The following is a 114609-nucleotide window of genomic DNA, read 5'->3' on the forward strand; positions in this document are numbered from 1 at the left end:
GGCGCCGGTGCACGGTTTCCGCAACTAGTCAGCGGACGAAAGTCTGCATCGCCCTCCCAATAATCACGTAAACCAACAAGTGCTGGCCTCTACACACCACAGGGTCAGCACTTGTTGTCTATTCACCCCGACTCACTCCGATTAGCTGCAGGTAATCTTCACTTCGAATGGCTTCGTTTCCCCAGTGGTTGGATTACTCCCATTAGACAAAAGGCCTTCACCCGACATCGTGTAGGTGTCGCCTTCCTTCGATGCCGTGGCGGAACCCATCGGGCTGCTCTCGGCGTATGCCAGCGTGTTACCCTCCCCATCTACCATTCCGAGAGCCTTGACCGTTAGGTTTTCATCAGTACTAAGCACGGCGGTAATGCCGGCTGTACCAGCCCCTTCGGGTGCTACGGTCAGGTTCATCGAACCAGCTGCCTCTTGGCATAGGATAGTTTCGTTTTCTACCTCGATCGCCTTTCCATCGACAGTGGCTTCATAGCTGCCGCCTGTTGAACCGGACTGATCGTCTGATCCTGCAGTGGACTCTGCGTCGGAGTCAGTGCTATCGGCAGACTCTGAGGTTGCGGCGGAATCTACGTTGGTGTCTTCGGAAGTTTGCTCTCCTCCAGCTGCAGCTTGGGTGGTATCAACTGCTGATTTCTCGCTGACGTCACTGTCAGATTGTGAACACGCGGCGAGCGTTGTCAACGCGATAGCCGCTACAAGAGACGTAATAGACTTGGCTATTTTCATTGGCTTTCCCTTCTTTGAGTTTGGCCACTCATGCGTGACGCAGGTAACACAAACACTAGTGAAGGTTCGTTTAGCGGGGCGCAGACATGCTCCCCCACGCAGGGGTAATCATTCTCAATGGTGTTGATCAATGAAGAGTGACGCCCCCTACGACTAGTCCACTCCACTGACCGCTTGACCCTCACACAATGTGAGGGTTTAGTTTGGTTCTATGAAGATCTCAGACGTTGCCGCGGTCGCTGGTTGCTCAGTGCGATCCGTGCGCCATTTGCACGAGACAGGTGCGGTTCCCGAACCAGCACGCACCAGCGGAAACTATCGCGATTACTCGATCTCTGATCTCGCCGCAGTTGTTCGTGCGCGAGCGCTGATCGACGCCGGCGTTGCCGTCGCTGATGTCTCCTCTCCCGACGCCATCGAGCGCTCGTTCGCCATTGTGGACGAAAGAATCGCTCGTCTGCAGCGACAACGTGAGAAGCTGCGTGCTTTAGCCGCAGCACCTCATGGAACCCCCAACGATATTCGAGAGTCCTTGAGCGAAGTTATCGAAGACCCAGCAATGCTGCAGCTGGAATTGGACTCCTGGGATCTCATGGCGCTTACCGGCGTCGCTACATCAGCGACCTGGGAACAGCTTCGAAAGAACCTCGCTGACGACGATTGCCGTGCAGTTCTCCGCAGAGTTGAAACCTTGTGGCGAGAGCTTGGCTCGCTGTCCCCGCGTGATCGTCGGGTTGCGCTTATCGTCGAGACGCTGCGCAACATGGGCGAACACGGGTTGATGCGAGGAATCTACCCAACGCTGCTGCCTGGCAACGCTTCGCTGACCGTGACTGATGCGCCGACGACTGGTGCGCAAGGTGCAGCACTCGAGGCTTTGGCTGGAGACTCACGTGACTAGCGTCTGGCGATGTGTAGAAAAGCATCCTGGATTTCGCCTTGCCAAGTATGAATTGGGCCTCTACCGGGATCTGTGGCGCTGGATACGAGGACAAACGCTGCTTCCAGTTGGCGCCGTGGCACTTCCCCACCCTCCTGGAAGGCTCCAAATGCTTGGCTTCATTACTGCGATATTGCTGGTTGAAATGGTAGTTGTTCACCTTCTTTTGCCTGCGGGCGTTCTGCGAATTGTGGCATTGCTGTTGTCGCTGTGGGCCATCATCTTTGTGTGGGGCCTGATTGCCGCTGAACGCATTCGCCCCAGTTATGTCACCGAGAATCTCACGGTATTGCGGCGCGGGAAAACAATCTTCGTTGAGGTACCGATGTCTCTAGTCCGCAGCACACAGGCGGAACGCACCTTCGAATCAGCGGTTGTCCTTAGCAACGACGAGCTCATAGTAGGCGGCCCAGCCGGGACCGATACTCTCCTGCTCCTCAGCAAGCCTGTCCAGGCATCACCAGATCGCTACCCATGGCAGCGCGCTCGCTCGATGGAGGTTACGAAGGTGCGCTTTTATGGTGCTGCTTCTCGGTAGTCGCTAGCGTTGCGTAGTTGCTGCTCAAGCTCCGAAATCATTGGCAAGGCCAGCTCCGCGCGTTCGGCATCAATTCCCCACTTCTCCGGTGCACTGCGGACCATGTGGGCTGTGGCCTTGAGAAAGCGGGCGAAGTTTTCCACGACGGCGCGGTTGTTGTTGCGCACGCCTTCGGTAAGCACGGTATTGCTTAGCCTTTCGATCCAGATTTCGAGGATGTGAGTCGAGGTGCTTTTGCCAATTGTGGTGCAGGCAGCACGCGCAAGCCGCAAGCCCTCATCGTCATGCCACACTCCTCCGGGGGCGCGAAGGCGGCACGAGATGATCGCTGCGCCTTCGACGGCTGGGATCATCCCCTTGCGAACACAGGTTTCTACATAGTCAGCGCCGTAACCAACGGCCATGATAGGGCCGATGTCTTTAACAATGCCGCGTGTGTCATCCTCCGTGACATACCACGCGCGGAAGGTGAGGTAGTCCTCGTAGTGGAAGTGGCCTGCCTCCGCCAGCGCGTTGAGCAACCGAGCGGACAAAGCCTTCGTCCACACCTTGTCTGTACGCAAGTAGCCGCTGAGGCGTTCACGAATCTGATCAAGATGGTCATCCCACTGACCAGACTCAATGCCCTCTTTCAATTCGGTATAGGCCCAGTCCACGCGGACCTCAGGTCGTTTGCTCACTAATCCGGTGAGCAACGGTTCAATAACGGAATCGAGGTTATTGGCGGTGTTCATGACTTCTTCCTCTCCTGCGGCAGCATGCCGGGGTCTGACCACTTCTAGACCCTGTGCGTGGGAAGCGGAAGGACCCAAGAGAAGAGTCTTGAGCGGTGTGTGGTTGTGGCCCCGATTCTAGCGCACTATAGGTTTTCTGGAAGACCAAGAAGAGATGCTGCGCGCAGAAACTCTCGATGGGCGCTGTCAACATCGACGGCGGTGACCAACGCAGCATTAGCGGGCCGACCCCAGTGACCGCGCAGGTCCGCCACGCTCGTTCCGCGCAACCACTCCGGTTCACTGACTACCCGTACGGTGGTCGAGGTGGAAAAGAACGGGACCTTCTGCAACGCCACCATGCAGGTGAGCAGATCATGTATCTGAGCCTGATAACCCGAGCCGTGCGCCTCGTGGAACTCGAAGTAGAAGCGCATGATCTCCGGTAGAACGTCCGCCACTGGGTGCTGCGCGAGCGCTTCACGCAGCCGTTCCAGCTGCGTCGGGCCGAGGAGCATCGTCTCAGTGACGTTGAGTGGGCACAGCGTGGTGGGCTTCGAGGTGGATTCGAAGAAGTCGCGCGCAGCATGCGGGTCGACCCAGAAGTTCCACTCCGCCGTTGGCGTGGTGTTGCCGGGATAGCTCACAGCACCACCCATGATGGTGACACCGGAGAAGCAGGCGTAGTCGGCAGCGTGCTCCGCAGCAAAGTGCGCGGCATTGGTCAATGGTCCGGTTACGATGAGGCGCGCGTTGCGGCCTGCGGCTTCGGTCCAGATGCTGGTCCACTCGTCAGGCTCAGCAGGAGTATGCTCCTCCGGCACGCTCAGGTACCCAAGGCCGCTTGGGCCGTGGGTTTCCGGAGTGGTTACCAGCTCCACCTGGCTGGGCTCCGGAAGCCCCGCCGCGACGGGCACCTCATCCAGGCCACACAGTTGCAGGATGTAGGCAGCATTGCGGGTGGTCTGATCAATCCCAACGTTTCCAGCGGTGGTAGTAACACCGGCCAGTTCGATCTCTCCGGCGCGGTGAAGCGCGGCGAGGTAGATCAACGCTAGGGCATCGTCGATACCGGGGTCGCAATCAAGGAGAACAGGCTGGGCAGTCATGCCCGAAATTCTATTAGGCCAATTCCACGATCTCCATGTACTCGTCGTTCCACAAATCCTCATCGCCATCGGGCATGATGATGACGCGCTCCGGCTTGAGTGCCTTGACCGCACCTGGGTCGTGAGTAACCAAGACCACGGCACCTGTGTAGGTGCCTAGGGCATCGAGCACCTGCTCGCGGGACTGGGGGTCTAGGTTGTTCGTGGGCTCGTCGAGAAGCAGCACGTTGGCGCGTGAGGACACCAGCGTTGCCAGCGACAGTCGGGTTTTCTCACCACCGGAGAGCGTTCCGGCAGGCTGTTCCAACTTGTCACCGGAGAACATGAAGGCGCCCAGCAGTCCGCGCAAATCCTGCTGGCCGGCATCGGGGCATGCCTCGATCGTGTTTTCCCACACGGTCTTGTCTGGATCGATATTGTCGTGCTCCTGGGCAAAGTATCCGATGCGCAGGCCATGGCCGGAGACGATGCCGCCTTCGCCGTCGGTGCGTTCCACGCCCGCCAGCAGCTTGAGCAGGGTCGTCTTGCCGGCACCGTTGTAGCCCAGCACGACCACGCGGGACCCCTTGTCGATGGCCAAATCGACGCCAGCGAAGACCTCCAGCGAGCCATACATCTTTGTCAGGCCCTTGGCGTTCATCGGAGTCTTGCCGCAGGGAGCAGGTTCGGGGAACTTGATGTGGGCAACCTTATCGGCCACGCGGACGTCATCAAGCTCGTTCATCATGCGCTCTGCACGGTGCAGCATCTGCTTGGCGGCGGCGGCCTTCGTGGCCTTCGCTCCTAGCTTGGCGGCTTGCTTGTGCAGGGCTGCGGCCTTCTTCTCCGCGTTGGCGCGCTCGCGGCGGCGACGAGCTTCATCGGTGGCGCGGGCATCAAGGTACTTCTTAAAGCCCATGTTGTAGACGTCTGCTTCGGCGCGAACGGCATCGAGGAACCAAACCTTGTTGCACACGGCCTCGAGCAGATCGACGTCGTGCGAAATCATCACAAGGCCACCCTCGTGCTTGGACAGGAAGCCACGCAGCCAGGTAATCGAGTCCGCGTCGAGGTGGTTAGTGGGCTCGTCGAGAAGCAGCGTTGTCTGGGACTTGCCTGACCCAGCCGAAGCTGCGAAAAGAATTTGCGCCAGCTCCACGCGGCGGCGCTGACCGCCGGACAGAGTCTTGAGCTGCTGGTCGAGCACACGCTGCGGCAGCCCCAAGTTGTCGCAGATCTGCGCGCATTCGGAGTCCGCCTCATAGCCACCTAAGGTGTGGTATTCCTCTTCCAGGCGGGAGAACTTACGAATGGCCCTGTCGCGGAATTTATCGTCCGTAGCGGTTTCCATCAACTCTTGTTGCTTGGCCATGCGGCGCTTGATCTCATCCAAACCGCGCGCAGAGAGCACGCGCTCACGCGCAGTCTGCTCAATATTGCCTTCTCGAGAATCCTGCGGCAGGTAACCAATCGGACCTGAGCGCGTTACCGAGCCGCCATAGGGCTCGGTCTCCCCCGCCAGGATGCGCATCGTCGTCGTCTTGCCCGCGCCGTTGCGCCCGACCAGGCCGATGCGATCCCCCGGCTGCACGCGAAGGTGCTGGCCGGGGGCGTCGAGAAGCGTGCGTGCGCCCACGCGCACCTCGAAATCATTGGTCACAATCACGTCGAAACAGTCTAGCAACCAGGGTAGTTAAACCCGAACCAGCGGCAAGGACGCTTCAGCTTGTATCTGGGAATCCAGAGTGAAGAGCACCTTGGAAAACCTGGTTCCTGTTCGGCGCGTTTCACTTATGCATGAAGTTCGATGTGACTAGATTGGCGTCATGAGCACATCAGACACATCGAGATCTCCATTAATCCTCGCGATTACCGCATGTCCGACCGGAATCGCCCACACCTACATGGCCGCTGAGAACCTGGAGGCTGCTGCCGCTGAACTGGGTTACCGCATCAAGATTGAGACACATGGTTCAATTGGCGTCGAAGGCACCTTTAGCTCTCAGGACATCGAGGAAGCCGATGCCATCGTGATCGGTGCCGACACCGTCATTGCAAAGGACCGCTTTCGCGGAAAGCGCCTAGCAGCGACTGGTGTCGATGAAGCGATTAAGCATCCAAAGGAACTCCTCACTCGCGCTCTGTCAGCGGCGAAGTGGGAAGAAAAGACTTCGGGCGAAGAGCCGCAAGAAGCTCAGCGTAATGAAAACTCCAGCAGTACCACGGGGTTCCGTGCGGTGGGTCAGACTCTCTACAAGGCGCTAATGAATGGTGTCTCCCACATGATTCCGTTCGTGGTCACCGGTGGTCTCCTCATCGCGGTAGCACTCTCAATCGGAGGAACACCCACGCCCGAGGGCCTGGCTATCCCCGAAGACTCCTTCTGGAACACCCTGAATGAGCTTGGCGGCCTAGCCTTTTCTCTCATGGTGCCGATCCTTTCCGGTTATATCGCGGTCGGCATTGCGGACCGCCCCGGTTTAGCGCCGGGACTCATCACTGGTCTTATCGCTACGACCGGCTCGCTTTACGGCTCTGAAGCTGGAGCGGGCTTCCTAGGCGGCATCGTCACAGGCATCCTGTCAGGCTACATAGCCCTGGGAATCAAAAAGATTCCCGTTAATAAGTACATCGCCCCGATTTGGCCGATCATCGTTATTCCGATCTTCACCACACTCATCGTGGGGCTAATCTTTATCTACTTTGTCGGTGCGCCAGTAGCCGGCGCCTTTGAAGCCATGACCGAGTACCTCGCCGGGATGGAAGGCTCCTCTGTCATTGTCCTCGGTCTCGTCATTGGCGCGATGATCGCTTTCGACATGGGCGGTCCCTTTAATAAAACTGCCTTCCTGTTCGGCGGGGGCATGATTGCAGCCGGCAATGCGGCTCCGATGGGCATGGCGGCTACCGCCATCGCTGTACCGCCCCTGGCGGTGGGTGTTGCGACCCTCGTACGCCGTGCTTGGTTCAATAAGGCGGAGAAGGACGCCGGTATCGCCGCGCTCTTCATGGGGTTCTTTGGCATCACTGAAGGCGCTATCCCTCTTGCGGCGGCACGCCCGCTGCAGGTCATCCCAGCCAACGTCATCGGTGGTGCGGTAGCAGGCGCCCTGGCAGGTGCATTCGGGGTCAAGGACCATGTCATGCATGGTGGCCCCATCGTTGCTGTGCTCGGGGCTGTCGACAACGTCGTGGGCTTCTTCATCGCACTGCTTATTGGTGTCGTTGTCTGTGCTTCCGTCATGCTTCTGTTGATCGGACTTACCCAAAATAGAAAGGCCCAGAGTAAGAATGAGAGCTCTGGTGAACGGGGTGAAGCGGGCATAGCTAAGGAGGATGTGTCAGAAGCACCGGTCCAGGAAGAACCTTTGCTTTCTGCCGACACGGTGAGCCTTGACCAAGACCTTGGCACGAATCGCAAGGAAACGATCGATTCGCTAGTCCAGCTTGTCTCCCCTCGGCTTTCTGATCCTTCCGCAGTTATCACTACGGCCCTAGAGCGGGAAGCGAAGCATTCGACCGGTGTGGGGCATGGTGTGGCTATCCCACATGCTCGTTCCGCGGGAGTGACAGTGCCGACTTTGGCCTTTGCTCGTCTTCCCGAGGGGATTACGTGGGCAGAGGGCGAGGAACCAACGACGTTGGTCTTCCTCATTGCAGTGCCTGAGGACGCCGGCAAGCAGCACCTCAAGCTGCTTTCCAAGCTGGCGCGGGCAATCATGAAGGATGATTTCCGTACTCGCCTACAATCCGCCGCATCCAAGGATGAAGCGGTGGACATCATCTCCTCGGCTTTGGATCCGGCGTCCTCACCCGCTTCGTCATAGCAGTGAGTACTCAAGCTCTTAAAGCTACTTAAAATACCGCGCATTATGGAAAAAGAAACCGCCAGCCCGAGTGCGCAAGGTCATGTTGTGAAGACCTTAGGCGCCTCGGGCTGACGGTAATGGGGACTTGCAGCCGAAACTAGACGGCGAAGCCGAGGGCCTGGAGCATCTCGCGGCCCTCCTCGGTAATCATGTTCGGGCCCCACGGCGGCATCCAGACCCAGTTGAGCTGGACTGCCTCGGCGAGCTTGTTGCCTACGATGACATCCTCGATCTGTTCGCCGATGACATCGGTGAGAGGACAGGCCGGGGAGGTCAGCGTCATGTTAATGACGCAGGTGTTCTTGCCGTCAATATCGTCGAGCCAGACGTCATAGACCAAGCCCAGATCAACGATGTTGATTCCAAGCTCTGGGTCGATGACATCACGAAGGTACTCGGTGATATCGAAGGTCTTCGCAATCTGCTCTTCGGTCTGTTCAGGCTTGACAGCAGCGCCATCGAAGGAGGCATTCTGGTCCTGGTAAGGATCGGTGCTGCCACCGGTGGTTTCAGTGTTATCAGCCATCTACTTCTCCAATTCGTTCAACGCTTCCACGGTGGCGGCTTGGAAAGCCTTCCACCCGAGGAGAGCGCACTTAACACGGGCGGGGAACTTGGCTACGCCGGCGAAGGCGATGCCGTCCCCGATGATCTCGTCGTCACCTTCCACTTCGCCGCGGGAGGTCACCATCCTCTCGAATTCGGCCAGCTTGGCGTTTGCCTCCTCGAGGGGGATGCCGACGATTTCCTCCGCCATAACAGAGGTCGAGGCCTGCGAAATGGAGCATCCCTCGGCGTCGTAGGACACGTCCTCGACGGTTGTGCCGTCGGGGGAAAGCTTCACGCGGAGGGTGAGTTCATCACCGCAGGAAGGGTTGACGTGGTGAACTTCTGCCTGGCCTTCGCGCAGGCCAGAGAATTTCGGGTTCTTGTAGTGGTCCAGGATGACGTCCTGGTACATGGAATCTAGGTTCATTCGCTCACTCCAAAGAAGGTGCGGGCAGCCCGCACCGCCTCTATGAGGGCGTCGACCTCGTCCTCAGTGTTGTACAGGTAAAAGCTAGCGCGTGCGGTCGAATTAGCCTGGCACGCGCGGTGCAGCGGCCACGCACAGTGGTGGCCGGTGCGGATGGATACGCCATGAGAGTCAAGAACCTGGCCTAGGTCATGCGGATGGATCCCATCCACGATGAAGGAGACCGCTCCTCCGCGATCCTCGGTGTTTTCAGGCCCGATGATACGCACGCCGGGGATCTCGGCAAGCTTCTGCAAGGCCAGTGCAGTGAGTTTCTGCTCGTGGGCGTGGATGGCCTCCATGCCCACCTCGCTCAAGAACTTCACTGCTGCACCAAGGCCCACAACCTGGCTGGTCATTTGGGTTCCGGCCTCGAAGCGGGTGGGTGGCGCGGCAAACGTCGAGCCTTCCATCTTGACTACTTCGATCATGGAACCGCCGGTGAGGAAAGGCGGCAGCTGCGCCAGCAGCTCTTGCTTACCGTAGAGCACGCCCACGCCGGTCGGCCCGCACATCTTGTGCCCAGAGAACGCGGCAAAATCCACATCAAGTTCGTGGAAATCCACCGGCATGTGCGGCACCGACTGGCAGGCGTCGAGAACCACCATGGCACCTACGGCACGGGCACGACGTACCAACTCTGCGACGGGAGCCACGGCCCCGGTCACGTTGGACTGGTGGGTAAAAGCCACGACCTTCACGGAGTCATCGAGCTCAAGCGAATCGAGATCAATGCGGCCGTCCTCGGTCATGGAGTACCACTTCAGCGTCGCGCCGGTGCGCTGGCACAGCTCTTGCCACGGCACCAAGTTCGCGTGGTGCTCCAGTTCGGTGACCACGACGGTATCGCCCTCACCGACATAAAGCTCGCCGGCGCGCTCATCACTGAGCACGTAGGCAACCTCATTGAGCGCTTCAGTGGCGTTCTTGGTGAAGGCAATCTCATCGCGGTCGGCACCAACGAAGGCGGCGATGGCCTGGCGAGCGGACTCGTACGCGTCATCGGCCTCCTCCGCCAGCTGGTAGGAACCGCGGTGCACCGGAGCGTTGGTGCCGAGCACGAACTCCTCCTCGGCCTTCCATACCGGCAGGGGACGTTGCGAGGTCGCTCCCGAATCCAGGTACACCAAAGGTTTACCGTCGCGCACCGTGCGCGAGAGGATAGGGAATTGTTCCCGAATCGCATTAACGTCTAGTTCAGGCATAGGTCCTTGTGCTCGGTTCTTTTTCTCTAGCGTGTCGTGGTGTTACCGGGGTCGGCGGTACAGCCTACTTGAGGAACTGCTCGTAGCCGTCTGCCTCAAGCTGGTCAGCCAGCTCGGCGCCGCCGGTCTTGATGATCTGTCCGTCGGCGAAGACGTGAACGAAGTCCGGGACAACGTAGTTGAGGATGCGCTTGTAGTGCGTGATGAGGAGGATGCCGCCGTTGGTCTCCTCCTGATAGCTGTTGATGCCATCGGAGACGACGCGCAGGGCGTCGACGTCCAGGCCGGAGTCGGTCTCGTCCATGACGGCGAACTTCGGTTTGAGGATGTCGAGCTGCATGACCTCGTGGCGCTTCTTCTCACCACCGGAGAAGCCCTCGTTCACGGAGCGGTGTGCAAAGGACTTATCGATGGCCAGCTTCTCGCGGGCCTCGGTGAGCTCCTTGTTCCACTCGCGCAGCTTCGGAGCCTCGCCACGGATAGCGGTCACGGCGGAGCGCATGAACTGCGACATCTTCACGCCCGGCACCTCAGTCGGGTACTGCATGGCCAGGAAAAGACCAGCGCGGGCGCGCTCGTCGACTTCCATCTCGAGGATGTTCTCGCCGTCGAGAAGCACCTCGCCCTCGGTCACCTCATACTTGGGGTGACCGGCGATAACGTAGGACAGGGTGGACTTGCCGGAGCCGTTGGGGCCCATGACGGCGTGGGTCTCACCGGAATTGATGGTGAGGTTGACACCCTTGAGGATCGGCGTGGGCTCACCGTCCTCCTCGTGTGGGAGCACCTGCGCGTGGAGATTCTTGATTTCCAGAGTAGACATTGAGTTGGTACCTGCTTTCGGGAAGTTTTAAGCGTTGATCTTGGCGAGCTCGTCGACGACGCGGGATTCCAGATCCTCGCGCAGGGACTCGACCGGGATGCGGGAGATGACTTCGGAGAAGAAGCCGCGGATGATGAGGCGGCGTGCCTCGGCGGCAGGAATACCGCGGGACATGAGGTAGAACAGCTCAAGGTCATCGAAGCGGCCCACCGTTGCGGCGTGGCCAGCACCGACGATCTCACCGGTCTGGATCTCCAGGTTCGGGATGGCGTCAGCGCGCGCACCCTCGGTGAGGATCAAGTTGTTGTTCGTCTCATAGGTGTCCGTGTTGTTCGCATTCTTGCGGATGAGCACGTCACCGACCCAGCAGGTGCGGGCCTCCGGGGTGCGGGAGGCGGAGCCGGCCTCGGCCTTCTGCGCAGCAGTAGCACCCTGCAGAGCGCCCTTGTAGAAGACGCGAGAGCGGCAGTTCGGCACGTCGTGGTCCACCAGCAGGCGGTTCTCGAAGTACTGGCCGGCATCAGCAAAGTAGACGCCGAGCAGCTCGGCATCGCCACCGGGGCCATCGAAAACTACGCGCGGAACAAGGCGCACAATCTCGCCGCCAAAGATGGCGGTGTTGTGGCGCAGTACGGCGTCGCGGCCCACCTTCGCAATCTGATGGGACAGGTGCACTGCATCGTCTTCCCAGTCGGCGTCGACGACGACGGTGACCTGGGAGCCGTCGCCCAGCACGAACTCCACGTTGTCTGCGTGGGTACCGGAACCGACGTACTTAAGAACGATGGTGACCTCCGCGTGATTGCCCACGTGGATGGAGGTCGCACCAAAGGAGGTCACGCCCTCACCAGCGCCGGTGATGGTGATCTCCACCGGCTTATCCAGTCGTGCATCGGCGTCAACGCTGACGATCTGCGCCTCCGGCATGGAGCACCAGGCCTGAGCTGCAACGCGGTCAGCAGGTGCACCGGCGGTGCCCAGGCGGTCGTCGTCAGGCGCCACGGTCTCGGCCGTTACGCCTTCCGGGGCCACCACGTCAATCTTCTGGGCGGTTGCCGGCGCGAACTCACCATTGTGCAGCCCGCGAAGGTTACGCAAGGAGATGAAACGCCAGACCTCGTCGCGGCCGTGCGGGACCGGGAAGTCCTCGACATCGAAGGAGGTGAACTGGTCTCCCTTAGTGACGTCAGCCGGATTAAATTCGTTGGAAGCTACCACTTAGCCCACCGATCCTTCCATCTGCAGCTCGATAAGACGGTTCAGCTCCAGCGCGTATTCCATCGGGAGCTCCTTAGCAATCGGCTCGACGAAGCCGCGCACAATCATCGCCATGGCCTCTTCCTCAGCGATACCGCGGGACATGAGGTAGAACAGCTGCTCCTCAGAGACCTGGGAGACCGTTGCCTCGTGGCCGAGGGTGACGTGATCATTGCGGATGTCGTTGTACGGATACGTGTCCGACCTCGAGTCATTGTCCACAAGCAAGGCATCACACTCGACGTTGGCAGCGGAGTTCGTAGCGTTAGCGTTGACCTGCACCAAGCCGCGGTAGGCCGCGCGGCCGCCGTTGCGGGCCACGGACTTCGAGACGATGTTGGAGGAGGTGTTCGGCGCCATGTGGATCATCTTGGAGCCGGTGTCCTGGACCTGGTTATCGCCAGCAAAGGCCAGGGAGAGTACCTCACCCTTGGCGTGCTCGCCGGTAAGCCAGCAGGACGGGTACTTCATAGTGACCTTGGAGCCGATGTTGCCATCGACCCATTCCATGGTGCCGCCCTCTTCGACCTTGGCGCGCTGGGTCACCAGGTTGTAGACGTTGGTGGACCAGTTCTGAATGGTGGTGTAGCGGCAGCGGCCGCCCTTCTTCACGATGATCTCGATGACACCGGTGTGCAGCGAATCCGAGTTGTAGATCGGCGCGGTGCACCCCTCGATGTAGTGAACGTAGGCGCCCTCCTCCACGATGATGAGGGTGCGCTCGAACTGGCCCATGTTCTCGGTGTTAATGCGGAAGTAGGCCTGCAGCGGAATATCCACGTGGACGCCCTTCGGAACGTACACGAAGGAACCACCGGACCAGCAGGCGTTATTCAGCGCGGAGAACTTGTTGTCGCCGGCCGGAATCACGGTGCCGAAGTATTCCTGGAGGATCTCCGGGTACTCGCGCACCGCGGTGTCGGTATCAACGAAGATAACGCCCTGGGCCTCCAGGTCCTCGCGGATCTTGTGGTAAACCACCTCGGACTCGTACTGCGCGGCAACACCGGAGACCAGACGCTTCTTCTCAGCATCCGGGATACCCAGCTTGTCGTAGGTCTCCTTAATGTCGTCCGGCAGGTCATCCCAGGTTTGGGCCTGCTTCTCGGTGGAGCGGACAAAGTACTTAATGTTGTCGAAGTCGATTCCGGACAGATCTGGGCCCCAGGTCGGAACTGGCTTCTTGTTGAAGACGCGCAGAGCCTTCAGACGGGACTCGAGCATCCACTCCGGCTCGTTCTTCTTCCGAGAAATATCGCGGACGACGTCCTCACTCAAACCGCGGTGTGCTGCCTGGCCGGCTTCGTCGGAATCGTGCCAGCCGTACTCATAGCCGCCGATAGAGGAGATGATCTCGTCATCGCTCATCTTGGTTTCAAGGCCTGGTGCCGGTTGTGCCTGTGTCAAAGCCCGCTCCTTTCTAGTTCGATTAGTTCTTCCCCGGCTCCGCCGCGGAAGGCGGGACTGGGGTTAAGGGGATATTCGTGGTGCAGATTCCATGACCATCCGCAATGGAGGCCAAGGGCTGCACATGTTTGCCTAATAGCGCGGAGAAGACTTCCTGTTCAGCTTCACACAACTCCGGATGCTCGGCCGCCACGTGGGCGACCGGGCAATGGTGCTGGCAAATCTGTACTCCGTTGCCCACCGACGTCACCGTGGCCGCGTAGCCATGCGCGTCGAGCACTTCGGCCAGCTGACGCGCCACCTCCGGAACGGATTCCTGATCTTCTACCAGGGGCTTCACGTCCTCCACGAGGCGCTCGAAGCGAGCCTTGGCGAAGCGACGAACCGCCTCCGGCCCGCCCGCTTCACGCAGTGCGGTGAGCGCTTCCGCCGCCAGCTGATCGTAGGCGTGCCCAAATTGGGCGCGGCCCTGATCCGTGAGGCGGAAATGCTTGGCGGGGCGACCACGGCCCACCGACTGCCCAGGGCGGGCTGATGGGCGGCGATGCACCACCTCGGTGAGTCCTTCCTCCACCAAAATGTCTAAGTGCCGACGGATGCCGGCTGCAGAGAGACCGAGACGTTCACCCAGATACGACGCCGTTACCGGGCCGTCTTTTAGGAGCAACAACATGACGTGTCGGCGGGTGTCGCCCTCAGTCGAGCGAGTCTCCCTAGGTAGCTCCTTCGTCACGGTGTACACCTCCTTGAATGAAACACTCTCTCTTTAGACAACACTAGTGTTCCTTAATTCATTCCCGATTTCCACTCTTTCATTCGTGTCGCGGGCAGCTCGTCCTCTCTCAGCACCGAGCGACTAAGGTAGACACTCATGAATATGGAGCGCGATTACACCCGATCGGGGCGATTGCACCGCGTCTTTTGGGGCGTGCGCGATGAACTCCCCCGCATGGGCCTGCCCGGATCCCGTTCCGCGCTCTTGCACCAAGATTTTCCAGATTCTTCCGACGGTGCAGAGGGCGCCGCGCTTGGCGACGTCCACCGCCACACCATCGCCCAGCTGCGCACGCTCTTTAGCCTCCGGTGGCTCGGCACCATTGGTGCGCTACTCATTGCGCTCGGCGGATTGGGCGCCGGTGCGCTTCCGGTGGTGGGCAACCCCTATGAGTCTCTGCCTTTTGGCTCGCTCATGACGCGGATGCTGCAGTCAGCCTCCGCCATCGTGTTCATCGGGGTCGGTTTCATGGTCACGGCGTGGATTTGCATGGCACCGCTGGTGGGCGCGCCCCTGCGCCTACAGAAGCCGGCCAAGGTTCGGCGCTTTAGCCACTCGCCCCGGGTGGTCACGCAGAGCCAGATGTGGCGCACCTGGCTAGGGTGGGTTCTCCCGCTTTTGGTGACCGCTCCCCTGTTCACGCAGGACATTTACTCCTACCTCGCTAACGGCTCCATCGTGCTCCAAGGCCTCGATCCCTATTCGGCGGGGCCGGTGGAGCTACTAGGCGCCGATAACGACCTGGCCCGCTCCGTCCCGTTCATCTGGGCGAACTCACCTTCCCCTTATGGCCCTGTGGCGCTAGGTGTAGCGGCGGTGGTCAGTTGGCTGACCAACGACTCCATTATCTGGGGTGTTGTCCTGCACCGGGTACTGTCCCTCGTCGGTATCATCGCCGCCGGTTGGGCCATCGCGCGGCTTGCTACGCGCTGCCGAGTATCCCCGGAGGCAGCGCTGTGGCTGGGCATCCTTAACCCTTTGACCATCCTCCACCTCGTCGGAGGCATCCACAATGAATCCTTCATGCTGGGGCTAGCTCTCGTCGGTGTGGAGCTGGGGTTGCGGGCGGTTAACGATTCCCACGAGGCCCGCTGGCGAGCATGGTCGCTGTTTATCGCATCTGGCGTCCTGATCTCGTGTGCCGGAATGGTCAAGGTGACTGGCTTTATCGGCCTCGGGTTCGTTGGCATGGCGGCGGCACGCAGGCTCGTCGACAAGCACGGCGTGTCCGGCGTGCGGGCAGTGCTGGGCGCCGGGGCAGCGCAGCTTCTCCTGCTTGCCACCTCCATCGCCGCAGTGACGGTACTCACGGGGATCGACATTGGTTGGGTCTTTGGCCAGGGCGGCGCGGCCACCATCCGGTCGTGGCTGTCTGCGACGACCTCCGTAGGCGTCGGCGCCGGCTTCCTTGGGATGCTGTTGGGATTGGGTGATCACACCGAGGCCATCCTCACCGTGACCCGGACTGTGGGCGTCATCATTGCCGCGGGCTTTATGATCCGCATGCTCTTTGCCACCTACCGCGGTGCCATCCACCCTGTGGGCGGCTTGGGGGTATCGACCTTCGTGCTCGTGGTGTTCTTTCCTGTCGTCCAACCCTGGTACATCCTGTGGGCGGTGCTGCCGCTGGCGGCCTGGGCCAACCGGCGCTTCTTCCGCATGGCGGTGATCATCTATTCCGGGTTCATGAGTTTCATCGTGCTTCCCCGCGGCCTCGGCCTTCCCCCAGGGACAGTCTTCGTCATTTACCTCGCCGCCTTGGTGACATTCCTCGTCCTCGCCGGCGTGGGGTGGGTTGCTTTGCGCAGGGCGGGCGTACGTGTCCTAAACTAGCGATTCGTGACTACATCAGCTCTTGTCTTAGATAACGTCATGAAGACCTATGGCGACGTCAACGCAGTGAATGGGCTGAGTTTCCGCGCCAATTACGGCGAGATCCTGTGCTTGCTGGGCCCTAACGGCGCAGGCAAGACCACCACCATCGAAATGTGTGAGGGTTTCAAGAAGCCTACGTCGGGCCGCATCGAGGTGCTGGGTCTTAACCCCGCGCGCAATCCCGATGCTGTGCGCTCCCGCATCGGCATCATGCTGCAGGGCGGCGGCTCCTATTCCGGAATCAAAGTCAAGGAGATGCTTGAGCTTAGCGCCTCCTATAACGAGAATCCCTTGGACCCGGAGTGGCTGCTGGACACGCTCGGACTGCGCGGGGTGGCGAAGAGCAGCTACCGCCGCCTGTCCGGCGGGCAACAACAACGTCTTTCCCTAGCCCTAGCGATCATCGGGCGCCCAGAGTTGGTCTTTCTCGATGAACCCACCGCAGGAATGGATGCCCAGTCGCGCCTTGCCGTGTGGGACCTCATCCGCGCCCTCCGAGCCGATGGCGTAACCGTCATCCTCACCACGCACCTCATGGATGAAGCGGAAGCGCTCAGCGACCGCGTCGTCATTATTGACCACGGCCAACTCGTGGCGAGCGGCACCGCAGCATCGCTGACGGACTCGGCCGATGTTCCACAGGTGAATTTCGATACCGCCACACCGGTGGACCTCGAGGCGCTGCGGGACGCCGGCATCGCGGCGGAAGCTCTCCGCCCCCTGCATTACCGTCTCACCTCGGAGCCCAGCCCCGCCGGCATCGCGGCGCTGGCTTCATGCTTGGCCGCGCAAAACGTCATCCTCCGCAACCTGCACACCTCACACCGGAATCTCGAAGAAGTCTTCCTCGATCTCACGGGCCGCGACATGCGCAGCTAGAACTGCCCCTCGGCCCTTCACCCCGATTCTTTCATCATGTTGTTTGAACAAGGAGAAGCTCCATGAGCACCTTCGCACCCGGCACTTTTAGCCCGCACCCGCAGCGCGTGGGTGTAGCGGCCATGGCACGTGCCCAAGGGGCTATCGAATCCAAGCTCATGCTGCGTCACGGCGAGCAGCAGCTGCTGAGCATCATCATCCCAGTGGCCATCTTGATCGGCGCTGCGACACTGCAAGACAGCACTGGCCACGGCGTGGAGGAAATCTTCCCCATGGTGCTGGCCGTTGCGGCGACCTCCTCCGGTTTCACGGGTCAGGCCATCTCCTTGGCTTTCGACCGTCGCTATGGTGCGCTGAAACGCACAGGCGCTTCAGGCGTTCCTGCCTGGGCCATTGTGGTGGGAAAGATTCTCGCCGTGCTGTCGATGGTGGTGCTCCAGGTCCTCGTGCTGGGGACGATCGCCGCCTTCCTGGGGCTGCGCATCACCGCTGGGGGCGCGGCCATCGGCGTGCTCACCCTCGCCTTGGGTGTGGCCACGTTTACGGCCTTAGGCCTACTGCTCGGCGGCACGCTGAGTTCGGAGGTGGTCTTGGCGGTGGCCAACCTCATTTGGTTTATCCTTCTCGGCACCGTCGGATGGGTCATGTTTTCCCAGGGGCTCGGTGATAACGGGGTGTTGACCCTCGTACCCACCGTGGCAATGGCCGCCGGACTCGATACCGCCCTTAACGGGTCCTTCCCGGGCTTTGAGCTCCTTGTACTCGTCGGTTGGTCAGCGGTGGCGTCGTTTGCCGCAGTGCGTTGGTTCCGCTTCGAGGGCTAAAAGTGATTCTTCTCCCTTGCGTGGTGTGACCCACCCGTCGATATTGGTTCCCGGATGGGGCCGGGCGGTAGGCTGAATAGCCGTGAGTACCGCCAATATTTCCTCTCCTCAACATTCCACCGCGCCCGCTGCGCCGACCACCGGTCCCTCGGTGAAGACGCAGCGCATCGTCGCGCTCATCCTCCTGCTCTGCCAGGGTGGCATTACAGTATCGGGTTCCATCGTGCGCGTAACCGGCTCCGGCCTTGGTTGCGTCACCTGGCCTAACTGCCACCCTGGTTCCTTGGTTCCCATCCAGGGCGCGGCTCCCATGCTCCACCAGGCCATTGAGTTCGGCAACCGCCTGCTGACTTTTGTTGTGGCGGCGGCGGCCATCGCCAGCATTGTGGTGGTCCACAAGGCGCAGCGCCGCAAGGAGCTCAAGGTCTATGCCTGGGCAGGGCTCGCAGGTATTTTCGTGCAGGCACTCATCGGCGCCCTGTCGGTGGTGCTGAAGCTTTCCTGGTGGAGTGTGGCAATTCACTTCCTCCCATCTATGGTCCTGGTGTGGATCGCGGCCATGCTGTTCTCCCGCATCAACGAACCCGATGACGGAACCCCTACTCGCCTCTTCCCCGCCGCCGTGCGCACCCTAGCGGTGGTGGCCACAGTAGCCCTGTCCATCGTTCTGCTGACCGGTACCTTTGTGACTGGCTCAGGTACCCACTCCGGTGATGCCGGTGTGGGTATGGAGGGACGCCTCGGCGTGGACACCTATGGCATGGCCATCATTCACGCGGTCTGCATGTACGTCTACTTAGCGCTGACACTCATCGTGGTCTTCCTCCTGCACCGCACCGGCGCCCCCAAGGTGGCCAAGAAAGCCGGCTGGGTGCTCATTGCGTGCATCGTCATCCAGTGGGCTATCGGTGTCACCCAGTTCTATCTCCACATCCCCCGCTGGACCGTCCCCTTCCACGTGGGCATGTCCTCAGTGGTCACGGCCTTCACCGCCTTGCTGTGGGCGCATGGCTTGCGCCGCGTCGGAAACGAGGATGGCACTACTGCCAGCACTGCCCAGCGCGGTGACGAGAACGTTCCCGCCGCCCAAGGCTAAGCAGAGTCAGCGGAGCCAGTAAAGCCACTACAACAGGTACTCGTAGCGCCGCCGTTCTCACCAGGAAGTGAGGATGGCGGTGCTTTTTGCTGCGCGGGTGCCTGTGCTTCGTTTAGCCTAGACACCATGCATGCTATTCAGGTGACCACGACCGGAGGGCCCGAGGTCCTCACCTACGCCGAGGTAGAATCCCCCACGCCGACGAAGGAGCAGTTGCTTGTCGACGTCTCCGTGGCCGGTGTCAACTACATCGACACCTACTACCGCGAAGGCATCTACAACGCCTCCGTGCCTTTCATCATCGGTCTCGAAGGAACCGGACGCGTTGTGCACGACCCCCAGGGAGAAATCGCCCCGGGCACGATGGTGGCCTGGGATCACGCTTTCGGCTCCTATGCGGAGCAGGTCTGCGTGCCGCGCGACCGCGTGGTGGCCGTCCCCGACGAGATTCCCTCCGCCGTCGCCGGTTCGATGCTCCTGCAGGGCATGACGGCGCACTACCTCACCCACGGTGTGTATCAGCTAGGGGAAGGAGCATCCTGTCTGATCACTGCCGGTGCAGGCGGCGTGGGCTTGATCCTCACCCAGATGGCGAAGTCCCTGGGCGCCACCGTCTATTCCGTGGTCTCCACGGATGAGAAGGAAGAGCTGGCCTATGGCGCGGGCGCAGACCACGTGTTCCGCTACAGCAGCGGCTTGGCCGAGCAGGTGCGTCGTCACAACGGTGGGCGCGGCGTGGACGTGGTCTACGACGGCGTCGGCAAAGCCACCTTCGGTGAATCCCTTGAGGTTGTACGACCACGCGGCACGGTAGCGCTCTTCGGTGCCGCGTCGGGCCCCGTCCCGCCGATGGACCCGCAGCTGCTGAACAAGCACGGCTCCATCTTCCTCACCCGCCCCTCACTCGGCGCCTGGACCTCCCAGGAAGGCGAGTTCCAGATGCGCGCCCAGGCAGTGGTGCAGGCGGTCATCGATGGCGACCTCGACTTCCGCATCTCCGCGGAGTATCCGCTCGCCGAAGCTGCTCAGGCCCACCGCGACCTCCAAGAGCGCAAGACCACAGGCTCGATCGTCCTCCGGGTACGCGAAGACTAGCTCGCTAGAACAGCGCGGCCGACCATCCCAGCATGCGCCCGATGGGCTCCCAGCCCACGACGGCGTCGATGGACAGGCCGATAAAGAGAACCGACAGGTAGTTGTTGGAGTAAATAAACAGGCGCATGGGCTTGACCTTTGCGCCCTTCTTTACCCCTTGGTGCAGACGAATCGCCATCCAAAGGAAGACCGCGCCGGAAGACACCGCGGCCACCAAGTAGATCCACGAGGCCGCAGGGATGATAAGGAAGGTCACGATAACCGTGCCGATCGTGTACCACACGATTTGGCGGGTCACCTCTACTTCCCCGGCAACGACGGGCAGCATCGGCACCCCAGCCTTGCGGTAGTCCTCCTTGTACTTCATCGCCAGCGCCCACGTGTGGGGCGGGGTCCAGAAGAAGATAATGAGGAACAGCACCACGGCCTGCCACCAACGGTCCGGCTCCCCTGCCGGTGCATTATCACGAATGACGGCCCAACCCACCATGGCGGGCATACAGCCAGCGAGGCCACCCCAGACGATGTTCTGGGAGTTCCGCATCTTGAGGAACTTCGTGTAGACGATGACATAAAAGAAGTTGGTCAAGAGCACGAAGAACGCGGCCAACCACGAGTTAGCTAACACACCCAGCCAAAAGACGGATAGCGCCAACATGATCCACGCGAAGATCGCGGCATTGCGCCGCGAGATGGTCTTGCGCACTAGCGGCCGGGCACGGGTGCGCTGCATCTTCTGGTCGATCTCATAATCGACGACGTTATTGAACGTGTGGGCAGCCGCGGCACCCATCCATCCACCGAAGATGGTGGAGACGATGAGCCAGAAGTTGGAGGACACTGCCTCGAATCCACGCTGCGCCTGGAGCATAGCCGGAATTGCCGCCACGAGGAGGAGCTCAATGATCCTCGGTTTCGTTAGCGCAAAATAGGCCTTGATGGTCTCCAAGGAACAATCCTCCGTATATCCGGCACGTGGGTGTATGGCTTATGGGTCTGACGTACTGGTCGGCTGCCCGCGCCAAAAAGTTCCCGAGAACTTCGTGGCGAATCCCCCAAGCGTTCTTCGGGGATAGTCGCCGCCCACTGGCTGGCAGCGGGGCAACAGCGTCAACCATGCCAGACTACCGCCCGAAACCTGGTTTATATAATCCCCCGCCGAAGATCGAAAAACCTTTACACTGATTAACGGTATATCTGTTTCCAGAAGCGAAGTGAGGTTTTCGCCGTGTCGAACGAAAAGTTGTCCCCGGAACTGCAGGCTATGGTTGAGCGCCGTTATCCTTCGGACTGGAGTGACCTCGATACTCGCGCCGTGGATACCGTGCGCGTCCTAGCTGCCGACGCCGTCCAGAATTGCGGCTCCGGCCATCCCGGTACCGCCATGTCCCTGGCACCGCTGGCCTACACGCTCTACCAGCGCGTGCTTAACCACGATCCGGCCGATGTTCACTGGGCAGGGCGCGACCGCTTCGTACTCTCCGTTGGACACTCTTCCCTGACGCAGTACATCCAGCTCTTCCTCGGCGGTTTCGGTCTCGAGATGGAGGATCTCAAGTCGCTGCGCACCTGGGGCTCGAAGACTCCGGGCCACCCCGAGGTTCACCACACCGATGGCGTCGAGATCACCACCGGTCCCCTGGGCCAAGGCTTGGCGTCCGCGGTCGGCATGGCAATGGCCGCACGCAAAGAGCGCGGCCTGTTCGATGCCTCGGCCCCGGCCGGCGAATCCCCCTTCGATCACTTCGTTTACGTCATCGCCTCCGACGGTGACTTGCAAGAGGGTGTCACCGCTGAGGCTTCTTCCTTGGCGGGCACCCAGAAGCTGGGCAATCTCATCGTCTTCTGGGATGACAACCGCATCTCCATTGAGGACGACACCAACATTGCCTTCAACGAGGACGTGGCTAAGCGTTACGAGGCCTATGGCTGGCACGTGCAGACCGTGGAGTCCGGCGAAGATGTCGAAGCCATCGAAGCAGCTGCCGCCGCGGCACGCGCCGAAACCTCCCGCCCCTCCTTCATCCGAGTTAAGACCGTGATTGGTTACCCGGCACCGAACAAGATGAACACCGGTGGCGTCCACGGTGCAGCTCTTGGCGAGGATGAGGTAGCCGCCACCAAGGAGGTCCTCGGCTTCGATCCGGCGCAGTCCTTCCACATCGACGAGGAAGTCCTCGCACACACCCGCGAGCTGACCACTCGCGGTGCCGCGAAGCACGCAGAGTGGCAGGAAAAGTTTGACGCGTGGGCAGCTGCCAACCCGGAGGAGAAGAAGCTCTTCGACCGCCTCCAGGCTCGCGAGCTGCCGGCTGACTTCGCCGCAGAACTTCCGACATGGGAAGCGGGCGAGTCCTTGGCCACGCGCAAGGCTTCCGAGGCCGCCATCCAAGCACTGGCAGCCTCCCTGCCGGAGATGTGGGGCGGCTCCGCCGATCTGGCAGGCTCCAACAACACGGTGATCAAGGGCGCAGATTCCTTCGGCCCAGAGTCCATCACCACCGATACTTGGACTGCCACCCCCTACGGCCGCAACCTGCACTTCGGCATCCGCGAACACGCCATGTCCGCAGTCATGAACGGCATTGCACTGCACGGCAATACCCGCGTCTACGGTGGTACCTTCCTCATCTTCTCTGAGTACCAGTACCCGGCTGTCCGCCTCGGCGCGCTCATGTCCACCGATACCTACTACGTCTGGACGCACGATTCCATCGGGCTGGGCGAAGACGGCCCGACCCACCAGCCAGTGGAAACGCTCGCTGCCCTGCGCGCCATCCCCAACCTCTCCGTCATCCGCCCGGCAGATGCCAACGAGACCGCCCAGGCGTGGGCGGCGGCCCTTGAGTACAAGGCCGCTCCGAAGGGCCTCGCTCTGTCCCGCCAGAACCTGCCTGTACTCGAAGGAACCAAGGAGAAGGCTGCCGAAGGTGTGCGCCGCGGCGCCTACGTCCTCGTTGAGGCATCGAAGGAAACCCCGGACGTGATTCTTATCGCCACCGGCTCCGAGGTACAGCTCGCCGTGGAGGCCGCCAAGCAACTCGAGGCGGACGGTACCGCGACCCGCGTGGTGTCCGCGCCGTGCCTAGAGTGGTTCGACGAGCAGGACGCTTCCTACCGCGAGTCCGTCCTCCCCTCCTCGGTGCGCGCGCGTGTTTCCGTCGAGGCCGGTATCTCCATGCCGTGGCACAAGTACACCGGTTTCTTCGGCCGCACCGTGTCCTTGGAGCACTTCGGCGCTTCCGCACCTGCAGCGGAACTCTTTGAGAAGTTCGGCTTCACTGCCGAGGCCGTCGCTGACGCCGCCCGCGAGTCCCTCACCGCTGCTCAGGCAGGCTAACCCCCTACTGCTGTCCATTACGAAAGGACCCTGCACACACCATGACACATATTGATGAGCTGGCCCGTCTCGGTACCTCGACGTGGCTCGATGATCTTTCCCGCGAGCGCTTGGATTCCGGCAACCTCCGCGAACTCCTCGACACCAAGTCCATCGTGGGTGTCACCACGAACCCGGCAATCTTTGCTGCCGCAATGTCCTCCGGCACCTCCTACGATGCCGACATCGCAGCGCTGAAAGAAAAGTCCGCTACCGCGGACGACGCGGTGTACTTGCTCGCCATAGACGATGTCCGCAATGCCTGCGATCTCTTCACCGAGATCTATGAATCAACCGATGGCCGGGATGGGCGGGTGTCCATCGAGGTTGATCCACGAATCTCTGCGGATGCGGAGGCAACCTTGGCACAGGCCCGCGAGCTGTGGGCCAAGGTTAACCGCCCCAACCTCATGATCAAGATCCCGGCAACCGACGGTTCCTTGCCCGCCATCTCCGATGCTCTGGCAGAAGGTATTTCCGTCAACGTCACCCTGATCTTCTCTGTGGAGCGCTACGCACAGGTGATTGCCGCCTACAAGGAGGGAATTCAGCGCGCCGCCGAAGCAGGTAAGGATGTCTCCACTATTCACTCCGTGGCCTCCTTCTTTGTCTCCCGCTTGGACACCGAAGTCGACAAGCGCCTCGAGTTGAACGGCTCTGATGAAGCCCTCGCGCTGCGTGGAAAGGCCGGCGTGGCCAACGCCCAACGCGCCTATGCGCTTTTCCTGAAGGAGTTCAAGGACAACGGTAGCGACTTGCCTTCCGGCGCCCACCCGCAGCGGCCGCTGTGGGCGTCGACGGGAGTCAAAAACCCTGACTACCCTGCCACCTTGTACGTTTCCGAGCTCGCTGGGCCGGAGACCGTCAACACGATGCCCGAGAAAACCATTGATGCGGTTCTTGCGCAGGGGAACCTGCACGGCGATACGCTGACTGAAGCTTCTGACGACGCAGAGAAGGTATGGGCACAGCTGGAGGCTGTCGGCATCGACTTCGCCGATGTTTTCACCGTGCTCGAGCAGGAGGGCGTCGACAAGTTCGTCGATGCATGGGAGGAACTGCTTGCCTCGATGACAGACCGCCTCTCCTAAAAGAGCATGAGGTTTTAAGTGCTCACCATCGGCGCGCGCCACCAACGGCCATGCAACTGTGGCCGGCGGGGCGCGTGTCGCTATGCTGAGCTGTTGGACTTATCTCACACAGACCGAAAGGACACTTAGTGAGCACTACCAGCGCGTGGGTCAACCCGTTGCGCGACGCGAAGGACAAACGCCTGCCACGTATCGCCGGGCCATCCGGCATGGTGATTTTCGGCGTCACGGGTGACTTGGCGCGCAAGAAGCTCCTCCCTGCCATCTACGACCTAGCCAACCGAGGGCTGCTGCCCGCCGGCTTCACGCTGGTGGGCTACGGCCGCCGCGACTGGGACAAGCAAGCCTTTTGCGACTACGTCCGCGAGGCCGCCGAGGCGGGTGCCCGAACGACCTTCAGTGAGCATGTGTGGGAGCACCTCGCCAAAGGAATCGAGTTTGTCCAAGGCAACTTCGACGACGCTGGCTTTGATAGGCTCTCCGCCCGGTTGTCTGAGCTCAACGCTTCCCGCGGCACCGGTGGAAACTGGGCCTATTATCTTTCGGTTCCGCCAGAGTTCTTCTCCGATATTTGCCACCAGCTAGAGCGCGTCGGCATGGCGGACAGCACGGAAAGCTCCTGGCGCCGCGTCATCATTGAAAAACCTTTCGGCCACGATCAGGCTTCCGCGCGCCAGCTCAATGAGATCGTCAATGCCGTCTTCCCGGAGTCTTCGGTGTTCCGCATCGATCATTACCTGGGCAAGGAAACAGTGCAGAACATCATGGCGCTGCGCTTCGCCAACCAGATCTTCGAGCCGATGTGGAACGCGCACTACATCGATCACGTGCAGATCACGATGGCCGAAGACATCGGATTGGGCGGACGTGCCGGCTATTACGACGGCATCGGCGCTGCGCGCGACGTCATCCAGAATCACCTCCTGCAGCTACTAGCCCTCGTCGCCATGGAGGAACCCTCCTCCTTCGACCCAGAGGCGCTCCAGGCGGAAAAGATCAAGGTGCTGCGCGCTACCAATGCGGTGCACCCGCTTAACAAGACCACCGCCCGCGGCCAGTACTCCGCCGGCTGGCAGGGCTCAGAGTATGTCAAGGGCCTGCGGGAGGAGGAAGGATTCGATCCGGAATCCACGACGGAGACCTATGCCGCGTGCACCCTCGAGGTTAATTCCCGTCGCTGGGCGGGCGTTCCTTTCTACCTGCGTACCGGCAAGCGGCTGGGCCGCCGCGTAACCGAGATTGCACTGGTGTTTAAGACCGCCCCGCACCAGCCTTTTGATCAGGGCCAAGCCGATGCGCTGGGCCAAAATGCCGTGGTGATCCGCGTCCAACCTGATGAAGGCGTCACCATGCGCTTTGGTTCCAAGGTTCCGGGCTCCACCATGGAGGTGCGTGACGTCAACATGGACTTCGCCTATGCCGAGGCCTTTACGGAAGAATCGCCGGAAGCCTATGAGCGCCTGATTCTCGACGCCCTCTTGGACGAGTCCTCCCTCTTCCCCACCAACGAGGAAGTGGAGCTGTCGTGGTCCATCCTCGACCCCATCATTGAGTACTGGTCCAGTATCGGACAGCCGGAGCAATACCGCGCTGGCACGTGGGGGCCGGAGTCCGCTAATAGAATGCTGCGCCGCCGGGGTCATTCCTGGCGCCGTCCGTAGGTCCTTAGGAGGAATGGCCTTATGATTATCCCCTTGCCCGATACGACGACGCGCAAGATCTCTAAGAAGCTTGTAGAGATGCAGGAGCACTACACGCTCACGACCGGCCGGGTCCTCACGCTCATCGTCATGACCGAAGAGGGCGATGACCTGGACAACCTGCTCGCATCGGTGCGCGATGCCTCCCACGAGCACCCTTCCCGTGTCATCGTCATCGCTACTGGAAATCTCGACGAGGACACTCGGCTCGACGCCGAGTTGCGCGTCGGTGGCGAAGCGGGTGCCTCGGAGATCGTCGTCATGCACCTGCATGGCGCCCTCGCGGATCAGGCAGAAGCGGTGGTAACTCCCCTGCTTCTTCCAGATACGCCAATCGTGGCGTGGTGGCCTACGGCATGCCCGCCGTCCCCGTCCTCTGTTCCGATCGGTGCGCTGGCCCAGCGCCGTATTACCAACGTTGCCTTCGGCAGTGGCGTCGATCAGTATGACCTCCACGTGCTCTCCTCTGGCTATAAGCCCGGAGATTCCGACATGTCGTGGGGTGCCATCACCCTCTGGCGCGGTATCGTCGCTTCGGCCCTCGACAGGTTCCCGCACGAGCCGATCACCTCTGTGAAGATCTCCGGTGCCGAGCACCACGCCGCCGTCGACTTTGCTGCCGGCTGGCTTCTCGACGCCCTCTCCGTCCCCGTTACCCGTACCGTGTCGGACTGCGCGGAGGGTACCTTCCCGATTACCTCGGTGGTTTTCCAACGTCCCACTGCCGATGTTAGCGTCGCTGTCGTTGACCCTGCGACAGTGGAGGTCAGTGTTCCGGGCTCCCCGGAATCACTCGTTAGCCTCGCGGTGCGTTCCGAAGCAGAAGTGCTCTCGGAAGAACTCCGCCATCTCGATGCGGATAAGACATACGCTCACGCTCTCCGCGCCTTAGCCCGCGTGGACTACAGTGTGTAGGCATAATCATTTCATCGTTTCCTAGTCTCATCATTCAGAAGGATCTTTCTGCACCATGGTCACGCTTCGCCGCGTTAGCGACATCGACGAGCTCATATCCTCCGCCGCACTCGCCTTTATTGAGACGGTTGCGGCGATTCAAGCCCCAGGCGGCGGCCTCCACAAGGATGGTGTCGCCCGCGTCGTGCTCACCGGTGGCGGAGCAGGAATAGGTATGTTGCGCGAGCTGGCGCGGCTTCACGACGCCGCACAACAGCAAGGCAGCGACTACCCAGCATTGGCGGTGGACTGGACGCGCATCCATGTTTTCTTTGGCGATGAGCGCAACGTGCCGGTGAGCGATCCGGACTCTAACGAGGGCCAAGCCCGTGAGGCTCTCTTGGCACACGTGGATATCCCGGAGCGCCACATTCACGGCTATGACCTGGGAGCCGTATCCATGGAGCACGCAGCACAAGCCTATGAGGGCGAGATCCGTGACTTTGCGCCGGAAGGCTTCGATATTCACCTGCTGGGCATGGGTCACGAAGGCCACATTAACTCCCTGTTCCCGCATTCAGAAGCAGTCTATGAAGACACCGACTATGCTTTCGCGGTCCACGACTCCCCCAAGCCGCCTTCTGAGCGCGTGACGTTGACTTACCCGGCCATCAACCGCTCCCAGCGCATTTGGTTCCTGGTTTCTGGTGAGGAGAAGGCCGAGGCTGTCTGCCACCTCGTGGCTGGCGCTGCGGCTGAGGACTGGCCGGCCGCAGGTGCTCAGGGCACTGAGGAAACGCTGCTGTTCTTAAGCGAGGATGCCGCGCAGCGTCTCTAACAACAGCTCCCCGGCGGCTTCTCTAGGGCTCCGACGAAAACTACAACGCCGCGTCCTTCACCTTTGTTGGAGAAGGGACGCGGCGTTTGGCGTATGTGTGCGGCGGGACCTTTTAGCTATAAGCCTGCAGCAGGTTCAGAGCCACGATGCAGGCAAGCCAGATAACCACCATGACCACGGTGTAGCGGTCAAGGTTCTTCTCTACCACGGTGGAACCAGAGAGGTTGGACTGTACGCCGCCGCCGAAAAGGCTCGACAGGCCACCACCTTTACCTTTGTGCAGCAGCACGAAGATAGTCATCAAGATTGCGGCAATCACGAGGAGGATTTCCAGTGCCAAGATCATGAAGTAGTTCCTTGTTTACGCGTATGTACAGTGAGTATGACGCGCGTTAGTGAATCACCGTGGTGAGCCACCGTCACGCGTGGGAAAAGGGCGCGAAGTCAGCGCGCGCAATAATCCTCGATGATACACCACGTGGCGGGCCAGAAACTATTCCGACCCGCCACGGCAGGATGCGGGGAGATTAGGCGCCCTGGGCGGCGTTAGCCGCCAGCTTTGCGAACTCTTCGCCCTTGAGGGAGGCGCCGCCGACGAGACCACCGTCAACGTCGGGCTTGCCCACGATCTCCGCGATAGAGTCCACCTTGACGGAGCCGCCGTAGAGGATGCGGATGCCTTCGGCAACCTCGTCGCCGCCGAGCTCGCGGACGAGCTGACGAATAGCTGCGCACACTTCCTGCGCATCCTCGGCAGAAGCAACCTTGCCGGTGCCGATAGCCCAGACAGGTTCATAAGCGATGACGGTCTTTGCCAGATCCTCAGCGGACAGGCCCTCCAGGGAGTTGCGGGTCTGGGTCACCACGTAATCGATGTGAGTGCCCTTCTCGCGGACATCCAGGGGCTCGCCGACGCACACGATGGGGCTGATGCCGTTGGCCAACGCTGCGGCAGCCTTTTCTGCGACGAGCTTATCGGTTTCGCCGTGGTACTCGCGGCGCTCGGAGTGGCCCACTACTGCCCAGGAGCAGCCCAGGGCGGAGAGCATCTTGCCGGATACCTCACCGGTGTAGGCGCCGGACTCGTGCTTGGAGATGTCCTGCGCGCCGTAGGTGAACTGCAGGTCGTCGCCGTCGACAAGCGTCTGGACCGTGCGGATGTCGGTGAACGGGACCATGAAAGCCACGTCGACCTTTTCGTAGTATTCCTTCGGCAAGGAGAAAGCGAACTTCTGGAGGGAGCCGATAGCTTCCTTGTGGTCGAGGTTCATCTTCCAGTTACCAGCGATAAGCGGGGTACGTGCCATGATTACCTTTCTCGAAGTCAGACTGTGTTGGGAGGATGGTTGATTAGGATTCCAGGACCTTGACGCCCGGCAGCTCCTTGCCTTCCAGGAACTCCAGGGAAGCACCACCACCGGTGGAGATGTGGGAGAAGCCGTCCTCGTCGAGGCCGAGCAGTCGGACGGAAGCTGCGGAGTCACCGCCACCCACGACGGTGAAGGAACCATTCTTGGCCGTGGCATCGATGATGGACTGCGCCACACCTGCGGTGCCCTTGGAGAAGGCTTCCATCTCGAAGACACCCATCGGGCCGTTCCAGAAGACGGTCTTGGAGGAAGCGATGACCTCATCGAACTTCTTCACCGATTCCGGTCCGATATCGAGGGACATCCATCCCTCCGGGATACCGTCGAGGCCCACAACCTTATTTTCTGCATCGGCATTGAACTCGGTGGCAGCGACGAGGTCGACCGGCAGGACGATCTTGTCGCCGAAGCGCTCCAGCAGCTCCTTGCAATTGTCGATCTGGTCTTCCTGCAGCAGGGAGTTCTGGACGTTGTAGCCCTGTGCTGCCAGGAGGGTGTAGCACATTCCGCCGCCGATGATGACGTTGTCGGCCTTACCGGCAAGCGCCTCAATCACACCAAGCTTGTCGGATACCTTGGCGCCGCCAAGAACGACAACGTACGGGTGCTCTGGCTTCTCTGCTACCGCCGCCAGGGTTTCCACTTCCTTCTGCACGAGCTTGCCGGCGTAAGCAGGCAGGCGCTTAGCCACGTCGTACACGGACGCCTGTGCGCGGTGAACGACACCGAAACCATCGGAGACGAAAGCACCGTTGTCTGCAGCCAGAGCGACGAGTTCGTCAGCGAAGGCGCCGCGCTCTGCCTCGTCCTTCGAGGTCTCGCGTGGATCGAAGCGGACATTCTCCAGCAACAGGACATCGCCCTCGTTGAGACCGTTAGCGCGCTCGTGGGCGTCCTCGCCGCTGACATCCCCGGCGAGGGCGACATACTGATCCAGTGCCTCAGACAGAGCTTCTGCTACTGGGGCCAGCGAGTACTTCGGGTTGACCTCGCCCTTCGGGCGGCCCAAGTGCGCCGACAGGATGACCTTCGCACCGCCTTCAATCAAGGCCTTGATTGTCGGCAAGGAAGCGGTGATGCGGCCGGAGTCGGTGATGTTTCCTTCATCATCAAGTGGGACGTTGAAGTCAGAACGGACGAGGACGTGGCGGCCGGAGACGCCTTCTGCGAGCAGGTCGTCCAGAGTCTTGAAAGCCATGATGTTCTCCTTAAAAGTAGGTACTCAAGCTAAAGGTTAATGCTATTCAATGGGAAAGTGTGCTGGTTCCTTATAAACGACTATCGGCCCAGCGCACGCCACGAAATTATGGAGGGTGAGGCGTGGCGCATGGGCCGGTGTCTAGCCTGTGGAGCTGTCACAGGCGATCACAGCTTGGTTCACTGTGGTCATTCTAAAGAGTCAGCTTTAGAGCTTGGAGGCAACCAGGGAGGTGGTGCGCACGAGCTGGCTGGTGTAACCCCACTCGTTGTCGTACCAGCCAAGGACCTTGACGAAGTTGCCGTTGGAAACCTTGGTCATGCCCGCATCGAAGATGCAGCCGTGGGAGTCGGTGATGATGTCGGTGGAGACAATCGGATCCTCGGTGTAACCCAGGGTCTCGCCGAACTCGCCGGTGGCGGCTTCCTTGATAGCAGCGTTGATTTCCTCAGCGGTGACGTCGCGGGATGCCTGGAAGGTCAGGTCCGTGGCGGAACCGGTGATGGTCGGAACGCGCATTGCGTAGCCGTCGAGCTTGCCCTCCAGCTCTGGGAGAACCAGGGAGACGGCCTTTGCTGCACCAGTGGAGGTCGGAACCATGTTGACGGCTGCGGCGCGGGCGCGGCGCAGGTCGCGGTGCGGAGCATCCTGGATGCGCTGGTCACCGGTGTAGGCGTGGATGGTGGTCATCAGGCCCTTCTCGATACCGAACTTCTCGTGGAGGACCTTGGCCATCGGGGCCAGGCAGTTGGTGGTGCAGGATGCGGCGGAGATGACGTTGTGCTTCTCAGCGTCGTACTCATCGGAGTTAACGCCGTAGACGAAGGTTGCGTCGACGTTCTTGCCCGGAGCAGAGATGATGACCTTCTTGGCGCCGGCCTCAATGTGAGCCTTGGCGGCCTCACCATCGGTGAAGAAACCGGTGGACTCGATGACGATGTCGACGTTGTGCTCGCCCCAGTTCAGGTTCTTCGGATCGCGCTCTGCGGAGACTGCAATCTTGTGACCGTTGACGGTGATGGACTCGTCGTCGTGCTGGATCTCACCGTCGAAGCGGCCCAGAACCGAGTCGTACTTGAGCAGGTTGGCCAGGGTTGCGTTGTCGGTCAGGTCGTTGACTGCGACGACCTCGAGGTCATTGTTGCCCTGTGCGACTGCACGGAAGAAGTTGCGGCCGATGCGGCCAAATCCGTTGATACCTACGCGAATGGTCACTGTAATGTCTCCTCAAATAATCGAGTGAAGTTCTATCGTGGGGGCTTCCGAGACTTTGTCTTTATAGGCAGTGCGGTGGACCGTTCTTGCGGAACCGTTGCCCCTGCCACTTCCGTGACGTGCTCGGTGGTTTTCCCAACACGGCCGATAGTACCCACGGTTTCTGCATCCCGCAGTGCTCCTGCCGGTCCCCAACGCGAGTGGTCGCACGACGCCAAAAAGAGGCGTATAGTGGTTGGGCCGTCGCAGAGAATTTGAGACAACCCTCGAGCTATACACCTGCAGTTATGCCCGTTTGTGTGGGATTATGTTGGGGACTTTCACTGCGGGGTGGGATATCTCACTAAAGCAAAAAAGAGCGGATTAATCCAAAAAGAAATGCGGCAACAGCCGCACGGAAATCGGGCGTGATACCCCGTCTAATGCCCGAACGGGCACGAGTAACTAGGACTCTTCGAAAAGATCCTCGGTGACGGCCTTCGTCGTATCTGGGACCCCAAGCTCCTTGGCACGCTTGTCCGCCATAGACAAAAGGCGCCGAATACGCCCGGCCACCGCATCCTTAGTCATAGGCGGATCAGCCAAGCGGCCGAGCTCTTCCAAAGAGGCCTCACGATGCTGCACGCGCAAGCGGCCGGCATCCGCGAGATGCTCCGGAACGTCATCGCCCAAGATGACCATCGCGCGTTCGACGCGTGCTGCAGCCGTCACGGCCGCGCGGGCAGAGCGGCGCAAGTTGGCATCATCGAAATTATCGAGACGGCGAGACGTATCGTGGGCTTCTCTCTGGATCCGCTTCTTTTCCCATGTCAGGCGCGTCTCTTGGGCGCCCATACGGGTCAGCAGCGCGCCAATGGCATCGCCGTCGCGCACGACGACGCGGTCCGCGCCGCGCGTTTCCTTTGTCTTCGCCGCCACGCCCAAACGGCGCGCGCAGCCGACAAGAGCGAGTGCAGCCTCCTGGCATGGGCAGGTCACCTCAAGCGCTGAGGAGCGGCCCGGTTCGGTCAAGGAACCTTGCGCCAAGAAGGCGCCGCGCCAGGCTGCTTCATTATCGGCTACAGAACCAGAGATGACTTGTGGAGGCAAACCCACCACGGGGTGGCCGGAGCGTGTTACCAAACCAAGGCGTCTGGTCAGTTCCTTGGCACCGGTGGTGATGCGCACTTGCACGCGACTCTTCTTGGACGAAGCCGCGGGTCCAGCGACGTGGGTGCTGGCGGAAATCGAATAGAGCTCATCGAGTGCGGTGACGAGGCGGTTCGCTACGCTCTGCGACTCCAGTTCCACCTCGTACATCACGCGGTCCCCGGTGATGTGGAGTTCGCCAGCGAACCTGAGGATCGCGGCAACCTCCGCCGCGCGGGCGGACTGGCGCGGCACGGACACCGCCGTAAGTTCCTCCTTGACCTGATCGGTCAATGACGCAGACACCTCGTGCCTCCCCTTTCAACTCGTGGACGTAGCGCACCGCGCAGATTGGCGTGGGCGAGACGCGGCGGTGAACGATGAATGCCCCATAGTCTATCGCGCGCTTAACCGCGATGAGCGTCTGGGGCTCCCGCTGTGCCATCGCGATCGGCGGCATACTCGGCGTAAAGCTCGGTGAGCACCTGCGCCAGCTTGTCTGGGCAGTGCTTATTAATCGACCTTCCGTCCTCGTCGTATTGGCACACGTCTCGGAAGACTGCCGTAGCGCCCAGAACACTGGCGGCGCGCTGGACAAAGACTCGCTCCGACTCGTTCGGAAGCCCGGATGCGTCGACGATAACGCGGTCTACCCGCAGGCTCGGGGCGTGCTGCGCTAGGACATGCAGGTGGCGCTCGGCAGAAAAACCTTGGGTCTCACCCGGCTCAGCAGAAAGATTGAGCACCACCACGCGGAGAGCATCCGACGAGGTAATCGCGTCGACGATATCCGGCACCAGGACGTGTGGGAGAACGGAACTAAACCAGGAACCAGGACCTAGGGTGATCAGGTCCGCGTCGTGCAGCGCGCTAATGGTTTCCGGGTTGGCCCGAGGCTTCTCCGGAATGATGCGCACCCGGCGCACCTGCCCCACGGTCGATGCAACAGCCACCTGGCCGCGGACCGAGCGAATGATACGGGGGTCGTCGTCAAGCCCAGTAACATCCGCCTCAATCTCCAGAGGTAAGTTCACGGCTGGCAGTACCCGGCCGGCCGACTCCGTTAAGCGGGCAACGGCATCGAGAGCCGCCTGGAAATCCCCCAACACCTCAGTGAGTCCAGCGATGAGGAGGTTGCCCACGGCGTGGCCGGCCATCGCTCCGGTGCTCTGGAAGCGATGCTGAAGCGTCTCAGCCCACAGCTGGCCATCCTCCGTATCACTGGATAAAGCGGCGAGCGCCATGCGCAAATCACCCGGCGGAATAATGTCCATCTCGCGGCGCAACCGGCCGGATGAACCGCCGTCATCGGCCACGGTGACGATGGCGGAGATTGCCTCCGCGCCCGTGCGGCGAGCAGCGAGCAAGGTTTGATAAAGACCATGGCCGCCGCCCAGGCTAGCCATGTGGAGTGGGAGAGTCGTCACGTAAGTACTAGCTTTCAGTCATGTAATAAAAGGAATGAATACGAATCTTCTCGATACGTATCGCGCCTAGTCGCGGGCGATGTCTCGGTGCAGGGTGCTCACATCCAAGTCTCCGCGCTCGCTAAGGCGGCGGGCAATCTCTTCCGTGACGGCCACGGAACGGTGGTGCCCACCCGTGCAACCAATGCCTACAGTGATGAAATTCTTCCCCTCGTGGCGATACCCCGTGAGCATCGAGTCCAACATCTCGATGAAGCGCTCGATAAAAGGCTCAGCGGCGTCCTGAGACAGAACATAATCCGACACCGGCTCATCGGTGCCCCGGTAGCCCCGCAGTTCCGGTACCCAATAAGGATTGGGAAGAAAACGGACGTCGACGACAAGGTCAGCGTCCCGCGGAGAACCATGCTTGAAGCCGAAGGACTGGAGCGTGACGTGCTGGCGCTCCCCACGCATGTCACCGAAGGCAGCCTCGATGGCACGGCGTAGGTCATGAACGGACAGGTTCGTCGTGTCGATGATAATGTCCGCACGCTCACGAATGGATTGCACGGCGGCGCGCTCGCGTTGGATGCCGGCCTTCAGTGTTTCACCGTCCTGCAGCGGGTGCGTGCGACGCACCGAATCGAAGCGGCGAATCAGCACGTCATCGCGCGCATCGAGGAAAAGCAGGGTCGGCTTCATATCCAGCTGCTCTAGTTCGTCCAAGGTTTCTGCCAAAGAACCAGGGAACATGCGGGAGCGTACGTCGGTGACCGCGGCGATCTTCGTAACTGGAGAATCCGGACGCGCACACAGCTTCAAGAGGTCAACGATGGCCTTCGGCGGGATGTTGTGGGCGACGTAGTAGCCCTTATCCTCCAACACTTTTGCCGCCGACGTCAGGCCGCCGCCCGACATGCCGGTAATCAAAATGGGCGGAGAATCAAACAACGTCATGGCCTCCATTCTTACCACTTAAGTGGTTGCCACGGTAGGAATCCTGTCTAGGAATACGGTGGGAATCCCTCCTAAGAGTCGTGAAGGTGATCAAAGACGGTCTGAGCTAGTTTGGGGCCGAATCCCTTCACCTCAGCAATGTCCTCCACGCTTGCTTCCTTGAGCTTCTTTACCGAGCCGAAGTGCTTCACTAGGTCCGTGCGACGCTGCGGCCCCAAGCCCGGGACCGCGTCGAGGACGGAGGAGCGCATCCGCTTTGAACGCTGCTGGCGGTGATAAGAGATAGCTACGCGATGGGCCTCGTCGCGCAGGTGCTGCAGTAGAAACAGCGCCTGCGAATTGCGCGGTAGAATCACCGGTTCGTCATCACCAGGCACCCACACCTCCTCTAGGCGCTTGGCCAGACCGATGAGTGTCACATCGACGATGCCGAGCTCATCAAACACAGCTTGCGCGGCTGCCACCTGCGGCGCGCCGCCATCAACGATGAAGAGCTGAGGCGGATAAGAGCTGCGTTTGGTCTGGCTCGCCGCCTCTTCGCGCACCAACTCCTCAGCGAAGGTGGTGTTCTCTAGCTCTTCGTCAGGCACCGCCCGCTTATCGTCATGGTGATGCTTAAACCGGCGGCGGGTGACTTCGGCGATGGAACCGACATCGTCCGAGCGGCCATCGCCCGCCGCTTCCTTGATGCGATAACGCCGGTAGTCGGACTTACGGGGCAGCCCATCCTCGAAAACCACCAGGGAGCCCACAACATCGGTGCCCTGAATGTGGGAGATATCCGTGCACTCGATGCGCAACGGCGCGGAATCCATGCCCAGTGCTTCCTGCAGCTCCTGGAGTGCGGCGGAGCGCGCAGTGAGGTCGCCAACGCGCTTGAGTTTGTGCTGTTTCAGTTGCTCTTTGGCATTGCGCTCGACGGTCTCCATCAACGCGCGCTTATCCCCTCGCTGCGGAACGCGCAGATCGATCTGGGCGCCACGCAGCTCCTCCAAAACGATCTTGACCTCATCGGCTTCGTCGGGCAGTTCCTGGACCAAAATCTCCCGCGGAATAGCGTTTCCACGATGCTCCTCGGCATGGGATTCCTGGTCCACTCCCCTACGCTCCAACTTCGCGTCTTCTTCAGCCTCTAGGCGCTGGCGTTCTGCCGCGTCAGAATAGAACTGAATGAGGAAGTTTTGGATCAAAGCCGGCAGACCAGGATCTGGCTCGCCTTCGCGCACCGCGTCAGTCGTTGCCTGATCTCCGGAACGCTCCACAACCCAGCCGCGCTGCCCGCGGATGCGTCCCGAACGCACATGGAAGATCTGAACTGCAGCTTCCAATTCATCCGAGCTAAACGCAATGAGGTCCGCATCCGTGCCATCAGGCAACACCACTGCCTGCTGCTCCATCAACTTGTCGATGGCACCCAAGTCATCGCGCAGGCGGGCCGCCAACTCAAACTCCAGGTTCTCCGCGGCCTCCTCCATGCGCTGCGTGACCCGCTTGCGAACGGGTGCGGTGTTACCGTTCATGAAGCTGATGAGTTGGTTAACCGTATCGCGATGTTCTTCCGGGCTAACGCGGCCGATGCAGGGGGCATCGCACTTGCCGATATACCCCAGCAAACAGGGCCGCCCCAAGCGCTCGTGGCGGTTGAACACACCCTTGGCGCAGGTACGCATGGGAAAGATGCGAGTGAGAAGATCCAGGGATTCACGCACCGCCCAGGCATGGGAATAGGGACCGAAATAGCGCACGCCTTTGCGGCGTGGGCCCCGGTAGAAAAACGCACGCGGAATGGTCTCCCCAACGGATACCGCGAGCATGGGATAAGTCTTATCATCGCGGTACATCACGTTAAAGCGCGGATCGAAGCGCTTAATCCACGTGTACTCCAGCTGCAGCGCTTCCACCTCGCTGGCCACCACGGTCCATTCCACCGAGGCCGCCGTCAGCACCATCTGGCGAGTGCGCGGGTGTAGTTGAGTGATGTCCTGGAAGTAATTGGATAACCGCGCCCGCAGGTTCTTTGCCTTGCCCACATAGACGACCCGGCGGTTCTCATCACGGAACTTATAAACGCCCGGATCTGTAGGGATGCTTCCGGGCGCGGGACGGTACTGAGAGGGATCAGCCACTAGTCATCCTGCGGCATGTAACGGGCTTCTAGGTCGCGGAAAGAGCGGACATTGGTGATCACGTCGTCCTTATCGCCCGACTGCAGGGCCCAGACCGGCACGTATTCAAAGTCCGGAAGCTCGATGCGCGCCATGCGGGAGCCTTCGGGGAAGGACAAGCCGTAGATGACCTGCCACGGGTAGAAACGGGTTCCCACGATATTGCGGACCTCCACCCCGTCGGAGTTCGCGCGCAGCCGCGGGCGAGTCAGCGCCAGCCAAGACAAAATGGAAATTACCACGCCGACGCCGGGAAAAGCGAACTTATCAATCGTCGTCACCGTCGCGCCGGTAAAGGACAGACCCACCGTAAAGCCCATGAAAAGGTGCGCGGCCATAACGAGAATGATCCAGATGATGGCCACCTTGCGCAGGTAGGGAGAGGTAACTTCATACTCCCAGGGCTTGGACGACGTCTGGGCGAAAGGATCCGCGCTGGTATAGGCCAGCATTTGCTCATCACTCATGCTGCGGCCTGCTCCCCCGGCCGCCATCGACGCAGCCGGCTGCGAAGAGGCGGAGGACTGGTTGGCATGGGCCGACTGTGCCCGCTCTTCGTGCCCGGAAGGCACCTGTGAGTCCGTCATCGAGTTTTCCATCTCCTCATCACTCCGCTGAGGCAGGCCACTCCCCCTGCCGGATACGCCAGGCGGCGTGGTTGCACTTGGCAGCCTACTTTTGGTTTGACTCGTTCAGTGTACGCAACGTGTGCACGGTTTCTAAAGCTGCGTGCATGGCCTCGGCACCTTTATCCTCTTCAGAGTCCGCAAAGCCGGCGCGATCGACGGCTTGCTCGTAGTCGTTGACCGTCAGCACTCCATTGGCCACCGGGGTCGACTCATCGAGCGCGATGCGCGTCAGGCCCTGCGTCACGGAATCGCAGACGTAATCAAAGTGCGGGGTGCCACCACGAACAACGCAGCCCAACGCAACCACGGCATCATGGGTGCGCGCGGCGGCTTGGGCCACGACGGGCAGTTCGAGGGCCCCGACCACGCGCAGGGGCGTGACCGCGGCGCCGGCGGCTTCGGCAGTCTCGAGCGCTCGACGATGCAGCTGATCACAGATCTCTGCGTTCCACGTTGCGGTAACGACGGCGACGCGGATACCTTCCCCGGAGACATTGTTCGGGGTGGGCAGGCCTTCCTTGCTCATAGTGTGCTCCTTGTGCTCAAAGCTTGATACTCAATGCGTGATGGTTAGGGGCGCTGAAGCGCTTCATCCCAACTCTAGGAGTGTTTCTGATCCCATTCGGCTACCTGGGGCAGATCATGCCCCATTCGGTCACGCTTGGTGCGCAGATAGCTGATGTTCTCCGCTGTGGCGGGGGGAGCCAGCGCTGTGCGCGCGGTGGCATCAATGCCGAAGCCTTGCAGCCCCTCGCCCTTGTGCGGGTTATTGGTCAAGAGGTTCACGGACTTCACGCCGACGTCGCGCAGGATTTGTCCGGCCACGGAGTATTCGCGTGCATCCTCCGGCAGGCCCTGCTCCACGTTGGCATCAACGGTATCGAGGCCTTCGTCCTGCAGACGGTAAGCCTTGAGCTTGTTGACCAGGCCAATTCCGCGCCCTTCCTGTCCACGCAGGTAGATGACGATGCCGCGTCCCGCTTCTTGCACCGCACGGAGGGATTCCTGCAGCTGCGGACCGCAATCACAGCGCTGGGAGGAAAAGACGTCACCTGTAAGGCACTCAGAGTGTACGCGAACGGGTACATCCTCGGCACCGGAATAGCTTTCCACGTCACCAACGAAAAGGGCGATGTGCTCGCGCTTGTCGACGTCATTCGAATAACCTACCGCGCGAAACTCGCCGTACTCGGTGGGCAGGCGAGTTTCTACTTGGCGGTGAACCTGCTGTTCGTTGTGGCGACGCCACTCGATGAGCTGCTCGATGGAGATCATCGTCAGCCCGTGGGCGTCGGCAAAGCGGCGCAGCTCCGGGGAGCGCGCCATGTCCGTGGGATCCTCTTCAGAGACGATCTCACAGAGCACGCCAGCTGGGCGAAGGCCTGCCAAGCGAGCCAGATCGATGGCGGCTTCCGTGTGCCCGTCACGTTCGAGCACGCCATTCGGGCGCGCGGCGAGCGGGACCACGTGTCCGGGGCGGGTAAATTCCGAGGGCTTAGAGGAGGGATCGGCCAACCTGCGGATAGTTTCGCAACGTGAGGTGGCAGAGATACCAGTGGAACCATTAGCCAGGTCCACCGTGACGGTGTAGGCGGTCTGCCGTACGTCCTGGTTCACCGCGAACATCGGGGGTAAGTTCAAACGCTCGCAGTCTTCTGGGAGCAGGGGTGCGCAAATGTAGCCGGAGCTATAGCGCACCATAAAGGCCACGAGCTCCGGGGTGGCGAGCTCAGCGGCAAAAATGAGGTCACCTTCGTTCTCGCGGTCCTCATTGTCCACGACGACGACCGCCTTGCCGGCCGCGATGTCCGCGATGGCTTGGTCGACGCTATCTAAACTAAAAGCTGAATCTGCAGCGCTCATAAGGACTTACTCTATCCCTCCGTGCCACTGGCGGAGGCGTTGGGGTGAACCATTTTCTCCACATACTTTGCAACCACGTCTACCTCGAGGTTGACGCGAGCGCCTGGCGCCATCAAACCAAACACGGTATCGCGCAGCGTGGTGGGAATGAGAGAGACTTCGAAATAGCTCTCCGCGTCGGGCTCTCCCTGCCCGTCTGACAAGGCCGATACCGTCAGGGAGGTTCCCTGCACCGCGATGGAACCCTTCTCCACCACGTAGCGCTCCAGCTCGGCCGGCAGGCTAAAGCGCAGCACCTCCCAGTGCTCCGACGGCGTGCGGCTCAGCAAGGTCCCGGTGCCATCGACGTGCCCTTGCACAATGTGGCCACCCAAGCGCGTCGTCGGGAGCACCGCACGCTCGAGGTTGACCGGCGCGCCCACTTCGAGTTCGCCGAGGGAACTCCGGTTCAAAGACTCCTTCATGACATCTGCGGTGAAGGTTCCTTCTCCCAACTCAGCAACGGTCAGGCACACGCCGTTGACCGCGATGGAATCTCCCAGTTGGGCGTCCCCCAGCACGGTGGTTGCGGCGACGCCGAGGCGCACGGCATCACCCTGCGGCTCCACGCTATCGACGTGGCCAATTTCTTCAACGAGTCCAGTAAACATAGCTAGTACTCCCCTTCCCTATCTTTTAACCTTTGAGCTTTCTATATTCCACGAGCAGGTCCTCGCCTAGCTCGGTAACCGCCACGCGCTGCCACCTCTCAGCCTGGGCCAGATTCTGGGACAGAGCACGGGTGAGAACTCCTCTGCCCTCGCCAAGAATGACGTTGCCCAGGTAGGCCTGAATACGCTCGACGTAGCCCAACTCCATGAAGCTGGTGGCTAGCCCTGCGCCGCCTTCGACAAGGATGTCTCGCGCGCCGCTGGCGTACAGCTGATCTAGTGCCTCCTGCGGCGTGGAATAGTGCTCGAAGCCGAGCTCGACCAGGTTACTAGCCCCGCCCCGGCTAACATCGCGGGAACCGATGACAACGCGCCGCGGTTGCCGCTCACGCAACGAACCATCCGGGTAGCGCGCCGTCAACGAGGGATTATCCGCTAACGCCGTGCCGGTTCCAATAAGGATGGCATCGCGCTGCGCCCTATCACGATGCACGTGCTCGCGGGCCCGCTCTCCGGTAATCCACTGGCTACTGCCATCCGCCGCGGCGGTGAAACCATCCAGGCTCTGTGCAAATTTGAGCGTGACGTGCGGGCGGCCGAGACTCACCGCGCTCAACCACGGTTCGAGCGCATCATCCACGCCCTCCGGCGGCGCGAGCTGTCCCACCGTGACTCCGGCGCGGCGCAGTGTTGCTGATCCGCCCCCGGCTTGTGGGGTGGGGTCCGGGTGGAGGTAGTACACGGCGGCCACGGAGGCATCGATAAGCGCCTGCGCGCACGGGCCCGTACGACCCGTGTGATTGCAGGGCTCCAAGGTCACCACCGCGGTTCCACCGCGGGCCTTGTCCCCCGCATCGCGCAGCGCCATGACTTCGGCGTGGGGCCCACCCGGGGGCTGGGTGGCGCCGACACCAGCGACGCGGCCGGCAGTATCGAGAATCACTGCGCCGACCGGCGGGTTCGGACTCGTCGTACCGCGAACCCGCTCGCCGGCCTCCATGGCGACGCGCAATGCTTGCGATAGGACAGCAGAATCGTGGCGTGGAATCACAGCGTGGCCAGTCGGCGCAGCTCCTCGACGGCCGCCGCCTTATCTGCTTGCTTGTAAATGGCCGAACCCGCGACAAAGGCATCACAGCCCGCCTCGGCGGCGGAGCGGATCGTCTCGGCAGAAATACCGCCATCGATTTCGATGAGGACATCGAGGCCACGCTCGTCAATGGCCGCGCGCAAGGTGCGCACCTTATCCAGCTGATCCGGCATGAAGCTCTGACCACCAAAGCCGGGTTCGACAGACATGACGAGAACCTCGTCGAAGTGCTCCAGCGCATCCAGCCAGGGCTCAATCGGGGTGCCCGGCTTGATCGAGAAGCCCGCGCGCACCCCTAGGTCCCGAATCCTGCGGGCCAAGGCGATGGCCGCGTCCTTGTCGGCCACGGCCTCGACGTGGAAGATGATGCAATCAGCGCCCGCCTTGGCGTAGGTTTCCACCCATTTCTCCGGCGCCTCGATCATGAGGTGAACGTCGAGGGTCTGCGAGGTAATCCCGTCCACCGTCGCGGTAATATCCGGGCCGAAGGACAAGTTCGGCACGAAGTGTCCATCCATGATGTCAACGTGGATCCAATCCGCGTTGGCCACTGCTTTGACCTCCTCGCCCAAGCGGGTGAAGTCGGCGGCCAGAATGGATGGGGAGATAATGGGAGCAGACGAGTGTGCAGACATGACACTCAGCCTAGTCCCTCACGCCCCGCTAGTCCGCTACTCGGCGGAGGACGGCGAAAAACATTGCATCTGTGCCGTGACGGTGCGGCCACATCTGGGCAGAGAGCTCGCTGCCGAGATCCCCCATGTCCGGAAGCACGTCGCGCGCATCCAGCTCCTCGACGCGGATCTCTGCCCCAACGCCATGGCGCTCCACGGCAGCGTCCACGATGCCCCGGGTCTCGCGCAGGTCGGGCGAACAGGTGGAGTACACCACGACGCCACCTGGGCGCACGAGGTCCAACGCGGACTCGAGGAGCTCGGTCTGCAGTGTGTTGAGTTCCGCAATATCGGACTCGGCTTTGCGCCAGCGGGTTTCGGGGCGGCGACGGAGTGCACCGAGGCCGGAACAGGGGGCGTCGACAAGCACCCGGTCAAAGCCTGCGTCGAGCCCCGGCGCACGACCGTCCGCACGGTGCACGCGCACGGGTAGGTCACCCACTGTTTTTTCCACCAAGGTAGCGCGGTGCGGGGAGACTTCTACGGCATCGACCTCCGCCCCCTCGACGCGAGCGATGGCACCCATCAGGGCGGCCTTGCCACCGGGGCCGGCGCACAGGTCTAACCAACGCCCGGTGTCCTCGCCAATAAGTTCAGCTTCCGTCACCGCGCGTGCGATGAGCTGGGAGCCTTCGTCTTGCACCGCCGCGAGTTTCTGGCGGACAGGCTCGAGGGAGCCCGGGTCACCCTGCTCAAGGTAGACCGCATAAGGGGAATAGCGTCCTTCCTCGCAGCCGGTAATGAGCGCGAGTTCTTCGGCGGATATCTCGCCCGGTCGCGCTACCAGGTGCACGAGGGGCCGCTCAGAGTCCGCCTCGAGTGCGCGCTCCAGCTCCGCTGTTTGCTCGGCGCTGAGCGCGTTATCGTCAGCGGTGTCGAGGAGCCCCAACGCGCGGCCGAAGGAGCGGGCGATCCACTCGGGGTGAGCGTGGCGGAAGGCCAAAGCCGCGACCTCTCCGCTCGGAGCTAGCTTGTCCAGCCACTCTTGCGCAGGTGTGCGGGTGATAGTCCGCATGATGCCGTTGGCAAAGCCCTTGGCTTTCTCGTGGCCGGCCGCCTCCACGAGGCGAACGGTGGTATCGACCGCCGCGTGCGCCTCCACCCGGGTGTAGAGCACCTGGTAGGTTCCCAGTCGCAGGGCCGTGAGCACCTCGGGCGCAATGGCGTCGAGCCCGCGCGACGAGCATTCAGCGATGACCGCATCGAGAACGCCCTCGGTGCGCAGCGTGCCATAGGTCAGTTCCGTGGCAAAGGCGGCGTCGCGGCCGCTGAGCTTGTTCGAGCTCACGGCCTTCGGCAGCGTGAGGTTGGCAAAAGCGTCATCCGCCGCTACCCGCTGCAGTACCTCGAAGGCGACCGCGCGCGGCACGTCGACCCCGCTGCGCCGTGCCGCGGAAATCAGCGACGGGTTCTGGCGATCGTGGTGAGCAGTCTGGCGCTGTCCGCCTCGGCGGTCACGCTGCGCACCGGTGTTCTTATAACCTCCGCGTCCCTTGTGGTCGTTTCCACCGCGGGAGCTTCCACGCTGTTGGCTGCCCCGTTGCTGCTTTCCCTTCTCTGCGCCTGCCCCCGCGCGCTGCGCCGAGTCCCCGGACTTACTGCGGGACCTAAACCCTCCGGTCATGAGAACTTCACCTCGTCTGTGTCTGTGGAATCCGTGCCACGAGAGCCTTGGCTAGCAAGACCTCGGCCCCAATCGGCGGCGTTCATCATCTTCTTGCCGGGCGGTTGAATCTTGCCCAAACGTACTGGGGAGCTACCGGTGCCGACCATGACGGCATTCTTGGCCACGTGCACTTCTCCTGGCTGGAGTGCGCGCACTGCGGCAGGCTCTGGCAGCGCCTCGAGTTCGGCGGGTGCCACGCTGCTTACAGGCCCTACCTTCAGGCGGGATTCCCCCATTAAGGTCCAGGCTCCCGGCCCCGGGGTATGGGCGCGGATGTGGCGATCAACGACGTCAGCAGGCAGGGTCCAGTCAATGCGGGCGTCGTCGGTCGCGATCTTGTGCGCATAAGTGGCCTCTCCTTCCTGCGGCTGCGGCGTAATGCTGCCGTCCTCCAGTCCATCCATGGTCTGAACAAGGAGGTCACCACCCGCATACGCCAGTCGCGTGAGCAGGTCATCAGCGGTGTCGGTGGGCAGTACTGCTTCCTCGATGGTTGCCAGGATGTCCCCGGTATCCAGGCCCTGATCGATGCGGAAGGTCGTGGCGCCAGTGCGCTCGTCGCCGGCCGCAATGGCTGCCTGGACCGGTGCTGCGCCGCGCCACGCTGGAAGCAGGGAGAAGTGCAGGTTGACCCAGCCGTGCGTTGGGAGGCCCAGCAGATCCTCAGTGATCAGATTTCCGTAGGCCACCACCGGAATAGCCTCCGGAGCAATCTCCGCCAACCGCGCGCGCAGGGCGTCGCCGTCCTCGGTGCCTGGCTTGAGTGTGGTTGGCGTAAGAACCTCGATTCCGTGTTCCTGGGCCAGCGCCTTCACGGGACTGGGGTGCAGGGTGCGCCCGCGGCCGCGGCGGGCATCAGGACGGGTGATGACGGCGGCTATGTCGTGGTGTGAGGCAATGAGTTTCTCCAAAGCCACGACGGCGGGCTCGGGGGTTCCGGCGAAAACGATGCGCACAGTGGGTGCATGCCTTTCTCTCGTGAGGTTGATTGTTGATTAAAGTCTGACGCCTATGCGTTGAACCACTCCGACTGGCGGATGATCTTCATGGATTCCTTTCGCAACTCATCGCTCAGGCGCTTGAGGAACAAAATTCCGTCGAGGTGATCCGTTTCGTGTTGGATGCAGCGTGCCATCAGTCCGGACGCGAGCATAGACACTGGGCGGCCTAGGGGATCGAAGCCTGTAAGGCGTACGGTATTGAACCTTTCGGTGGGCTGGGAAATACCGGGGATGGACAGGCAGCCCTCTGGTCCCAGCTGAGTCTCTTCTCCCACTGCTTCCCACTCGGGGTTGATGATGGCACCGCGCAGGCCGTGCTGATAGTGAGAGCAGTCAAAAACGAAGATGCGCATGGTCACGCCGATCTGGTTAGCCGCTAGGCCTACTCCCCCGGCGTCTTCCATGGTCTCCAACATGTCCTGAGCTAGACGCTCGAGCGATGGCCCGAATTCGGTGATCTCCTCGGCCCGGGTGCTCAGGACGGGATCGCCATAGAGGCGAACCTCGCGCACGGTCATAGTATGAACTCCTCGTGGTTTGCAGTCTTTCACGGTAAGCAGGGATTGCCATCCGTAGTGCTCCTGCACCGAGAATAGTTCACAGTAAGCAGTGCGTGCCCTCCAGGGGTGGGGTCGGCTGCTCTGTCTATCCGATGTTGATCGGGTCCACGGCGATGCGCAGAGGCAACACGTCCTTGCGCGCGCTGCGCAGCGAATTGGCCGTTCGCAGCGCCTGCCCAAGCTCCGAGCGCGGCCCCAATGGCGTGCGGATCAGCAGGCGCTGGGGCTCGCCGCCGCGTTCGTGGTCATACTCGCCCGGCAAGCTCACCCCGGGCGGCAGCGGGACCGGGCCAAGAAGCTCCGCGTGCTCCGGTAGTTCTGCCAGCTCCAGGAAAGCGTCGAGCGAGGCATCGGCACCGTCGACGGCCGCCATGTGCACCGCGGGCGGGAAGCGTACCTCGCGGCGTGCCTGCAACTCGGCCGCCGCGGCTCCCACCATGTCCCACCGGCTAAAGAAGCCCACGAGCGGGAGCTGCTCATCTGCTGCCACGATCACCGCTCCGCCCTGCGCAGCCGGGGCCACGAGGGTGGCTGCGGCAGCCCATGTGGTCAAGGTATCCTCCGTAGCTCGGAGATCCTGACGGCCCAGCAACGCCCCGGTTTCCACCAGGAGCGCAGCACCATAGTGCCCTCCCTCGGCAACGCGTGGCTCCGCGCCAGGCGTGGCAATCACCAGCGCGGGGCCGGCAGGGACCTCGTCGACGACTGTGGAGCCACCTGATTGGATAACGCGCGTGTTGGGAAAGGCGCGCCCCATCTCCTCGGCGGTGCGCTCGGAGCCCAGCACAATGGCCCGCAGCCGTGGGGAACCACACTCGGAACAGCGGTAATGGGCGTCGACACGCCCGCACCAGCGACACGTGGGAAGCGCGGCGGAATCCTGCGCCCCATCCGCCGCGCCACGGACAGAGGGCAAACCTAGTGGCCCGTTGCAGTGTCGACACCGTGCCGGGGATGAACACTGCCCACAAGCCAGAATTGGGGCGTAGCCCTTGCGCGGGACTTGGACAAGGACGGGTTCACCGCGGTCGAGCGCCGCCCGAGTGGCTTGAAAAGCTGGGCCGCTGACCGACGTCGTCCCGCCCTGCATGTGCCGCGCCAGATTGATACCGAACGCACCCACCGCAACAATATCGGGGCGCGCCGCTTCCAGGGCTTCCGGAGTTGGGAGAAGATCGTGTGCCCATCCCGACTCAACGAGCAGCTGCGCTTCGGCCGTGCGCGCGTGGCCAGCAAGGATAAGGCTGCATTCTTCCTGCGCGGAGCGCGTGCTCAATACCTCTCGCGTGTGGACGTAGGGCTTGAGGTTATCCACCAGGCTATCGTCACCGTCATTGAGGACAACGGCCAGCTTCAGGTTCTTTACTGGGGCGAAGGCCGCGGAGCGCGTGCCGATAACGATGCGTGCCTGCCCCGTCAGTGCGGACAGATAGCGGCGGTAGCGAGCCTGCGGGCCAGTACTGTGCGCGAGCACCGTGATCTGCTTGGCGGAGAGGTGGCGACGAAACGCCGCTTCCAACAGGTCAAGGTCACGCTGATCCGGCACAACCATGAGCACCCCGCCGCCTTGCAGCGCCACGCTAGCGCCCAAGGCCGCAAGCGCGCCAGCCCAATCTGACCCCGGTGCGATCTGCCACGCTGCCCGCGCAATGTTCCCCGTCAGCACCGAATCCACGAAAGACTCGCCATGCTGGTAGCTCGACCACGCAGAGAGATCCGGGTGCTCTGCCGTGCCGAGCTCTTCCCAGGGAGTGGTGATATCCGCTTCTTCGGCCTTGGCATGGCGCGCCGGGATGGCGGTGCGGATGATATCGGAGCGCACGCCGCCGTAGCGGGCTGCAAGGGATTCGATGAGCGCCGCCATGGTCGGTGTGTACACCGCATAGGGGGAGATGACGCGTTCGATATAGCGGAGCGAACCGGAAAAATCAGAGTCGCTGCTGCGCGAGAGCAAGATGGCGTCAACCAACCTGCCGTTGAAGCGAATACGCACCCGGACGCCCGGTTGCGCGGCGTCGGAATCCGCCTCCTCAATAAGGTAATCGAAGCCGCGGTCGAGGTGCGCCACCCCTAACAAGGGCAACACCCGCGCGACCGGTTGCTGGGCGGCGGGTGTCTTCTTGGGCATAGCGCCCGATTCTACAGGCCGGCGGCACGGCGCAGGTCGACGGCCCGCGAGGTGTCCTCCCACGGAAGGTCAACATCGGTGCGGCCGAAGTGACCGTAGGCCGCGGTTTGGCGGTAGATCGGGCGCTGGAGGTCGAGCTCGCGAATGATGGCGGCCGGGCGCAGATCGAAGACCTTGTCCACTGCGGCCTGGATGTCGGCGTCGCTCAGCCCGCCGTGCGCAGTACCGAAGGTCTCGACGTAGAGGCCAACTGGCTTGGCGCGGCCGATGGCATACGCCACCTGCACCTCGGCGCGGTCGGCAAGCTCGGCGGCCACAATGTTCTTGGCCACCCAGCGCATGGCGTAGGCAGCGGAGCGGTCCACCTTGCTCGGATCCTTACCGGAGAAGGCACCGCCGCCGTGGCGGGCCATGCCACCATAGGTATCCACGATGATCTTGCGGCCGGTCAACCCGGCATCACCCATGGGTCCGCCGAGGATGAAGGAGCCAGAAGGATTGATGAGCAGCTCGGTGTCCTCGGTGTAGTACTTGCCCAAGTCGGCGTCGTTGACGACCCATTCGACGACGTGCGTGCGCAGCTGCTCGGCCAACCACTCCTGGGTGACGTCCGGATCGTGCTGGGTAGAGATGACGACCGTCTCCAGCCGCGTGGGTACATCATTCTCGTCGTAGGCGTAGGTGACCTGGGTCTTGCCATCGGGGCGTAGGGAAGGCACGATGCCCTCCTTGCGCACCTGGGTGAGACGGCGCGATAGATGGTGCGCCGTGGAAATCGGCAACGGCATAAACTCCGGGGTCTCATTGGTGGCATAGCCAAACATGAGGCCCTGGTCACCCGCACCGTACTGGTCATCGTCTTCGAAGGTGCCGGAACGAACCTCGGTGGAGGCATCCACGCCAGCCCCGATCTCCTGGGACTGCTCACCGATGGCGACGTTGACGCCACAGGTATGGCCGTCGAAGCCAACGTCGGAGGAAGTAAAGCCAATCTCCACGAGGGTCTTGCGAACGATCTGGGGGATCTCTACATAACCAGTGGTGCGCACCTCGCCCACGACGTGCACCTGCCCCGTCGTCACGAGGGTCTCTACGGCGACGTGGGCGTTGGGGTCTTCCTCGAGGAGGGCGTCAAGAATGGCGTCCGAGATCGCGTCACAAATTTTATCCGGGTGGCCCTCAGTTACGGATTCGCTGGTAAAGAGGCGTACCGCCTGTGCAGCTTTTTCAGTCACAAGTTTTCCTTAAGCTAGTTCTGCGCGTCGTGGGTGGGACAGCGCCTTGCCCACGCCTCGGCTGATAACACCGCCCCATCGTAGACCAAGCGGTCTACAGCTGCAAGAACGACCACTACTTCTTCAGGATTTCATTCACAGCTTCAAGTATCTGCGCGGCCACGACCTGTTTCGAGCCAGGCTCAACCACCACTGGCTCGGCATCACGCCGCAGGATCCACCCAGCGCTCGTGGGCTGGCCAAAGACCTTTCCCTCCCCGACCTCATTGGCCATGAGTACATCGCAGCCCTTCTTTGCGAACTTCCGCTGGGCGTACTCCAGGACAGTCGTCGTCTCATCACCGGTTTCTGCGGCGAAGCCGACGATGATGGCATCGGGGTTGAGGGAGCCACTGTCGCGACGCTCGACGAGGCCCTTGAGGATATCCGGATTTTCCACCAGTTCCAGATGCGCCAAATCAGCGTCCGCGGTACCCTTCTTCATCTTTGAATCAGCCACGGAGGCTGGGCGATAGTCCGCAACGGCCGCGGCCATGATGACGATGTCCGCGTCGGCGGACTCTGTATTCATTGCCTCCTGCATATCGCGGGTTGAGGTCACCCGCACGACCGTGGCACCGGAGGGAACCGGAAGCGCCTCCGTATTACCGGCAACGATGGTGACATCGGCACCCCGCTGTGCGGCAATCTCAGCCAACGCAAAGCCTTGTCGTCCGGACGAGCGGTTGCCAAGGTAGCGCACTGGGTCAAGGTTCTCTTGCGTGCCGCCAGCGGAGATCACGACCTTCCGGCCCTGCCAATCATGGTCCACGCGGTGGCCGGCAATGATGGTGCGAGCAAATTCCGCAATCTGCTCCGGATCCGGCAACCGGCCTGCGCCCGTATCGGTACCGGTCAAGCGGCCGTGGGCGGGCTCCATGACAGTAACTCCGCGACGGCGCAGCGTAGCCACGTTGTCTTGGGTTGCCGGGTTAAGCCACATCTCCGTGTGCATCGCTGGGGCGATAATCACCGGACACGTCGCAACGAGGACAGACGCGCTGAGAAGATCGTCTGCGCGACCACCAGCCAAACGCGCGATCAGGTCCGCGGTTGCCGGGGCAATAACGATGGCATCCGCTTGCTGGCCTAGGGAGACGTGCTGGACTTCATCCACCGCATCAAAGACCGTGGTCGACACCGGATGCCCCGACAAGGCCTCAAAGGTCGCTGCCCCAACGAAGTTCAGCGCAGCCTCGGTAGGAATCACGCGAACATCATCGCCATGCTCAGTGAAATCGCGGATAAGATGGCACGCCTTGTAGGCGGCAATTCCTCCCGCCACTCCGATGAGGATGCGCCGCCGTTGAGCCGACCCCGCCCCTGCGGACTCTGGATGATTCACGGCGCTACTTTCTTGAGCTTCTTGGAAATGCTGTACGTCCTTCACTCGGACGATGTTACCCAAGACGCACTGAACCCACCCAGTATCTTGGCAGACACGTGGGTGGGTTCAGTTCAGAATGTGCTGTAGGCAGCGACCGGCACGGAAAAGCTTAGTTGCCTTCCTCGTGGTCCAGCAGGCCGGCTTCGATTTCGCGCAAAGCGATGGACAGCGGCTTCTCCCCCGGTTCCGGGGTCACCAGCGGTCCGACAAACTCGAAGACGCCTTCATCCTGTTCTTGGTAGTAGCTGTTGATCTGGCGTGCGCGCTTAGCGGCAAAGATCACCAGAGCGTACTTGGACGAGACCTTGCCAAGCAGTTCATCGATCGGCGGATCGGTAATGCCCGTCGGCGGATCGAATACTGGTTCCGGCTTAACGGCCTCAGAATTAGCAGGTGTGGTCACGTTGGTCACATGCACCTTTACTGTTGGTAGATGGTCAAAATCGTGGTCTATCCACGCAGGATAGCACTAATAGCGGCAACGGCCTCATCGAGATCTTCATTGACAACGATGTGGTCGAACTCCTTTTGCGCGGCAAGCTCCGACTCAGCGGTCTGCAACCGGCGGTCAATGACATCCTGCGGCTCGGTCCCACGCCCTGTCAGGCGCTCGACCAAAACTTCCCAGGAGGGTGGGGCGAGAAACACGGTTTCCGCCTCCGGCATCGCCGCCTTCACGTTGCGGGCGCCTGCAAGATCAACCTCTACCAACACCGGGCGTCCAGCCGTCATCGCTTCTTGGACCGGCTGAGCGGGCGTCCCGGAACGCTGCAAACCGCCGTGGATCTCTGCCCATTCGAGCATGTCACCGGCGTCGATATGCTCTTGAAAGGTCTCTGGTGAGACGAAGAAGTAGTCCACCCCATCAGTCTCTCCGGGACGGGGCTGGCGCGTCGTCATGGAGACGCTGAAGTAGAGGTTGTCGACATCGTCGCGCAGGCGCGAAACCACCGTGGATTTGCCCACAGCGGACGGCCCGGCCAGAACGACCAGGCGCCCGCGTGCAGTTTCGTCAGCCATTGCGCTAATTACTCGCCGTAGCCGAAACGCTCGAGCAGGGCGCGGCGCTGACGGTCACCCAGGCCACGCAGACGGCGGGTCTGAGCAATCTCCAGGTCCTCCATGATTTCCTTAGCCTTGACCTTGCCAACCTTCGGCAGGGCCTCGAGGAGAGCGGAGACCTTGGTCTTGCCGATGATCTCATCGGTCTCGGCCTTCTCCAGAACTTCCTGCAGGTTGGTCTCGCCACGCTTCAGCGCAGCCTTGAGCTCAGCGCGAGCCTTGCGGGCCTCGGCGGCCTTTGCGAGAGCTTCTTTGCGCTGCTCATCTGTCAACTTGGGAAGGGCCACGGGTTTCCTCCGATTTCATTAGTTCGAACATTGTCTTCTGATGGCTAGCACCAGAATCTCGGCTCACGGTGGGAAGGTTTCCCCAGCGCGGGATAGCTTTTGCTACCTCCACGAACCGACTTCTGGCAATCCTAGCACTGGTCTGTACGCGATGACGCAACGCGGCCCCCTTCTTTTAAAGGTTCCCGCACGTCAACGCACATGCCTTAAACAAAATACCAGGTAAACGACGCGCCCGTTAATCCAGCACGCCGCCACCTGGTCTGAGTATTAATCCCGGAACTCCGCCGCGGTATCCACTACGGCTTTCCGCAGGTCAGAGACACTCGGCCCCTGCGAAAGAATGGCTCGGGAAACGTTGGCAAAGCCGAGCTCGGGCGCCGCTGCGGTGAGTTCCCTTACATCGGCGGGCGTAGCGCCCTGGGCGCCCACACCCGGCAGCAGCACCGGACCGTTTAATTGGTCTAGTGCAGGCGGAGCCTCCAACGTCGCGCCCACGACAACACCAAGGGCACCCACGGTGGTGTCTGGCCCAGCCGCAGACGCGTTGCGCTGTGCAAGCTCATCGACGACGCGCTGCGCCACGCTGCGGCCGTCCACGCCCAACGACTGCAACGCCACGGCCTCCGGATTGGAGGTCGCCGCAAGAACAAAGACACCTCGTCCAGTTTCCTCCGCTAGGTCGAAGACTGGACTCAAAGCACCCACACCGAGGTAGGGCGAGACCGTCACAGCATCGGAACGCAGCGGCGAGTCCTCCCCCAACCAGGCTTGTGCGTAGCCCGCCATGGTGGAACCGATGTCTCCGCGCTTCGCGTCCGCTAGGCTCAGACAGCCCTGCTCGCGGAGCCCCGCGAGGGCCTCCTCAAGAACTGCGAAGCCGCGCGAACCGAAACGCTCAAAGAAAGCCACCTGTGGCTTCACCACCGCGGCGGTCTCGCCGAAGGCCTCTACACAGCGCAGCGTAAACGTGCGCAGACCATCCACATCAACCGACAGGCCCCAGGCCTCGAGCAGATGCGGGTGCGGGTCGATGCCTACGCACAGGCGCCCGCGCTCCGCACCAGCTGCTACGAGGCGCTCACCAAAAGACGGCAACTTCCTAGTTGGCTGGGTCATGCTCAAGCTCCTGCAGCGCGCGCACCTTGAGATCCCCGCGACGCAGAGCCTCAATACCCTGCACGGCGGCGGTCACGCCCTGGACGGTCGTCACCAACGGAATGCCCACGGATACCGCAGCAGCGCGGATGTCATAGCCGTCGTGGCGGGCACCGGCGGAGCCTGCCGGGGTGTTAAGGATGAGATCAACCTTTCCAGCAAGAATCTGGTCCACGATGGACTCCTCGCCCTCCGTGGCCTCCGATACCTTCCGGGCGACCTCGCACTCGACACCGTTGCGGCGCAGCATTTGCGCGGTCCCAGCGGTAGCCACGATGGTGTAACCCATGTAGGCCAGGCGCTGAATCGGGAAGATGAGCGTGCGCTTATCGCGGTTGGCTACGGAGACAAACACGGTTCCCTCAGTGGGCAGCTCGCCGAAGGCGGCCATCTCACCCTTGGCGTAGGCGGCGCCGAAGTTATCGGCCAAGCCCATCACCTCACCGGTGGACTTCATCTCCGGGGACAGCAAAGTATCCAGCAGCTGGCCATCGGGGCGACGGAAGCGGTTAAACGGCAGCACAGCCTCCTTGACCGCAATCGGGTGCTCCAGCGGCAGGGAACCACCGTCGTAGGTAGACGGGATGATGCCCTCCTCGCGCAGCTCGGCGATGGATGCCCCCAGCATGACGCGCGCGGCAGCCTTGGCCAGCGGAACGCCGGTGGCCTTGGAGACGAAAGGCACGGTGCGGGAGGCACGCGGGTTGGCTTCGATGACATAGAGGGTGTCATCCTTCAAGGCGTACTGAACGTTCATCAGGCCCTTGACGCCGATGCCATGCGCTAGGCGACGCGTCGACTCCCGCACCTTCTCAATATCCTCAGGTCCCAGCGTCATCGGCGGCAGAGCGCAGGAAGAGTCACCGGAGTGAATACCGGCCTCCTCGATGTGCTCCATCACGCCGCCGAGGTAGACCTCCTCGCCGTCGCACAGCGCGTCGACGTCAATCTCGATGGCGTTATCCAGGAAGCGGTCGACGAGGACCGGGTGGTCCGAGGTGATCTCGGTAGCGCGCTCGATGTAGTTGCGCAGCGAATCTTCGTCGTAGACGATCTCCATGCCGCGGCCACCCAGCACGTAGGACGGGCGGACCAATACCGGGTAGCCGATATTCGAGGCGACCTGGCGGGCCTCCTCGAAGGAGGTAGCGGTGCCGAAGGCCGGTGCGGGCAGCTCGGCTTCGGCGAGCACCTTGCCGAATTCACCGCGGTCCTCGGCCAAGTCGATGGCAGCGGCCGAGGTTCCCACGACCGGAACTCCGGCAGCGGTCAGGCGCTCAGCCAGGCCCAGCGGGGTTTGGCCACCCAGCTGGACGATGACGCCGGCAACCTCACCGCACGCGGCCTCCGCGTGGTAGACCTCCATGACGTCCTCGAAAGTCAGCGGCTCGAAGTAGAGGCGGTCTGCCGTGTCATAGTCAGTCGACACCGTCTCCGGGTTGCAGTTGACCATGACCGTCTCGTAGCCCTCGCGGGAAAGCTCCAGGGCGGCATGCACGCAGGAGTAGTCAAACTCGATACCCTGACCGATGCGGTTCGGGCCAGAGCCCAGGATGATGACCTTGCCCTTAGTCTTCTCCTCGCTTGCGCGGACCTCGGACTCAGCGTTCGGATCCAGCTCATAAGTGCTGTAGTGGTACGGGGTCTGCGCCTCGAACTCACCAGCGCAAGTATCGACGGTCTTGTACACCGGGCGAATACCCAAGGACCAGCGCAGGGAGCGCACGCCATCCTCGCCAGCGAACTCTGGGCGAAGAGCCGCGATCTGGGCATCGGACAGGCCGAAGACCTTGGCGCGGCGCAGCAAATCAGCGTCCAGAACCGGCGCACTCACGAGCTCCTCGCGGAACTGGACCAGCGCCTCCAACTCAGCGAGGAACCACGGGTCCAAGTGGGAGTGCTCGTGCAGCTGCTCGATGGTCGCACCGAGGCGCAGGGCCAGCTCGACGTCGTACATGCGGCCCTCTGTCGGGCGCTCCAGGTCCTTGAGAACGGCCTCGAGATCCGTAGCGCGCTCCCCGGCAAAGTACTCATCTGGCTGGGTCCAGAAACCTGCGGGCTTGGATTCCAGGGAACGCATGACCTTATTCAGGCCGGAAATGTAGTTGCGGCCGATACCCATGGCCTCGCCCACAGACTTCATGGTGGTGGTCAGGGTGTCATCGGCGCCCGGGAACTTCTCAAAAGCAAAGCGTGGAGCCTTGACGATGACATAGTCCAGAGTCGGCTCGAATGCAGCCGGGGTCACACCGGTGATGTCATTGCGCACCTCATCCAGGGTGTAGCCAATGGCCAGCTTGGCGGCCAGCTTGGCAATCGGGAAACCGGTGGCCTTGGAGGCCAGCGCCGAGGAGCGGGATACGCGCGGGTTCATCTCAATGGTGATGATGCGGCCATCATCCGGGTTCACTGCGAACTGGATGTTGCAGCCGCCGGTGTCGACGCCCACCTCGCGGATGATGGCGATACCCTGGTCGCGCATCTTCTGGTACTCGCGATCCGTCAGAGTCAGGGCCGGCGCCACGGTGACGGAGTCACCGGTGTGGACGCCGAGGGCATCGACGTTCTCGATGGACGCGATGACCACCACGTTATCGTCGCCGTCACGCATGAGCTCGAGCTCGAACTCCTTCCAGCCCAGGATGGACTCCTCGATGAGGACGTTCGCCTCTGGGGATGCAGCCAAGCCGCCGCCGGCAATGCGCTCAAGGTCCTCCTCGTTGAAGGCCAGGCCCGAACCGAGGCCGCCCATGGTAAACGACGGGCGAACGACAACCGGCAGGCCGAGCTCGGCGACAGTCTCGTGGACCTCCTCCATCGTGTGGCAGACGCGGGAGCGCGCGGATTCGCCGCCGATGGAGGCGACAATATCCTTGAACTTCTGGCGGTCCTCGCCGCGCTCAATCGCATCGATATCGGCACCGATGAGCTCGATATCGTACTTCTTCAGGATACCCAGGCGGTCCAGCTGCACCGCGGCGTTCAGAGCGGTCTGGCCGCCCAGGGTTGCCAGCACGGCGTCGATGGGGTTGCCCTCTTCCTTTTCCTTCTGGAAGATCTTCTCAATGAACTCGGGCTCGATGGGCTCCACATAGGTGTGGTCGGCGAACTCCGGGTCCGTCATGATCGTTGCCGGGTTGGAGTTGACCAGCGTAACGCGCAGGCCTTCCTCCTTGAGCACGCGGCAGGCCTGGGTACCGGAGTAGTCGAACTCGCAGGCCTGGCCAATAACAATCGGACCGGAGCCGATAACCAGGACGTGATTGATGTCGTTGCGCTTTGGCATGTGTTTCTTCTTCCTTTTCCTGGTTGCGTTCTACTTGTTCGGGGACTTTTCAGTCATGAGCTCGATGAACTGATCAAAGAGCGGGTTAGCATCGTGCGGGCCAGCCGCGGACTCAGGGTGGTACTGCACGGAGTACGCCATGCCATCCTTGAGCGCAACACCTTCAATGGTGTTGTCGTTGAGGCAGGTGTGAGACACCACTGCCGGGCCGAAGTCGGTCTCGAATTCCTCACCGGCCGGGTCTTCCTTGCCCGAGGGGCTGGCCAGGGCGAAGCCGTGGTTCTGAGAGGTGATGTCGATCTTTCCGGTCAGTTGGTTGCGCACCGGCACGTTGATGCCGCGGTGGCCGAACTTCAGCTTGTAGGTATCCATGCCCAGCGCACGGCCGAGGATTTGATTGCCGAAGCAGATACCGAAGAACGGGTACTTGGCGGCGAGGATGTCTCGGACAATGCCAACCATGGTGTCCGCAGTAGCCGGGTCGCCCGGGCCGTTGGAGACAAACACACCATCCGGCTTGTACTGCTTAGTCTCCTCGAACGGGGTGTTGGCGGGAACCACGATGGTCTCGATGCCGCGCTCGGCGAAGTTCTTCGGTGTGGCGGTCTTGACTCCCATGTCGTAGGCCACGACGGTGAAGCGCTTCTCCCCTACGGCCGGGAAGGTATAAACCTCATCAGTCGAGACCTCTGCCGACAGGTCGAGTCCGGCCATGGAGGGCTGGTTCTTCACCTCAGCGATGAGCTCATCGACGTCCCGCTCAGCATCGGCACCGGAGAAGATACCGGCCTTGATGGAGCCGTGGTTGCGCAGGTGGCGCACCAGGGTGCGGGTATCGATGCCGCTGACACCGATGATGCCCTGCTTTTCCATCTCCTCCGGCAGTGAGCGCTCGGCGCGCCAGTTGGAGACGCGGCGGGCAAGGTCGCGGATGACCAGACCGGCAACCCAGATCTTGTCGCCGTGGGACTCATTGTCCTCATCATTCCAGCCTGTATTACCAATCTGCGGCGCGGAGGCCACGACGATCTGGCGGTGGTACGACGGATCCGTCATGGTCTCCTGGTAGCCCGTCATGGCGGTGGTAAAGACGGCCTCGCCCAGGGTCGTACCCGTGGCGCCAAAGCCAAAGCCACGGAAGGTGCGGCCATCAGCGAGGACCAGGATGGCGGGGGTGGTGGTAGTGGAAGTCACTGTGTGTTGAACCTTTCAGTGAATTTTCTCGGTGAAGGGTGATTGTGTTGGGGACGTGCGTTGGTGTGCGTTGACTACTTAAGTGGTGAGCAACTCTGATTGTCGATTATCCCGATTACTCGGCCGCCTCGCTGCCGCTTTCAGCCGCTAGGTCGTAGGTCACCGCACCGCGCAGGATGGTGTAGGCCACGCGTGCGCCGAATTCCTCCCCCTCGTATGGGTTGTTCTCCGACTTCGATGCCAGGCGCGTGGAATCGGATACCCACTGGTGCTCCGGATCAACGATGGTGAGGTTCGCTGGCTCTCCCACGGCAATCGGGCGGCCATGGCCAGGCAGGCGGGTGATCTCTGCCGGGCGTTCCGACATGACGCGGGCAACGAAGCGCCAGTCGGCCAGACCGGTGGCGACGAAAAGCTTGGCGATGACCGCCAGGGAGGACTCCAGCCCCAGCATGCCCGGCTTGGCGTGCTCAAACTCGACGCACTTGTCTTCGCTGCCGTGCGGGGCGTGGTCGGTCGCCACGACGTCGATAAGCCCGTCGAGCAACGCCTGGCGCAGGGCCAGGGTGTCGGATTCCTCGCGCAACGGCGGGTTGACGCGGAAGACGCCGTCGTAAGTCACCAGCTTGTCATCGGTCAGCAGCAGGTGGTGCGGGGTCACCTCGGCGGTCAGCGGGATGCCCTGTTCCTTGGCCCACTTGAGAAGCTCCACGGTGCCCTTCGTCGAAGCGTGGCAGATGTGCATGCGGTTGCCGTAGTCACGCGCGAGCAGTGCATCGCGGGCGACGATGGATTCCTCGGCGACGCGCGGCCAGCCGCGCAGGCCGAGGCGGGCGGCGACCTCACCCTCGTGGGCGCTAGCGCCTTCGGTCATGCGGTGGTCCTCTGCGTGCTGGGCCAGCAGAACGTCAAGGCCCTTCGCGTACTCCAAGGCACGGCGCATGAGCTGCGGGTCCTGGACGCACTTGCCGTCGTCAGAGAACATGCGCACCTTGGCATCCGAGCGGGCCATCATGCCAAACTCGGTCAGAGTCTTGCCCTCGAGGCCCTTCGTGATGGAGCCAACCGGGTGGACATCGCACAGGCCGCGTGCCTGGCCCTTGGCCCAGACGGACTCGGCGATGATCGGCTGATCCGTCACCGGTGACGTGTTAGCCATGGTGAACACTGCGGTAAAGCCGCCCTTGGCGGCAGCGCGCGAGCCGGTTTCGATGGTCTCGGTGTCCTCGCGGCCCGGCTCACGCAGGTGAACGTGCATGTCCACCAGCCCTGGCAGCAGCACGTTGCCGCCACCATCAATAGTGCGGTCCGCCTTGACCGCCGGGGTCACGCCCCCGGCGTCCCTGGCGTCACCGGCGTCAGCGGCAGCACCGATGGCTTCGATGACGCCATCCTTGATCAGGATGCTGGTGGGCTCACCCTCGCCATAGGGGCGAACGTTGGTGATGAGCAGAGTGCCGGCCGCGGGAGCAGAGAGCACGCCGGTGTCTGGATAAGTAGTCATGGATTCTTCAGCTCTCCTCGTTGCTAAGTGGGACATATCGATTTAGATACCGGCGTTCTCGCCGTTAGTGAGCAGCGTAAACAAAGCCGCCATGCGCACGTGGACACCGTTGTTAACCTGCTGGAGTACCGCGGTGTTGTCATAGTCAGCCACGGCGTAGTTGATCTCCATGCCGCGGACCATGGGGCCTGGGTGCATGATGATGGCGTCCTTCTTCATGGCCGCTGCGCGGTCCTTGGACAGCCCGTAGAGAGTGGCGTACTCGCGGTGCGAGGGGAAGAAACCGCCGTTCATGCGCTCTGCTTGCACGCGCAGCATCATGACGACGTCTGCCTTGGCAACCTCTGCATCGAAATCGTGGGAGACGCGCACCGGCCAGGTGTCGACGCCGAAAGGCAGCAGCGTCGGCGGGGCGACGAGCGTGACTTCAGCACCCAGCGTGGAGAGCAGGTCCACGTTGGAGCGCACCACGCGAGAATGCAGGCAGTCACCGACGATAGCCACGTTTAGACCTTCAAAACCGGTGCCGGCTGCCGAGCGATCCGCGCCCAGGTGCAGGCGCTGGCGCATCGTGACGGCGTCGAGAAGCGCCTGCGTGGGGTGCTGGTGGGAGCCATCGCCGGCGTTAATCACGCTCGGGCCCTGGCCGCCGGGCGCTACCCAGCTAGCTAGCTGCTGTGCCGCACCGGAGGAAGGATGGCGCATGATGATGGCGTCCGCCCCGATGGACGCCAAGGTCAACCCGGTGTCCTTGAGGGACTCGCCCTTCTTGACCGAGGACGTCGAAGCGGAGAGGTTAATGACATCCGCCGACATCCACTTGCCCGCCGTCTCGAAAGAGGAACGAGTGCGCGTGGAATTCTCGTAGAACAAGGTGAAAACGGTGCGCCCGCGCAGCGTGGGCAACTTCTTGACCTCGCGGCCTTCCAGGGCCTCCCGGAAGCGGTCGGCCTCATCCATCAGACCGAGAATCTCCTCGGCGCTGTGGTCGGCGATGTTAATGAGGTGCTTCATTTATGCCTCCTTGCCGGGCTGTGCAGTGAAGCGGGTGAGAACGACGGCATCGCGCCCATCAATGTCGGCGTTGTACACGGTGACATCCTCATCCCGCGCGGTGGGGATGTTTTTGCCCACGTAGTCGGCGCGGATGGGTACCTGGCGGTGTCCGCGGTCCACGAGGACGGCGAGCTGGATGATGTCGGGGCGGCCGATGTCCGCGAGGGCATCGAGGGCGGCACGGATGGTGCGGCCGGAGTAAAGGACGTCGTCGACAAGAATGACGGTGGCGCCATCGATCCCGCCGTCAGGCACCGTCGTGGGCTGCAAGGCACGGTGCGGGCGGGCATATAAATCGTCTCGGTACAAAGTGATGTCGAGGGAGCCCCAGGGAATCTCCACCCCGGAGAATTCCTCAATCTTTTCGGCAAGGCGCTGCGCCAAAGGCACGCCACCAGAGGGAATGCCTAAGAGCAGGACTCGAGAAGAATCACTCGAATCTAGCGCCGTCTTTTCAATGATCTGGTGCGCGATGCGTGCGACAGTACGCGCGACGTCTGAGGAGCTCAGCAGCTCGTTGGACTCCGCGTGGGTGCCGGATTCACTCATCGTGACCTCCTTCCCCGCCTCACGGTGCGGTCTTTAAAGGATGTCGGACAATGGTTCAGTGGACTTGTCTATGCTTGAAAGCCAGCACTAACCATAGCACTCTTCACGCGTGCTTGGTACGCCCTCGCACCCCCGAATCTCCTGAGGCAGGTCTATAGACAGTGAGTTTCACTACCCAGCACGTTGTCCCCGCCCCGCGCGAAGACGTATGGCAGTGGCATACCCGCCAGGGGGCGTTTGCTCGCCTCACCCCACCTTTCGGTTTTATGACCCCGCTTCAGCAAGCCGAGTCCTTGGCCGATGGAACCTCAATATTGGGCTTTCCCGGCGGCCTGAAATGGGTTGCCCGCCACGACCTCAGCCGCTACCAACCGCGGCGGTCCTTCGCGGATGTCTGTATCAACGCCCCCTTCCGCTCCTTGGCGAATTGGCGCCACGAGCACTTCTTTGAGGATCACCCGGAGGGCACGCTCATCACGGACAAGGTGGAGACCCGCATCCCCGCCGGAGCCCTGGAATCGATCTTCGCTTACCGCCAGCAGCAGCTCATCGAAGACTTTCGCTTTGCCCACAGGCTCGGCGCACTCAACGCCGAGCCCCGCACGATAGCGATAACCGGAACGCACGGGACGGTGGGCGCGGCTGTGGCTGCGCAATTGGGCACCCTGGGCCACACCGTCATCCCTTTGGTGCGCTCCAACCCCGGGCCTGGCGAGCGCCTCTGGCGCCCACAGTTGCCAGCGAAGGACCTGCTGGAGGGCGTTGACGTTCTCATCCACTTGGCCGGCGAACCTATCTTTGGGCGTTTTAATTCCGCACACAAAGAGGCCATTCGGGATTCCCGCGTTGAACCTACCCGCCTACTGGCCCAGGTGGCTGCTGAGACCCCGTCCCTGACCGCCCTGGTGTGTGCCTCCGCCATTGGTATTTACGGCGCGGACAGGGGTGAAACGGAACTGACCGAGGAATTGGAGCGCGGCGAGGGTTTTCTCGCCGACGTCGTCGCCGACTGGGAGGCGGCGTGTGAGCCGGCGCGGGAGGCTGGGAAGCGCGTGGTTAACCTGCGTACCGGTATTGTGCAATCAGCCAATGCGGGGATCCTGCCGCTGCTACGAGGGCTGTTTTCCACTGGTCTTGGCGGCGCTTTTGGCAAAGGCACCATGTGGAATAGCTGGATTGCGCAAGATGATCTTTCTGACATGTTTGTCCGCGCCGCGCTCGACCCAGCCTGGCACGGCGTCATCAACGCGGTCTCCCCCACTCCGGTGCTCAACCGCGATTATGTTGATGCCCTTGGTTCCTTGCTCCACCGCCCCACCATCATTCCGATTCCCAGCGTCGGTCCGGCGCTGCTGCTGGGCAAGGAAGGTGCGCGTGAGCTTGCGCTGGCTAACCAAAAGGTTCTGCCCACGCGCGCGGAAGCGCTCGGCCATACTTTCCGCTATCCCGAGATCGCTCCAGCGCTTGCCCACGAGCTGGGCGGGGAAAAGCTCTACGAGGACCCCACCTGCGCACCCCAGGAAGACGGCTCCGGTAGTGTCGGGGCCGGAAAAGATTAAGAAGAATGTAGCGAAGTGAGTAGAAGAATTGACTGACACCACTAATCACGACGAAGCGCAGCAGCGCCAGCTGCAGCCCGATACTCCGATTGAGGAGGTCACACTCGAGCGCATTGCGGAGATCTTTAAGTCAGAAGGCTTGGAATACCGCATCGAAGAGCAAAAGACGCAGGACGGCCAGACGGTCAACCTTTTGCGCACCGGCTTCTCCAACGCCGCCATCGCCTTCCAGCTGGTTGGCTCCTCCCTCATCGTTGATTCCGTGTGGCGCGGTTCCGTGCCCGCCTCCGAGGGCCCGGCGCTCCTCATGCACATCAACGCCTGGAACCAGGATCACTTCACGCCGACGTTCCGCTTCTTTGAGGCTCCGGACAACGCCTTGGCAGTCTCCGGTGCGCGCGATCTCGACCTGACCCACGGCGCTTCCCGCAACCAGTTAGGCGCGTTCGTCATGTCCACCCTGGATGCCGTGTTGCAGTCCTTCGAGTGGATTGAACAGCAGTACCCGCAGCTCGTCACCTGGAAGGAGCACAACCATGACTAATCCTGCGACTACCCCCGCCGAGGATCCACACGCACTGCCGGAGGTCACCCTCGACCGCATTATCGAGGCAATGAAGACTTTCGACATCGAACTCGAGCCGGTCACCGGCCGCGACGACGCCGCTACCGCCAACCTCAACGGCCTGCCGTGCATGTTCGCTGTGCTGGAAAGCGTCGCCATCGTGCGCTGCGATGTGCCAACGGACGTCAACTACGCCAAGGCCGACGCCGGCCTTTTCCTCGCGGCTAACCAGATCAACTCCGTGGCTATGGGGGCCCGCGCCGTCATTGCTGACTTCGACGGCATGTTGCTCGTGCGCACCGAGGCCGATATTCCGTGCGCGGCCGGCATGACCGACGAACAACTCACGGCCGCGCTGCGCGCCTCCGTGGATGGTGTCATCAACGCCCAGAACGCCATGGTCGCCGCCGCCGAGGAGATGGCCAAGCTCGGTTCCGAATCTGCCGCACAGGCGGGCGAGGGAGCTGAGGGCGCCCAGGGTGAGCAGCAGTGACCGATCTCCACGTGGTTGAGCCGGTCACCATCGACCGGCTGGCGCAGTTGTGCGAGCTTATCGACGCCGACTACGCGCTCATCGAAGCTGCCCCCGAGGAAGGCGACGCTCCTGGTGCCGGCGACGACAACGCCCCCGCGCGCCGCGTCCTGCAGACCGGTGTGCCGCATATCGCGGTGCACTGTGACCTCGATGCGGAAGGCGACGTATTGAGCGCCTTCGCCTCCTGGGAAGGCACGCTTCCCGCGCACCTCGAACACGACGTTGCTGCTGCCGTGGCGGAGCTGAACTGGGCCAGCGTGGCGCCCACCTTGAACTTCCTCGTCGAAGAGGACGCGAAGGGCAACGCGGAGATCCACCTAGGCGCCAACCGCGCCATGGCCGTGGGCGAAGGTTTGTCCTTGGCCCAGCTGGGGCATTTCCTGCTGAGCTCGCTCGCCAGCTTCGCGGAGATTTTCGACGTCGTGGCGCAGAGTTTTCCGCAGGCGATCACCTGGGACGAGGAGGAGTAGGAATGAGCCACAACGCTAGCGAAGGCACCGATCCTTTCGACATCCTGTCTGGGTCTCCGCTGCCCGCCGTCAGCCGGGACAGCGTGCTGAGCGTGCTCAACGGTACGGAACTAGATATGGCGGCCACCGCGCACCCGGAGGACCCCACTGCGGCGGTTGCCCGCCTCAATGACCTTGATTGGGTTATCACCGTCGACGATGGCCTCGTGCGCATAGAATGCGTGCTGCCGACGCAGCTCGACGCGGACATGCTCCCGATCTTCCACGTCTTGTGCAACGAGTTCAATTCCAGTGCCTTCGATGGGCGCGCGATCGTTGGCCTCGTTGAGGATGAGGTGGAGCTGCGTGGTGATGCCTGCTTCGTCACCACGGCGGGTCTGAACGAGGACCAGCTCTTCCACGCCCTCAACCTGGGAATTATCAATGCCCAGGAAGCGCTGTTGTCCGTCCTCGATAGTTTCAACGCCGCCGCCCGTGAGCTCGCCAGCGACGTCGATGAGGCACAGAGCGACTAGTTCTTAGTCGGCGTCCTCGATGCGCTGGCGCTCCACCTCCGGGTCGAAGTCGGGCGCCGGCCATTCGAGGTCAAGATGGCGTAGGAGATCCACGATGAGGAACTTCAGCGCCATGCGGGCGTATTTCTTGTTATCGGTAGGAATGACATACCAGGGCGCATAGTTTTCATCCGTGCGCTGGATGGCGTCCTGGTAGGCCGCCATGTACTTATCCCAATAGGCGCGCTCCTCCACATCGGCGGGATCGTATTTCCAGAACTTGTCTTCCCGCTCCGTGCGCTCCAGCAGATTCTCCTTCTGGGCTTCCTTGGACAGGTGTAGGAAGATCTTGATGACCTTGACACCCTTCGCTGTCAGGTCGAGCTCATAATCCCGGATAGCCTCGATGCGGCGGTCCACTTCTTCTTCGTCGACCCACTCGTGCACGCGCTGAATGAGGACGTCTTCGTAGTGGGAGCGGTCAAAGGCCACAATCTGTCCCGGCTGCGGGTCGTGCTTGCGGATGCGCCACAAGAAGTCATGTTCCAGCTCTTCCTCGGTGGGCTTTCCGAAACCAACCGTGGTGGTTCCCTGCGGGTCGAAGGTGCTGAGCACGTGGCGAATAGCACCGCCCTTGCCCGAGGTATCCATTCCCTGCAACACAATGAGCACCGCTGGGGCGTCCTCACCATAGCTGCGACCGTTGGCAAAGAGCCGCTCCTGCAGTTCATAGAGCTCGTCATCGTACTTGGTGAAACGGGCATCGAGCTCGTCCTTGTCACCGTCGAAGCCGGGGGTTGCGGAGGCATCGACCGAGTCGATCTGAAAATTCTTGCCTGCGCGCAGGGAGAGCGCGTCTTCAATCTTGAACTTCGCCATGGGTCCACCTTACCCAGGCAGTGTTTTAAGCGCCCAGCGTGGAAAGACCGCGCAGCAGAGCACTCAGCGCTCCCAGGCTAGCCAGCGCCAGCGACAGCGTGTGGGCTTTCTCCCGCGAGACGTGCCCGGCGATCTTCTTGCCTACAAGGATGCCGACGCACATGCCGATTATTCCGCAAGGCCACACCAGCCAGTGCAGGCCCTCGAAACCGCCGGAGCCCAGGAAGTACTTCGTCAGAACAGAGGACAATCCGCCGATGACAAAGCAGGGTTGCAGGGTCGCGGCGAGGATTGACTTAGGCCACCGCGCAGCCTGGGCGTACACGGTGATGACGGGGCCGGCGACGCCGGCCAGGGTATTGGTAAAACCGCCCAAGATACCCGCGGAGATCGCGGGCCCCGTCCCCCGCATCTCTGGGACGAATTTGCGGCCGAAGACCACCACGCCCAGCGCGATCAACAAGGCGGCGCCCACGAGCACCAATAACGCCGAGGTATCGATGCGCGCGATAAGCAGCGCCGCCGGGATTGAGCCGAGGACCATGAAGGGGCCGATGCGCAGCCACTTATCCCACGCCACATTCTCGCGCATCGAATAGGTCGTGAGGATGGCGTTAATGCAGGCCAAAACGTTGATGACCATGATGCCTTCCACGGGGCCGAGGAAGAGCGTCAAGATGGGCCCGCCAATGAGGCCCAACCCCATGCCGGAGACTCGCTGCAGGCAGGAGCCCACTATGACGGTAACGAGGACGACGAAAGGTATTGCCAGTACAGACATGTCTCCTTAGCCTCGGTAGCGTTCCATCACGGCGGCCGCAACGTGCTCTGGGAACATGCCCGTGACATCACCGCCGTACTGTGCCACCTGCTTACACAGGGAGGAGGAGATATAGCCGTACTTTTCATCAGTGAGCAAGAAGACCGTATCGATTCCGGAAAGGCGCCGGTTCATCTGTGCCATCGGCAGCTCATACTCATAGTCCAAGGAGGAGCGCAGGCCTTTGACAATGGTGTCGATGCCATGGGCACTGGTGTAGTCCACGAGCAGGCCGCCCCACCAGTCCACCTGGATCTCTGGCGCGACGGTACGGCGGATGAGATCCACGCGCTCCTCCACGCTAAATAGCCCGGATGGCTTATCGGGGTTTCCCGTCACCAGCACCGTGACCTTGTCAAACAATTCGCTGGCGCGGTTGAACACGTCAACATGGCCTAGCGTGATGGGGTCGAAAGATCCCGGGCAGACGGCGTGGGTGGGCATGGCTAATCCTCCTTGATTTCGGTCATGGCGGTGTCTTCGCTACCCGCGTTGTCGCTGTAGTCGCTGTCCTCAGCGCGGTGATAAATCGCCATATCAAAACGCGCGATGCCGAAGGTCCGTTTCTTGAGCTTCTGGCCGGTGGGCTCAAAGCCTTCCGGCCACTGTGTCTGTGGGGAATCCACATGGCGTTCGATGACGACGATTGCGGCATCATCCAACACCGGTTCGATCGCGGCCAACAGCCCATCCACATCATCGAACTCATAGGGAGGATCCGCGAGCACCATATCGAAATACCCGCGCGGGGCGGTCGCTAGATAGGACGAGGCCTTCATCTCGCGTACCTCGACGCGCGGGTGCTTCACCACCCCTATGTTGTGCCGGATGATCTTCACCGCCGCGGGATTGTTTTCCACCAAGACCACTTCCTCAGCGCCGCGGCTGGCTGCCTCCAGACCTAAGGCACCGGACCCAGCAAAAAGGTCCAGCACGCGGGAGTCGATGAAACCCCAACGCACGTTCAACGATGAGAAAAGGCCCTCGCGGGCACGGTCAGAGGTAGGTCTAGTCCCGGCTTCCGGCACCTTGATGGTGCGCCCCCGGGCCTCCCCAGCGATGATTCTGGTCATGGCCTCTACCCTATCTCCCCACAGCTGCGCGCGGTGACTTGCCTAGTTCTTCTCCAAAAACTCCTGCTCATCCGCACTCAAATTGTGTGTCAACTCCTCCGCTAGCTCGGGATTGCGCTCCACCAATGCGGCAGCATCAGCATGCGTGCGCTCAACAATGTCCCTATCATGGCTGAGATCCAGCAGCTTCAGAGTGCGTTTGGTGCCAGATTGCAGCGTTCCTAGGATGTCCCCTTCGTGGCGCTGCCGAAGATCCAGCTCCGCCAAATCAAAACCGGACGGCGTATCAGCTATGGCCTGGATGCGCCGGTAGGACTTACTGTCGGGCTCGGCGGTGGTATGCAGCAAGCACACGGAGTCGTTACCACCGCGCCCCACGCGCCCACGCAACTGGTGCAACTGCGAGACGCCAAAATTCTCCGATTCGCGGATGAGCATCACGGTGGCGTTGGGCACGTCGACGCCAACCTCGATGACGGTCGTCGCCACGAGGACGTCGATTTCCCCGCGGGCGAAGCGCTCCATGACCTCATCCTTATCGGGCATTTTGCCGTGGAGCATCTCCACCCGCAGACCCCGCAGCGGCAGGTTGCGCAGCTGTACGGACATCGTTTCCACGCCGCCCTCTCCTTCAATCCGCGGGCAGACGATATAGGCCTGGTGCCCCTTTTCTACCTCTTCGCGGATTCTTTCGATAGCGCGGCGCACCCATTCCGGTTTCCATTCGGGCACCACCGCGGACAAAATGGGCTTTCGCCCGCCAGGCAGCTCCTTGAGAGTGGACACGGCCAAATCACCGAAGACGGTCATGGCAATCGTGCGCGGGATCGGTGTCGCCGTCATGACCAGCAGGTGGGGACTCGTGCCCTCCCGGGTCTTGGTGCGCAGGCTATCGCGCTGCTCCACGCCGAAACGGTGCTGCTCATCCACGATGACGAGGCCCAAGTCAAAGAACTCCACCGTGTCTTGGATGATGGCATGCGTTCCGATGACGATATCGGCCTCGCCGGAGACAATCTCCAGCAGCGCCTGCCGCTTCTCCGCCGTCTTCATCGAGCCGGTCAACACGGTGACGGTGACGCCCTCGGGAACGCTGGCGCTAATCGACGCCCCATGCTGCGCCGCCAGCACCTCCGTCGGCGCGAGAAGGGCGGCCTGCTTACCGGCGTCGACCGCCTGCAGCATGGCGCACGTGGCCACCAAGGTCTTGCCCGAGCCCACCTCGCCCTGCAGCAGACGCATCATGGGCGCGGTGCCACACAGGTCCGCGTCGATCTCCGCGATGACGCGGCGCTGGCCCGCAGTCAGTTCAAAGGGCAGCTCGCTGAGCAGTTCGTCGCGGTAGCCCTCCAAAATCGCTGGCATCGGGGTTGCCGTACGCGCCTTGACATCGCGCTGGCGCAGGGCCATAACCAGCCCAATCGACAGCGCCTCATTGTATTTCAAACGTTGGATGGCGCGTTCGGGCCCGTGCTCACCCGGTTCGTGGATCTCGCGGACGGCTTGGTCCAGCGTCACCATCATGCGGTAGTCCAGTGGCTCCGGAATCGAAGGCGTGTGTTCCAGCACCTTGTGGATAGCACCCATGATGTACCACGACGTCACCTTCCCGCTGGCTGGGTACACGGGGATCCACTCGCGCTGCAGGAAGGTCTCCAGCGACCCGAATTGGGAGAGCTTCTTCAGCGAGCCCGTCCCCTGCCCGGACGTGCTATCCAGCAAGGATTCCTGATAACGGCCGGGGTCGAGGATGAGGAAGTCAGGGTGCTGCAGGCTGGGATATCCCCGAAAGTACTTCAGCTTGCCAGACAGCATGACGCGCATGCCGCGCCCCAGCACGCGCTGCACGTAGTGCGCGTTAAAGAACGAAGCCTGGACTCCACTATCCATGTAGAGAATAAAGACCATGGCTTTGGAGGTGTGCTTGACGCGGACATCCTCAATGACACCGGTGATGGTGACGTGGTCACCGTCCTCGGCACCGCCGAGGCCGACGTCCTTGTTGTGGCGGATGTAGTCGCGTGGATAGTGGCTGAGCAGCTCACCGCACGTGGTGTACCCGAAGGCTCGCTTGATCGCTGAGGCATCCTTCTTTGCCAGAATCTCCGTCAGCGCACGGTCATCCTGCCACCCCAGCATGGCTTACTCCACCCCGATCTCGGTACGCAGCCCAGCTACTCGCAGCACCACCACGTCGACGCCAAGGAGCTGCGCCAGCTCTTCCTCATCAATCTCGAGTCCGGTGAGCACGGTGATCTGCTCCCCGCCGTAAGCCAATTGGCTGCGGCACGACGCCACAATCCCGTCGAGGGATTCTGTATCCGGATGCACCACCCGCATTGAGCGTGCGGCATCCGCCATGGCGGCCACTGCCTCGGCGGTGTGGGCGGAACCCGGTGAGTAGACCGACAGCGCGGCGAGCCCGGACACGAGGGAATCAGTCGGGATAAGCGTGGCTGTACCGGGCGCTCCGCCGTAACCGTTGGGTAAGAAGAGATCACCCGCCTTCGCGGCGCGAGGGCCGTCGCCGGGCTTGACGGTATCCGCCCCGGCCTTTTCAAAAAGCTCCCGCGCGGCTCCTTCGGGGACTGCGGCGAAGATGCGCCGCCCGGCACGGTCGGCAGACTGCATTTCGCCGGCCTCTGTATCGCCGACGGAGGGAAGCACCTCGAGGCGAAGGTTACTGACGTTTCCGAGGCCATAGGCTTGCTCTATGACTGCACCGGCTTGAACGCTATGGATATGTACGCTCGCCGAATCCTCCGTGGCTCGCGCGATAACGAGGCTATTGCCCAGCGGGTTAAGTGTCTCCTCGATCTGGGCGAGGTCTCCCTCGAAGAAGAAGATGACTTCAATCTCCGCGCCCGCCCCAGTCTGTGGCGCGGCACATTTCTCTCCGTGAGACGGTACCGATTCGCTCGGCGTGGGCTCTGCCCCTTCAGGTTCCATAGCCACAGGTTGGGGCGCGGTCTCTTCACCGGTGAGCTGGGCCAGCAAGCATTCCAACAAGATGACGAAGCCGGCTCCGCCGGCGTCTACGACACCAGCCTCGCGCAGCGCCGGCAGCTGGGAAGGGGTCTCCGCTAGGGCTTGCCGGGCGGCGTTGACCGCCGCGACCAAGATTCCGTGCAGCTGCGCGCCGGGCTGCTCGGCGGCCTTGCTGGCAGCGGCGGCCGAGGTACGCAGCACGGTGATGATGGTGCCTTCCACTGGAGAGACCAGAGCACGGTCCACCAGCGTGACGGCCAGCGAGAGGGCATCCGCCAAGACCGAACCATCCACCCGCGAATCCGTCGTGGCGTCAGCCACCCCGCGCAATACCTGGGACAGCACCATCCCGGAATTGCCGCGAGCTCCGCGTACCGAACCGATGGCTAGGGCTTCAGCCACGTCCATCTCGCCTTTATTGGCCTCCGCCAGAGCAGATTCCATGGTGTGCGCCATGTTGGAACCCGTGTCAGAATCGGCCACCGGGAACACGTTGAGGGCGTTAATCTCGGCGCGGCGGCGCTGTAGCTCCTTAACGGTTCGCGCGGCCCACTCGTGCAGGCCACGGGCATCCAACTCGGCGGGATAAGACATGGTGGCTAGTCTACAAGCGCCAGTCCACTGCCGAGACTCCACGGGCCCCTAAGGCCGCATTTGCCCGCGAAAAAGGACGCGATCCAAAGAATCCACGCCGCGCTGACAGCGGCGAAGGATGCGGGGAGGTAATGCACTCTGTACCGGGCAGGAAGGCCTGGCAGGCTTGGGCATCGCGGCCCCATAGAATGGCCACGATATCGCGCCCCGCCAGTGCTCTGATGGCGGCCTCCGTAATCGCTTCCCACCCAAGCCTGCGGTGCGAGCCGGCCTGGCCCGGGGCCACGGTAAGCACTCGGTTAAGCAGCAGCACGCCCTGGTCAAACCACGCCCGCAGGTCCCCATCCGCGCGGCCGGTGATCCCGAGGTCGTCGTGAAGCTCGGCGTAAATATTCTGCAACGAGCGGGGAGCCGGCACCCCGGGGCGCGTAGAAAAGGACAAGCCCATGGCATGGCCCGGGGTGGGATAGGGATCCTGGCCCACGATGAGGACACGTACGTCATCGAGGGGCAGCGACAAGGCAGCGAATACGTCCTCGGCCGGGGGCAGGAAGTCTTGGCCGATCTGCTGCTCAAGGCGCGGCAGATTCTCCTCCAGCGCTTGCCGGATGTGGGGCATCCACGAATAGTGAATGCGAGAGGTATCGATGTGGCTCACGCGAATCCCTCCCAGCCTTCGCGGTAGCGAGGCTCTTCTCCGTCGATGGTGACACCGGTACCGCGCATCACCCGGCCCACTTCCCGAAACCCAGAGGGAGCGGCCTTGTAGGTGGTGGCCAACAACGTGTGGTCCTCCCCTCCCGTCAGGACCCATTCCCAGGGATCAATATCGAGCACCGCGCCGGCAGCAGCCAGGAGCGGATCCGGGGCAATAGCTGCGCGGTCGAGGTCGATGCGCACCCCGGAGCGTTGTGCCAAATGCCCCACATCACGCACTAAGCCATCCGAATTATCTGTCATCGCGGTCGAACCCGTTGCCCGAGCGATAACCCCACGCCCAGGGCTCAGGGTGGGGGCACAGTGGGCGTCGACCAGCGGCCACAGCTCCTCTAGTTCCGGGGGCAGCGCGCGGCCAAAGCGCTGGAGCAGAGCAAGGCCCGCTCCGGAGTAGCCAATCTTGCCGTGTGCCACCAGCTTTTGGCCCGCGCGTGCTCCATCCAGGGTCAACGGCGCTCCACTTCCTCCCAAGGAGCCCATCGCCGTGACACTGATGACCAAGCTGTCGCTGCGGGTAAGGTCGCCGCCGACCAGCTCTGCGTTATAGACCGCGCAGCGCTCAGCGATGCCCTGCGCAATCCCCCGCACGAAATCCACCGGGGTCTCCCCTGGGGCGGCAATAGCCAGCAGTGCTGCGGTGGGCCGGGCACCCATCGCCTCGATATCGGCGAAATTGCGCACGATGGCCTTTTGCCCAATTTCTGCAGCGGTCGACCAATCCCGGCGGAAATGCCTGCCTTCTACCATCATGTCTGTCGCTGCCACCGTGCGGGAATTGGGCGCTGCCGGGTACAGCACCGCGGCATCGTCACCATTGAGCGCGCTCGGGGCGGCGGTGACAATCTCATGGATGACTTGCCGCTCACCGGCCTGGTCGAGGGTATGCGATAAACCCACCGTCACGGACTCCTTTGTGTTGCGCGGGCCACGCACTATACGCGTGCGCACCGTCCACGTTCGTTCTTCCTGGACTATCAGCGATAGGATAAGCCCCTATGGATACCCAATTTAACCGCACCGCAATCTACGTCTCACTCGGGATCGCCATCGCGATGGTCTTCGCGGTGATTTTTGGGGCAAAATACGTCTTCACCACCGCTGCCCAGCAACCGGTGGCGCTGCCTCCCACCCCATCTGAGGCCGCGGATTCCCCCGAGTGTGCCGCCGTGGTCGAGGCGCTGCCGGACACACTACTGGGGTACCCACGCGTCGATCTCGTTGAGCCGGCTCCCGCGGGTGCTGCGGCGTGGGCGAAGAGCTCGGAGGACAAGATAACGCTGCGCTGCGGTGTTGACTTGCCGCAGCAATACACTGAGTATTCCCAGACCGTCGAGGCCGACGGCGAATCCTGGCTGCAGGTTATCGACGCCACTCCAGGCTCTAATCTTACGACGTGGTACAGCACCAAGCGTGTTCCCGCCGTCGCGGTCACCACCACCTCCGACAACGCGCAGGACGACGCCCCGGAGGGCCTTGGTGATGCCCTTGGCCACTTGGAACAGAAACAGCAACAGCCCAATGCCGCCCCTCTATCGCAGCTGAAGGCGGGCCCAGATTCCATGTGCAGCCGGCTGGAAAAGGCCCTGCCGGAGACCCTCGCGGAGGGCTACTCGCGCCGCGAAGATGTCGGTGACAAGAACACCTGGGTCTACAGTGCGCCGGGCCAGGAAGAAATCGTCGTGCGCTGTGGTGTGGCAGCCCCAGAAAACTACCGCGCAGGTGTCCAGCTGCAGCAGGTCAATGACGTGCCCTGGTTCGAGGACACCGCCCTGGCAGAGGGCACCACGGCCGGCACGTGGTTCGCGCTCGGCCGGGCGGAGGATCTCGCACTATCTGCTCCGCAGGAGGCAGCCAATTCCGCGCTAGTGCGGCTGAGCGACGCCCTCGTGGCCGCCACCCCTTCCCAGTAGGGACCGCGGCTTGCGCGACCACCGCCGGCCCTTCGCACTCAGCTTAGGGACTAGGCGGGCTAAAGACTAGGAACGCGCGAGCGCGGTTTGGATGAGGGTATCCAGTAGCTCGGCATAGCCCACACCCACGGCGGCGAATACCTGGGGGTACATCGAGATGGGTGTGAAGCCGGGGAATGTGTTCACCTCGTTAATGCAGTAGGAATCCTCGCTGACGAAGAAATCCACGCGGGACAGGCCGGCAGCGCCCAGAGCACGGAAAGCCTCAATAGCGCGCTGGCGAAGCTCAGCGGTTAATTCTTCGCTCAACGGCGCAGGGATTTCCGCCGAAACGCCCTCGTCGATGTACTTGGCATCGAAGTCATAAAAGCCTTCTTCGGACTCCGTAGTGCCCAAAAGTTTGGCTGGAACGGAGGCCCGGAGGCTACCGTCTGGGTGCTCAAGGACGCCCACTTCCACCTCTGCACCGCGAATTTCCGGCTCGACGAGGACCTTGTCATCGGACTCGTAGGCCAGAGCCAGCGCGTCCGCGAGATCCTCCCACGCAGAAACCTTGGACACACCGATGGAGGAGCCACCGCGCGCCGGTTTCACAAAGACGGGCAGGCCGAGGCGCTCCTTTTGGGCGTCGCTCAGCGTGGCCTCCCCAGTGAGCACCTCTTGAGGTGCCACAGGCAGACCTTCCGCGACCAGAAGCTTCTTGGTGAATTCCTTGTCCATTCCCACGGCCGAGGCCAGCACGCCCGCGCCCACGTAAGGGATGCCGGAGAGCTCGAAAAGCCCCTGGACCGTCCCATCTTCACCGTAGGGGCCATGGAGAACTGGCACAATGACATCCACTTCGGTGTAGTGCTCATGGCGAGTGACGTTGTGGATGCGTCCGCGCGTGGCGGGGTTCAGGGAAAGCGCCAGCTCATCGTGCAGCTCTACCTCGGGCAGGCGCCCATCGACGATGCCGAGGCCCTCCCGACTGCCCTGAGTCCACGTGCCCTCTCGCGTGATGCCGATCGGCACAACCTCGTACTTGTCTGGGTCAAGGTGCTCCATGATTGCGCCGGCGGAGATGCACGACACTGAATGCTCGGAGCTGCGCCCGCCGTACACAACGGCAACGCGCACAGGTTTCGCTTCAGTCATACCGAGCAACTTTACTCGGCTTTACTCAGCTTTCTTGGTGCGACCCATCAGAGCCACGATCATGTCGTCGACAGTCACCCCACGGTGGCACACACCATAGACCGCTTGGGTAATCGGCATCTCTACGCCCGCACGCTGCGCCAGCCTAAAGATGGAATCGGAAGAGATAACGCCTTCCGCTACCTGCCCGTTGGTGGCGGCTGTGGCTTCCTCCAGGGTGCCGCCCTGGCCGAGGCGGTAGCCAAAGGTGCGGTTGCGGGACAACGTCGAGCTACAGGTTGCCACGAGGTCGCCCATACCGGCCAGACCGGAGAAGGTGAACGGGTCCGCTCCCAGCTTCACGCCGAGACGAGTAATCTCCGCGAGACCTCGGGTGATGATGCTGGCCATGGTGTTGTTTCCCAGTCCCTTACCCGCAGCCATGCCGCAGGCAAGTGCAATCACGTTCTTGCAGGCGCCGCCAATTTCTGCGCCGATGACATCGGTGTTGGTATAGGGCCGGAAATAGGGTGCTGCGGCGGCATGCTGGACAGCCTTGGCACGGTCGGCGTCGCGGCACGCAATAACCGTGGCTGCCGGCTGCTCCTGGGCCACCTCCTTGGCCAAGTTAGGCCCGGAGAGCACCGCAATGCGGTCGGGGGAAACCCCTGCGGCATCGGCAATCACCTCGCTCATCAGGCTAAGGGTGGACTTCTCCACGCCCTTGGAAATTGATACTAAAGTTGCATCCTCCGGCAGCAGCGGCGACCATTTCTCTAGGTTGGACCGCAAGGTCTGCGAGGGGACGCCGAAGATGACGATGTCCGCATCCTCCAGCGCATCAGCTGGATCGGTGGTAGCGCGGATGGAGGCGGGCAACGGGAGATCTGGGAGATAATCCGGGTTCTCGTGGCGTGCATTGATGGCCTGGGCTAGCTCTTCACGGCGCGCCCACAAGCGGACGTCATTGCCGGCATCGGCAAAAACCTTTGCCAGCGTAGTTCCCCACGAGCCCGCACCCAATACTGCTACGTTCACTATGTGCCACCTCACTGTAGATTCCCGGTTTATCGGCTTTCCCCATTAAAGCACGCTCGGCGCGTAAGGCTGCATCGCGGCAGTAAGTGGAGGAAAATGGAAAAGGTTAGAAGCTACTGGCGCAAAAGGAGCAGCATGCCCAAGGCAAAGAACATGCACGAGACGGACAAAGACATTAAATCCGAGGTCTTTATTTCCGGTCGACACCAAGAAGTGCCCGTCGATCCGGCCGATGAGTTTAAGCGCACGACCCTGGCCGCCGGCGCGGTTCTCTGGCGCGGTGACCCGCACGATCCGGAAGTCGCCCTCATTCATCGCCCGCACTATGACGATTGGTCACTGCCCAAGGGCAAGGTGGATCCGGGCGAATCCCTTCCTGTTACCGCCGCGCGCGAGATCCTCGAGGAAACCGGTTATACCGTGCGCTTGGGCAAACTCATCGGCAAAGTAGCTTACCCAGTACAGGGCCGCACCAAGGTGGTCTACTACTGGCTGGCGCAAGTGCTCGATGGCGAGTACACCCCGAATCAGGAAACCGACGAGCTGCGCTGGATGAAGATCGATGATGCCTGCGCATTGCTCTCCTATGACGTTGATGCTCAGGTCTTGGCCAAGGCCAAGAAGCGCCTGCGCCTCGCGCCTACGACCCGTGTTCTCTACGTGCGCCACGCACGCGCGCACCAGCGCCGCACCTGGGAGGGCGATGATGACCTGCGCCCGCTGGATAAGAAGGGGCGCCGCCAGGCGGAGATGCTCGTGCCGATGCTCACGCCTTTCCATCCGACCGCCATTTATAGCGCCCCGCCGCAGCGCTGCCAGCACACCGCTGCCCCGCTGGCCGATGAACTCGGCATGGACATCGCCGTTAACAAGGCTTTCGGCGATGATGTTTTCGTCGAATCACCAGAGGACGCACGTGCTGCCTTCCAGCGCGTGGTCGACGGCGGCGGCGTTCCGGTCATCGTGAGCCAAGGGCTGACCATTCCCGGCATCATCGAGTCCTACGCACCGAAGTTCATTCAAGAACCAATCGAAGAACTCAAGTTCAAGAAGGCGTCGGTGTGGGTTCTTTCCTTCAACGACGGCGAGCTTACCGGGGCGGACTACCTGGCTAGCCCGCTTCCTGTGCGCTAAGTACGGCATCGCCGCCGTCTCTCAGGAGCTTCAGTGCTGCCCTGCTGCCTTATTCCCACCGCGCTGCAGGGCGGCGCTGCATCGCTCGCGTGAAGAGGAGCATTCCCAGCGCCCAGATTGGATACGCCGCGAGCACCCCTACGATAGGGATAAATATGACGAAGCTCACGATCAAGGAGCCCACCAAGATAAAGAGCAGCGACTGCCCTAGATTTTCCATGACCAGGTTGATAGCCTCCCGGAAGCAATCGATGAGCGGCTTATCTGGGTTATCCGCCTTGATCGCGGGCGCTGGCCACAGGAGCGCATAGAGAATCAGCCCGGGGAATCCGCCCGCAACAGTTCCGATCATTACCAGAATAAAGAAGCACGCCTCGACGCCTGCGCACCCGCTCAGCTGGGCGAACCTAAAGTAGTCGCGGAAGGTGACCTTCTCCCCATCAGCGATCTTCCGGGAACCATTGAAGAGGTTCGCCATCATCCAGCAGAGATAAGCGTAGGCGGCTAGCGCCATGACCACCATAAGAGGTATCCCCACGGTAGGAACCAGGGGTTCAATGTCCCTGCCGCTTTCTTCCATCGCTGCGGAGATTCCGCCTAAAACGGTTCCCGGCACAAGAAGAAGAGCAAAAGAGATAATGAGATGCACCAGCATGGCCAGCATCCCTGGCACAGGCTGCTTCAGGTAGCCCTTGAAGGTTTGGCCCACAATATCCATGGCGTCGATGGGCTGCGCGGGGCCCCGCCTGGTGGATTGCCAGGCGCGGCGCCGGGCTGGTGGTACCCAAAGCTTCCCGGCTGCTGGTAGCCGTAGCCGTTGGGTTGCTGGTAGCCGTAACTCCCAGACTGGTGATAGTCATAATCGCCATACCCACCTGCACCGCCGAACTGATTGCCACTGTCCCCGCTAAAGCTTTGATAAGGATTGCTCATGCCGAGGATGTTAACGCCGAAATGTGTCCGGCGACACAGGAGGCGGGGAATGCTCCCACACCTCCATTGCTCACGTTAAGACGCTACGACGCGGGGCTTGAATCCCGGGCGCTTGTCCTCAAAGGCCTCGATATCGGCCTCATTGCGCAGGGTCAGCCCAATGTCGTCGAGTCCCTCCATGAGGCGCCAACGGGTGTAGTCATCGATCTCAAAGGTATAGCTGTTGCCGCCAACGGTAACCGTGCGCGCTTCCAAATCAACGGTGGTTTCGGTTTCACCGGACTCCAGCTGCTTCCAGATGAGCTCGATGTCTTCTTGCTCCATGAGCCCCGTCAGCAGTCCGGCCTTGCCAGAGTTGCCGCGGAAGATATCGGCGAAGCGGGAGGAAAACACCGCCTTGAATCCATACTCAGCAAGCGCCCACACCGCGTGCTCACGAGAGGAACCGGTACCAAAATCCGGACCCGCGAAAAGCACAGAGCCTTCCTTGAACGGTTCCTGGTTGAGAATGAAGTTCTCGTCGCTGCGCCAGTTAGAAAACAGACCGTCGGCAAAGCCGGTTCGCTTAACGGATTTCAGGTAGCGCGCAGGAATAATCTGGTCGGTATCCACATTGGACACTCGCAGTGGAACGCCGACGCCAGTGTGAGTTACGAACTTCTCCATTGTCTTCTCCTTTTCCTTAGGCGCCGGCTACGGCGGCATCGACGATATCTGCTGGTGCGGCCAGGTGGCCCAGGACTGCTGTCGCTGCGGCAACGGCCGGGGACACTAGGTGGGTACGGCCACCGGGGCCTTGGCGGCCCTCAAAGTTGCGGTTGCTTGTCGACGCCGACCTCTCCCCTGGCTTCAGCTGGTCCGGGTTCATGCCCAGGCACATCGAGCAACCCGCGGTACGCCATTCAGCGCCGAAGTCGGTGAAGATCTTGTCCAAGCCTTCCTCCTCGGCCTGTGCCTTGACCACGGCCGATGACGGGACCACCATCATGCGGGTATCGGAAGCGATGCTACGCCCCTTGACTACCTCGGCGGCGGCGCGCAGGTCCTCGATGCGAGCGTTCGTGCACGATCCGAGGAAGACAGTATCGATCTGGATATCGCGCAACGGTGTGCCCGGCGTGAGGTCCATGTACGCCAGGGCCTTCTCGACTGCGGCCTTCTCGCCGTCGTCACCACACTCCTCCGGGTCGGGCACCACAGCGCTCAGTGGCAGACCCTGGCCCGGGTTGGTGCCCCAGGTGACAAACGGGGTGAGGGCGGAGCCATCGATCTCGACGACGGTGTCGAATTCGGCGCCATCGTCGGTCGGCAGCGTCTTCCAGTATTCAACCGCGGCATCCCAGTCCTCGCCCTGCGGGGCAAACTCGCGGCCCTTGACGTACTCAAAGGTGGTCTCATCCGGAGCCACCATGCCGGCGCGGGCACCAGCCTCGATGGACATGTTGCAGATCGTCATGCGCGCTTCCATCGACATCTTGCGAATGGCCTCGCCGCGGTACTCGATAATGTGGCCCTGGCCGCCGCCAGTGCCAATCTTGGCGATGATAGCCAAGATCAAGTCCTTGGCGGAAACACCTTCCGCCAGCTCACCGCTAACCTCGATAGCCATCGTCTTGAAAGGCTTGAGCGAAAGCGTCTGGGTGGCCATGACGTGCTCAACCTCGGAGGTACCGATGCCCATGGCAATGGAGCCGAAGGCGCCGTGCGTCGAGGTGTGCGAGTCACCACACACAATGGTCATGCCGGGCTGGGTGATACCCAACTGCGGACCAACGGTGTGGACAATGCCCTGCTGGGCATCACCCATCGAATGCAGGCGTACGCCGAACTCCTCGCAGTTCTTGCGAAGGGTAGACACCTGTGTACGGGAAACTTCGTCCTTAATCTCCAGGAGATTTCCGGTCTTTATACCCACGGTGGGAACGTTGTGATCCTCCGTGGCTAAGTGCAACTCAGGGTGCCGCATCGTCCGTCCAGCCAGGCGCAGACCGTCGAAGGCCTGCGGGCTGGTAACTTCATGCAAGAGCTGGAAGTCAATGTAGAGGAGATCAGGCTCGCCGTTCTCCCCCTTGCGCACGACATGGTCGCGCCATACCTTCTCTGCGAGTGTCAATTTCTCAGTCATGTTTCTCTCCACTTGAAATCTCAATTAATGGGACGTAGATTTCATTATATGGGAGAGTATAGCGCAGTATCAGGAATAAAGGTATTGGATCGCGCAGTTGCCATCATGATGGCCGCGACCAACCGCCCCTCCACGCTTAACGAGCTTTGTGAGACCACCGGCCTGCCCCGAGCAACCGCACACCGTCTCGCCACAGCACTCGAGGCACACCGGATCCTCACCCGCACACCCGACGGAAAGTGGGGTGCGGGCCCCGCCCTTCCCGGCAACCGCGATCGCATCATTGAAACCGCCGGGCCCATCATGGAAGAGCTCCTTGAGGCCACCGGTGAGTCCGTACAGCTCTATGAGCTATCTGGAACAACCCGCACGTGCATTGCTACACGCGAGCCGGAGATTGGCCTGCACAACGTCGTACCCGTCGGCCGCCAGCTACCCCTTACGTCCGGCTCAGCCGCCCGCATCTTCGCAGCTTTTGCGGATGTACACGTTCCCAATGCCCTCTTTAGCGAGCACGATGTCGAGCTCGCGCGCACCAACGGCTACTCCGAATCCATCGAGGAGCGCGAGTCGAATCTCGCTTCCGTTTCCGCCCCCGTCTTCGACGCCGCCGGCAACTTTATCGCCGTACTCTCTGTCTCCGGCTCCGCCGAACGATTCCGCCCCTCCCCAGCGGAGAAGTTCGCTGACGTGCTTGTCGACGCCTCCTCCCGCCTCACCGCCGCGCTATCCCACGACGCTCCGGGGAAAGCGGGACGCTAAAACTCTCCCGCTAATTCCCACCTGTCTCGATGCCAGCTGTTTAAATGCTCAGCCCGAAGTACATGGCTAGGCCGCGCAACCCTTCCGGACCCGTGCTACTCGTCGAAGACAGCGCCTCTCCCCTCTCCTGCACCAGGCGCACTGGGTTTCCCGGCTCCCGGTTGGGGCGACGCGGTACCCAGCCTTGGTGCGGCAAGTGCGCCAGCTCGTCTGCTCGCGGCATGCGAGCATAATTAGAGAAGGTTATGGTTTGCCCATCGCGGCTAGCCTGAGTGATCCCCTGGTAGATGCCCACCACACCCGGCTGCCCCGGCACGGAGACTGCTCCACCGCTGTCCCCTGGCGCCAACGCCACGTCCACAACGTAGTTCATTCCTGGGAAGAGCCCCGGGCCACGCACCGCGGTGCCACACTGGCGCTCGGTAGCCTGCCCGTCGAAGCACACCGTTGATCCCTCACCAGGCACGGGTGCCATTCCATCTCCGGTGAGCGGGTTTCCCGCAGAGTAGGTCCCACCGGCAAACTGGATATAAGCCAGGTCATGCCCCGCCGCACCCGAGGGCTTGAACCAGCGCAGTGTACCTACGTGCTGACCTGCGTCGTTATACATCTGCTCGCCATTGAGACCGCAGTGCGCCGAGGTCCATGCCCGAGTGGCCTCAACATAGCCGATGCTGCACAGAGAACCATCGGAGGCGACAATCTTTTGGCCTTGGGTAACCGGCACGCCCTCGCCAGCCATTGCGGGGGCAGCAAACCCAATGGCCAGCGAGCACGCGCCCACGACAGAAGCCAGGCCAGACAGAAGGCGCGAAGAACGGTGCTGAAGAGACTTTTTCATCATTTCCCTACTCTAGCGCTTTTCACATATGAATCACCTTTCACTTCGTGCACAGCCATCAGGGTGGGGCACCCCACCCACCCCCACTATTGAAAACATAGTGAAAATTCGCTTTACTGTAACTATCAGCTACTGAAAATGGAGTGAAAACCCCCGATTCTTTGAGGAGGAATCATGACCCACACCATCCACGACGAGCACACGCACACCCACGGCGAGGGCTGCGGCCACGTTGCCTTCCCGCACGACGATCACACTGACTACCTGCACGACGGTCACATCCACCGTGAGCACGAGGGCCACTGGGACGAGTGCGAGACGTCCGAGCACCACATTCACGAGGACCACGATCACGAGCACGGCGAGGGCTGCGGTCACGTCGCCATCCCGCACGGCGATCACGTGGACTACTTGCACGATGGCCACCGCCACGCAGCCCACGACGGTCACTGGGACTGCCACTAAGGCTCCTCGTGCTAGCACAGACTCGCTAGCACAGACTTTTGCTGCCCGCCTACTCGGTGTTCTGCACTGAGGGTTGGGCAGCTTTCCCCGTTTTCCCCCACCATATGGCTAGGCGGGCGTTAGTGTGGGGTCATGACTTCCCCGCAGACCCCTTCCTCCGCACGCCGATTCCTCACGGCATTGACCGCCGTAGCCGCCACGGGTCTACTCGCGGCTGGTTGCTCCTCCACCACCACCGAGACCGCCGCCCCAGACACGGCCCCGGCCACCTCTGAGGCAACAGAGCCATCATTCAAAAACACCTATCCGGCTTTCCAGCCGCTTAAAGACGACTCCCACGCCGAGGTGCCTGCAGGCCCCGAGCCCACCGTTCCCGGTGGCTCCGCTCCAGAAGGACAAGCAGGCGCACAGCAGCAAGGCGCACAGCAGCAAGCTGCACAACGGCAGGCACCACAAACGACGCCTCCCCACCTTCAGGGAGTAGAGCCCGGACAGTACGTCATGCCACCTGGAAGCCGGAAAACAATTGAATCCGCGCGCATTGGTTCGATCAACCACATCCACGAGCAGCTGCCAGAGAAGCAGATTAACGGCGCGAAGGTCGATGTCTTCGGCACCCCTGCCACGGTATGCCAGACAGGTGATGGCTACAACATCACCTACATCCTCGCAGGGCCGAATACCAGCTGTGATTTTGCCCGCTCGACTGCCGGCCACCTCATGGGGCTCACCATAAGCTCTTTGGAAGATCTACGCGGATACGTCCCACCACAAATCTCGGTCACCAGTCCGGTTACCCACCAGTCCTACGACCTCGCATGCAGGACCGACGACCGCGAGATCATCCGCTGCACCGGCGGTAACAACGCGGAAATCATGATCGTGTAGCACCCACGCTAAAGAAGCAAAGCGCTAAGCCACGTGCATGGCTTAGCGCTTTTCGTTGTACCCCGTACGGGATTTGAACCCGTGTTACCGGCGTGAGAGGCCGGCGTCCTAGGCCGCTAGACGAACGGGGCTCGCTTAGCTGTCCGTTGCGGACTTGCTAAACACTATAGGATCCCCAAAAGGTTGCACAAATCGGCACGTAGAAGCACCTTTTACACAGATAAAATCCCGAACCTCGTTGCCGCTTTCGGCTGCGATGGAAACATTGGCTCTCAAGGCCTGGGCGCGGATCGAATCAGTGGTTATTCCGCTGGCGTGCCGTGGGCTGCTGGGGCCGGAGCACTTGTTAGTCATCGCTAGAGGTTCGGGAGGACACGTGCGCTAACAGCATGTGGTGCAAGGCTCCTACTTCGCTCGAGTGTTGGCTTTAAGAAGTTGTGGATTATGGCGATGCCGCCTAGTACTATCTGCTAGAGTCGCGTCGGCGATAGTGATGATTTTCAGCTTCCGCCATCCGCTCTCCTTTCTGTCGGGAATGCGTTGTACCTGCAGTGTATGACCAGAAAAGGCATACCGGTAGGACTTAGACCAATTGAGCACTGGTTCACCCCCTGGTACTCCTGTGACTTTCCCGACTACCTCGCCGAAGTTCCTAGCCGGTATGGGGTAGAACCAGACCACTCAGATCGTGCGAGCAACCCACCCCTTTAGTTGCCGCTATTGCAACCGTTAGACTTGCACTAGATGCAAACAAGGGAGTCAGGTTATGAACGACGAACTCAAAGTCATTGACGAAGTTCAACAGCGCACCGCCTGGACGCAGAGCTGGTGGGCGGTAGCACTTGTAGCGCTCGGTATCGGCATCAGTCTTGCGCTAACCAAGCTGTCCTGGTGGTACACACTCGCACTCCTCATACCGACGTTCATTCTCGGTTTCCTCCTCAAGGACAGAATCGCGAACCCCTTCGTGCGGCTCGACCCCAACACGGGACCGAGAAACGATCGCGCCACGTGGTCACGCGTACTGCTCCCCGGCGCAATGATTTTCTCCACCACGCCGACGCCTGATACATGGCCATGGATGATCACCAGCGGGGTCATTGTTTCGGCAGCAACGGCTTGGATGCTCTACGAGAACCGCAACGCGGCCATAAAGGGCGCTAATGCCTAGTAAAGCATCCAACCAATCCCCTGAGCTGGACCCAGTTATCCACCCGATTAACCGCCTCAGAATCTGCGCTGCGCTCTACTCCGCCGGCGCCACCGCAGGCCGGCAAATGAGGTACAGCAAGCTCGCCGAGTTCACCGAGCTCCCCGCCGATACGCTGTCCAAACAGCTAAAGTACCTCGAGGATCACGGCTACATTAGCCGCACCCGAGAGTACGGTTCTACCCGCGCGAAGGACGCCGTGTGGGTCGCGCTCACGGAGGCGGGCGCACAGGCTTACGTGGCGCACGTGGAGGCGCTTAAAGCTATGACTGAGGGACTATAGACTGTGCAGCCACCGCGTGATGCGATCCCCCAGCTGTGGAAACTCGGTATAGCCGTCATCTTCAAGGAAATGTCCCGCGTCGTGGATGGTGATGGGCACGGCGGAGAGGGCGTCGGCAAGCTGCTGTGTGAGGGCGGGGTCTACTAGGACATCGTTGGTGGACACGAAGACCTCTGTGTGAGCGATGTGGGGCTTGACAGCAGGCACGTCGATGCGAGCCTGGCCAATGAACTCGTCAAGCTCTGGGATGACGCGAAGCTTCTCCACAAACCCAGAGACAATGAAGAGCCCAGGAAGCTCCCACTCGCCCTCCAAGGCCGTGAGATAGTGCAGCAGCGCGGTGCCGCCTAGGCTATGCGTGATGATGCAGGTATTAGCGTTTGGACGCCCAATATCGTTGCGTATCGCCTCTACCCACTCATCGAGCTTTGGAGCGTTCGGTTCCGGCAGCGCGATGGTTCGAACGGTGTGGCCATCGGCGGTCAACAGGCGCTCTAGCCACGGGAACCAGTGACTGTCTGGGCTGGCTTGGTATCCATGAACAATGTAGAAGTGCATGGTCGCCAATCATACGAAAAAAGAGCGGCAAGCTCATCGTGCTTGCCACTCTGTGGTGGTACCCCGTACGGGATTTGAACCCGTGTTACCGGCGTGAGAGGCCGGCGTCCTAGGCCGCTAGACGAACGGGGCTTAGAACTGTGACGACTTATTGCGAAGTGCTGCTGCACCTTGCGCAGTTATCACTGCTGGCCTACCAGGACTCGAACCTAGAATGACGGTACCAGAAACCGTTGTGTTGCCAATTACACCATAGGCCATTGTCGCTTCGAACTAGCTCGGGGCTTTAACCCCTCGCTGCTCGCTGCAACGGTTTATAACTATATCCAGCACTACCGATACACACAAATCGCCAGGCCAGAAAGCATTTTCGGGGCGTTAGGAGTGACACCTAACGCCCCGAAATTACAGCTCTGTGAGACTGCCCAGGAGGACTACTCAGTGCTCCACGGCGTGAGCGCCTGCGCAGCCTTGAGTCGAGCCAGCGTGGACTCCTTGCCCAGCAGCTCCATGGACTCAAACAGCGGCGGGGAGACCTGCTGACCAGAGATAGCTACGCGCAGGGCACCGTAGGCCTTGCGGGGCTTGAGGCCGAGGTCGTCGATAAGCGCGGCGGAGAGAACCTTCTCAATCTCCTCCGTCTTCCACTCCCCGAGCTCCTCCAGCTTGGCGATGGAAACCTCCAGCGGCTGGACCGCATCCTCCTTGAGGTTCTTCCGGGCCGCCTTCTCATCCAGCTCCAGTTCGGTGTCCGGCGTGGTGAGGAAGGACATGAGGCCATAGGCGTCGGACAGCGTCTTGATGCGGGTTTGCACCAGATCTGCGGCGAAAGCGAACTTCTCCTCCGGATAGTCCGCCGGGAAGTCGGTGTACTCGGTGAGATAGTCGCGCAGGCGCTGCGCAAAGTCTGCCGGCTCCAGCAAGCGAATGTGATCCGCGTTGATGGCCTCGAGCTTCTTCTGATCGAAGCGAGCCGGGTTACCCAACACGTCGTGGACGTCGAAGTTGGCGATGAGCTCGTCGACGGAGAAGATGTCCTGGTCCGCGGACAGGGACCAGCCCAAGAGCGACAGGTAGTTGAGCATGCCCTCCGGGATGATGCCGTTGTCGCGGTGATTGAACAGGTTGGACTGCGGGTCACGCTTGGACAGCTTCTTGTTCCCCTCACCCATCACGAAGGGCAGGTGGCCAAACTCAGGCGTCTTCTTGGCAATGCCGAGCTCCACGAGCGCCTCGTAGAGGGCGAGCTGGCGCGGCGTGGAAGACAGGAGGTCCTCTCCGCGCAGGACGTGGGTAACTCCCATGAGCGCATCGTCGACCGGATTAACCAGGGTATAGAGCGGCGCACCGTTCGAGCGCGCCACGACGTAGTCGGGCTGGGTCTCCGATTTGAAGGTCATCTCGCCGCGCACCAGGTCGGTCCAGGACCAATCCTTGTCCGGCATGCGCAGGCGCCAGACCGGCTTGCGGCCCTCCGCCTCGAAAGCGTCGATCTGCTCCTGGGTGAGGTCGCGGTCGAAGTTGTCGTAGCCCAGCTGCGGGTCGCGGCCGGCTGCCTTGTGGCGCTCCTGCACCTCTTCGTTGGTGGAGTAGGCCGGATAGACGTAGCCGCCATCCTTCAGCTTCTGCAGGACGTCGGCGTAGATGTCCATGCGCTGCGACTGGCGGTAAGGCTCGTCCGGGCCACCGACGTTGACACCCTCATCCCAGCCGAGGCCAAGCCAGTTCAGGGAGTCGATGATGGCCTGGTAGGACTCCTCGGAGTCACGGGCAGCATCGGTGTCTTCAATGCGGAAGATCAGCGTACCGCCAGTGTGGCGGGCATAAGCCCAGTTGAATAGTGCCGTGCGGACCATGCCCACGTGGGGCGTGCCGGTAGGTGAAGGGCAAAAACGGACGCGGACGTCGGATGTTTTTTCAGTCATGCCCACCATCGTAGTTCAGCGCCGCATCGCCGCACCGCCCGCCCCACTTGGGGGTAGTTGAACTCCGTTTCCACTAAGGCTGAGCAGCACCTTTTCCTCATACTTAACGGTACTGGTTTCCATTCCCTATAGTGAATTCTCGTTCAAGAACTGAAGAAAGGTCTCCCATCGTGGTTCGTACCCGCTACGCGGCTCTGCTTACGTGCGCCGCACTCCTCGCCTCTCCCGCTACCGCCGTTGCCGGCCCCGACGACGGCAAGCACGTGGCCACCCAAACGCACATCGACTCCCCCAAGGCGTTTTGGGAGGGTAATTCTCTCACCCTCAAGAGCCATTCCGCAGAAAGCAACCACGACCTTGCCGACACGGTCACCTGGGTGGGCAAAGGCTGGGACCAGAACGGAAGCAACCAATACCAGTTCACAGTCCCCGAGGACCCGGCACTTTCCTTCCTCGGAAAGGCTGGCACGACCTACTACATGGCACCTGCCCGCGTACAGGGCAGCCTGGACCCGGTATGGATGGGCTTCGGTGCGGACACCGAGCTGCCTGTCGATGACTTCCGCGACAACATCGCTTCTCTCGACCTCCTCAGCGTTGATGGCCCCGGCGAGGTAGAGATGTTTGGCTACTACCCCGGCCCCGGCGGCCTGCAGCGCTTCTTCGGAACCACCGAGGGTGCCCCGCATTCTGCCTGGCTGACGAGCGGCACGCACACCCACAACTACACCGTCTTCACCAAGCCTGGGCGCTACCAGCTGACCTACCGCACCACCGCGCGCGACAAGGACGGCAAGCTCATCGCTTCCGCACCGACCACCACCTCCATCCAGGTGGGCGGTCAGCGTCCGGCCGCCGATCCAACACCGTCACTCAAGGAGCGGTTCGACAAGGCCACCGCGGGAGATGCCAGCGCACAGGACTACCGGTTGACCATCGCTCCGAAAAAGTCCGGAGACAAGGATGGGGATGAGCGCCTCTCCTCCATCGACTTCACCGGCGGCAGCAACGGCACGCTCACGCTGCTGATTGACGGCTACTTCCTCACCGATCTGCCCGTGAAAGACGGTCAAGCACACTTCGATGAGTTCCTAGGCCCAGAGTCCTCCACGATCCAGGCTGTCTACACCCCGGAGGACGGCAGCCCGCGCTGGATCTCCGAGGAGTTCGCCTACTCAGAGAACGCCGAGCTTTCCACCACCTCGAAGAAGTCTGCGGAGTCCTGGGCAGAGACCACCAACCCCCGCCAGCTCTCCTCCGATCAAGAGGTTTCGGTATCTAACCCGGAGCTGTCCGCGCGGGCCATTCCGGAGGGCGAGGACGCAACACGCATCATCGTTGAGGCCGCCGATAAGAAGCTCGAAGGCTACGTCCATGGTGGCTTCTTCAGCAAGGGCAGCGAGCTTCCCGACGTGGAATTCGACGGGGTCATCAGCAACGGCCGCGCGGAGTTTGTGGTCGGCGCAGACGCAAGCTTCAACGGCAATACCGTGCGCCTGGATATCCTCCCGCACCCGAGCATCAAGCAAGATTCCGGAAGCATCACGCTCACCGAGAACTTCTCCTTTGGGCAGAAATACGAGGGCCGCGGCGCACTCGGCACAACCTCCAAGGCCCCTTCCACCAGCCCGGACAACAACACCAAGCCAGAGGCAGGAAAGTACACCGGTACGTGCGTTGACAAGGCGGTGCTCGACCATGGCCACGTCGATATCGCTGTCACTCGTGACGGCGATAAGTTCCGCACCCGCCTCAAGGACGAGACGGCCATCGTAGACAAGAAGACTGTCGAGCGCCCGCTTGATGACGTTGTCCTCGCCATCCACAACAATGCCCTGCGCCCCCGCCCGGAGGCGCTCAAGGGCAAAGACTTCGACTACCTGGGCGAGGATAAGTTCTTCCTGCTCCCCCAAACCCAAGAGCAGAGCATCATCTGGCCGGGTTATAACACCCAGGCGCTTGACTACCAGGACTACAAAGACGGCACGGTCACCCTCAACATCAAGCCCGTTGAGATGCCCGACGGCGCACAGGTGGGCCTATTCACCACCGAAGGGTTGGGCAAGGGCTTTACTCCCTTGATCAACTCCGCCGAAGGTGACTACTCCATTGAGACCACCTTCGCCTCCCACACCCACACCAACTGGGCGTTTACGAAGCCGGGCATGTACAAGCTCGAGGTCAGCTACTCGGCTACCACTACAGACGGCAAGGAGATTGCCTCTGAACCGCAGACGCTCACCGTGGCCGCCGGCGACGCCGCGATCAAGGACTGCGTGAGCGCGAAGGACGGAAACGAGGGCGGAAACAAGGGCGGAAACAAGGGCGAGGGCAACGACAAGCCCGGCAGCACCAAGCCGAACGACAACAAATCCAGCGGCGAGAAGGACATGAAGTCCTCTATGCCCAAACTCGAGGGTTTGTGGGGCCTCGTGCTTCCCGTTGTCTTGGCCATCGTGTTCCAAGGTTTCCTCAACTTCTACAACAACCACCGCGGCCAGATTGAGTCTCGCCTCAACGGCCTGCTTCATCGCTAGAAAGGACACCGCGTGCACCGCACCACAGAGCTGCACAGAGTCACTGCTGCCCTCTGCGCCATCGCCGTGGCGCTGGCAGTTGTATTTACGGGCCATCCGGCCCCGGCCCGCGCCGATGGCGAGGTTTTCGACACCGGGCACGTTGACGCCTTTTATGTCTCCGCCCCCGGCGGTGAGCTCACCTTGTCGATGAAGGAAGACATCACCGGCAGCGGTGTCGTCCGCCCAGGCAACGATGTCACCCTCAAAGTGGCCGAGGAGGCCTGGAGCGAGGCCACCGAGGGCATCGATGGAATTGGCGTGCCGACGTATTACCTCCCCCAGACCCAGGACAGTTCGCTGCTCTGGCCGGGATGGGATACCCAGTCTGCGCAATCGGCTGGCTACACCGACATCAACTTCGAGTTCGTTGAGGTCACCGGCCCCGGTGATATCTTCGTCTTCGAAACGGCAGGCTTCGGCGATATCCAGCCTGTCACCGACGCCGGCGCGCTGGACCTGGTGTCCGGGGACGTCATCAACCAGGCCTACCCGGCACACCGACACGTCAACTGGGCTTTTAGCGAGCCCGGTATCTACACCATGACGGTGCAGGCAGAATCCAACGGGGACACGAGTAACCAGGTCACCTATACCTGGGATGTCGGCGACGCAGAAGCCATGCCCCGGGAGGAAGAAACGGTTACGGACCACGGTGCTGAGAGCCCTGCTGAGCTCGACGACGCCGCCCTGGGCGGGGCCTCTTCCGACGAACCTGCTTCTTCTAACTCAGGCTCCCGCTCTGGGGGCGGAAGCTCCGGAGGCGCTACCCGCGGTGCGACGTCGGCTGCGGGAACTAAGAACGCGGAACGAAAGGCACAGGACAAGGAGCGAAACGACCGCTCAGAGCGCAAGGAAAGGAAGGAGCGCAAGCCTGCCCGCGCAGTCGACAAAACCACGCCAGCCGCGGAGAACGTGGACACGGTCGCTGCAGCAGGCTATTACGACAGCGGGCAAAACCTGCTGCCGTGGGGTATCGGAATCTTGGGCCTCGGCATGCTCGTGCTTGGCCTGGCCCTAGCACGTCTCGCACTCATGAAGGGCCGCGACTAATGCCGCACGGAGTACGCACCCGGACGCCCCACATCGCGCTGCTCTCGGCGGTGCTTATTGGCGCGTCCACGCTCAGTGGTTGCGCGAGCACCGCCAGTGGGGACGATGCGAAGCTCAAGGTGGTGGCGACGACGCCGATTCTGGGGGACGTCGCCAAGCACGTGGCCGGGGACGACGCTGCGGTGACCACGTTGATTCCTGCGGGCAAGGACCCACACACCTTTGAGCCGAGCTTGCGCTCGGTGCGGGATGTCGCAAACGCGGATGTGCTGCTGGCCAATGGGTTTCTCCTCGAGCCGCAGAACCTGCTGAAGACGCTGCGGGAATCATCGGATGTTCCGGTCACCGAGGTAGCGGACCAAGCGTCCACGCGCGGGGCCCGTCTCGTGCCGCTGGTGGAAAACGTTGCCCTCGATGCCGTCTGGCTGGGGTTGCGTGTGCGCAATGCCCAGCCGGGTACAACGAGCGTAACCATGAGCCTGCTCGATGCCGAGGGGCCAGGCGATGTTGCGGCTTACGTCGTATCCACGTTTGGTACGCCCGAAGCACTCTTTAACACGGCTGATGGTCTGGACGAACGCGACGATTCCACGACGCTGCCGGCCAACGCCCACACGCACGTCTCGTGGGCCTTCACCAAGCCGGGCATATACCGTCTCACTTTTGGCGCAACGGATAGCTCCCCGCAGGAATTCACGGTGGCCGTGGGCGTACAGCCACCTGATGGAATGACCTCCCTGGATTCGGGACACGTAGATATCACCGCGGACTTGTCCACGGGCGAGCTCGATTTGGAGGATCAAGGCGAAGGTTTCGACCCGCGCACCACGGCGTTGAGCATTCCCAACTCCACCCTGCAGCAGATTCCGCCGGATCCTGCGTACCGCTTCCTAGGGCGCCCAGGTGACGAGACCTACCTGCTGCCGCAGGCGGTCCTGGGCAAGCACATCCACGGTGAGGTTGACCCGCACCTGTGGCACAACGCGGCCAACGGCATCAGCTATGCCGAGGTCATCGCCGAGCAGCTGGCCGTGGCGGATCCGTCCCACGGCGCGGACTATCGGGAGCGCGCTCAGGACTACATCGAGCAGTTGCACGACGCGGACGCGGAGGTGCGGCGGCTCATCGAAGACATCCCGGAGCGCAACCGGCACTTGGTCACACCTCATCACGGCTATGCCTACCTGGAACAAGGTTATGGCCTTGATATTGCGGGATTCGTCACTCCCAACCCGGCCATCGAGCCTTCACCGCGGGACGTCATCGCCCTGCGCCGCACGTTGGAGAATCTCCGCCTGCCCGCGGTCTTCGTCGAACCTACTCAACAGGCCAGCGCCGATGTCATCCGTGAGGCTGCCGAATCCCTTGGGATCGCGGTCTGCCCCATCTACGGCGACACTCTCGATGACACCGTCCCCACGTATCTCGACCTGTTGCGATTCAACGCACACTCACTCAACCGCTGCTTAGGCAGCACCACGAAGGAAACTCATGTCTAATCGCACCATCCACACACTAGGCACGTCCCTGGCGGCAACACTGACCGCTGCGGCGCTGGCTTTCGCACCGGTGACCGCGTGGGCCGGTGATCTGGCCCAGGTCGTGAGCGCCGATGAAGAGGTCGCCACACCTGGAACAGAGGCCACCATCGACCACGGTCACGTGGACCTCGGGCTGTTGCTTGTCGACGGGCAAGCCCAGTTCCTCGCCCGCGACGATTCAGCAGCCACGCCGGTGTGGCGTGATCCTGCTGACGTAGTCTTCGACGTCGGCGACAATGCCCAACTCACCCTTCCGGAGGACAAAGCCTTTTCCTTTGTCGGCGCCGAGCCCGGATCGCAGGTGTGGGTCGTTCCCCAAACAGAACAAGCCGACGTGCCGTGGCTGGGCTGGAATACCCAGGCGCCCTCGCTAACGGACAACGTTGACCGCGGCCTCACCATGGAGTTCTTGGGCCACCAAGGGCCGGGCGAGTTCTCGCTGTTCCTGCAAAACGGTGGCTTCGAAGAACCGCAGCTGCTGTGGTCCACCGCGACCGGGGCCACGGACGGTTTCTGGGTGGACCTGGGCACGCACACGCACGCTAACTGGGTATTTAGCGAACCCGGCATCCACCAGGTTCGGGTGCGCATGAGCGGGCAAGGCGCGGGCGAGAGCGCCGGGAGCGATGTCGCTGCCGAGGCCACGTTGACCTTTGCTGTCGGTGCAGGCACCGACGTCGCGCAGGCGCACGCCGCGCAGTGGGATCCGAGCGCCGTGTCCTCGGATGCCTCGGCGGGCGCCGCGGTGCCGGTGTGGGTCTGGGCACTCGCCGGTGCGGGCCTACTCGTCCTCGTCGGGGCTGTGTTTGCGGTGCTACGCGCGAAAGGCGGGCGCCGTGGCTAATCCCTTCATCTCAATCAACGACCTGGCAGTATCGCTTTCTGGCCGCCAGGTCATCGACGGCGCATGCTTCGACGTCAACCCCGGCGAGTTTATTGGGCTTCTCGGGCCGAACGGAGCCGGTAAGACCACGCTGATGCGCGCCGTCCTGGGGCTGGTCCCCTTCACCGGCACCATCGACGTCACCACCTCGTTGGGATACGTCCCGCAGCGTCACGACGTGGAGTGGGACTTCCCCATCAGCGTGGCCAAGGCGGTGCTCAGCGGGCGCACGGGAATGGTGGGCTGGTTCCGGCGGCCGGGCCGAGCTGACAAGGAGGCTGCCCGCCGCGCCATCGAGTTGACCAATTTGGAAGAGTTCGCCCAGCGACCTATCGCGCAGCTGTCCGGCGGCCAACGCCAGCGCGTCCTCATCGCCCGCGCTCTGGCCTGCGAGCCCGAGGTGCTGCTTCTCGACGAACCCTTCACCGGACTCGACGCTCCCAACACCGAGGAGCTACTGACTCTTTTCCAGAAACTCACCGACCAGGGAAGCAGCGTGGTCATGTCCACCCACAACCTCTCCGAAGCCGCGCACTCGTGTTCGCGCCTGGTGCTCTTTAACCGGGGAATCGTCGCGGATGGGCCCGCTGAGGACCTCCGCCTGACTCCGCAGCCGTGGAGCGAGACCTTCGGGGTATCGGCCTCCTCACCGCTGCTCTCTGCGATTGGGGTGGCGGCATGATCGACATTTCGCTTGTTGAGTTTTTCCAGGACCTGGCCAACCCGCACCTGGACTTTTTGGCCCGCGCGGTCGGCATCTCCATCCTCGCTGCAATTGTGTGCGGGGTGGTGGGGTGCTACGTCGTGCTGCGCGGCATGGCCTTTATCGGCGATGCTGTCTCCCACGCGGTGTTCCCGGGTCTGGCTATCGCTTTCGTGCTCCAGGGCTCAGTGCTGCTCGGCGGCGCCGTGGCGGGCTGCACCGTCGCCGTGCTCATCGCGTGCTTCTCCCAGCGGCGCACGGTCCGCGAGGACTCCGTCATCGGTATTTTCTTCGCCGCATCCTTTGCGCTTGGCATGGTCATTATCTCCCGGGTGGAGGGCTATACGGCCTCGCTCACGAGCTTCCTCTTCGGATCGCTGACGGGTGTCTCCCGTGCAGATCTCTACACCGCGTTCACCGTCACGGTGCTCATCGTTGGGGCCGTGGTCTTGCTCGGCCCCCAGCTCACCGCCACGTGCCTGGACAAAGAAACTGCCCGCGCGATGGGACTGCCCGTCTTTGCTCTGGACATCGTGCTCTACCTCTGCGTGACCGGCGCGGTGGTCATCTCTGTGGGCACCATCGGCAACGTCCTCGTGCTCGCCCTACTCATTACCCCAGCGGCCACGGCGCGGCTGCTCTGTGACTCGCTGGGGTCGATGATGATCGCCTCCGCGGCCATCGGTTCGCTCGGCAGCTTCTTCGGCATCTATCTGGCGTGGGCCATCGATCTTCCCGCTGGGGCGACCATCGTACTGCTGCTTACTGCTTGCTTCCTCGCGGCGTGGGCACTGTCCCCTCTTCTGCATTCTCGTCGTGCCACGGCGTCCTCCCCGCACCCATCTAATTCAAAGGAGTCCCTGTCCGCATGAATATCCGTCCCTTAACCTTGACCGCTGCCGCCGCTATCGCCCTGAGCTCGCCGACGATGATTGCTTCTGCAGCGCCCGCTGTTGCCGCGGAGCGCGCAGGCGAGTCCTCCTGCGATGCCAGCTCCCTGCATGCCTTTAGCCGCGGACACCAAGACCTCGCGCTGGTGGGAAATTCTGGCGATATCTCCTTCATCGCCCGCGACGATGAGTCCGGCAAGGACTACGACTCCGGCGAGTTCTACGTGGAGGTCGGCAGCAATGCCGCCTTCGATGAGTCAGCCGGAAGCGATATCCCGTCGAGTGGTTGGCAGATCCCCCAAACCCAAGACCCGGCAATCCCCTGGCTTGGTTTCAACACCAGCTACCTCGACCCGGCAACGGCCGAGGGCGCTACCCTGTCGCTAACGCTGCACAGCGCACCGGAAGGCGGACGTATGGTGGGATTCCAAAACTCCCTGGGTGCAGCGCCCACCGTCCTCTTTGATTCGGAAGACCCAGACATCACCTGGGACTACCCCGATCACTTCCACAGCCACACCGGGATCATTTTCACCGAGCCAGGCGCCTATGCCGCAACCTTCACGTTTACGCTCAACGACGGCTCGGAGCATTCCATCGACGTTCCATTCCTCGTAGGTGAAGCGGAGCCCGACGAGGTGTGTCAACTGGATTGGGGTGCCAGTGCCGGCGCTGGGCAGGGCTCTGGTTCTGGCAGCGCGAAGAACCGCCCGCAGCAGTTGGCCAAGGAGATCAACGACACCTCTAAGTCCATCGCTCAGTTAGACAAGACGATGGATAAAACCTTCAAGGAGGCCGAGGCCGTCCTCAACGGCGCGCAGCCCTCCACGTCCAGAGACGCCAAAGACTCGAAGCAGTCTGAGCGCTCCGCGCGAAGCACCGAAAAAAAGCCGGCCGCAGATGCTTCTGAAAGAAGCCAACGTCCTGAGACGCAGGGCCAGCGCGCCCCACAGAACGGATCATCCCACACTGTGGAACAACAGAGAGATTCCACACATCGGAACACCTCGAACGGGCGCTCTGCTACTCGCGCGAAAGAGTCCGGGAGTACCGCGGCGCCCAAGAAGGAACGAAGCACCAAGCATACCGCCGCGGCGCAGCGCCCCGCCCCAAGCACGGAGGAACAGCAGGCTGGAACCGCAAACATCCAGGCTATGAGCTATGGCGCACCGATGGCCGGCTTCTGGGCGGGCTTCCTTGCGGGCATGGGTTCCCTTGCGCTTCTCCTCGGTATCGGGCTGTTCATCGCTGTGCAGTTCTTCCGCCCGCGCAACCGCGACTAGTCCCCTAGGGGCGGTCACCCCGCATAAGGAGTGGATCTGGTTTCGGTAAGAAGGAAAGAAGGAACTAGAGTTATTCCTTATGTGTGAAAACAGACCCTCCACCGCCCCCGACTTCCTCCTGTCCCGCGCGACGGGGTCTGTGCGTACCCAAGGTTCGGCTGCGACCTTCAGCGATGTCGATGCCGCCGTAGCCGAGCTGCGTGCCGGCACGGTCCCGATGATCGTCGGCGCGCTTCCCTTCCACAAGGGAGATCCAGCCGCCTTGACAGTCCCGCGCAGCATCATCCGCGAGGACGGCCCGCTCGAGCCACATGCCTACTACCGCAGCGGCACGCTCAACGCGCGGGTTACCGGTTTCGATCCGGAACCGGAGGAACACCTTCGCCGCATTGAAGCAGCCATCGCCACGATCGAGGCGTCGAAGTTGGACAAGGTAGTCCTCGCCCGCGCCGTTGACATTGAGTTCAACGCCCCTGTCGATCCGCTCCTCGTCGCCGCGCGGCTGATCGACCTATCCTCCCATCGCGATGGTTTCATCGCCGACCTCACCCCGGCGGGGCGACCCGGAGCGATGCTCGTGGGCTCTTCCCCGGAGGTGCTCATCAAGAAGCAGGGTTCAACAGTCACGGCCTTCCCCTTGGCCGGATCCGCACCCCGGCAGGCAGATAAAGCACGCGACATCATGGCAGGTCAGGACCTGCACAATTCCGAGAAGGATTTGCGCGAGCACGCTTTCGTGGTAGATCACATCCGCCGTATTCTGCAGCCTTTGTGCGAGACCCTCGATGCTCCCACGTCCCCGCAGCTCACCTCCACCAATGAGATGTGGCATCTGGGCACCCCGATTGCGGGAACCCTCAAGGATTCTGACATCACTGCGCTCGAGTTGGCCGAGTTGGTCTACCCCACCCCTGCTATTTGTGGCACCCCCACGGAGGCCGCACAAGCGCTGATCGAAACCGCTGAAACCGATCGCGGCTTCTACGCCGGCGCGGTGGGCTGGTGCGATGATTCCGGCGACGGCGAATACATGGTAGCCATCCGGTGCGCCGAGGTGGCCGGCGATGGCCTCTCCGCCCGCGCGTGGGCAGGCGGAGGAATCGTCGTGGACTCCGACCCGACGGCCGAACTTCAGGAAACCACGGCTAAGCTGCGCACCATCTTGCGCGCGCTCAACCTTTAGAGCAGCATCTAAGCGCGCTCAATCGGGTTGGCCAGGCTGCCCACGCCGGGGATCTCAATTTCGATGGTATCGCCCGGCACCATCGGTGCCGTGCCAGCCGGGGAACCCGTAGTGATGACATCGCCCGGCAGAAGCGTGTAGGACTGCGAGATCTCAGCGATGATGTGGCCCATCTTCACAATCATCTGATCCGTATTGGAATCCTGCTTCTGCTCACGCTTGCCATCGTGCGTGAGGTAGGCGTTAATCTTCTGGTCATCGAGATTGATGCAGTCCAAGTCCGTCTCAATCCACGGGCCCAGCGGGCAGAAGGTGTCGATGCCCTTCGCACGTGCCCACTGGCCATCCTGGAACTGCAGGTCACGCGAAGAAACATCGTTACAGATCGTGTAGCCAACGACGTGATCGCGCCACTTCTCTGGATCAATATTCTTTGACACCTTGGAGATCACCACGGCGAGCTCACCCTCGAACTCAACGTTGGTAGCGAACTCCGGAATCTTGATGGGTGCGCCCGGGCCAATGACCGCGGTGGAGGGCTTGATGAAGATGGTCGGCGGCAGGTGCTCGGCAGACTCCTTGAAGACCTCCGCGACGTGATCTTCGTAGTTGCGGCCGAGTGCTACGACCTTGGTCGGCAGGGTCGGCGCCAGCAAGCGCACCTCACTCAGCGGCCACTCGCGGCCGGTGGGCTCCGGCGGCGTAAACGGGGTGCCGGAAATCTCCTTGGCCACCAGCTGATCCAGCGGGGCGTCGGCGGGGCCATCGATGATGGCGAAACAGATACCTTCGGTGTGAGCAATTCGTCCTAAACGCATAACGGCCATACTACTCGCAAGGATTTTTAACTCACGATCAGGGGCCTGCAGTAAAGGTTGCAAAGAAAGCGATGTCTATCTCAGCGCTGGACGACGTCCCCCAAGGCCACCGCTCGCGTGCTCCCCCGCTGCGCCAGGTATAGCTCTGCGCAGGCCAAGGCGTCACTCAGCGCATTGTGGCTGCCATAGCGGGGCAGACCATAGCGCTCACGGACGCGGGGAAGGCGTAGGTCCTCGCCGCGCGGGTAGGTGCCCATGCGCTCCATGTGGCGCCGCTCCAATGCAAAGGTATCCACCACGCTCAGCCGCGGGCGCTCTCCGAACACCGCGCGCGATGCCGCCTCAATGAATCCCACCTCCAGCGCTGAGAAGTGTGCGAGCAACGCGCGTCCCTGCACCGCCTGGCGCAACTGCTCCATGGCGCTCTCCAGCTCCTCTCCGGCGTCGATGACGTTTTGGGTCAGCAGGTGGACATGCGAGTCGTCGGCCACCTGCGCACCGCGCACCACGATATAGCCAGCACCGGATAAGTCGATGGTTCTGCCATTAACCGGAACCCAGCCAATAGAGACGATCTTCCCCGTGCGGGGGTTAAGGCTGGTCGTCTCCATGTCCACGGCCAACAAGCCCACGTCATCAAGGGGTGTGGTGCGCGGGGGCGCGCCCCAGTCCGCCCGGCGGCTCCAGCGATTCCACATCTAGATATTCCTCACCGGGTATTTGGTCGCGAGGGCATTCTGCATCGACTTGATCGCCCGGAAGGCATCGCGCAGGTGCTCGCGTTCCATGCGCCCCAGGCTCTTGGGGCCGATGTTGTAATTGGGCTGCTGTCCCTCGCGCAGCTGGTGGGCTTGGTGTTGGAAGGAGAGGGAGCGTAGGTAATCAAAGGCGTCGAGAAGCTCCTGCGCCCCCTGGTGGCTCACCGCGTTACCGGCGGCTTCTCTGAGACGCTGGCGGGTATCCACCACCGTCGAGCCGGAAGCCAAGGCGAAGAGCCGGGCCATCTGCACGATTCCGGCGGTCCCGCCCTTCTTGATGTCGAGGGTGTTGGCGTAGTCGCCATCGCGCTCCACCACGAGCCCCCGGAAGAAGGTCAGCGGCGGCTCGCGGCGCGCTGCCAAGCTGGCCAGGTGCGCGTGCAAGCGAGTTGCCCCTTTACCCATTTCTACGGCAGCAGTGTGGACTTCTCGGCCCAGCTCCTCGCTGCCATAGAGGACACGGAAATCGAAGAAGATCTGCGCGTTGAGCAGAGCCTCCGGTTGGGGCTCCCGGATCCACCTACGGAAGGTATCGATCCAGTGGGTCCGGGTCATCCGCCATTCTTCGTTCATCGCCATCATGTTGCCGGGGCAGAGAACTTGGCCGGCGTCGGCAAGCCCTTGGCAGACGAAGGAGCTCATCCGCGCGAAGTAGTCGCCGTGTACCGCGGCATCGTAGTCATCAGCGAGAACCAGAGCATTGTCCTGATCCGAGGCAAGCGCCATTTCCCGGCGGCCCTGCGAACCGACGGCCACGAAGGCATACTCGACCGGCGGGGGTCCGAGTTCCTCCTCGGCTAGCGTGCACAGTCGGCGGGCCACTGCATCGGCGGCGAGCGTGACCAGGCTGGAGGCTTCCGCCGGGGTGGAGCCACGCTCCACGTAACGCCCGGCCAGGCGCGTGGCTTCCTGAAAAGCGCCACGAAGCTCAGCGGCACTGCTGCGCCGTGAGAGATCCGCGGTGAGGTAGAGCGGATCGTTATGGAGCAGGCGCGTAACGTCCGACTGCGTGACAATGCCCTGCAATGCGCCCTCGGTGACCACCGGCAGGTGGTGGATACCTCGCTCGGCCATGTGCAGCAGCGCCTCCATGGCGGGGGCATCGGCAGATACCGTCAGCGGGTTGGGCGTCATGATCTCCCCCACCGCCTGGCCAGGATCCCGGTGAACGGCGAGCACGCGCGAACGCAGATCGCGGTCCGTCACGATGCCCTTAAGGCGGGTGCCGTTCTGGTTCCCGGGCTCCACGACGAGGAGCGAGGACACACTCCGGTCAGTCATCATGCCAGCGGCTTCCGCGATCGTGGTGGTGGGCGGAGCGGTGAGCACGTCGGTGCGGATAAGGTCCTGCAGCGGCGTGCGGAGAACATCCGTCGGTGCGGAATCGGACAGCTCGCGGGCTGCTGCTCGGATCTGGCGCGACTTGGCCGAAAAGAAGCGTGCGAGATCTGGGTTGCGTTGGGCGCACTCGCTAAAAGCGTGCTGCGGCAGGGTGAAGACCAGACTGTCTTCGACCGCGACCATCTCGTAGACAGAAACCGGCTCGCCCTGCAGCGTGGAATAGCCGAAGGTCAGCCCGGGTTCGCGCCGATCGAGGAGGACGCCATCCTCTCCCAGAACATCTATTGCCCCGGTGCGGATGATGTGTAGGAACGCGTTCTCCTCCCCGAGCCGGACGGGGACATCCCCGCGGCGCAGGTAGATCATGCTCAGCTGTGCAGACAACGCGGTGAGCTCTTCCTCCGGCAGGCGGGAGAAAGGCTCGTGCTGGGCGAGGAAGCTAGTGACCTCGTCTATTTCGACGCTCATGCGCCAACCATACAGTGCTAGGCGCTCAGCGCGGAGGCGATTCGGTCACCAATTTCGGTGGTCTTTGGCTGTGCATCCCCACGGGAGGAGACGTCGGCAGCAACGGCCTCTTCAATGCGCACAGCGTTGTCCTCGTCACCGAGGTGGCGCAGCAGCATCGCGGCCGAGAGGATCGCCGCGGTCGGGTCCGCAATCCCCTTGCCCGCGATGTCCGGGGCAGAACCGTGGACAGGCTCGAACATGGAGGGATTCGCACCGGAGGCGTCAATGTTTCCGGAGGCGGCCAAGCCGATGCCACCGGTAACAGCACCGGCCAGGTCAGTCAGGATGTCACCAAAGAGGTTATCGGTCACGATGACGTCGTAACGCGCGGGATCGGTGACCATGTAGATGGTTGCGGCATCGATGTGGTTATAGTCCACGGTGACCTCCGGGAACTCCTGTGCCACCTCGTTCACGGTGCGCTGCCACAGCCCACCGGCATTGACCAAAACGTTGGTCTTGTGCACCAGCGTGACGTGCTTGCGGCGGGACATCGCGCGTTGGAAGGCATCGCGCACCACGCGCTCAACGCCGTAGCGGGTGTTTTGGGAAACCTCCGAGGCCACCTCGTGCTCGGTGCCCTCGCGCAGAGTTCCTCCGTTACCGCAGTACAGACCTTCGGTGCCCTCACGGACAACGACGAAGTCGATATCGCCCGGGTTCGCCAACGGCGAGGTAGACGTCGGGTACAACTTGGAGGGGCGCAGGTTAACGTGGTGGTCGAGCGCAAAACGCATCTTCAGCAGCAGGCCGCGCTCCAAGACGCCGGGCGGAACCTCACCGGGGGCGCCAATCGCACCGAGCAGGATGGCGTCGTGCTCGCGCAGGGAGGCCAGGTCGGCGTCGGTAAGCAGCTCTCCGTTGCGCAGGTAGCGTCGAGCACCCAGGTCGTAGTCGGTCACCTCGATGTCCTCGCGCACCGCGCGCAGAACCTTGAGCGCTTCCGCGGTTACCTCGGGGCCAATGCCGTCGCCGCCAATCACTGCAAGTTTCATTTTGTGGGATTCCTTTCTCACATATTGGATACTTGAGAGAGTACCACCCTCGAGCCCTCCATGAAGCCGAAACCCCCTGAAGAACCATGACTGGCTCTGCAGGGGGCGGTGGACTCCACTCAGGTGCGGTGTAGATTAGGCATCCAAATCGAGCTGGTGACAGGTAGCCCCCAGCGCCGAGTTGATCTCCTCGACGAGCTCCTCTGGTACCTCGCGCTCGACGCGCAGAATGAGCACAGCGTCGGAGGCGTCCTTGCCCTGGGTCAAGGCGGCGGCGACAATGTTGATGCCGGCAGAGCCCAGCTTGGTACCCACGGTACCCAGCGCGCCCGGGGCATCCTTGTAGGAGAAGAAGAGGTTGCGGCCGGTAGCGCGCATATCGACGCCGCGGCCGTTGATGCGGATAATCTTCTCCACCCCGTCAATGCCGGTCAAGGCACCGGTCAGCTGCGATACCTTGCCGTTGGGGCCAATCACCCTGACGCGCACCGAAGAACGGTGGCCCTTCGACTCCACGTTGGTCTTCACGTCCACGGTCACTCCGCGGCTTTCGGCGATCTTCATTGCGTTAACGAAGGTGACAGCCTCCGAGACCACGCCGGAAAACAGTCCGCGAACAGCAGACAGACCAAGAGCCGAGACATCCTCGTTAGCCAGCTCACCGCAGGCCTCGACTTCCACGGCAACCGGCGCTGCATCCAGCAGGTTGCCGGCTACCAGGCCCAGCTTGCGGGTCAGGTCCAACCAGCCGGCGACCTCCTCGCCGACCCGTCCGCCTTCAACGTTGACGGCATCCGCGACGAACTCGCCGGCCAGCGCCTTCAGCACGGAGGCGGCGACGTCGGTACCGGCGCGGTCCTGCGCTTCGACCGTGGATGCACCCAAGTGCGGGGACACGGTAACTTGCGGAAGCTCAAACAGCGGGGAGTCCGTGCAGGGCTCGGAAGCATAGACATCGAAGCCTGCACCGCGGTGGTGGCCGGACTTGATGGAGGCAGCCAGGGCTGCTTCATCGACGAGGCCGCCGCGGGCGGCGTTAATGATGATCTGGCCCTTCTTGGCCTGCGCCAAAAGCTCGGCATCGAACATGCCGGCGGTCTCCGGGGTCTTGGGCAGGTGGATCGTCACAAAGTCAGAGCGGGACATGAGCTCCTCAAGGCTCACCAGCTCCACACCCAGCGCCGCCGCACGGGCCGGGTTGGCATAAGGATCGTGCGCGATGATGGTGGTCTCAAAGGCCGCCAGGCGCTGGGCAAAGAGCTGGCCGATGTGGCCGAAGCCCACGATGCCGATGGTCTTGCCATAGATCTCGACGCCTTTAAAGGACGAGCGCTTCCACTCGCCTTGGCGCAGCGACTGATCCGCCGCCGGGACTTGGCGCGCGGTGGCGAGAAGCAGTGCGATGGCCTGCTCGCAGGCGGAGTGGATGTTGGAGGTCGGCGCGTTGACAACCATGACGCCACGCTCGGTAGCAGCGGGGATATCAACGTTGTCCAAGCCAACGCCGGCACGGCCGACGATCTTCAGGTTCTCTGCGGCGGCCAAAACCTCCGCGTCCACGGTCGTGGCGGAGCGGACGAGGAGCGCATCGGCCTCAGGCACTGCGGCGAGAAGCTCCTCACGGTTTGGGCCATCAACCCAGCGAACCTCAACGGTGTCACCGAGGGCATCAACAGTGGATTCGGCAAGCTTATCGGCGATAAGTACGACCGGCTTCGACATAACTTCCTTTACTAGTCAGAATTGGAGATGCCGAGAAGTGTAGTTTATTCTTTCCAGCCCTGAGTGATTTTATGCGTGAATTCTGTCACTGAACCGAATTCCGGTCCGAGGGCCACGATAGGCCCCTCCGACAACCCTGCCGTTATCGCCGCGCCGGCCTTCGTCGCCGACGGATCTGGCTCGGTCATGACGAAGACCGTGCCACCGTAGGCGGTGGCGTTGACCACGTTGGCTAGGGGGCTTTCCGCGGTCGCCACAATCACCGGCGCCATTTGTGCGTCGCGGCGCGCCTGGGCTGGAATAGCCGGCATCTTTTCCTTCGTTATGTGCTGCGGCAGGGGCTCCCAGGCGGCCTTGAGCTCCGTCTTCGTAGAGGAATCCAAGCGCGCAATGTTGTCAACCATGCGCTCGCGTTTCATGACTACCTTCGACGTGAAGCGAAAAGCGGTGTACTCCCCCAGCGCCTTGGTGTTTCCTGGGTCATGGATAACTTCAAGTTGCCCGTTCTGGCTGGCCCACGGAACGTTACCGATAACGAGGAGCTGGTCTACGTCGAGATCAGTGAGCAGCTGTGAAATCTGCGGGCGAATCGACGCATCGTACGTCACCATGGGCACGCGCTGCGACACGCTCAACGTCGCCGCGCGCAGGGCCGCGGCATCCGTCTCTTCGGCGAGGATCAGCGTATTGCTCTCCTTGAAGAACAAGCGCGCAGAGTCTATGCCCCAGCGGTCCCCCACCACGGTGACCTCGTTGGCGAATTGGGGGTCGATAAGCCGCAAGCGGTTCTCCTCGCTCGCGCGGGCCAGGTCGATGTCCGCTTCGGGGAGGGCGGTGATGTCCTGCGTGAGGATCGGCTCGCCCCGCCCCAGCGAGGAACAGCCCGCAGCGCCCAGGGCCGTCACGACTAGTAGCAGCGCTACAGGCACGACCTGTAGCGCACGTGGAGAAGGAACCTTAACGCGCAAAGGCCTGCGGGCCCTCCTCGCCGCCGGAAAGGTTCGCCTCATCCACGTCGCGCACCACCTGCTTGTTGAGTGCATATTCGACGATGCCGACAAAGCGCTCGCGGCGATCGGCGAAGAACTGGTGCGCGGTCTTCGCAGTCAGCAGCTCCGGATCTAAGTCGTGGGAGGCCAACACACTATCGAACTCGGCATCCTCCATGATCGACTTTGACTGCACGCGCGGCAGGTAGCGCTCGGGCGAATGCCCGTCCAGAACCACCTCGGTGCGCTTGCCCATCGGTGTGCGGTTGAGCACGGAGTTCGCCAGCACGCCGCTGATACCGTGGCGCTCGCACCAGCGAAGCGGGAAGACCGGGAAGAATCCCGGCTGCAGCTCCTCGAAGCTATGGCGGTTGAAGGCGCGCCCCGTCCGCCAATCCTTGGCGCCGCGGGCCATGAGCAGAGCGTAGAGGCCGTGCCATACGCCGTCGTTCTCCCCCACGGACAGCAAGCGGGACTCGCGGAAGGAAGCATCGCGCACCGTCTTCGGAACGCTCTCGGTATCGCCGGCAACCCAGCTGGTCACCTCGTCGACATCACGGGCAGCGCGCAGCTTGACGGCCGAGGAGCCGTAAAGCTCACCGAAGACACCGCTCCAGAACCACTGGTTGAGGCGGTCCCAGGCGTCTTGGGTAGATAGCACGCCCTTCTTCTCAGCCAGACGTGCCAGGATGACCGCCAGCGGGATAATCTGCTCGGAATAGGGAACCTGCTCCAGGGACAGGATGCAACGCTCAGCCAAGAACTCGGCGACCTCACGGAAGGTAATCACGAGGGTCTCCGCGGCCTTGCGGTATTCAGCGAGCGTCAGTTGCAGGATGTCTTCGCGCTGACCACCAGCGTTGCCCTTCTCCCCCGACACCAGCAAAGACACGGCCGAGAGGAACTCGTTGCGGCCAATGCCGTCGAGCGCCGGGAAGGAACGCAGCTGCTTCTCGACGGCCGCCCAATCCTCCGCCAGGTGGAAGTCCGGGTCTTCGGAGGCAAAGACAGCCGTGAGCAGATCGAAGACATCCATCTGCAGACCAGCCGAATTTACCTGCGCAAAGATCGAGCCGATACCGGCGCTTGCCGTCTCCCGGGAGAGGCGGATCATCGGCACGGTGTAGCCGGACAGCGGGCGCAGGATGCGGTTGTTGAAGGCTGCAACCACATCACGGGTGGCACCATCGTTGGCGGCTGCGAGCTCGAAGAGCATGCTGGTGCCTTCCTCGCTCAACAGGGCTGAGACCGGGATGCAGCACTCTTCGATTGCGGCTTCGCGGTTGTTCAAGGAGCCTTCGATATCCGGCGCGAAGTGGGAGCGCAGCTCGCCATGCTGGTTGACGGCGAAGACGGCCTCGTCCGGCATGATGTCCTCCGAGGTCGCTATGCGCAGGTCCACGTAGTACTTGCGGGAGACCTTCTTGGAACGAAAATCAGTGGTATCGACGAAGCCCTCGCCGCGGAAGCAGTGATACAAGGTGGTAAGGCGCTGCTGCCCATCAAGCAAGAGCAGGCCCGGGTTCACCCCGGTATCCGGAGCCCCAGCCAATGGGCGGGGGCGAAAGCGCATGGTTTCGTTGCGGGTATCCAAGGCCATAAATGCGCCGAGCGGGTAGCCGCGCAAGACGGTGACGATCAGCGATCTAATGCGGTCCTCATCCCAGGAATAAGAGCGCTGGAAGTCAGGCAGCTGAATATCACCGCGATCGATGCGAGCGAAAAGGTCATTAAGGTCATAACTTGGCGTAGAGAAACCCATGGCCTCGAGCCTACCGCCAAATGTGGGAACGTGCCCGTTTGTGCGCGAACATCACATTGCGGGCACCAAGCCCCGGGTAATGAAAAATCCCGCCAGCCGGTGGCCAGCGGGATTACTCAGATCCAGTGCGATTTATGCAGTTGCATCCAGCGGGTTCTTGACCCAGCTCATGAGATCGCGCAGCTTCTCACCAGTCTTCTCGATCTCGTGATCGTTGTAGCTGGCGCGCAGCTCCTCGAGCTCCTTGTTGCCGCCCTCAACGTTGGCGATCAGGCGCTTGGTGAAGGTTCCATCCTGAATGTCGGACAGGATGTCCTTCATGCGCTGCTTGGTGTCGGCGTCGATGACGCGCGGACCAGAAATGTAGCCACCGAACTCTGCGGTATCGGAGACCGAGTAGTTCATGTTCTTGATGCCGCCCTCGAACATGAGGTCAACGATGAGCTTCAACTCGTGCAGGCACTCGAAGTAGGCCATCTCCGGCTCGTAACCGGCTTCCACCAGCACCTCGAAACCGACTTTCACGAGCTCCTCGGTACCACCGCACAGAACGGCCTGCTCACCGAAGAGGTCGGTGACGGTCTCGGCTTCGAAGGTGGTCGGGATAACGCCGGCGCGGGCGCCGCCGATGGCCGCGGCATAAGACAGGGTCAGCTCGCGGCCCTCGCCCTTCGGATCCTGCTGGGTAGCGATCAGGCAGGGCACGCCCTTGCCGTCGACGAACTGTCGGCGGACCAGGTGGCCCGGGCCCTTCGGCGCAACCATACCGATGGTGATGTTCTCCGCCGGCTTGATCAGTTCGAAGTGAATGTTGAGGCCGTGGCCGAAGAACAAAGCATTGCCGTCCTCCAGGTTCGGCTCAATGTCCTCGGTGAAGATGGTCGCCTGGGATGTATCCGGGGCTAGCAGCATGATGACGTCAGCCCACTTGGAAGCCTCAGCGTTGCTCAGGACCTTAAAGCCAGCCTCTTCCGCCTTCTCGCGGGACTTGGAACCCTCGCGCAGGCCGATCGCCACCTCAACGCCAGAGTCACGCAGGTTCATTGCGTGGGCGTGGCCCTGGGAGCCATAGCCAATGATGGCGACCTTGCGGCCCTGGATGATGGACAGGTCGGCATCGGAATCGTACAGAGTCTCAATAGCCATGTTGTTGTTCCTTCTCTCTGTGGTTCGTCGTCACTACTCAGCGAATAGTGACGTGGTCTACTGAATTTGTATCACATTTTGGGACAAGATGCCCACATTGTGAGATTATTTATTTGCTCGGTGCCATCGCCTTCGGGCCACGCCCCAGCGCGACGTTTCCGGATTGCACCAGCTCACGGATACCGAAGGGCTCGAGGACGTCGAGAAGCGCCTGCAGCTTGCCCGGCGTACCGGTGGCCTCCACCACCACGGACTCCGGCGATACGTCCACGATGCGGGCGCGGAAGATGTTCACCGCGTCGACCACCTGGGGGCGGTTCGAGTTATCCGCGGCCACCTTGACCAGCATGATGGCGCGGGCAATGGTGATTTCTTCCTCCAGCTCCACTACCTTGAGCACCGGAACAATCTTGTTGAGCTGCTTCGTCACCTGCTCGATGACAACCTCGGAGGCGTCCACAACGATGGTCAGGCGGTTAATCCCCTCGGTTTCGGTCCGCGCGGAGACCAGCGAGATGAGGTTGTAACCGCGACGGGTAAACATACCGGTCACGCGGGAGATGATGCCCTCAATGTCCTGGACCCGCACGGACAGGATGTGTCGGGTGATGTCGTCTTTAGCCATTGTTCTTAGGCCTCCTCGAGGGATTCGTGGATGTCGGCCGGATCCTCGGCCGCGGACTCGTTTTCATCAAACAGCGGGCGCAGGCCCAGGGCGTACTGAATTTCCTCATTGGAGGCGCCGCCACCAATCATCGGCCACACCTGGGCATCCTGGCCCACGATGAAATCAATGACCACTGGCCTGTCGTTGATTGAGCGCGCGCGCTCAATCGCGGGGCCAATCTCTTCTGCCGTGGTGACGCGAATGGACTCGCACCCCAGGGCCTCGCTGAGCTTGACGAAGTCCGGAACGTACTCATCGTGCTCACGCAGCTTGGTATGGGAGTACTTGTTCTCATAGAAGAGCGTCTGCCACTGGCGCACCATGCCCAGGTTTCCGTTATTAATGACAGCCACCTTGATGGGGAATCCCTCCACCGCGGCGGTGGTGAGCTCTTGGTTGGTCATCTGGAAGCAGCCATCGCCGTCAATCGCCCAAACCTCACGCTCCGGGCATGCGGCCTTAGCGCCCAGCGCTGCGGGTACGGCGTAGCCCATCGTGCCGGCACCGCCCGAGTTGATCCAGCTGCGCGGGTGCTCGAAGTCGAGGAACTGTGCCGACCACATCTGGTGCTGGCCGACGCCCGCGCAGTAGATAGCCTCCGGCCCCACGATGGAGCTGAGCTGCTGGATAACCTCCTGCGGATTGAGCAGCCCGTCCGACGTCGGCTCGAAACCGCGCGGGTAGCGGCGCTGCAAATCTCCCAGGTACTCCATCCAGTCACCGAGGTTCGGGGCGTCCAACTCCGCGTCATTGGCATAAGCCTTGGTCAGGCGCAGAAGCACCTCGCGGGCATCACCCACGATGGGAACAGCTACCTCACGGATCTTGCCGATCTCGGCCGGGTCGATGTCGGCGTGGATGACCTCGGCGTGCGGAGCAAAGGTATCGGTATCACCGGTCACGCGGTCATCGAAGCGCGCGCCCACGGCGATGATAAGGTCCGCGCGCTGCAGCGCCGCCACCGCCGGTACCGTGCCGTGCATGCCGGGCATGCCCATGTGCTGCGGGTGATTATCCGGGAAAGCGCCGAGCGCCATGAGGGTGGTCACCACCGGGATGCCGGTCAGCTCAGCAAACTCGCGCAGCTCGCGGGAAGCCTCCGCCTTAATGACGCCGCCGCCAACGTAGAGCACCGGGCGCTCCGCGCGGGCAATACGCTGAACAGCCTGCGTGATCTGGCGCGGGTGCGGGGTCGTGGTGGGCTTATACCCCGGCAGGTCCGGCATGACTGGGCCGGAGTACTCCATCAGGGCGTTCTGGACATCCTTCGGGATATCCACGAGGACCGGGCCCGGCCGTCCGGTGGACGCCAGGTGGAACGCGGCAGCAATAGCCCCCGGGATGTCCTCTGCCTTGGTGACGATGAAGTTGTGCTTCGTAATCGGCATGGTCACACCGCGGATATCGGCCTCCTGGAAGGCGTCGGTGCCCAGCAAGGAGCTGCCCACCTGACCGGTGATGGCCACGACCGGCACGGAGTCCAGGTTGGCGTCCGCCAGCGGGGTCACCAGGTTGGTAGCACCCGGACCGGAGGTGGCAATCATGACGCCCACCTTTCCGGATGCCTGGGCATAACCTTCGGCGGCGTGGCCGGCCCCCTGCTCGTGGCGGGTGAGCACGTGGCGCAGCTTCGTGGATTCAAAGAGGGCGTCGTACAGCGGAAGCACGGCGCCGCCCGGAATGCCGAAGACAAGCTCGGTGCCCAAATCTTCGAGGGTACGGACAATGGCGTGTGCGCCCGTGATGCGCTCGGGCGCCCGCTGTGGCGGAGTGGAAGCTGTCACGGTTGTTGTGCTCCTTCAGTGGGGATGGATATCGGAGAGATCATCCAACTAATAACGCCCCCGCTGTCCTTCCTGGGTGTGAAGGTAACGGGGGCGCTTGCTGGTCGACGTCACTAGTGGACTCGCTACGGCTCGCGCCGCCCGGGTACTACTACGAGGTGAAGTCGAATAATGATCATGGGCTAAACTGTACACTGATAGAAACGCCACCGCAGGCATTTACCCCCATTTTTGGGATCTTTTTCTCATTTTGCGAGATTGCACAGGTGGGGCGGTTCGCCACCGCGCCACGCTGTCAATTACGATGACCCACTATGACGTCCTCACACCCGCAGAACGCATCTTCTCGCGCCGAACACCCCACGGCCGAAACGTTCAAGCCCACCCGCGAACACCTCCTCGGCATTGGCATCCTCGCCGCCATCGCTTTTCTCAGCATTGGCTGGGCCCCGAAATACCTCTTCTGGATCCTCATCTTCCCGGTGTTGGCCATCTGGTGGGTCCTGCGTGCCCGCACCACCGTGGACGCGAAAGGCATCCACATCACTTATGGCTTCCGCGGCCCCAAGGACATCGCGTGGAAGGACTTTAAAGGCATCGGATTCCAGCGCTCGAAGGCCTACGCTCGCACCACCAGCGGCGACAACCTCAACCTGCCGGGCGTGACTTTTAACTCTCTCCCCCGCCTTGCCGCCGCTTCCAACGGCCGCATCCCCGACGCCCTGACCGCTGGCCGCGAAGCCGCCGATGACAAGGTCGTCATCGTCCACCGCGATGGCCAACAAATCCTCCTTACCAAGGAGGAATACGCCGAGTACCTCAAGAAACACCCCGAACTGAAGGATTAACCGTGTACCCTCTCCGCTCTAAAGTCACCACCGTTGGCCGCCAGGCATCCGGTGCACGCGCACTGTGGCGCGCTACCGGCTCCAAGGAGAGCGACTTTGGCAAGCCGATCGTTGCCATCGCCAACTCCTTTACCCAGTTCGTTCCCGGCCACGTCCATCTCAAGAACGTCGGCGACATCGTGGCCGACGCCGTGCGCGAAGCCGGCGGCGTGCCCAAGGAATTCAACACCATCGCTGTTGACGATGGCATCGCCATGGGCCATAGCGGCATGCTCTACTCCCTGCCCTCGCGGGAGATCATCTCCGATTCCATCGAGTACATGGTCAACGCGCACACTGCCGACGCCCTGGTGTGCATCTCCAACTGCGACAAGATCACCCCGGGCATGTTGAATGCCGCGCTGCGTCTCAACATGCCTACCATCTTCGTGTCTGGCGGCCCGATGGAAGCCGGCAAGGCCGTCGTCGTCGACGGTGTAGCACACGCACCGACGGATCTGATTACGGCCATCACGGCGTCGGCCAGCGATGCCGTCTCCGATGAGGGTCTGGCTCAGGTGGAGGAATCCGCCTGCCCCACCTGTGGTTCCTGCTCCGGCATGTTCACCGCCAACTCCATGAACTGCCTCACCGAGGCGCTCGGTTTGGCCCTTCCAGGTAATGGCACCACGCTGGCTACCCACAGCGCCCGCCGCGATCTCTTCGAACAGGCTGGCCGCACCATCGTCGAGATGTGCCAGCGCTACTACGGCGACGAAGATGACGCTGTCCTCCCGCGCTCCATCGCCACCAAGGAAGCCTTCAGCAATGCCATGGCTTTGGACATGGCTATGGGTGGTTCCACCAACACCATCCTCCACACGCTGGCCGCCGCGCAGGAGGGCGAGGTGGACTTCACCCTCGAGGACATCAACGAGATCTCCTACCGCGTGCCCTGCCTGTCCAAGGTGGCGCCCAACGGCACCTACCACATCGAGGATGTGCACCGCGCCGGCGGTATCCCCGCCATCTTGGGTGAGCTGCGCCGCGCCGGCCACTTGAACCTCAAGGTCCACACCGCGCTCTACGACAACGCCGAGGAGTGGCTCGATGATTGGGATATCCGCGGCGGCAAGGCCACGGAAGCCGCTCTCGAGCTTTTCCACGCCGCCCCCGGCGGTGTGCGCACCACCGAGCCATTCAGCCAGTCCAACCGCTGGGATGAGCTGGATACTGACGCCGCCAATGGCTGCATCCACGACGCCGAGCACGCTTTTTCCTCTGACGGCGGCCTGGTTGTCCTGCGCGGTAACCTCGCCCCCAACGGAGCCATTGTCAAGGCCGCCGGCGTGGAGGAAGAGCTGTGGACCTTTACCGGCCCGGCCCGCGTGGTGGAATCCCAGGAAGAGGCCGTGTCCATCATCCTGAAGAAGGAAGTCCAGCCTGGCGATGTCATCGTCATCCGCTACGAGGGCCCCGCTGGTGGCCCCGGTATGCAGGAGATGCTGCACCCGACCTCCTTCCTCAAGGGTTCCGGCTTGGGCAAGGCCTGCGCCTTGATTACGGATGGCCGCTTCTCCGGCGGCACCTCCGGCCTTTCCATCGGCCACATTTCCCCCGAGGCTGCCCACGGCGGTCTCATCGGCCTGGTGGAAAACGGTGACCCCATCACCATCAACATCCGCGAGCGCCAGCTCACCCTCGACGTCGACGAGGACGTTCTCGAACGCCGCCGCGCCATCGAGGAGCAGCGTGAGAAGCCCTGGACGCCGAAGGACCGCAACCGCCCGGTCACCAAGGCCCTGCGCGCCTATGCCAACATGGCCACGTCCGCTGACCGTGGTGCGGTGCGCGTGGTGGATGGTTACGTCAATTAGAGTATGGGGCGATGAATTTCGCCACTAACGCCGCAAGGCGCACACTCCTGACCGCCGCCGGGCTCATCATTGGCCTGGTGGGCGTCATCCGCCACGTCCTCCACACGGACTTCCCGGTGGACATGATCATTTACCGAGAGGGCGTGCGCGCCTTCATGGAGGGCCGCTCGGTCTACTCGGAGCCCATGTACGCCGGGGACTTGGCGCTCCCCTTTATCTACCCGCCCTTCGGGGCGCTGGTCATGGTGCCGCTGACTGCCTTTGACTGGATGAGCGATTCGCTCGCCGGCGACATCATGATCGTCCTCTCGGACGCCCTGGTCTTTGCCTGCCTCTACACGATCTTCCGCGCGCTCAAGGTGCCGCACCTGTGGCCCACCGTGGCGATCGCATGGGCCGCGGCCATGTTCTTTGAACCCATCCGCCTCAACAACGGTTTTGCGCAGATCAATATCGTCATCATGGCGCTGGTCATCTTTGATCTTGTTCCCCGCGAGCGCAAGCTTCCGCAGGGCTGGCTGATAGGTCTCGCGGCGGCCATCAAGATCACCCCGTTGGCCATGCTGCTCTACTTCCTGCTGCGCCGCGAGTGGCGGCCCATCCTCACGGCCTTAGCCTCCGCCGTCGTGGCGACGCTGTTGGCCGCGGCCTACCGATGGCAGGCCTTTGTCGAGTTCTTCAGTTCAAAGCTTCTCGATATGGGCAAGGGCGCAGACTTCGGCGTGGCTACTGACTATCAGTCCAATTCCTCGCTCAAGGGCGTCATCCAGCGCCTCTTCACCTCCCAGGAGGCCATGGACAACCACGGCACGCTCATCAACGTGCTGTGGCTTGTGGCTGCGCTCGCAGTCATCGGCCTTGGCTCAGCCCTCATCCTGGCGCAGATGCGGCGCGGCTTGCTTGTCGACGCCCACCTCACCACCGCCACAACCATGCTGCTCATCTCCCCCGTTTCGTGGTCCCACCACTGGGTGTGGCTATCGCTCATCGTCCCCGTTCTGGTCTACCGCGCCTGGTCCTGGCGCAATTCCACCTGGGTCGCCGGCAGCTTGCTGGCTGTGCTGGCTGCCTGGGCTGGCATGCTGCTCACCGTTCCGCCGAAGTGGTGGTTCGGTGACAGCATCGATGTCCACGCGATGCCGCTGTACCAGAAGTTCTTGGTCGATGATTTCGTGTGGCTAGCACTCCTGTGCTGGATTCTCTACGCCATCTGCCTCAAGGTTCAAGGCAATAAAGCAGACAAGCCACAAACCGAACTCGCTGCGGCCCAAACCAACTGAGCCCCGAAACGCAAACTGCCCGTTCTGACAAAGTTATGCGCCGCCATTGCGGCGGGAGGGAAAACTTTGGCAACAATGGCACCTCATTCACTCCGCAGCGACGCCATACTATGCGCCCAACTCAGCCCTCAGCTAAATCCTTGAGTGCTACCAAGTGACCGTCGAAGGCAATCTTGCCTTGCTCAGTCAAGGCGACCCACACCGAGTCCTTAGCGCGGCTGGTGCCGTACTCGCGGAAGCGAGTCACGTAGCCGGCTTGTTCTAGCGCTCCGAGCTGCTTGGACAGGGAGGCATCGGAAAGCTCCGTGCGGTCGCGCAACATGGCGAATTTCATCTCACGGTTTACCTCCCCGCCCTGCGTGGCGCCGAAGGCATTGAGTGTGGCGCAAATTTTGAAGCGGTTGAGTGGGTGGATTATCGGATCGATCTCACTCATCGCGGCATCCTATTCAGCGCACCGGTGTGCAACGTCCAAAAGACCGCCAAGGCGCACAGCACACCTGCAATGCATGAGGGAATAACGTGTCCTTCGACGAAGGGATTGAAGAGCGACGGCAGAATCATAAATCCTAGGCCCGCGAAGTACCGCCAGGTCACGCTTCGGGAGGCGTGCGGATCAACCTTCTGGCGCATTGAATCCCTCACCCCCGTGCGGTAAAAGACGGCAAGACTCACCAAGAGCGCGAGTAGAAGAAGCAGTCCACCAACAGGAACGAGAGGATGGACGTCATCCTTGATCCACATGTAGGCAAACCACGCGCCGTACGCCGCCGCTGCGAGCAGACTTAGCCAAACGGGTGGCCGTTTGGCCGTGGCCAGCCGTTGTTGTTCCTCAAATGCGAGTGCGTCCCGAACATCCTGATTGGACAAAACTAAAGCTCCCCTCCTGCGGCACCAAAGTCATTGTTTTCCATTACGGAAAGCAACTTACTTTACGCAACGGAAAATAACAAGAGTTTGTATATAGCTGCAGGCTGGGAGCGTAGAAACGTGCTAACAGCGCCTAGTTCAGCGGGTTAACGCCCGCGCCAAACCACCAGATGGCAACGAGCGCGGCCACGCCAATGACGACGAAAATCCAGGACGTTGCCAATGGGCGGCGAGTCCACGAGCGGTTAAAGTCCAGGGAGATGAAGCCCGGACCGGTGAACTGCAGGGCCACCGCGATAACGAAGAGCACCAGGCCCAGCCAGACGCTCTCATTCCAGGCAAAGACATCCAACCCAGCACCCGAGGCGTTGAGGCCGTGGATAGCGGAGAAGCCAGTGACGATAAGACCGAACATGGCCGCCAGCGGCGTCACCAGTCCCAGCAGCAGGAAGGCACCGGCGATAAGCTGGACGGTCGGCACGCCGATGGCAAGTGCCGCTGCCATGGTGTACTCGCCGAACTCGTTCTCCAGACCCGACAGGCCCTCGTTGCCGCCGAGCTTGAAGAAGGTCGAGGCACCCGCCACGAGCAGGTAAACGCTGAGCGCCAAGCGCACGAAGAGCAGACCGAAGTCGATGGTGCCGCGGCGTGCTGGCTCCGGCTTCTCCTCCACGGCTGCAGGCTCGGAGTCCACGGCGGGATCGGCAACGGCAACCGTGCTTGGTACTTCCTCGTAGGTCTCAGTTGCTGCGGACTCGGTTGCGGTT

Annotated in this window: 106 protein-coding genes and 3 tRNA genes (1 of these 109 running past the window's edge); 36 read left to right on the plus strand and 73 right to left on the minus strand. The window is 62.0% G+C overall.

Going from position 1 to position 114609, the window contains the following annotated elements; all coding sequences use genetic code 11:
* Window positions 1–141: 141 nt before the first annotated feature.
* Window positions 142–741 carry a lipoprotein LpqH gene (locus HMPREF2526_RS11585; RefSeq protein WP_070547332.1) on the minus strand — a complete coding sequence of 200 codons (600 nt, stop codon included), beginning with the start codon at window positions 739–741 and terminating at the stop codon, window positions 142–144.
* A gap of 211 nt (window positions 742–952) precedes the next feature.
* On the opposite strand from HMPREF2526_RS11585, the gene HMPREF2526_RS11590 reads away from it, so the two are divergent.
* Both HMPREF2526_RS11590 and HMPREF2526_RS11595 read left to right on the plus strand, forming a co-directional pair.
* The gene (locus HMPREF2526_RS11590) at window positions 953–1642 is read left to right on the plus strand and encodes a MerR family transcriptional regulator (protein ID WP_070547333.1); all 690 of its coding nucleotides are present in this window, start codon (window positions 953–955) and stop codon (window positions 1640–1642) included.
* Window positions 1643–1790: 148 nt separating this feature from the next.
* Window positions 1791–2219: a hypothetical protein gene (locus HMPREF2526_RS11595; RefSeq protein ID WP_246818663.1), complete on the plus strand. Its 429-nt coding sequence runs from the start codon at window positions 1791–1793 to the stop codon at window positions 2217–2219.
* Here the strand turns inward: HMPREF2526_RS11595 and HMPREF2526_RS11600 are convergent.
* The 3 genes from HMPREF2526_RS11600 to HMPREF2526_RS11610 form a co-directional block, all read right to left on the minus strand.
* Window positions 2198–2953 carry a hypothetical protein gene (locus HMPREF2526_RS11600; protein WP_070547335.1) on the minus strand — a complete coding sequence of 252 codons (756 nt, stop codon included), beginning with the start codon at window positions 2951–2953 and terminating at the stop codon, window positions 2198–2200. The genes HMPREF2526_RS11595 and HMPREF2526_RS11600 overlap by 22 nt on opposite strands.
* A 125-nt stretch (window positions 2954–3078) precedes the next feature.
* Entirely contained in the window at window positions 3079–4041 is a 963-nt protein-coding gene (locus HMPREF2526_RS11605) for a nucleoside hydrolase (RefSeq protein WP_070547336.1), read from the minus strand.
* 13 nt (window positions 4042–4054) lie between these two features.
* On the minus strand, window positions 4055–5686 hold the full coding sequence (locus HMPREF2526_RS11610; protein WP_070511781.1) for an ABC-F family ATP-binding cassette domain-containing protein: 1632 nt from the start codon (window positions 5684–5686) through the stop codon (window positions 4055–4057).
* Between the two features lie 160 nt (window positions 5687–5846).
* Between HMPREF2526_RS11610 and HMPREF2526_RS11615 the strand changes: the two genes are divergently transcribed.
* On the plus strand, window positions 5847–7847 hold the full coding sequence (locus HMPREF2526_RS11615; protein ID WP_070547337.1) for a fructose-specific PTS transporter subunit EIIC: 2001 nt from the start codon (window positions 5847–5849) through the stop codon (window positions 7845–7847).
* Between the two features lie 139 nt (window positions 7848–7986).
* On the opposite strand, the gene HMPREF2526_RS11620 is transcribed toward HMPREF2526_RS11615, so the two are convergent.
* The 7 genes from HMPREF2526_RS11620 to HMPREF2526_RS11650 all read right to left on the minus strand — a co-directional run bounded on the left by HMPREF2526_RS11620 (window position 7987) and on the right by HMPREF2526_RS11650 (window position 14269).
* On the minus strand, window positions 7987–8415 hold the full coding sequence (locus HMPREF2526_RS11620) for a metal-sulfur cluster assembly factor (protein WP_010186729.1): 429 nt from the start codon (window positions 8413–8415) through the stop codon (window positions 7987–7989).
* A complete protein-coding gene (gene sufU / locus HMPREF2526_RS11625) occupies window positions 8416–8865 on the minus strand; it encodes a Fe-S cluster assembly sulfur transfer protein SufU (RefSeq protein WP_046649118.1) in 450 nt (149 codons plus the stop codon). It lies immediately after the preceding gene.
* Entirely contained in the window at window positions 8862–10109 is a 1248-nt protein-coding gene (locus HMPREF2526_RS11630) for a cysteine desulfurase (protein WP_046649117.1), read from the minus strand. The genes sufU and HMPREF2526_RS11630 overlap by 4 nt, the downstream gene beginning before the upstream one ends.
* Window positions 10110–10173: 64 nt before the next feature.
* Entirely contained in the window at window positions 10174–10932 is a 759-nt protein-coding gene (gene sufC / locus HMPREF2526_RS11635) for a Fe-S cluster assembly ATPase SufC (protein ID WP_046649116.1), read from the minus strand.
* Window positions 10933–10959: 27 nt separating this feature from the next.
* The gene (sufD, locus tag HMPREF2526_RS11640) at window positions 10960–12150 is read right to left on the minus strand and encodes a Fe-S cluster assembly protein SufD (protein WP_049157436.1); all 1191 of its coding nucleotides are present in this window, start codon (window positions 12148–12150) and stop codon (window positions 10960–10962) included.
* Entirely contained in the window at window positions 12151–13557 is a 1407-nt protein-coding gene (gene sufB / locus HMPREF2526_RS11645; RefSeq protein ID WP_175972985.1) for a Fe-S cluster assembly protein SufB, read from the minus strand.
* Window positions 13558–13618: 61 nt separating this feature from the next.
* Window positions 13619–14269: a helix-turn-helix transcriptional regulator gene (locus tag HMPREF2526_RS11650; protein WP_158395618.1), complete on the minus strand. Its 651-nt coding sequence runs from the start codon at window positions 14267–14269 to the stop codon at window positions 13619–13621.
* A 198-nt stretch (window positions 14270–14467) separates the two neighbouring features.
* Here HMPREF2526_RS11650 and mptB point away from each other — a divergent pair, with 198 nt between their 5' ends.
* From mptB to HMPREF2526_RS11675, 5 genes are all read left to right on the plus strand, one after another.
* Complete coding sequence (mptB, locus tag HMPREF2526_RS11655; RefSeq protein WP_049157439.1) at window positions 14468–16204, plus strand: polyprenol phosphomannose-dependent alpha 1,6 mannosyltransferase MptB; 1737 nt, start codon at window positions 14468–14470, stop codon at window positions 16202–16204.
* A 6-nt stretch (window positions 16205–16210) separates the two neighbouring features.
* Window positions 16211–17125 carry an ABC transporter ATP-binding protein gene (locus tag HMPREF2526_RS11660; RefSeq protein ID WP_049157441.1) on the plus strand — a complete coding sequence of 305 codons (915 nt, stop codon included), beginning with the start codon at window positions 16211–16213 and terminating at the stop codon, window positions 17123–17125.
* A gap of 62 nt (window positions 17126–17187) precedes the next feature.
* Window positions 17188–17949, plus strand: coding sequence for an ABC transporter permease (locus HMPREF2526_RS11665; RefSeq protein WP_070547338.1), 762 nt, complete (start codon window positions 17188–17190; stop codon window positions 17947–17949).
* An 82-nt stretch (window positions 17950–18031) separates the two neighbouring features.
* Entirely contained in the window at window positions 18032–19045 is a 1014-nt protein-coding gene (locus HMPREF2526_RS11670; protein ID WP_049157444.1) for a COX15/CtaA family protein, read from the plus strand.
* 126 nt (window positions 19046–19171) lie between these two features.
* Window positions 19172–20140: a quinone oxidoreductase family protein gene (locus HMPREF2526_RS11675; protein WP_049157446.1), complete on the plus strand. Its 969-nt coding sequence runs from the start codon at window positions 19172–19174 to the stop codon at window positions 20138–20140.
* 4 nt (window positions 20141–20144) lie between these two features.
* On the opposite strand, the gene HMPREF2526_RS11680 is transcribed toward HMPREF2526_RS11675, so the two are convergent.
* On the minus strand, window positions 20145–21089 hold the full coding sequence (locus tag HMPREF2526_RS11680) for a heme o synthase (RefSeq protein WP_049157448.1): 945 nt from the start codon (window positions 21087–21089) through the stop codon (window positions 20145–20147).
* A 315-nt stretch (window positions 21090–21404) separates the two neighbouring features.
* On the opposite strand from HMPREF2526_RS11680, the gene tkt reads away from it, so the two are divergent.
* The 5 genes from tkt (at window position 21405) to pgl (ending at window position 28042) form a co-directional block, all read left to right on the plus strand.
* Window positions 21405–23480 carry a transketolase gene (tkt, locus tag HMPREF2526_RS11685; protein WP_210384425.1) on the plus strand — a complete coding sequence of 692 codons (2076 nt, stop codon included), beginning with the start codon at window positions 21405–21407 and terminating at the stop codon, window positions 23478–23480.
* A 41-nt stretch (window positions 23481–23521) separates the two neighbouring features.
* A complete protein-coding gene (gene tal, locus HMPREF2526_RS11690) occupies window positions 23522–24610 on the plus strand; it encodes a transaldolase (RefSeq protein ID WP_070547340.1) in 1089 nt (362 codons plus the stop codon).
* 209 nt (window positions 24611–24819) lie between these two features.
* Window positions 24820–26271, plus strand: coding sequence for a glucose-6-phosphate dehydrogenase (gene zwf / locus HMPREF2526_RS11695; RefSeq protein ID WP_369816149.1), 1452 nt, complete (start codon window positions 24820–24822; stop codon window positions 26269–26271).
* Window positions 26272–26292: 21 nt separating this feature from the next.
* Window positions 26293–27225, plus strand: coding sequence for a glucose-6-phosphate dehydrogenase assembly protein OpcA (locus HMPREF2526_RS11700; RefSeq protein WP_070547341.1), 933 nt, complete (start codon window positions 26293–26295; stop codon window positions 27223–27225).
* Between the two features lie 55 nt (window positions 27226–27280).
* The gene (gene pgl / locus HMPREF2526_RS11705; RefSeq protein ID WP_070547342.1) at window positions 27281–28042 is read left to right on the plus strand and encodes a 6-phosphogluconolactonase; all 762 of its coding nucleotides are present in this window, start codon (window positions 27281–27283) and stop codon (window positions 28040–28042) included.
* A 112-nt stretch (window positions 28043–28154) separates the two neighbouring features.
* On the opposite strand, the gene secG is transcribed toward pgl, so the two are convergent.
* The 29 genes from secG to pyrR form a co-directional block, all read right to left on the minus strand.
* On the minus strand, window positions 28155–28388 hold the full coding sequence (gene secG / locus HMPREF2526_RS11710) for a preprotein translocase subunit SecG (RefSeq protein WP_046649106.1): 234 nt from the start codon (window positions 28386–28388) through the stop codon (window positions 28155–28157).
* Between the two features lie 181 nt (window positions 28389–28569).
* Window positions 28570–29349, minus strand: coding sequence for a triose-phosphate isomerase (gene tpiA, locus HMPREF2526_RS11715; RefSeq protein WP_070547343.1), 780 nt, complete (start codon window positions 29347–29349; stop codon window positions 28570–28572).
* 43 nt (window positions 29350–29392) lie between these two features.
* On the minus strand, window positions 29393–30610 hold the full coding sequence (gene pgk / locus HMPREF2526_RS11720; protein ID WP_046649104.1) for a phosphoglycerate kinase: 1218 nt from the start codon (window positions 30608–30610) through the stop codon (window positions 29393–29395).
* 207 nt (window positions 30611–30817) lie between these two features.
* The gene (gene gap, locus HMPREF2526_RS11725; protein ID WP_046649103.1) at window positions 30818–31825 is read right to left on the minus strand and encodes a type I glyceraldehyde-3-phosphate dehydrogenase; all 1008 of its coding nucleotides are present in this window, start codon (window positions 31823–31825) and stop codon (window positions 30818–30820) included.
* A gap of 444 nt (window positions 31826–32269) precedes the next feature.
* Window positions 32270–33259 carry a DNA-binding protein WhiA gene (gene whiA, locus HMPREF2526_RS11730; RefSeq protein WP_046649102.1) on the minus strand — a complete coding sequence of 330 codons (990 nt, stop codon included), beginning with the start codon at window positions 33257–33259 and terminating at the stop codon, window positions 32270–32272.
* A gap of 101 nt (window positions 33260–33360) precedes the next feature.
* Complete coding sequence (gene yvcK, locus HMPREF2526_RS11735) at window positions 33361–34359, minus strand: gluconeogenesis factor YvcK family protein (RefSeq protein WP_070547344.1); 999 nt, start codon at window positions 34357–34359, stop codon at window positions 33361–33363.
* 87 nt (window positions 34360–34446) lie between these two features.
* Complete coding sequence (gene rapZ / locus HMPREF2526_RS11740; protein WP_046649100.1) at window positions 34447–35328, minus strand: RNase adapter RapZ; 882 nt, start codon at window positions 35326–35328, stop codon at window positions 34447–34449.
* 62 nt (window positions 35329–35390) lie between these two features.
* Complete coding sequence (gene uvrC, locus HMPREF2526_RS11745) at window positions 35391–37445, minus strand: excinuclease ABC subunit UvrC (protein ID WP_070547345.1); 2055 nt, start codon at window positions 37443–37445, stop codon at window positions 35391–35393.
* The gene (locus HMPREF2526_RS11750; protein ID WP_070547346.1) at window positions 37445–38071 is read right to left on the minus strand and encodes a PH domain-containing protein; all 627 of its coding nucleotides are present in this window, start codon (window positions 38069–38071) and stop codon (window positions 37445–37447) included. Before HMPREF2526_RS11750 ends, uvrC begins: the two co-directional genes overlap by 1 nt.
* An 85-nt stretch (window positions 38072–38156) precedes the next feature.
* A complete protein-coding gene (gene ribH / locus HMPREF2526_RS11755; protein ID WP_046649097.1) occupies window positions 38157–38639 on the minus strand; it encodes a 6,7-dimethyl-8-ribityllumazine synthase in 483 nt (160 codons plus the stop codon).
* Between the two features lie 74 nt (window positions 38640–38713).
* Window positions 38714–39976: a bifunctional 3,4-dihydroxy-2-butanone-4-phosphate synthase/GTP cyclohydrolase II gene (locus HMPREF2526_RS11760; protein ID WP_070547347.1), complete on the minus strand. Its 1263-nt coding sequence runs from the start codon at window positions 39974–39976 to the stop codon at window positions 38714–38716.
* Window positions 39977–39987: 11 nt separating this feature from the next.
* Window positions 39988–40626 carry a riboflavin synthase gene (locus tag HMPREF2526_RS11765; RefSeq protein ID WP_070547348.1) on the minus strand — a complete coding sequence of 213 codons (639 nt, stop codon included), beginning with the start codon at window positions 40624–40626 and terminating at the stop codon, window positions 39988–39990.
* Window positions 40627–40651: 25 nt separating this feature from the next.
* On the minus strand, window positions 40652–41677 hold the full coding sequence (ribD, locus tag HMPREF2526_RS11770) for a bifunctional diaminohydroxyphosphoribosylaminopyrimidine deaminase/5-amino-6-(5-phosphoribosylamino)uracil reductase RibD (RefSeq protein WP_083295565.1): 1026 nt from the start codon (window positions 41675–41677) through the stop codon (window positions 40652–40654).
* Window positions 41674–42351, minus strand: coding sequence for a ribulose-phosphate 3-epimerase (gene rpe, locus HMPREF2526_RS11775; protein WP_070547349.1), 678 nt, complete (start codon window positions 42349–42351; stop codon window positions 41674–41676). Before rpe ends, ribD begins: the two co-directional genes overlap by 4 nt.
* 28 nt (window positions 42352–42379) lie before the next feature.
* Window positions 42380–44014 carry an RsmB/NOP family class I SAM-dependent RNA methyltransferase gene (locus tag HMPREF2526_RS11780; protein WP_070547350.1) on the minus strand — a complete coding sequence of 545 codons (1635 nt, stop codon included), beginning with the start codon at window positions 44012–44014 and terminating at the stop codon, window positions 42380–42382.
* Window positions 44011–45012 carry a methionyl-tRNA formyltransferase gene (gene fmt / locus HMPREF2526_RS11785; RefSeq protein ID WP_070547351.1) on the minus strand — a complete coding sequence of 334 codons (1002 nt, stop codon included), beginning with the start codon at window positions 45010–45012 and terminating at the stop codon, window positions 44011–44013. The genes HMPREF2526_RS11780 and fmt overlap by 4 nt, the downstream gene beginning before the upstream one ends.
* A gap of 53 nt (window positions 45013–45065) precedes the next feature.
* The gene (def, locus tag HMPREF2526_RS11790) at window positions 45066–45575 is read right to left on the minus strand and encodes a peptide deformylase (RefSeq protein WP_070547352.1); all 510 of its coding nucleotides are present in this window, start codon (window positions 45573–45575) and stop codon (window positions 45066–45068) included.
* Between the two features lie 127 nt (window positions 45576–45702).
* Window positions 45703–47745 carry a primosomal protein N' gene (locus HMPREF2526_RS11795; protein ID WP_049157475.1) on the minus strand — a complete coding sequence of 681 codons (2043 nt, stop codon included), beginning with the start codon at window positions 47743–47745 and terminating at the stop codon, window positions 45703–45705.
* 11 nt (window positions 47746–47756) lie between these two features.
* Entirely contained in the window at window positions 47757–48980 is a 1224-nt protein-coding gene (gene metK, locus HMPREF2526_RS11800) for a methionine adenosyltransferase (protein WP_070547353.1), read from the minus strand.
* Window positions 48981–49095: 115 nt separating this feature from the next.
* Window positions 49096–50364 (minus strand): bifunctional phosphopantothenoylcysteine decarboxylase/phosphopantothenate--cysteine ligase CoaBC, encoded by a 1269-nt coding sequence (coaBC, locus tag HMPREF2526_RS11805; protein ID WP_070516583.1) that lies wholly within the window; start codon window positions 50362–50364, stop codon window positions 49096–49098.
* A 151-nt stretch (window positions 50365–50515) separates the two neighbouring features.
* Window positions 50516–50818 (minus strand): DNA-directed RNA polymerase subunit omega, encoded by a 303-nt coding sequence (rpoZ, locus tag HMPREF2526_RS11810; RefSeq protein ID WP_046649090.1) that lies wholly within the window; start codon window positions 50816–50818, stop codon window positions 50516–50518.
* A gap of 38 nt (window positions 50819–50856) precedes the next feature.
* The gene (gmk, locus tag HMPREF2526_RS11815) at window positions 50857–51426 is read right to left on the minus strand and encodes a guanylate kinase (RefSeq protein ID WP_046649089.1); all 570 of its coding nucleotides are present in this window, start codon (window positions 51424–51426) and stop codon (window positions 50857–50859) included.
* Window positions 51427–51434: 8 nt separating this feature from the next.
* On the minus strand, window positions 51435–51755 hold the full coding sequence (gene mihF / locus HMPREF2526_RS11820) for an integration host factor, actinobacterial type (RefSeq protein ID WP_010186801.1): 321 nt from the start codon (window positions 51753–51755) through the stop codon (window positions 51435–51437).
* A gap of 270 nt (window positions 51756–52025) precedes the next feature.
* Window positions 52026–52874, minus strand: coding sequence for an orotidine-5'-phosphate decarboxylase (gene pyrF, locus HMPREF2526_RS11825; RefSeq protein ID WP_070547354.1), 849 nt, complete (start codon window positions 52872–52874; stop codon window positions 52026–52028).
* Entirely contained in the window at window positions 52858–56199 is a 3342-nt protein-coding gene (gene carB / locus HMPREF2526_RS11830) for a carbamoyl-phosphate synthase large subunit (RefSeq protein WP_070547355.1), read from the minus strand. The genes pyrF and carB overlap by 17 nt, the downstream gene beginning before the upstream one ends.
* A gap of 30 nt (window positions 56200–56229) precedes the next feature.
* The gene (gene carA, locus HMPREF2526_RS11835; RefSeq protein ID WP_070547356.1) at window positions 56230–57393 is read right to left on the minus strand and encodes a glutamine-hydrolyzing carbamoyl-phosphate synthase small subunit; all 1164 of its coding nucleotides are present in this window, start codon (window positions 57391–57393) and stop codon (window positions 56230–56232) included.
* A gap of 115 nt (window positions 57394–57508) precedes the next feature.
* The gene (locus HMPREF2526_RS11840; RefSeq protein ID WP_070547357.1) at window positions 57509–58897 is read right to left on the minus strand and encodes a dihydroorotase; all 1389 of its coding nucleotides are present in this window, start codon (window positions 58895–58897) and stop codon (window positions 57509–57511) included.
* Between the two features lie 42 nt (window positions 58898–58939).
* Window positions 58940–59911: an aspartate carbamoyltransferase catalytic subunit gene (locus HMPREF2526_RS11845; protein WP_046649085.1), complete on the minus strand. Its 972-nt coding sequence runs from the start codon at window positions 59909–59911 to the stop codon at window positions 58940–58942.
* Window positions 59912–60502, minus strand: coding sequence for a bifunctional pyr operon transcriptional regulator/uracil phosphoribosyltransferase PyrR (pyrR, locus tag HMPREF2526_RS11850; protein WP_046649084.1), 591 nt, complete (start codon window positions 60500–60502; stop codon window positions 59912–59914).
* 161 nt (window positions 60503–60663) lie between these two features.
* Here pyrR and HMPREF2526_RS11855 point away from each other — a divergent pair, with 161 nt between their 5' ends.
* From HMPREF2526_RS11855 to HMPREF2526_RS11875, 5 genes are read left to right on the plus strand one after another with little or no spacing between them, the layout of a single operon-like run.
* The gene (locus tag HMPREF2526_RS11855; RefSeq protein ID WP_070547358.1) at window positions 60664–62061 is read left to right on the plus strand and encodes a TIGR01777 family oxidoreductase; all 1398 of its coding nucleotides are present in this window, start codon (window positions 60664–60666) and stop codon (window positions 62059–62061) included.
* A 28-nt stretch (window positions 62062–62089) separates the two neighbouring features.
* Window positions 62090–62605, plus strand: a complete 516-nt coding sequence (locus HMPREF2526_RS11860; RefSeq protein ID WP_046649083.1) for a YbjN domain-containing protein — start codon at window positions 62090–62092, stop codon at window positions 62603–62605.
* Complete coding sequence (locus HMPREF2526_RS11865) at window positions 62598–63119, plus strand: YbjN domain-containing protein (RefSeq protein ID WP_070547359.1); 522 nt, start codon at window positions 62598–62600, stop codon at window positions 63117–63119. Before HMPREF2526_RS11860 ends, HMPREF2526_RS11865 begins: the two co-directional genes overlap by 8 nt.
* Complete coding sequence (locus HMPREF2526_RS11870; protein WP_070547360.1) at window positions 63116–63631, plus strand: hypothetical protein; 516 nt, start codon at window positions 63116–63118, stop codon at window positions 63629–63631. The genes HMPREF2526_RS11865 and HMPREF2526_RS11870 overlap by 4 nt, the downstream gene beginning before the upstream one ends.
* Window positions 63632–63633: 2 nt before the next feature.
* The gene (locus HMPREF2526_RS11875; protein ID WP_046649080.1) at window positions 63634–64146 is read left to right on the plus strand and encodes a hypothetical protein; all 513 of its coding nucleotides are present in this window, start codon (window positions 63634–63636) and stop codon (window positions 64144–64146) included.
* Window positions 64147–64149: 3 nt separating this feature from the next.
* Here HMPREF2526_RS11875 and HMPREF2526_RS11880 read toward each other — a convergent pair whose 3' ends face one another.
* From HMPREF2526_RS11880 to HMPREF2526_RS11915, 8 genes are read right to left on the minus strand one after another with little or no spacing between them, the layout of a single operon-like run.
* Window positions 64150–65004 (minus strand): PPK2 family polyphosphate kinase, encoded by an 855-nt coding sequence (locus HMPREF2526_RS11880; protein ID WP_049156556.1) that lies wholly within the window; start codon window positions 65002–65004, stop codon window positions 64150–64152.
* 25 nt (window positions 65005–65029) lie between these two features.
* A complete protein-coding gene (locus HMPREF2526_RS11885; protein ID WP_049156553.1) occupies window positions 65030–65785 on the minus strand; it encodes a sulfite exporter TauE/SafE family protein in 756 nt (251 codons plus the stop codon).
* A gap of 6 nt (window positions 65786–65791) precedes the next feature.
* Window positions 65792–66268, minus strand: coding sequence for a pantetheine-phosphate adenylyltransferase (coaD, locus tag HMPREF2526_RS11890; protein ID WP_046649077.1), 477 nt, complete (start codon window positions 66266–66268; stop codon window positions 65792–65794).
* 2 nt (window positions 66269–66270) lie between these two features.
* Window positions 66271–66897 (minus strand): 16S rRNA (guanine(966)-N(2))-methyltransferase RsmD, encoded by a 627-nt coding sequence (gene rsmD / locus HMPREF2526_RS11895; protein WP_046649076.1) that lies wholly within the window; start codon window positions 66895–66897, stop codon window positions 66271–66273.
* Window positions 66898–66939: 42 nt separating this feature from the next.
* The gene (locus tag HMPREF2526_RS11900) at window positions 66940–69036 is read right to left on the minus strand and encodes an ATP-dependent DNA helicase RecG (RefSeq protein WP_070511698.1); all 2097 of its coding nucleotides are present in this window, start codon (window positions 69034–69036) and stop codon (window positions 66940–66942) included.
* A 3-nt stretch (window positions 69037–69039) separates the two neighbouring features.
* On the minus strand, window positions 69040–70479 hold the full coding sequence (locus HMPREF2526_RS11905) for a DAK2 domain-containing protein (protein ID WP_070547361.1): 1440 nt from the start codon (window positions 70477–70479) through the stop codon (window positions 69040–69042).
* Between the two features lie 10 nt (window positions 70480–70489).
* Complete coding sequence (locus HMPREF2526_RS11910; protein ID WP_210384427.1) at window positions 70490–71098, minus strand: uracil-DNA glycosylase; 609 nt, start codon at window positions 71096–71098, stop codon at window positions 70490–70492.
* A 35-nt stretch (window positions 71099–71133) separates the two neighbouring features.
* On the minus strand, window positions 71134–72099 hold the full coding sequence (locus HMPREF2526_RS11915; RefSeq protein WP_148139573.1) for a thiamine-phosphate kinase: 966 nt from the start codon (window positions 72097–72099) through the stop codon (window positions 71134–71136).
* A 92-nt stretch (window positions 72100–72191) separates the two neighbouring features.
* Here HMPREF2526_RS11915 and HMPREF2526_RS11920 point away from each other — a divergent pair, with 92 nt between their 5' ends.
* A complete protein-coding gene (locus tag HMPREF2526_RS11920) occupies window positions 72192–73106 on the plus strand; it encodes a DUF3515 domain-containing protein (protein WP_070547363.1) in 915 nt (304 codons plus the stop codon).
* 66 nt (window positions 73107–73172) lie between these two features.
* Here the strand turns inward: HMPREF2526_RS11920 and HMPREF2526_RS11925 are convergent, their stop codons facing one another.
* Both HMPREF2526_RS11925 and HMPREF2526_RS11930 read right to left on the minus strand, forming a co-directional pair.
* Window positions 73173–74243, minus strand: a complete 1071-nt coding sequence (locus HMPREF2526_RS11925) for a D-alanine--D-alanine ligase family protein (protein ID WP_070516558.1) — start codon at window positions 74241–74243, stop codon at window positions 73173–73175.
* A 21-nt stretch (window positions 74244–74264) separates the two neighbouring features.
* Window positions 74265–75263, minus strand: a complete 999-nt coding sequence (locus HMPREF2526_RS11930; RefSeq protein WP_070547406.1) for an NAD(P)H-dependent glycerol-3-phosphate dehydrogenase — start codon at window positions 75261–75263, stop codon at window positions 74265–74267.
* Window positions 75264–75395: 132 nt separating this feature from the next.
* On the opposite strand from HMPREF2526_RS11930, the gene HMPREF2526_RS11935 reads away from it, so the two are divergent.
* Window positions 75396–76394, plus strand: a complete 999-nt coding sequence (locus tag HMPREF2526_RS11935) for an NUDIX hydrolase (protein WP_070547364.1) — start codon at window positions 75396–75398, stop codon at window positions 76392–76394.
* A gap of 49 nt (window positions 76395–76443) precedes the next feature.
* Here the strand turns inward: HMPREF2526_RS11935 and HMPREF2526_RS11940 are convergent, their stop codons facing one another.
* The 3 genes from HMPREF2526_RS11940 to leuC form a co-directional block, all read right to left on the minus strand.
* A complete protein-coding gene (locus tag HMPREF2526_RS11940; protein ID WP_246819895.1) occupies window positions 76444–77112 on the minus strand; it encodes a hypothetical protein in 669 nt (222 codons plus the stop codon).
* Window positions 77113–77402: 290 nt separating this feature from the next.
* Window positions 77403–77993, minus strand: coding sequence for a 3-isopropylmalate dehydratase small subunit (leuD, locus tag HMPREF2526_RS11945; protein ID WP_070547365.1), 591 nt, complete (start codon window positions 77991–77993; stop codon window positions 77403–77405).
* A 16-nt stretch (window positions 77994–78009) separates the two neighbouring features.
* Complete coding sequence (gene leuC / locus HMPREF2526_RS11950) at window positions 78010–79452, minus strand: 3-isopropylmalate dehydratase large subunit (RefSeq protein ID WP_070547366.1); 1443 nt, start codon at window positions 79450–79452, stop codon at window positions 78010–78012.
* Between the two features lie 48 nt (window positions 79453–79500).
* Here leuC and HMPREF2526_RS11955 point away from each other — a divergent pair, with 48 nt between their 5' ends.
* Complete coding sequence (locus tag HMPREF2526_RS11955) at window positions 79501–80214, plus strand: IclR family transcriptional regulator (RefSeq protein ID WP_049154911.1); 714 nt, start codon at window positions 79501–79503, stop codon at window positions 80212–80214.
* Between the two features lie 40 nt (window positions 80215–80254).
* Here HMPREF2526_RS11955 and HMPREF2526_RS11960 read toward each other — a convergent pair whose 3' ends face one another.
* Complete coding sequence (locus HMPREF2526_RS11960) at window positions 80255–81058, minus strand: chymotrypsin family serine protease (RefSeq protein ID WP_049154912.1); 804 nt, start codon at window positions 81056–81058, stop codon at window positions 80255–80257.
* A 171-nt stretch (window positions 81059–81229) separates the two neighbouring features.
* Here HMPREF2526_RS11960 and HMPREF2526_RS13090 point away from each other — a divergent pair, with 171 nt between their 5' ends.
* Together HMPREF2526_RS13090 and HMPREF2526_RS11970 are read left to right on the plus strand one after the other, a co-directional pair.
* Window positions 81230–81520 (plus strand): hypothetical protein, encoded by a 291-nt coding sequence (locus HMPREF2526_RS13090; RefSeq protein ID WP_070681158.1) that lies wholly within the window; start codon window positions 81230–81232, stop codon window positions 81518–81520.
* A 132-nt stretch (window positions 81521–81652) separates the two neighbouring features.
* Window positions 81653–82408, plus strand: a complete 756-nt coding sequence (locus HMPREF2526_RS11970; RefSeq protein WP_070547367.1) for a hypothetical protein — start codon at window positions 81653–81655, stop codon at window positions 82406–82408.
* Window positions 82409–82466: 58 nt separating this feature from the next.
* On the opposite strand, the gene HMPREF2526_RS11975 is transcribed toward HMPREF2526_RS11970, so the two are convergent.
* Window positions 82467–82539, minus strand: a tRNA-Glu gene (locus tag HMPREF2526_RS11975).
* A gap of 635 nt (window positions 82540–83174) precedes the next feature.
* Here HMPREF2526_RS11975 and HMPREF2526_RS11980 point away from each other — a divergent pair.
* Both HMPREF2526_RS11980 and HMPREF2526_RS11985 read left to right on the plus strand, forming a co-directional pair.
* A complete protein-coding gene (locus tag HMPREF2526_RS11980) occupies window positions 83175–83579 on the plus strand; it encodes a hypothetical protein (RefSeq protein ID WP_070547368.1) in 405 nt (134 codons plus the stop codon).
* Entirely contained in the window at window positions 83572–83901 is a 330-nt protein-coding gene (locus tag HMPREF2526_RS11985) for a transcriptional regulator (RefSeq protein WP_070547369.1), read from the plus strand. Before HMPREF2526_RS11980 ends, HMPREF2526_RS11985 begins: the two co-directional genes overlap by 8 nt.
* On the opposite strand, the gene HMPREF2526_RS11990 is transcribed toward HMPREF2526_RS11985, so the two are convergent.
* The 4 genes from HMPREF2526_RS11990 to gltX form a co-directional block, all read right to left on the minus strand.
* On the minus strand, window positions 83896–84459 hold the full coding sequence (locus HMPREF2526_RS11990) for an RBBP9/YdeN family alpha/beta hydrolase (RefSeq protein ID WP_049157187.1): 564 nt from the start codon (window positions 84457–84459) through the stop codon (window positions 83896–83898). The two genes, HMPREF2526_RS11985 and HMPREF2526_RS11990, sit on opposite strands and share 6 nt — an antisense overlap.
* A 56-nt stretch (window positions 84460–84515) precedes the next feature.
* Window positions 84516–84591, minus strand: a tRNA-Glu gene (locus tag HMPREF2526_RS11995).
* Between the two features lie 56 nt (window positions 84592–84647).
* Window positions 84648–84719: transfer RNA gene (locus HMPREF2526_RS12000), tRNA-Gln, on the minus strand.
* Between the two features lie 174 nt (window positions 84720–84893).
* On the minus strand, window positions 84894–86393 hold the full coding sequence (gltX, locus tag HMPREF2526_RS12005) for a glutamate--tRNA ligase (RefSeq protein ID WP_070547370.1): 1500 nt from the start codon (window positions 86391–86393) through the stop codon (window positions 84894–84896).
* 161 nt (window positions 86394–86554) lie between these two features.
* On the opposite strand from gltX, the gene HMPREF2526_RS12010 reads away from it, so the two are divergent.
* From HMPREF2526_RS12010 to HMPREF2526_RS12045, 8 genes are all read left to right on the plus strand, one after another.
* Window positions 86555–88921 carry a choice-of-anchor M domain-containing protein gene (locus HMPREF2526_RS12010; RefSeq protein ID WP_070547371.1) on the plus strand — a complete coding sequence of 789 codons (2367 nt, stop codon included), beginning with the start codon at window positions 86555–86557 and terminating at the stop codon, window positions 88919–88921.
* 12 nt (window positions 88922–88933) lie between these two features.
* Window positions 88934–90013, plus strand: a complete 1080-nt coding sequence (locus HMPREF2526_RS12015; RefSeq protein WP_070547372.1) for a choice-of-anchor M domain-containing protein — start codon at window positions 88934–88936, stop codon at window positions 90011–90013.
* Window positions 90013–91512 carry an anchored repeat ABC transporter, substrate-binding protein gene (locus HMPREF2526_RS12020; RefSeq protein ID WP_070547373.1) on the plus strand — a complete coding sequence of 500 codons (1500 nt, stop codon included), beginning with the start codon at window positions 90013–90015 and terminating at the stop codon, window positions 91510–91512. The genes HMPREF2526_RS12015 and HMPREF2526_RS12020 overlap by 1 nt, the downstream gene beginning before the upstream one ends.
* Window positions 91505–92398 (plus strand): choice-of-anchor M domain-containing protein, encoded by an 894-nt coding sequence (locus HMPREF2526_RS12025; protein ID WP_046648115.1) that lies wholly within the window; start codon window positions 91505–91507, stop codon window positions 92396–92398. Before HMPREF2526_RS12020 ends, HMPREF2526_RS12025 begins: the two co-directional genes overlap by 8 nt.
* Entirely contained in the window at window positions 92391–93119 is a 729-nt protein-coding gene (locus HMPREF2526_RS12030) for an anchored repeat-type ABC transporter ATP-binding subunit (RefSeq protein ID WP_046648114.1), read from the plus strand. Before HMPREF2526_RS12025 ends, HMPREF2526_RS12030 begins: the two co-directional genes overlap by 8 nt.
* Window positions 93116–94012, plus strand: a complete 897-nt coding sequence (locus tag HMPREF2526_RS12035) for an anchored repeat-type ABC transporter permease subunit (protein ID WP_070547374.1) — start codon at window positions 93116–93118, stop codon at window positions 94010–94012. Before HMPREF2526_RS12030 ends, HMPREF2526_RS12035 begins: the two co-directional genes overlap by 4 nt.
* Complete coding sequence (locus tag HMPREF2526_RS12040) at window positions 94009–95313, plus strand: choice-of-anchor M domain-containing protein (protein ID WP_070547375.1); 1305 nt, start codon at window positions 94009–94011, stop codon at window positions 95311–95313. The genes HMPREF2526_RS12035 and HMPREF2526_RS12040 overlap by 4 nt, the downstream gene beginning before the upstream one ends.
* A 79-nt stretch (window positions 95314–95392) precedes the next feature.
* The gene (locus HMPREF2526_RS12045) at window positions 95393–96496 is read left to right on the plus strand and encodes an isochorismate synthase (protein WP_070547376.1); all 1104 of its coding nucleotides are present in this window, start codon (window positions 95393–95395) and stop codon (window positions 96494–96496) included.
* An 8-nt stretch (window positions 96497–96504) separates the two neighbouring features.
* On the opposite strand, the gene HMPREF2526_RS12050 is transcribed toward HMPREF2526_RS12045, so the two are convergent.
* From HMPREF2526_RS12050 to HMPREF2526_RS12095, 10 genes are all read right to left on the minus strand, one after another.
* Window positions 96505–97314, minus strand: a complete 810-nt coding sequence (locus HMPREF2526_RS12050) for a fumarylacetoacetate hydrolase family protein (RefSeq protein WP_210384423.1) — start codon at window positions 97312–97314, stop codon at window positions 96505–96507.
* An 80-nt stretch (window positions 97315–97394) separates the two neighbouring features.
* Window positions 97395–98012 (minus strand): exonuclease domain-containing protein, encoded by a 618-nt coding sequence (locus tag HMPREF2526_RS12055; protein WP_070547378.1) that lies wholly within the window; start codon window positions 98010–98012, stop codon window positions 97395–97397.
* A complete protein-coding gene (locus tag HMPREF2526_RS12060) occupies window positions 98013–99881 on the minus strand; it encodes a DUF294 nucleotidyltransferase-like domain-containing protein (protein ID WP_070547379.1) in 1869 nt (622 codons plus the stop codon). It abuts the gene before it with no gap.
* A 17-nt stretch (window positions 99882–99898) separates the two neighbouring features.
* A complete protein-coding gene (locus HMPREF2526_RS12065; protein ID WP_070517515.1) occupies window positions 99899–100918 on the minus strand; it encodes a 3-isopropylmalate dehydrogenase in 1020 nt (339 codons plus the stop codon).
* A 135-nt stretch (window positions 100919–101053) separates the two neighbouring features.
* Window positions 101054–102640, minus strand: a complete 1587-nt coding sequence (gene serA, locus HMPREF2526_RS12070; RefSeq protein ID WP_049156496.1) for a phosphoglycerate dehydrogenase — start codon at window positions 102638–102640, stop codon at window positions 101054–101056.
* A 44-nt stretch (window positions 102641–102684) separates the two neighbouring features.
* The gene (locus HMPREF2526_RS12075; RefSeq protein ID WP_070511654.1) at window positions 102685–103569 is read right to left on the minus strand and encodes a hypothetical protein; all 885 of its coding nucleotides are present in this window, start codon (window positions 103567–103569) and stop codon (window positions 102685–102687) included.
* A 28-nt stretch (window positions 103570–103597) separates the two neighbouring features.
* The gene (locus HMPREF2526_RS12080) at window positions 103598–105391 is read right to left on the minus strand and encodes a GmrSD restriction endonuclease domain-containing protein (RefSeq protein WP_070511653.1); all 1794 of its coding nucleotides are present in this window, start codon (window positions 105389–105391) and stop codon (window positions 103598–103600) included.
* Window positions 105392–105523: 132 nt separating this feature from the next.
* Entirely contained in the window at window positions 105524–106537 is a 1014-nt protein-coding gene (ilvC, locus tag HMPREF2526_RS12085) for a ketol-acid reductoisomerase (protein ID WP_046648105.1), read from the minus strand.
* Window positions 106538–106646: 109 nt separating this feature from the next.
* Window positions 106647–107162, minus strand: coding sequence for an acetolactate synthase small subunit (gene ilvN / locus HMPREF2526_RS12090; protein ID WP_070547380.1), 516 nt, complete (start codon window positions 107160–107162; stop codon window positions 106647–106649).
* 5 nt (window positions 107163–107167) lie between these two features.
* Entirely contained in the window at window positions 107168–108988 is a 1821-nt protein-coding gene (locus HMPREF2526_RS12095) for an acetolactate synthase large subunit (protein ID WP_070547381.1), read from the minus strand.
* Window positions 108989–109302: 314 nt separating this feature from the next.
* On the opposite strand from HMPREF2526_RS12095, the gene HMPREF2526_RS12100 reads away from it, so the two are divergent.
* From HMPREF2526_RS12100 to HMPREF2526_RS12110, 3 genes are read left to right on the plus strand one after another with little or no spacing between them, the layout of a single operon-like run.
* Window positions 109303–109836 (plus strand): PH domain-containing protein, encoded by a 534-nt coding sequence (locus tag HMPREF2526_RS12100; RefSeq protein ID WP_070516400.1) that lies wholly within the window; start codon window positions 109303–109305, stop codon window positions 109834–109836.
* Window positions 109837–109838: 2 nt separating this feature from the next.
* Complete coding sequence (ilvD, locus tag HMPREF2526_RS12105) at window positions 109839–111692, plus strand: dihydroxy-acid dehydratase (protein ID WP_070547382.1); 1854 nt, start codon at window positions 109839–109841, stop codon at window positions 111690–111692.
* Between the two features lie 11 nt (window positions 111693–111703).
* Complete coding sequence (locus HMPREF2526_RS12110) at window positions 111704–112972, plus strand: glycosyltransferase family 87 protein (RefSeq protein ID WP_070547383.1); 1269 nt, start codon at window positions 111704–111706, stop codon at window positions 112970–112972.
* Between the two features lie 121 nt (window positions 112973–113093).
* Here the strand turns inward: HMPREF2526_RS12110 and HMPREF2526_RS12115 are convergent, their stop codons facing one another.
* The 3 genes from HMPREF2526_RS12115 to HMPREF2526_RS12125 form a co-directional block, all read right to left on the minus strand.
* A complete protein-coding gene (locus tag HMPREF2526_RS12115; protein WP_046648101.1) occupies window positions 113094–113408 on the minus strand; it encodes a transcriptional regulator in 315 nt (104 codons plus the stop codon).
* Window positions 113405–113842 (minus strand): hypothetical protein, encoded by a 438-nt coding sequence (locus HMPREF2526_RS12120; protein ID WP_046648100.1) that lies wholly within the window; start codon window positions 113840–113842, stop codon window positions 113405–113407. The genes HMPREF2526_RS12115 and HMPREF2526_RS12120 overlap by 4 nt, the downstream gene beginning before the upstream one ends.
* Before the next feature lie 133 nt (window positions 113843–113975).
* Window positions 113976–114609, minus strand: partial view of a DoxX family protein gene (locus tag HMPREF2526_RS12125; RefSeq protein WP_046648099.1) — the 3' portion only. The gene runs 353 nt beyond the window's last position; only the last 634 of its 987 coding nucleotides appear in the window; the start codon falls outside the window, past its right edge; it ends in the stop codon at window positions 113976–113978.

Source organism: Corynebacterium sp. HMSC070E08 (assembly GCF_001808895.1).
Taxonomy (GTDB): Bacteria; Actinomycetota; Actinomycetes; order Mycobacteriales; family Mycobacteriaceae; genus Corynebacterium; species Corynebacterium hiratae.

Bases quoted from the DNA above. Each gene is read 5' to 3' on its own strand.
- HMPREF2526_RS11840 (WP_070547357.1), bottom strand. From the start codon at position 58,897: ATGACTACTTATCCAGACACCGGCGTGCTCTCTGCTCCCGCGGCCGGC.
- HMPREF2526_RS11845 (WP_046649085.1), bottom strand. From the start codon at position 59,911: ATGAAGCACCTCATTAACATCGCCGACCACAGCGCCGAGGAGATTCTC.
- HMPREF2526_RS11590 (WP_070547333.1), top strand. From the start codon at position 953: ATGAAGATCTCAGACGTTGCCGCGGTCGCTGGTTGCTCAGTGCGATCC.
- tpiA (WP_070547343.1), bottom strand. From the start codon at position 29,349: ATGGCACGTACCCCGCTTATCGCTGGTAACTGGAAGATGAACCTCGAC.
- HMPREF2526_RS11795 (WP_049157475.1), bottom strand. From the start codon at position 47,745: ATGCCCAAGAAGACACCCGCCGCCCAGCAACCGGTCGCGCGGGTGTTG.
- HMPREF2526_RS12045 (WP_070547376.1), top strand. From the start codon at position 95,393: ATGTGTGAAAACAGACCCTCCACCGCCCCCGACTTCCTCCTGTCCCGC.
- pgl (WP_070547342.1), top strand. From the start codon at position 27,281: ATGGTCACGCTTCGCCGCGTTAGCGACATCGACGAGCTCATATCCTCC.
- HMPREF2526_RS11900 (WP_070511698.1), bottom strand. From the start codon at position 69,036: ATGCTGGGGTGGCAGGATGACCGTGCGCTGACGGAGATTCTGGCAAAG.
- gmk (WP_046649089.1), bottom strand. From the start codon at position 51,426: ATGGCTGACGAAACTGCACGCGGGCGCCTGGTCGTTCTGGCCGGGCCG.
- rpe (WP_070547349.1), bottom strand. From the start codon at position 42,351: ATGTCTGCACACTCGTCTGCTCCCATTATCTCCCCATCCATTCTGGCC.
- HMPREF2526_RS11880 (WP_049156556.1), bottom strand. From the start codon at position 65,004: ATGGCGAAGTTCAAGATTGAAGACGCGCTCTCCCTGCGCGCAGGCAAG.
- HMPREF2526_RS11650 (WP_158395618.1), bottom strand. From the start codon at position 14,269: ATGTTGTTGCTCCTAAAAGACGGCCCGGTAACGGCGTCGTATCTGGGT.
- HMPREF2526_RS11885 (WP_049156553.1), bottom strand. From the start codon at position 65,785: ATGTCTGTACTGGCAATACCTTTCGTCGTCCTCGTTACCGTCATAGTG.
- ilvN (WP_070547380.1), bottom strand. From the start codon at position 107,162: ATGGCTAAAGACGACATCACCCGACACATCCTGTCCGTGCGGGTCCAG.
- HMPREF2526_RS11675 (WP_049157446.1), top strand. From the start codon at position 19,172: ATGCATGCTATTCAGGTGACCACGACCGGAGGGCCCGAGGTCCTCACC.
- HMPREF2526_RS11985 (WP_070547369.1), top strand. From the start codon at position 83,572: ATGCCTAGTAAAGCATCCAACCAATCCCCTGAGCTGGACCCAGTTATC.
- HMPREF2526_RS11765 (WP_070547348.1), bottom strand. From the start codon at position 40,626: ATGTTTACTGGACTCGTTGAAGAAATTGGCCACGTCGATAGCGTGGAG.
- HMPREF2526_RS11990 (WP_049157187.1), bottom strand. From the start codon at position 84,459: ATGCACTTCTACATTGTTCATGGATACCAAGCCAGCCCAGACAGTCAC.
- HMPREF2526_RS11960 (WP_049154912.1), bottom strand. From the start codon at position 81,058: ATGATGAAAAAGTCTCTTCAGCACCGTTCTTCGCGCCTTCTGTCTGGC.
- HMPREF2526_RS11760 (WP_070547347.1), bottom strand. From the start codon at position 39,976: ATGAGCGCTGCAGATTCAGCTTTTAGTTTAGATAGCGTCGACCAAGCC.
- coaD (WP_046649077.1), bottom strand. From the start codon at position 66,268: ATGCCCACCCACGCCGTCTGCCCGGGATCTTTCGACCCCATCACGCTA.
- HMPREF2526_RS11615 (WP_070547337.1), top strand. From the start codon at position 5,847: ATGAGCACATCAGACACATCGAGATCTCCATTAATCCTCGCGATTACC.
- sufC (WP_046649116.1), bottom strand. From the start codon at position 10,932: ATGTCTACTCTGGAAATCAAGAATCTCCACGCGCAGGTGCTCCCACAC.
- HMPREF2526_RS11905 (WP_070547361.1), bottom strand. From the start codon at position 70,479: ATGTCTTATCCCGCCGAGTTGGATGCCCGTGGCCTGCACGAGTGGGCC.
- HMPREF2526_RS11585 (WP_070547332.1), bottom strand. From the start codon at position 741: ATGAAAATAGCCAAGTCTATTACGTCTCTTGTAGCGGCTATCGCGTTG.
- HMPREF2526_RS12080 (WP_070511653.1), bottom strand. From the start codon at position 105,391: ATGGGTTTCTCTACGCCAAGTTATGACCTTAATGACCTTTTCGCTCGC.
- HMPREF2526_RS11750 (WP_070547346.1), bottom strand. From the start codon at position 38,071: ATGACGGACTCACAGGTGCCTTCCGGGCACGAAGAGCGGGCACAGTCG.
- tal (WP_070547340.1), top strand. From the start codon at position 23,522: ATGACACATATTGATGAGCTGGCCCGTCTCGGTACCTCGACGTGGCTC.
- HMPREF2526_RS12035 (WP_070547374.1), top strand. From the start codon at position 93,116: ATGATCGACATTTCGCTTGTTGAGTTTTTCCAGGACCTGGCCAACCCG.
- HMPREF2526_RS11970 (WP_070547367.1), top strand. From the start codon at position 81,653: ATGACTTCCCCGCAGACCCCTTCCTCCGCACGCCGATTCCTCACGGCA.
- HMPREF2526_RS12060 (WP_070547379.1), bottom strand. From the start codon at position 99,881: ATGAGCGTCGAAATAGACGAGGTCACTAGCTTCCTCGCCCAGCACGAG.
- HMPREF2526_RS12100 (WP_070516400.1), top strand. From the start codon at position 109,303: ATGACGTCCTCACACCCGCAGAACGCATCTTCTCGCGCCGAACACCCC.
- HMPREF2526_RS11980 (WP_070547368.1), top strand. From the start codon at position 83,175: ATGAACGACGAACTCAAAGTCATTGACGAAGTTCAACAGCGCACCGCC.
- HMPREF2526_RS12050 (WP_210384423.1), bottom strand. From the start codon at position 97,314: ATGCGTTTAGGACGAATTGCTCACACCGAAGGTATCTGTTTCGCCATC.
- pyrR (WP_046649084.1), bottom strand. From the start codon at position 60,502: ATGAGTGAATCCGGCACCCACGCGGAGTCCAACGAGCTGCTGAGCTCC.
- sufB (WP_175972985.1), bottom strand. From the start codon at position 13,557: ATGAGCGATGACGAGATCATCTCCTCTATCGGCGGCTATGAGTACGGC.
- HMPREF2526_RS11910 (WP_210384427.1), bottom strand. From the start codon at position 71,098: ATGCCCCACATCCGGCAAGCGCTGGAGGAGAATCTGCCGCGCCTTGAG.
- zwf (WP_369816149.1), top strand. From the start codon at position 24,820: ATGGTGATTTTCGGCGTCACGGGTGACTTGGCGCGCAAGAAGCTCCTC.
- rsmD (WP_046649076.1), bottom strand. From the start codon at position 66,897: ATGACCAGAATCATCGCTGGGGAGGCCCGGGGGCGCACCATCAAGGTG.
- HMPREF2526_RS11875 (WP_046649080.1), top strand. From the start codon at position 63,634: ATGAGCCACAACGCTAGCGAAGGCACCGATCCTTTCGACATCCTGTCT.
- HMPREF2526_RS12115 (WP_046648101.1), bottom strand. From the start codon at position 113,408: ATGAGTGAGATCGATCCGATAATCCACCCACTCAACCGCTTCAAAATT.
- tkt (WP_210384425.1), top strand. From the start codon at position 21,405: ATGGTTGAGCGCCGTTATCCTTCGGACTGGAGTGACCTCGATACTCGC.
- HMPREF2526_RS11595 (WP_246818663.1), top strand. From the start codon at position 1,791: ATGCTTGGCTTCATTACTGCGATATTGCTGGTTGAAATGGTAGTTGTT.
- pyrF (WP_070547354.1), bottom strand. From the start codon at position 52,874: ATGACCCAGCCAACTAGGAAGTTGCCGTCTTTTGGTGAGCGCCTCGTA.
- HMPREF2526_RS11935 (WP_070547364.1), top strand. From the start codon at position 75,396: ATGCCCAAGGCAAAGAACATGCACGAGACGGACAAAGACATTAAATCC.
- HMPREF2526_RS11620 (WP_010186729.1), bottom strand. From the start codon at position 8,415: ATGGCTGATAACACTGAAACCACCGGTGGCAGCACCGATCCTTACCAG.
- serA (WP_049156496.1), bottom strand. From the start codon at position 102,640: ATGTCGAAGCCGGTCGTACTTATCGCCGATAAGCTTGCCGAATCCACT.
- HMPREF2526_RS12040 (WP_070547375.1), top strand. From the start codon at position 94,009: ATGAATATCCGTCCCTTAACCTTGACCGCTGCCGCCGCTATCGCCCTG.
- HMPREF2526_RS11955 (WP_049154911.1), top strand. From the start codon at position 79,501: ATGGGAGAGTATAGCGCAGTATCAGGAATAAAGGTATTGGATCGCGCA.
- leuD (WP_070547365.1), bottom strand. From the start codon at position 77,993: ATGGAGAAGTTCGTAACTCACACTGGCGTCGGCGTTCCACTGCGAGTG.
- HMPREF2526_RS11940 (WP_246819895.1), bottom strand. From the start codon at position 77,112: ATGGATATTGTGGGCCAAACCTTCAAGGGCTACCTGAAGCAGCCTGTG.
- ilvC (WP_046648105.1), bottom strand. From the start codon at position 106,537: ATGGCTATTGAGACTCTGTACGATTCCGATGCCGACCTGTCCATCATC.
- pgk (WP_046649104.1), bottom strand. From the start codon at position 30,610: ATGGCTTTCAAGACTCTGGACGACCTGCTCGCAGAAGGCGTCTCCGGC.
- HMPREF2526_RS12065 (WP_070517515.1), bottom strand. From the start codon at position 100,918: ATGAAACTTGCAGTGATTGGCGGCGACGGCATTGGCCCCGAGGTAACC.
- HMPREF2526_RS11665 (WP_070547338.1), top strand. From the start codon at position 17,188: ATGAGCACCTTCGCACCCGGCACTTTTAGCCCGCACCCGCAGCGCGTG.
- HMPREF2526_RS11865 (WP_070547359.1), top strand. From the start codon at position 62,598: ATGACTAATCCTGCGACTACCCCCGCCGAGGATCCACACGCACTGCCG.
- HMPREF2526_RS12055 (WP_070547378.1), bottom strand. From the start codon at position 98,012: ATGTGGAATCGCTGGAGCCGCCGGGCGGACTGGGGCGCGCCCCCGCGC.
- gltX (WP_070547370.1), bottom strand. From the start codon at position 86,393: ATGGTGGGCATGACTGAAAAAACATCCGACGTCCGCGTCCGTTTTTGC.
- HMPREF2526_RS11925 (WP_070516558.1), bottom strand. From the start codon at position 74,243: ATGACTGAAGCGAAACCTGTGCGCGTTGCCGTTGTGTACGGCGGGCGC.
- leuC (WP_070547366.1), bottom strand. From the start codon at position 79,452: ATGACTGAGAAATTGACACTCGCAGAGAAGGTATGGCGCGACCATGTC.
- carB (WP_070547355.1), bottom strand. From the start codon at position 56,199: ATGCCAAAGCGCAACGACATCAATCACGTCCTGGTTATCGGCTCCGGT.
- HMPREF2526_RS13090 (WP_070681158.1), top strand. From the start codon at position 81,230: ATGACCCACACCATCCACGACGAGCACACGCACACCCACGGCGAGGGC.
- HMPREF2526_RS12110 (WP_070547383.1), top strand. From the start codon at position 111,704: ATGAATTTCGCCACTAACGCCGCAAGGCGCACACTCCTGACCGCCGCC.
- sufU (WP_046649118.1), bottom strand. From the start codon at position 8,865: ATGAACCTAGATTCCATGTACCAGGACGTCATCCTGGACCACTACAAG.
- HMPREF2526_RS12025 (WP_046648115.1), top strand. From the start codon at position 91,505: ATGTCTAATCGCACCATCCACACACTAGGCACGTCCCTGGCGGCAACA.
- HMPREF2526_RS11780 (WP_070547350.1), bottom strand. From the start codon at position 44,014: ATGACCGGAGGGTTTAGGTCCCGCAGTAAGTCCGGGGACTCGGCGCAG.
- def (WP_070547352.1), bottom strand. From the start codon at position 45,575: ATGACCGTGCGCGAGGTTCGCCTCTATGGCGATCCCGTCCTGAGCACC.
- HMPREF2526_RS12020 (WP_070547373.1), top strand. From the start codon at position 90,013: ATGCCGCACGGAGTACGCACCCGGACGCCCCACATCGCGCTGCTCTCG.
- HMPREF2526_RS11605 (WP_070547336.1), bottom strand. From the start codon at position 4,041: ATGACTGCCCAGCCTGTTCTCCTTGATTGCGACCCCGGTATCGACGAT.
- HMPREF2526_RS11700 (WP_070547341.1), top strand. From the start codon at position 26,293: ATGATTATCCCCTTGCCCGATACGACGACGCGCAAGATCTCTAAGAAG.
- mptB (WP_049157439.1), top strand. From the start codon at position 14,468: ATGAATATGGAGCGCGATTACACCCGATCGGGGCGATTGCACCGCGTC.
- yvcK (WP_070547344.1), bottom strand. From the start codon at position 34,359: ATGGCTAGCCTGGGCGGCGGCCATGGTCTTTATCAAACCTTGCTCGCT.
- rapZ (WP_046649100.1), bottom strand. From the start codon at position 35,328: ATGGAGGCCATGACGTTGTTTGATTCTCCGCCCATTTTGATTACCGGC.
- HMPREF2526_RS11630 (WP_046649117.1), bottom strand. From the start codon at position 10,109: ATGCCTGAACTAGACGTTAATGCGATTCGGGAACAATTCCCTATCCTC.
- ribH (WP_046649097.1), bottom strand. From the start codon at position 38,639: ATGAGCAAGGAAGGCCTGCCCACCCCGAACAATGTCTCCGGGGAAGGT.
- HMPREF2526_RS11600 (WP_070547335.1), bottom strand. From the start codon at position 2,953: ATGAACACCGCCAATAACCTCGATTCCGTTATTGAACCGTTGCTCACC.
- secG (WP_046649106.1), bottom strand. From the start codon at position 28,388: ATGATCTTGGCACTGGAAATCCTCCTCGTGATTGCCGCAATCTTGATG.
- HMPREF2526_RS11920 (WP_070547363.1), top strand. From the start codon at position 72,192: ATGGATACCCAATTTAACCGCACCGCAATCTACGTCTCACTCGGGATC.